Here is a 110,983-nt window from a genome sequence, read left to right as displayed (position 1 = left end):
TTTGGTAGCTATGCCCGGGGGACGCCGAGGCCCGACAGCGATGTTGACATACTTATCGTGTCCGATGCCTACGGCGGGGAGGCGAGGCGCGCCGTGGAGATGATTCTACACATAACCGAAAGAGTTGGGGGCGCGGGGGTGTTTGAGCTCCACGTCGCGACTCGGGAGGAGTTCGAAAACTGGCACCGCCGCCTCATAGACACCTACAAAGAGATATTTTAGATAGCAAAGATTGTAGATACGGTGATGTGAAGCGGCTGCAGGCGGATACGTGGCGAAGATGGGAAGAGCTGACCCACTCCTCTCAAACCCCAGTTCAAAGATTTCGCATCTCGGGTATAATTCTTGATAAATGTGAATAGGGAGAGAACTGGCGTGGCTTGAGGAGAGGTAGCGGTCTGGGAGGGCTGAACTGTTGGTGTTGTACAGCATGTGGGGAAGACGGAGATTTTAAGGCGGTTTATAGAGGGGAAGAGGTGTCTCTACTTCTTGACTTCGGTGAGGGATAACCTCTACATGCATAGCGGAGTTTCTAGAAAAGTCGAGCCGGGAGGCCTGGGGGAGCCCCGATCTACTTTGCTAAGGAGGTGGACAGGCCGCGTCTGGTCATTGACGAATTCGGCTACCTAGTGGAACTATACCCCCCTTCTACTCTCCGGGCGTCTCGGGGAGGGGGGCGCGGGGCCCGGGCGGGCGCTGTGGCGCGCCCGGGCGGGGCCGCCCCTTCGGCAGGCGCGGATTATACACAGCGTCGCCTCCCGGAGCCCTCGCGGGAGGCGGGGCGGGCGCCGGCTTGCCCATGACCGTAGAAACACATCCCCAAATTGTGAATTAATGTATGGCGTGTGTCTATCAGCTCGGCATTAGTAGAGTTTCATCTATCTTTTGATTTCTGGTCCCCACAGTGCGCCGCCCGCGCCGCGCCTGCGAACCGCCTCGCGTTTCAACTATCTTTTGATTTCCGGTGTGAGCATATTACCGCCAGCTTTACCGTTCTCTAGACCGATCCAGTTTCAACTATCTTTTGATTTCCGGATCACGTTCACAGATCAGCTTGAGGACGGGTCCCTGGCTACGTAGTTTCAACTATCTTTTGATTTCCGGTCGGATTTTTAAACCGCGGAGCCACGGGAGCACATGCCCAGAGTTTCAACTATCTTTTGATTTCCGGCTTGACAAACCCAGGCCCCCCCGGACCCCGACATTTGTGTTTCAACTATCTTTTGATTTCCGGAGGCAGAGGGAGGTGTGGGTGCTCATATGAGCTACACCACCATCAGTTTCAACTATCTTTTGATTTCCGGAGAAGCTTAACGCAGTCCACGAGAAGAAGGGGGAAAGGGTGGGAGTTTCAACTATCTTTTGATTTCCGGCAGTTGCGTGGGCCAAGCTCATGGACGTGTTCAAAGTTGCTAGGTTTCAACTATCTTTTGATTTCCGGGGTGAAGAGGCTCGTGGAGCTGATACAAAACGCCAAGGGGAGGTTTCAACTATCTTTTGATTTCCGGTCAGACACGTCTTGAGGAGACTCGCGGAGGTCCTCCGCGGGGCGTTTCAACTATCTTTTGATTTCCGGGTAAGGGGCGAAACATTTATAAACCCCCAAATTCCAAATAGGTTTCAACTATCTTTTGATTTCCGGGGCTGGTTTTTGCGGTTTTTGTGTGTTTTTAAGTTTTTCGTCTGTTTTTTGTCTCTTCGGTGGACGCTTTTGGGTAGCGCCTTACATTCATATATTCCGCTGTGTGATTTAGCCGCACGCCATTCTTCGCAGTGGCGGCGGGCTGGATGCTTAAGAGACGCCCAAACCCAGCGCCGTTCTTCGCCGCGCCGTGCACATGTTTATATGTTTGTAAACGGGGCTCTGGACATGTAAAAATGGTTAAATGTGCGGAATTCCAGGGGGGTATGTTTGGGGTTGGAGTGAGGGTGTTGGAGACAGCGGCTCAGAAGGCGCGGGTGGCTGAGGGCGCATGTTGCCAGTACAGAGCCATATGTACCTATACATAGGGAGGGTTGATATCGGCGGTGTCTCTGGCTACATGTGGATTCTGGGGTTGAGGCTCTACGTGAAGCTGGGGTGGCGGCCGAGGGACACGGTTTATCTAGGCAACCTCTCAGACCCCCTCTCCGTGGCTCTGCGGATCAGGCGCCTCGCCCCCAGGCCGGTTGACGTGGGGAGGCTGGCGTATGTAGTGGCCAGGGCGCTGGCCGCGGCGCGTTACGTGGCGGAGCGCTGCCGGGACAGCCCGAGGTGGAGGATAAGAACCTGGGAAGCCCTAGCCCTCATCGACGAGGCGACCTCCGCAGTTGCAAACGCCTGGCCCCCCACGGCGGGGGTATTTTGGAAAAGGCGACGCCGGCGCTGGTGAGGGAGGCCCCGCGGGGCAGATTGCTAGGCGAGAGGGCGGGGTACATGCTACGAGGGCTTGGGGTGGATGTGGGTGGCCGAGCTGTTGCCCTCCCGGCTGCCTAAGCTACAGCCCGGCGCCGTCGTGGGTGAAGAAGCCGGTGTAGGCAGGACGTAAAACGCTCTGCATTTTACCTGACCCTGCGCCGTACGCTCTTCTTGAATCAGGAAAAAGGTCTGATGTTTAGTCGGGAGGGGTGTACGACGCTCCGCATATCTTAGAACTGACAACGCGCCACGATAGTTGAAAGAGGGAGATACCGAGGCCAGTTCCAATAGATTTGGAATCGATCAAGGCGAGTTCGGTACAGCTTGACACAAGATGGGAACCCCGCCTCCTGGGGCCTCTCGACAAGATGATGTTCGATGACGTAGAGACGTGGGAGATTGTAGTGGAGCTGGGCCGGGGGTCGTCTCCGATCTCCAGAGGGCGTGGGACGAGGAGCTGTCCCGCCGGGGTTTTTCCTGGTGCTATGCGGCTCTTTGTGCCGAGGTACGGGTTTGTGGACGCTGTGAAGGTCTGGGCGGCGTGCCGCTGTACCTCGCCCAGTTCGACGACGGCGGGAGCTTCGAGGAAGGCGGTTTTCCGGGAGGGCTCCCTCCTATACGACGAGGGTTACTTCCTCCTCCGAGAGGAGTTGTGGGAGCCCGCCACTTACCTCTCTATTCTCAAGTATATAGCTCTTGGCTACAGCTCCCTGGGGAAGCTGGCGGGGGCGCTTGGCATGGACAAGACTAACCTCACCAAGTACCTATCTGCGCTGGAGATCCTCGGCTTTGTGAAGCATGTTGCGCCCTACGGCCAGAGGCGGAAGGGGGTCTACCAGGCGGCGGATAACTATACGTGGTTCTGGCTGAAGTTCGTACTCCCAAACCAGTCTGACATGGAGCTGGGGGGTAGACGCGGTGGTGGAGAGGATTAGGCATGAGCTGGAGATGCGCCTAGGCCTCGTGTTGGGGGAGCTGACGCGGCGGCTGATAGCAGAGGGCGTGATCCCCCCCCCCCTTCAAGCCCAGCTACGTATGCCAGTGGGGGGGGGGCGTGCAGATAGACGTGGTGGCGCTCGACGATAGAAACGCCTTGTTTGCAGAGGTCAAGTGGGGGAGAGCCACCACACGCGACCTAGACGCGCTTATAGAGAAGTCGCAGAGGGTGGACGTGGGCCGCCGGAGGCGGCGTTACTTAGTAATCGCGAGGGAGGGCGACGTGGAGGGCCTCGTAGACTTCAACGCCATAGACAGGCTGACGGCTCCCATATTTTAAAGGTGGGTTCGCGGCCTCTCTGTGGACTGGTACAGTGACTTCGTCGCGCGCCTCACGGCGTGTCAAAAATGCCCCAGGCTCGCGGCGTACAGAGCATCAGTCAAGCCTTTGAAGAAGTACAGCGGCCAGCCCTACTGGGCCAGGCCCGTGCCCCCGTGGGGCGATCTGAAGGCGAGGGTCATGGTGGTGGGCCTGGCGCCGGCGGCGCACGGCGGCAATCGGACTGGGAGGATGTTCACTGGGGACCGCTCCGCCCAGAACCTTTTCAAAGCCCTCCACCTCCTCGGCCTCTCCACGAGGCCGTACAGCATATCGAGAGACGACGGCGTGGAGCTGAGGTGCGTCTACATAACCTCGGCGGTGAAGTGCGCCCCGCCGAGAAACCGCCCCACACAGAGCGAGGTGGAGAACTGCGTAGCGTGGCTCCGGGAGGAGATAGAGGCGGTGAAGCCCAGGGCCGTAGTCGCCCTCGGCGCGGTGGCGTGGGGCGCCGTGCTGAGAGCCCTGGGCGCGGCGAAGGCGGAGTTTAGACACGGAGCCGCCGTGGATCTGGGCGGGGTTAAGATATACGCCTCCTACCACCCAAGCCCCCGGAATATGAACACCGGGAGGCTCTCCGCCGAGGATCTGGCCGAGGTGCTGAGGAGAGCCGCAACCGAGGCGGGTTGTATATGAAGGGGCGGGGGCTGGGCCTCCTACTCGCCACTATCTCCACAGTGTCTTGGAGCACCAACTACTTGGTAGGCAGGTACCTAGCCTCGGGCGGCGTCGATCCCCTTGCCCTCTCCGTTGCTAGATTTGCCCTGGCGACACCTGCCGTATTTGCCCTAGCCCGCTTCCCGAGGTACAGGGGAGGGCTCGCCCTCCTTGCGGCGCTGGGGCTTCTCGGGGTGGCGGGGTTCAACATATTCCTCTACAGCTCCCTAGTCTACATATCCGCCGCCGCGGCCTCTCTATTCGTGGTTCTAGCCAGCCCCACGACCCAGCTGTTGCAGGCTTTGCTACACCGCGAGGCGCCGGGCCGCGGGGCGTTGCTGGGCTCCTCCGCCTCATTCGCAGGGGCGTACCTCATCCTCGAGCCCTACATCACAATAAAGTCGTTGCTGGGCCCCGCCCTGGCGATCCTCGCCACGTTGTCCTGGTCGCTCTACACAGTCCTGGTTAGGCGGGTGTATAACCTCTACACCCCCGCCGAGGCCATGGCATGGATCTCCCTCCTCGGCACTCTAGCCATGTCGCCGCTGGCCGCCTACGCAGACTACCGCGCACTGCTGACCCCCATACATGCCGCTCTTGTAGTATACATCGCGTTAATCCCAGGGGCGGTGGCCTACACGGCGTGGAACACCGCGGTAAAGCTGGCAGACCCGCAGTCGGCCGCCTCGCTACTGCCGCTGATGCCTGTAATCACCACCGCGCTCTCCGCCGTCCTCCTCCACGAAGGCCTCAGCCCCCTCCAGACAGTCGGCATGGCCCTCGCCATTGCAGGAGTCTACATGGCCTTAAGAGTTAAATAGCCGCCTCATGTAAACGGCGTGGGGCTTAGGTCGGTGCTCGCCATGGGGGTTGACCGCATTAACGAATTTATCCACAAGGCCGAGCCCATAACAGCCTTCCTCGGATACAGGCTGGTGGAGCTGTCCGAGGGCCGTGCATGCGCCGAGCTGGACGCCGGCGAAAACGCCCAGAGGGTAGGCGGGATGTTGCACGGAGGGGTAATCATGACGGCTCTAGACGAGACCATGGGGTTCGCCGCCTTGACGCTTAACGACGGTGACGATCAGGTGACGGTGGAGCTGAAGGTGAACTTTCTAGAACCCGGCGTGAAGAAGCCCTTCAAAATCTGCGGACAGGTTGTGAGGCGGGGCAACCGCATAGCAGTGGTCGAGGGCGAGGTGAGAGACGCCGACGGCAGGTTAATAGCAAAGGCCCTCGGCACCTGGTACTACCTCAAAAAATAACCCACGGGACACCGGCGCCGAGGCAGGTAGCCTATTACAAGCAAGTGATGTTTAAATTTTGCAGTTGCTAATTGTATGTGAGTACGACAATTACAATTTCCCGGGAGACCAAAGCCTTGCTAGAGGCATTAAAGGGGAGCAAGACATGGGACGAGTTCCTCAGAGAGCTGGCCCAAGAAGCTGTAAAGAGACGCAGAGAGGATGCCAGAAAGGCGCTGGCGGAGTTGCTGGAAGAGGAGGCTGTGGAGAGAGCTAGATGGACAAGGTACTAGTAGACACCGACGTTGTTATTGAATATATAAAAGGCAGGCTTGAGCTCGGCGACGGAGTTTTCTACATCTCCGAAATCACACTGTATGAGCTACTCAGAGGATTTGCAGATGTGGAAAAGTCAAAAAAGCTCTTAGAGGACATCTTTGTGGTTGTGTGGAACGACAACGCAATTCTCCAGAAGGCGGCTGAGATATACAGAGAGCTTAAAAGCCGCGGCGTTACGATAAGCGACGCCGACATTATCATAGCCGCAACAGCAATTGTGAAAAACATCCCCCTGTGGACTAGAAACGTAAAACACTTCGCCCCCCTCAAGGAATACGGCCTTAAGCTATACAGCGGCGCCCGCATGTAGCGCGGCGGGGGCCAAAATTTATAAATCCCCCGCTTCTTATATAGCCATGCCGGGGATTATGTAGAAGTTCTAGACACAACCCTCCGCGACGGCGCCCAAGGCGCCAACGTGTCCTTTACCCTCCAGGACAAGATAAACATCGCTCTTAAACTAGACGAACTGGGGGTAGACTACATCGAGGGCGGCTGGCCCTACTCAAACCCCAAAGACTTGGAGTTCTTCAAACTAATGAAGGAGTACCCCCTCACCAGAGCCAAACTGGCCGCCTTCGGGAGCACGCGGCGCAGAGGCCTAAGGCCCCATCAAGACGAGAGCCTCAACTCCATAGTCAAGGCAGACGTCCCGGCGGCCGTCATATTTGGCAAAAGCTGGACGCTACACGTCGACAAGGTGCTTGAAGCCACGAGGGAGGAGAACCTGGCGATGATTGCAGAGAGTGTGGAGTATCTAAGGCAACACGGCATGGAGGTGATATACGACGCGGAGCACTTCTTCCAGGGCTACCAGGAGGATCCAGAGTACGCCCTCGCCACGATAGAGGCGGCGTGGAGAGCCGGGGCGCGGGTGGTGGTGCTGGCGGACACAAACGGCGGCACGCCGCCCAACGAGGTGTATAGAATAGTGCAGGAGGTGAGGCGGAGGTTTCCAAACATGCCCCTGGGCGCCCACATGCACAACGATATTGGATGCGCCGTCGCCAACACGCTGATGGCCGTCGCCGCCGGGGCGAGGCACGTGCAGGGCACCATCAACGGAGTGGGGGAGAGGACGGGCAACGCCGACCTCGTGGCTGTGTTGCCCACCCTAGAGCTGAAGATGGGTTTTAGAGTTCTCCGGGACGAGCCGCCCCCCGCCAAGTACAGCAAGCTGAGGGAGGTCTCCCGCCTGGTGTACGAGGCGCTCGGCATGGCGCCCAACCCCTACCAGCCCTACGTCGGGGAGTTCGCCTTCGCCCACAAGGGCGGCGTCCACGCAGACGCGGTTATGAAGGTGCCTAGGGCCTACGAGCACGTGGACCCGGCCCTCGTGGGCAACAGGAGGGTTTTCGTCGTCTCTGAAATGGCGGGCGGCGCGAGCGTGGTGCTCAAAGCCGCGGAGGAGCTGGGGCTGGAGCTGGAGAAGAGAGACGAGGCTGTGAGACGCGCGCTGGAGGAAATTAAGCGCATGGAGAAGGAGGGCTACTCCTTCGACCTAGCCCCGGCCTCGGCGCTACTCATCCTCATGCGCCACCTCGGCCTCTACACAGAGCGCTTCCAGTTGCTAGAGTGGAAGGTGGTGACGGGCCCCAGCGAGCACTCCTACGCATTTGTGAAGGTTAGGGTCGGCGAATCCGTCCGGCTGGAGGCGGGGGAGGGCGTCGGGCCTGTCCACGCCGTAGACGTCGCTCTGAGGAGGGCGCTGACGGCGTCCTTCCCGGAGCTTGTCGACGTGGCGCTTAGCGACTACAAAGTGGTGTTGCCCACCGCTAAGAAGAGCACGGAGAGCGTGGTCAGGGTCTTGGCGGAGTTTAGAGACGGGCAGAGGATGTGGAGAACAGTGGGGGTTTCTACAAATATCGTGAAGGCCTCTATAAAAGCCCTCACAGACGGCTACGACTTCGCCCTCCAGATAAAAAACGGGTGGGGAAAAAAGCCTATTTACTTGGGGAAGAAGGACGTGCTTATTAAATAGGCTAGGCCGATAATTATCAACAGGGCGATGCCGTAGGCGATGAAGAGGTTCCAAACCCTGTACTGCTTCATCAAGCTAAACCTAGTGTTTATCCCAATAGCCACAAAGGTCAAGCCGAAGAGCAACACGCGGAACGGGTCAGTGCCCCTATTAACCACCACAGGCACCACGGCCTTAGTAGCGGCGTCCACTGGGTTCTGTTGAGAGGCGTATACGGTGCCCGCGAGGTGCATGATGAGGAGCGACACCACAATAGAAGTAAAGAAGTATCCCAAGACAAACTTTGGAAATCTAAACCACAACTCCAGAGGAGAAGGCCTCCTCCTCTCCACACCTGGATTGGCCTTAGCCTCTACGCCGGCTCTCTGAACGGCGGCGGCTCTCCTAGTCTCGACAATAAACACCCAGATTAAGGCCAGCACGAAGGCTATGACCCCAATCCATATGTCTATCAGCACTTTAGACATAACGCCTACGCTAAGCGGAACATCGCTACCCACCCCCCTCGCCACTATCTCAGCGGAGGCGGCGGCGGCGCCGTCTGTCTTGACGGAGAGACCCATCCACGCCCCCGCGGCCGCCGGGCTCATAACACCAGCCTTAACTAGAGAAATCCCAACCCAGGGCAGTATGACAAGCTCCACCGCCGCGTATATTAAAATCGCCGCCGAGACCATGGTGGGGTAGATGGCAGGCGCGCCGATGGCACCGGCCGCCGCGATAGAGGCCGAGACGCCGCAGACGCCGACCCCAACCGCGGCCACGACACTGAGGTCTGTATTTCTCGTAAACAGCCTAAATATTGGAAATGCGAGAAGCATAAACACCGGAAATGACATCAGCACCATAGTCAAAACGGCGCCGCCGTACCTAATCCAGTCAGTAAACAAGATCTTAGCGCCGAGGAGCACAATCGCGGTCTTTATAAACCACTCCCCCCTGGCAGAGCCCAGCAGCCACTGAGGCACCCTGGGCAAATTCCCCAGCAACATCCCTACAAACAGCGCCAGGGTAAAGGCAAACTCGGTGGTAACCACGTCGGCAATAGGCTTGTAGCCGATAACAAAGGCGCATAGCCACCAAAGCCAGTAAATTATGGAAAACCCCTTCACCCAGTCGCCGAACTTAACGCCGATCAACTTTGCCGGGCCCGCCAGCAACAGCATCAACACAAGCCAAGCCACCACTAGGTTAACCCACGGAGAGCCAAACACAAGTTTTGGATTAGGAACAGCGAAGGCTTTGCCGGGGTCAGTCCATTTAGTCCACATGGGCACCCACCCCAGCGCATCGGCATACGTCCAAAATCCAATAAATGCGTAAAAGAACAAAACAAGTCCAAGCCACAGCGCCCACCAATCTTCCTTCTTCCAAAGAGAACTCCAGTCAATTTTTCCGGTTGACATGTATATTATCGTTCATTTTAGTTATTTATAATTTATTAACGAGCTTCAGGCGAACAATATTTCAAAAAATTTTTAAATAGGTGGATGTAGTCTGCCTAAGTCTAGTAGCAATTGGCAACTCCATGGTGGAAAGAAGAAGTGTTAATATTAACGCGATGAGAATAGCAAGAATCCACGCTGTCAATGGTAGCCGCTTAGCTTTTTGTACATGATAAACAAGAAAAAGCAGAAGCCCAGCTGTGGCAAGGCCAACCACGTTGAGAACGCCTCCGAAGGCCATTTGGAGAGATTTATCCGTTGCCCATGTCTTCAAGGCAATAGACACAAGAGTAGGTATGAAAATTGCCTGCTGGACAGCCAACACCCCCGAGAGCCAGGACCGAGAGTAAAGAAGCAGTACTGCGAGGATCCAGAAGAGAAAAGTAACGGGATATGACCAGAAAAAAGCTTCAGACATTTAAACCTCGGGCACCTCTGCAATGAACCTCCTATACAAGGCGTAGAACGCGGCCATTGTGAAAACCACAATTGACAGTATTAAAAAAGCCAGTATCACGTAGACAGCTGGCATGGGTATATCCATGTATAAGTTGGCAAACAAGTCGGCAGACAGGCCCTTATCGCCGAGGATCACCAGGTTGGGGTAGCGCGCCCCGTCGTTGAGAATCTCGCCGAGGGCGACTGTGAAGAGCGCAAGCGGCCCCAGCCACTTGACGTAGCTAGAAATTGCGCCAGCCCTCGCCGCCTTGTACGAGGCTAATCCAAGCGCCAGTAGGGCAACAACGGCGGCGAGCTTTATGACAAGAAGCGGGAGGAACTCACCGTTAACCGCCTTGAAGAGTAGCGGGGAGTACCAGTCAAGGGAGAAGTAGTACAGCGGGCCGAAGATCAGCTGAGCAACCAAGAAGCCCACCCCCGGCAACAGACCTGCCTTTACGCCCCTAACGTCTTTATCCAGAGCCAGCAGGCTGGCGGCGACGAAGCCCCCAGTAGATATCACAGCGGCGGCTGTGTGGAGGTACAGAGTCCAGAACAGCGGGTTGGAATACGGCATGAAGCCGGGGTTGTGGCCAGTTTGGAGGTAGTACCCCACCGCCACGGGGTGGTTTATCTCGGCGAAGATAGCTCTGAAGCCGAAGGGAACGCCGAAGCCGGAGAGGGCCATTATCCACATCACCAGGGAGTGCGTCCGCGGGTGTATCTTGCCCCAGGTGTACCAGCTAATCGCAATCGTCGGTATCCTAATCATTATAGAGGCGATGGCTATGGCTATGGGGATGAATAGAGTGTTTGTGGCCAGCGTCGTCACGGCGGTGAAGAAGCCGGCTAGGAATACAGTTATTATAGTGCCCCATACGCCGGAGAACAGCTCAGAAACTATCAACACCTTAAACACCTTCCTCGCGAATAGCTCGGCCCACGGGTCGCTCTCCCTGTACGCCTTCCACCTATACCACGCGGCGAGGAGGCCGGTGCCCAGCGTCATTGAGACGAATATGACATGTAGCGTAACGGCGAGGCCGAGGCCTACAAAGCCGATGAAGACCGCGGGGTTCATTGCCCAACCCCAGCCCCCTTCTTCAGAAGCTCTAGGAATTTGTACTCCCTAGTGGCCACTAGATACATGGCGTAGAGGCCGCCAAGGCTCACCGCCAAAATCACAAGATAGGCGAAGGCGAGAAAGCCGGGGCTGGAGGCATAGGGCACCGGCGTCACAATCTCCGAGGGGTACAGGAGGCCGTAGACGCTCCATGGCTTCCTCCCAATCTCCCTAACTGCCCAGCCGCCCACGGCAGGGATGACTGTGCCTAGGACCAGCAGAAGCGCTAGGAGAAACACCCTCCGCCTCTCGTCGCCGAATATTTTAGCAATGGCGCTGGCTATGGCTGAGAGGCCGGGCACCCTATAGAAGTAGAAGAACAGGACAGCCGCGGCGAGGCCGCCGATTATCGCAAAGGCAACCTTGACGTAGTAGACTGTGTGTATCAGCGGCATGTACGCCTTGGCCTTCTGCAGATCTGCGAGGCACAAGTCGCTTAGCTTTACAGAAGCTAGGGCGGAGATGTCCACCGACTGCCCGGCTAGTTTCAGCGTCTGGGGGAGGTTGAGGGCCTTGGCCAAGTCGCCTACAGTCAAGGTGTTGTTCATACACGCCTTCTCCAGCTCGTCGAAGCCGATTATGGGCTTGTTGGGATCTCCATAGGCCACAAGGGCGATGATAGGGTTGTGGTAGGTCGTCTCGGCGCCTTCCATAAGGGCGAATTTAGTGGGGTTGTAGTGCACCACCACCTCGCCCATGAAATGCGCCACTATGGGAGCCTGTATGACGAACAGCACGGCGAAGGCTCCGGCCAGCGGCTTCACGATCTTGAGATACTTCTGATCCCCAGTCTTAAAGTATCTGTAAGCCCACCCGGCCGTGGCCACGGCCATGCCTATGAGAATAGCGGCGAGGATGTTGTGGAATATAGACACCAGAGCATAGGGGCTGTAAAGGGCGACCATCGGGTCTTTTAACACGATGCCAACCTCCTGGGCGAACCCCGGCTTCTCGATTAAGAGGGAGATGGGCTGGCCGGTGGCGACGGCGGCTAGCTTAAGCGCCACAAGCTTCGGGACGTCGACGACGTTGGGGCCGTACTCGGGCATGAATGGGTACAGGGTCTTGGCGACGGGGCCGACGCCCCACGGCGCCTGCATCCAGCTGTTAACGGCGGTGATCAAGACGCCGGAGAAGTAGGCGAAGGCGGCGTACAGCGCCAAAATGGCGATGCTGGTGGGCGGCTTGACCCTGCCGAGAGTTACTATAAAAAGTATCAAGAAGGCTATTTCGTTAGCAAAGGCGATCAACTCGAGGGCGAGGGGGGCAAAGGCGAAGGTGGCAATGGCTAGGTTTACGCCGGGCCATATCTGGACTAGGCCGAACTCTACGAGTGTCCCGGTGATGGCGCCCAGTGCGAAGTTCACCCCAAGCACGGCCGTCATGATGCGGGCCGCCTTGTAGTAGTCGCGGTCCCCGGTGCGCCACCACTTCCAGAGCATTACGCCTATCGCCACGGGGAGGCCAAACGTCAGCGATATGTACACGCCGTGGAAATAGATCCCTAACGCACTTAGTGGAAGAAGTGGGTTTGGATTCGTCATGACAGCAGATACGACTTGGTTTTATATATCTATTGACACAAGCTCGCCGGTTAAATCGGCATTTGTGTACTATAAAACGCATTGTATATTTTTTTGCCAATAGGCATGGCTCTACCCGCTGGAAACTGCAACGGCTGAAGGTTTTTATACGCGTTACACAACTGTGGCGATGAACTGGCTTTTTGTTTTTGGCACTGTGCTGGTAATGGCAGGTGTTCTACTCCTAGTGCTGGGCTCTGCGGCGTATATATTTATGAAAGGCGGCGTCAAGGCTGAGGGAGGCGTGGTTGGTTGCGTGGTGGTGTTCTTCGTGCCTATATGCTTCGGGGCGGGGAGCGAGTCCGCGGTGGCTGTGGGGTTGGCGGGCCTGGCGGCGTTGATAGCCGCCGTCCTGCTCCTCCAGTGGCTGTTTTGGAGGCGGAGGGAGGCGGCGGCTGGCGGGTAGCGCCTCACCTAAGGAGCGGCAGTGTGAACAGCAACAGCGCCAGCGCCGTGAGCAGGATGGCCAGTATAAGGGTTAGCTGGGCTATCCTCTGGCTTGTGCCGAAGACAATGGGCACGGGCCCGATCAACACGACCCCTCCCGCCTCTGTTTTTGACTCTCCGCCCTCCTCTTCCCTTTTCAATGCGGTGATGAGCATGGATAACGCCATGAGGAACACGCCGACGATGATCAACAACAACGCCGCTGTCAGCAACTCCACGGAGGAGGCTGTGAAACTATTTAAATAAATATTTATTTGGAGAAGTAGTCGGCGAGAATTTTTAAGAGCGGTATGTTGTACACAATATCTCTCAACGCCACTACGCCGTACAGCTCGCCGCCCTTTGTCACCACTAGACGCCTCACATTGGCCTCCTTCATTAGTAGCAACGCCTCGCCTATGTGAGCATCTGCATCTACTGTGATAATTAGCTTGGACATGATTTCGCGCACCGGAGTGGAGGGGTCCATCCCGGCCACATAAGCCTTTAGCAGATCCCTCTCGCCTACGATACCCACGGGTTTTGTGGGGTTAGCTGGGTCGACCACCACCACCGAGCCGATGTTTTTCGCAAGAATTAACTCGGCTACTTCACGAATTGGCGTGGTGGGGAAGCAGGTAACTACGTTGGTTCTGGCCACCGCGGCAACTTTCACATACTATATGAGACGGCTAATTATTTATACATAGTTCCCACTTTCGTAGATATAAAAATCGTCACGACAAATCGTACAAGTGTAAAGAGACAGAATTTGTTGCAGTAGGCTTATCTTGATTATTTATGTACATTTGATATATTCAATGTACATAAATCATAATGAAGTTTATATCTAAACAGGAAATGTAAGGGTTCGTGGAGATCCAGAGAAGAGATTTCTTAAAGGTCGTTGGCACCGCGGCTTTGTTAGGAACGGCGCTGGGCGCAGTATCCACGTTGTCTAAGGAGCAGTCAGCCTCTGCGATTAGCTCAGAGCGTGTCATCCCTGTGATGTGTGGGGCATGTGGCGCCGGCTGTGGGCTACTTTTCGTAGAGCGTAATGGAAGGAGGTATCTAGTGCCTAATTTGGCACATCCGCAACCCGGCATGTGTGGACGTCCCGCATCTGCTCTTCAGATGTGGAACCACCCGCTTAGGCTTAAGAGGCCTATGAAGCGGGTAGGGGAGAAGTTTGTGGAAGTGGATTGGGACTCAGCTCTCAACGAAATCGCGGCGAAGCTTAAAGAAATCGTGGAAAAATACGGCCCAGAGTCCGTGGTCATCACGCGCCATGATGTCCATTCATGGTTCCTACCGCTGTTTCAGTACCTAATAGGCACCCCCAACCTTATAGGGCACGAGGGGACTTGCCACACTGCATCAACAGCGGCTAGAGGAGCCGTGCTGGGGGCAAGCGGACCGCCTACTGTAGACCCAGATTATGAAAACGTGACGTATCTAATACTGATTGGGAGGAATCTAGATGCGGCGATGGGTCATATTAGGCGGCTGACAGCGGCACGGGAGCGCGGGGTTAAGGTAGTGGTGGTGGATCCGCGGGCGCCGAACATCGCCTACAGCTCTCTTGAGTGGGTGCCTATTATACCCGGCACCGACGCCGCGTTTTTAATGGGGATGGCCTATGTAATTATCGGCGAGAGGCTGTATGACGAGAGCTTCGTGAAGCTATATACCAACGCGCCTATGCTGATAAAGCCAGACGGCTCGCCTCTCTCTGGCAAGGAGGTTGGGGTTGAGGGTGATTATGTCGTCTGGGACGCCGACGCTCAAGCCCCTGCGCCTTTGGGGAAGACGAAAAACCCGGCGCTGACTCTAAACGACGAGGCGAGGCAGAGGGTGGGGGGCGCGAAGACTGCGTGGGAGCTGTTCACAGAGCGCGTGGCTAAGTACCCGCCGGAGGCCGCCGCGAGGATAACCGGCGTTGATGCCGCCACGATTGTGCGAATTGCGCGGGAGTTCGCAACGGCGAGGGGGGTGATCGAGGATGGGTGGTACGCCGCGAGGAACGGCAACGACTTCGACACATATCGGCTTATCCTGATTCTAAACGCGCTGGTGGGTAATATTGACAAGCGGGGTGGGCTCTCTTTCCAGGAGTCTGCTGGGTATCCGAATATATGCGACCCCGTCGGCCCCGACGTGGTGACTCTCACCGGCGTTAAGCTACCGGCGCCTAAGGCCAAGAGAATTGACAAGATTAAGTTTCCGCTTGCGGTATCCTCTTTCGACTCTGTGTATGAGGCGATACTCTCCGGCGATCCCTATCCTGTTAAGGCCCTGTTTGTGGTGGGGACGGGGCCACTGCAGAGAGACGCCAGGTACCACATGGCAGTGGAGGCTCTTAGGAAGCTTGAGTTAGTGGTGGCCATCGACATCTTCCCACATGACCATGTGGATTACGCCCACTACGTGCTTCCAGACTTGATGTTTCTCGAAAGGGAGGAGGTGTCGACTGTAAAGTGGACGCTACACGCGGCGCTTCAAAAATCTCACAAGGCGCTTGACCCGCCGCCTGGCGTCGAGGCGAGGCACGCGCCGTGGATACTTATGGAGATTGTAAGGAGGGCCTATCCCGACAGAGCTAAGGCGGTGGGCTACGACGAGCGCTACGCCGACCCTCACAAGTTCGAGGAGTGGGAGCGCCAACTTGTGCGCGAAGCTCTTAAAAAAGTGGCGGAGAGGTTTAAGCTATCCCTCGAGGAGCTGGAGAAGGAGCTGGAGGAGAAGGGTTTCGTGGTGCTGAAGCGCAAGAGCTACGAGACGAGGCCCTACAAGACGAAGCTAGCCACTCCGACGGGTTTGGTGGAGATATACTCCATTACTGCGTTGAGAAATAAGCTTGATCCACTGCCAGACTACAGGGAGCCGCTCTACACAAAGCCCAAGGCGCCGAACGAGTTCTACCTAGTCAACGGCAAAGACAACGTTGTGTCTTCCCACTTCGCCTTTACGCCAAACGCCAAATTCCTCGGCGATCGCTCCGTGTGGATGAATCCAAAAGACGCGGAAAGGTTGGGCATTAGAGACGGCGACTTGGTAGAGCTCGAGTCTATAGACACGGGGGCGAAGGCCACAGCTAGGGTAAAGGTGACGAATAGAGTGAGGGAGGGCGTATTGTTTACCTACGCCTTCCTCGGCGGGAGGAGGTCAAGCTTCATTACGAAAGAGTTCGAGTTCCTGCGGGAGGGTGTAAATCCACAGTGGTTTGCCACGGGGAAGATCGAGCCTGTGGTTGGGTCTGCGCCTACAAACAGCACGGTCCGTGTGAGGAAGCTATGACGCGGCTGGCTCACCTCTGGGACCAGTCGCGGTGTATTGCATGTGGGGCGTGTATAGCGGCTTGCAACGCGGCAAACTACGGTAGCACGGGGAGGGTGAACAAGACATGGGGCTGGCTCGCTTCAAACATAAAGAGGGTTGAGTTGGTGAGGGGGCCGAGGCCTATGCTCTTCCTCGTCCAGTGTCAGCACTGCGACAACGCGCCCTGCGTCGCCGTCTGCCCAACCGGCGCCTCGTACAGGGATGTGGACGGCCTAGTCAAGATAAAGCCGGAGCTGTGCATAGGCTGTAAGTACTGTATGGTGGCTTGCCCATACGAGGCAAGGTGGCTTGACGAGGAGAGCGGCTTGCCGAGGAAGTGCATGGGGGAGGAGTGCCTCAGTAGGGTGAAGGCCGGCCTAGAACCTGTCTGCGTCGCTGTGTGTCCCGCCGGCGCCAGGGCCTTCGGCGACTTGGACGATCCTAACAGCGCCATCTCCCGGCGGCTTGCCCAGAGCCGCTATATTAGGCTGCTCGAGGGAAAGGGGACTGAGCCAAAGTACTTCGTGGTGGTGGGGCCATGACAGCGTTTCAAGAAATCTGGTCTCCATATCTAATTGGGCCGTTTCTGTGGCTGGCCGGCATAGCTGGGATGGGGTCGGTGGCTTATGTAATGCTGGCACGGCAGAGGGTAGAGGGTTACCAGAGGCTTGCATACGCCTTACTACCGGCGATCGTCTTGGCGCTGGTGTTTGTAGTGGCCGACCTGTCGAGACCTTGGAATATGCCTGGAGCGATACTGTCCTCTATCCTCGGCGGCACGTTCGGCTGGGTGCGGAGCTGGATGGCGGTGGGCATCGCGTTGATATCATTAGGCACAGTCCTTCTGCTGTTCCTCACGCTGAGGTATATAGCGGCCAGTAGCGTGCTTGTACGAATAGTCGACTCCACATGGTACGGTGTTCTGCTGGTGGTGGTTGGCGTACTCATTACGATATACAGCGGCTTCCTCATAGCGGCGGCGCCCGGCATCCCGTTCTGGAACACAGCGCTCATACCAGTCCTTTGGCTACTCAGCGCCTCGGTATGCGCCCTGGCACTGGTAGAGCTCTTGCTACACCACGGCGACGTAACTCGTCAAGTGGTGCGAATGGGCGTGGCGCTTGAATCCGCCGAGCTAATCGCCGTCATGGCCCTCATCAACCTAGCGCTGTATGGAGGCTCCACGGCGGCAAGGCTGAGCGCCCAGGCCCTTGCGTACGGGTCCCTGGCGGCGGCGTTCTGGGGCGGCCTCGTGGGACTAGGCGTGGTCATCCCCCTGGCCATTGGGATAGTTTCGATGAAAAGACAAAGCAGAGCGCTGACCGCGGCGGCCGCAGTGCTGGCGCTCATCGGGGCACTTCTGCTGAGAATACTAGTGCTTCAAGCCGGCGTTTTTGAACCAATACCATAATCCTTCCACATAATACAAAGATTTTTTTCCACTGTTCAAATTGCGTGCTTGAGGACTTTCCCTGGCAGAAATATGGTGTTGGATTCGCCGTGTTGTTTGGCTCGAGGGCGGGGTATAAGCCTGTTGTTAGGGGGACTGGGACATAGCGGTTTGGCCCGATCCTGGCGATAGATACGGCGATTTAGTGATGGATCTCGCCGCGCGTTTAGGCGTGCGGGAGGAGGATATTGACATTGTAGTGCTTGACGAAGACACGCCCTGCGCGCTGGTTCTAGAAATCGCTAGGGGGAGACCGCTCTACTACAGAGGTTTGAAGGAATTTCTAGACGTGCTCTACTTCCATGTGAATGTCTGTATTGATCACTTCATCACTCTCAGAAAGGTGGAGGCGTGGGAGACACAGCTTTCAAAGACATGGCGGTCTTGAGAGAGCTGGCTAGATACGTCTTCAGCTACGGGGCGGAGCTTGATAGATACACGGCGGAGGATCTAGAAGATTCAAAAAAGGTTGCACGGCGCCATGTATCTCCTCATGTCTCAAAGCCAGGCGCTTATAGACATGGCAGAGATGGCTGTCTCACTGCTGGGGCTCTCAGCCAGGGGCTATATAGACGCCGGCAGACAATTAATGATCCACGGAGTTTTTACAGAAAATGATTTTAAACTCTATATGAACATAGTTAAGTTTAGAAATGTTCTTGTTAATAAATATCAACTTATTAAATAGAAATTGTTAAAGATATAGTATTAAACCGGCGCTATAAGCAGTTGATAGACTTGGCGCTAAAGATCGTGAAGAGATTTGGTGAGGATCCGTAAATTTTTAACTCTTCTATATGTACTAGTCTGGTGAGAATAATTCGACGTAGTGAATGTGGCCAGTTGGCCAGGGCCCGTAGCTGGACTTTGTTGTACGGTAGGCGGAAGGTTGGCAAGACCACGCTACTTAGGACTTGTGCCCCCCATGACCTCTACGTGCTGGTGGGCCACGGCGGGGGCCACGCAGTGGTGGGTGACGAGGTGGTGCCGGTGGAGGAGGCGGTTAGGGAGGTGGGCGCCGTGTTGAGGAAGGGCGGCGTCGCCGTGGTTGACGAATTCCAGCGGTTTCCCACGAGGTACTGGGATTTGGTGGCCAGCTGGTCTCCACGTGGGGTTTTGATAGCGGCGGGCTCCAGCTACGGGATTGTTCACAAGGTATTTGACAAGTCCAGCCCCCTCCTCGGGCTCTTCTCCCCCCTCCACATAGACATAATTGCATACGAGGAGGTTCTGGCGCAGGTAGGGGACCCCCTCCTCGCCGTGGTGTGGAGAGATCCGTGGGCCATACCCCACATAAGTAGCGTAGAAGAGCTCAGGGAGAGGGCGCGGGATCTGGCGCTGATCGCCAGGGGGCTCATCGGCGAGGTCTTCACGGAGGAGGACAGGGAGTTGACTGATACATACTGGAGGGCTATACTGCTGGTGGCGGAGGGGTACTGGAAGAGCACAGACGTGGCGGGGGCCCTGGGCCTCAGAGGCGGCCTCGCCTCGGCGTCCTCCATCCTCTCTAAACTTTCTAAGATGGGCGTTTTGAGGGCTGTGCCTACCCTCGGGCGGGAAAGGTACTACACAGTGAGGTCGCCGGTGCTCTCCCTTATCCTCTACGCCGAGGCTAAGTACAGCGTCAGCGACCTAGGCGCGGCCCCGCCTGAGTTGCCGATCGGGCGGGAGGTCCAGTTCACAGTGGGGGAGATGCTCGCCAGCTACTACGGAGCCGTCCAGCGGTACTCGCCCCGCGAGGATATCGACGTGGTGCTGACAAGAGGGCGTAGGAGGCTGTGGGCCTTTGAGGTGAAGCTCGGCCCCTTCACAAGGCCGGAGGCCGCCGAGGCGGTCGCGAGGCTTAGAAAGGTGGCCGAGAAGGCGGGTCTCGTCAGCCTCTCGGAGAGGCCGCCGGAGGTGGGCGATGTCTCGCTTGGGCCCCGGGAGCTGTACCAAATGGCGAGGGAGCTTGCGAAAAGCCGAGGCGTCATTTAAATACGCCTCTGGTCATCGACGTGATGATTCGGTTCTTGGCGGAGTGGTGAAGTGTGCCGAGTTCGCTGACAATATTTAATAACCATCGAGAGCGGTAGGCCATGCGCGTGGTGGAATCTGGCCAGTTTCAAGTGAACAAGCCGCCCCGGGAGGTGGTGGAGATGTTGAAAAAGCCGGAGGTGGTGGCGAAGCTCATACCAGGGGTCTCCAACGTGCAGAAGTCCGGCGATGAGTACATGGGCGAGGCGTCGGTGAGGCTTGGGCACCTCTCCGGCAGGATGAACGCCCGCTTCAAATACGCAGAGGTTCGCGACGACGGCGTAGTGGTCGTAGGGAGGGCCACGGGGCTCCAGACAACGGCAGACTTCAAAATAGAGGTTGCTGCGACCCCCGGCGGCTCGGGGTCTGTGGTCAGCTGGAGATTCGAGGGCGAGGCCCGGGGCCTAGCCGCAACGCTGGCGCCCTCGCTTGTGAGCGGTGCTTTGAGAAAAATGGCAGAGGAGGCGGCGCAGAATTTAGCCCAGTACATCAATGAATCATAGAAGTAGAAAGACGGCGCATATCAGCCCAATTATGTGCGCAACTGTGCAGTATAGACACAGCGCCTTAAGCCTCACCTCCATTCCGACTAACAACACCACGCCTAACACAGCCAGTAGGGCCCACATCTGTCCAAAACCTAGATGAAACGCGAGGGGCACGCCGCCGAACCACGCCGCCCCCACGTATTCAAGAGGTATCCCAAGAGGCCTCGCGTATGGAGATCCGAGCACCACCACGCAACCGGCAAACCTACCTCTTCTACACACATCTCCCGGCTTATTCAGGAGGGTGTGGGCCAAGCCCCCCGCCGCGAGTAGCCATATACCAAGTTGCTCGTACCCCGCTAACCTCGACAAGATCCCCGCGGCGGAGAGCGCCAATGCGACGAGTAAATATCTCACGACAGCGACACGACACAGCATTTATATACTTATTACCCAGGTGAACAACCTTCACGAGACTACAGCAGACAAATCAGCACACCACTATTGAAGTACCATTAACCAAGGAATATCGGGCCAGTTTCAAGCGAACCTCTTCAGAGATATGTGATGCTGATAACGACCTTAGGTTGTTGCTAGTCTATATCCGGTCCAATGTACAGCAAAGTTGGCGGCGAATACTTAGGGGGAGGCCGCTGTGAAGATAAGCCGCATATCAGGTAAAAAGAACGCTCACCTCAAAGATGGCGGAGACTAAAGAGGATAGCATAGCGGCGGCGGGAGGCGCCTCACGTTTACGTACCAGGGCGAACTTCAGAATTGAGATAAAGGCAACACCCAGTGATCAGGGGTCTCTCGAAATTAGAAATTTGAGGGGGAGGCTCGGGGACTTGCCGTTGCGCAGGTGCCTTTTCTGGTAAGCGGCGCTTGGAGAAAATGTGCTGAGGAAGCCGTCCACAGCTTAGCCCAGTACATCAATACGGCGCCGTAGGACGTGGCTGAACAAGCCACTACACAACTTGAGGTCAGAAAACGGCTACGCCGTAGGGGCTGGAGTAAGGCCCTCTCTGTGGGATAGGTGGGGGTAATAGGTATATAGGTATAAAGCCGTGATATCGTATAAATGTGTCTATCCGTAACCGTGAGTCGCTTGTAAAACTCCCCCGCGGCGAGGTGTTGACAAAAGCGCTGGAGGAGGCCCTGGCCGCGGCAGATCCCTACACGGCGGTGGCCTCTAGCGTGAAAAGAAGAGGTGACGTAGTCGAGGTAGGAGGGAAGGCGGTGGAGGTGGGGGGAGGGGTCCACGTCGTGGGGTTTGGGAAGGCGTCGGGGAAGATGGCCGAGGCGTTGGTAGATCTACTCGGCGACTTGGTGAGGGGCGGGGTAGTCATAACGCCAACCGGAGGCGGCCGCGCCGGGCCTATAGAGCTGGTTAAGGGAGATCACCCAATTCCTAAAGACAACACCTTGTCTGCTTCCCACCGCCTTGTCGAATATCTTGAAGGCGTGGGGGAGGGGGACCTCGTATTTGTTGTAATTTCGGGAGGTGGATCGGCGTTGTTTGAACTGCCGGAAGAGGGGATACAGCTTGAAGATATTGCCCACGTATCTGGCGAGTTGATGAGGAGGGGGGCGGATATAGTGGAGTTAAACGCAGTTAGGAAAAGGCTGTCAAGAGTGAAGGGCGGCAAGCTCCTAAAGTTCATAAAGGCTAGGCATGTGGCGTCGCTGATAGTGAGCGACGTCGTGGGAGATCGTCTAGACACGATAGCGTCTGGACCCACGGCGCCTGACGGGACAACTAGGGAATTCGCCATAAGAGTGTTGAAAAAGTACGGGCTGTGGGAAGAGCTTCCTACACGCATCCGTGCGGTTATAGAAAGTGGAGGCGACACTGTCAAGGAGGGGGACCCAGTCTTAGCCAAGGTGTGGAATATCATCGTGGCCAATAACTTGACGTCGCTACGTAGCGCCGGCGGCTACCTAAAAGGCGTCGGCTACAGCCCCTTGATCCTCACCTCGATGCTAGAGGGCGAGGCCCGCGAAGCGGGGCGGGTCCTAGCCTCCGTGGCGAAGAGCGTTGTTTACCACGGCCTGCCCGGGAGGCCCCCACTTGCGCTACTGGCAGGAGGCGAGACAGTCGTCACGGTGCGGGGAGGGGGCCGCGGCGGGAGAAACCAAGAGCTCTGCCTATCCTTTGCACTCGCCATCAGAGGTATGCGCAACATCTCGGCCGCCTGCATGGGGACAGACGGCGTAGATGGAAACAGCCCAGCGGCCGGGGCTGTGGTAGATGGAGGAGTCGTGGAAGAGGCGGAGGCGAGGGGGCTAGACCCACTGGAATACCTAAACAATAACGACAGCTACACATTCTTTAACCATCTAGGCAGGGACATAATCACCGGATACACAGGTACTAATGTAAACGACGTATTTATAGCAGTGATAGACCCCACCTAGCCATAGATGACATCACTAATGGGGGCTTCCTCCATATTGCTCTAAACACAGAGTTTGCCATCTTTAGATGTATACGGCCTTGGCGTTTTTAAATGCTTATTAACGGGGGTCAACGATGGCCTATGCGGGGCTACTACCTCCACCCAGATATCTACGGCGACGAGGTGGTTTTCGTAGCTGAGGACGATCTCTGGAAGTACTCAGGCGGGGTGGGGCAGAGACTTACGTCGGACTTCGGCGTCGTGGTGAGGCCGAAGTTCTCTCCAGACGGGAGGTGGATTGCCTTTACACGGCTACAGCAGACGGACCAGGGCACGACAGCCGACGTATATGTGGTGCCGTCAGGAGGCGGGGAGCCGAGGCGCGTAACCTACTTCGGCACCCCCTTCACCAGAATAGTGGGATGGATCCCCGACGGGAGGGTCCTGGTCTACAGCGACTTTAAAACACCCTTCCCCCAGTGGCGCGAGCTGTACGCGGTGTCGCTAGACGGCATCTACGAAAGGCTGAACCTAGGCCCAGCCACCGCGCTGGTCTACGGGAGGGGTGGTGTGGTGGTGCTGGGCAGAAATACCTACGACCTCCCCTACTGGAAGCGGTACAGAGGAGGCACGAAGGGGGTGCTGTGGATAAGCAGAGACGGCGGGAAGACCTTTGAGAAGTTCCTCGACCTCCCGGGCAACATCACCTCCCCCATGATCGTGGGGGACAGAGTCTACTTCGTCTCCGACCACGAGGGGGTGGGCAACCTCTACTCCGTGGATCTCGCAGGCGGGGATCTCAAAAGGCACACTAATTTCAAGGACTACTACGTGAGAAATGCCAGTAGCGACGGGAGGCGGGTTGTGTTCCAGGTGGCTGGGGACATATGGCTGTACGACCCCGCGGCGGATAGGCTTGAGAAGCTAGGCATCGACCTGCCCCTCTCCCGCAAGGCGAAGATGGCCAAGTTCGTAGACGCTGTGAAGTACCTCGAGTACTTTGCCCTCGCCTCCGGCGAGAGAATAGCCCTAGTCTCCAGAGGACAGGCCTTTATCGTCCCCAGCTGGGAGGGGGCTGTGCTACAGCTAGGCGCCCGCGGAGGCGGCGTGCGCTACAAACACATAGCCACAGACGGGGAGAGGGTCGCCGTGGCCACCTACGACGGCGCCGTGGAGGTGTACGGCATGGACGGCGCGTTGATAAAGAGGCTGGAGCCCGGGATAGGCATAATCGAGGCCCTGGCGCTGAGGCAGACGAGGCTCGCCGCGGCGAACCACAGAGGCGAGCTCTGGATAATAGACATGGAGACGGGCTCGGCGCAGCTGGCAGACAAGAGCGAGTACGGCCTCATCACTGAGATGGCGTGGCACCCCTCCGGGAGGTGGCTCGCCTACGCCAAGCCAGCCGGCGTCTACACCCAAAACATCAAGCTCCTCGACGCCGCCACTAGGAGGACGTACGACGTGACTACGCCAACCGCCTACGACTACTCCCCGGCCTTCGATCCAGAGGGGAGGTACCTCTATTTCCTATCCAGGAGGGCCCTCAACCCCGCGCTGGACCCCGTGCAGTTCAGCTACATATTCGCCAAGCACTCAAAACCCTACCTCGCAGTCTTAAAGAAAGGCGACACCTCGCCATTTGTCGAATACAGAAGGGCTGAGGGTAAGACCGAGGATATAGACGTGGAGGGCATCGCCACACGGGTGGAGCCGATCCCCGTCGAGGAGGGCCTCTACGCTGCCGTGGTCGGCCTGAAGGGGGGGAAGGTGGCGTGGCTGAAGTACGACGTGGAGGGCGCCCTGAGGTACTACCTCTGGTCTGCCCAGGAGCGGAGGGGAGCAGTGGAGGTATACGACCTAGAGACCAAGCTGAAGGATCAGCTGATGTCCGGCGTCTCCGCGCTGAGGGCCTCGCCCGACGGTAGGTATGTCCTAGTCAAAGAGGAGAACAGGCTTAGGCTCATAGACGTGGATAAGAAGCCCGACCTCCAGTCCAGGGAGCCTGGGCGGAAGAGCGGCGTTCTCGACATGTCCCGGGTAAAGGTGTACGTAGAGCCGGAGAGGGAGTGGAGGCAGATGTTCCACGAGGCCTGGCTTTTGATGAAGGAGCACTACTGGCGGGGCGATTTAAACGGGGTGGATTGGGACGCCGTCTATAGGAAGTACGAGCCTCTGCTGAGCCGCGTCGGCACTAGGTACGAACTCAGCGATTTGATAAACGAGATGCAGGGAGAGCTAGGCACTAGCCACGCCTACGAAATAGTGCCAGACTTCGAGGTGGACAAGCCCTACCTCGTCGGCGGGCTCGGCGCCGAGTTTAAGTGGGACGGCGGGTGCTGGCGCGTGGCGAAGATATACATGGGGGATCCCTCCTACGAAAACGAGAAGTCCCCCCTCCTCGCCCCGGGCGTCGACGTGAGGGAGGGGGACTGCGTGGTGGCAATCGCCGGCGTGAAGCTCGGCCTGGGGGCGCCGCCCGAGTACGCACTTCTAAACAGGACAAGCGACACGGTGGCCGTGGAGGTGGAGAGAGGCGGCGAGGTGAAGAGGTACATCGTGAGGACGGTGCGCGACGAGAGGTACATCATATACCGCCACTGGGTCGAGGCGAACAGGCGCTACGTACACCAGCGCACCGGCGGCGCCGTGGGCTACATCCACATACCCGACATGGGGCCCTCGGGATACGCCGAGTTTTTCAAATCGCTAAACGCCGAGGGGGACAAGGAGGCGTTTATAATAGACGTGAGGTACAACAGAGGCGGCCACACCTCAGGAATGCTGATCCTAAGAGCCGCCGTGGGCATATTCGGAAAATTCCTCACCCGCCACTTCAAGCCGTTTCCATACCCCGAGCTGGTGTTGCCGAGGAAGCTGGTGCTCGTCACAAATGAACACGCGGGGTCAGACGGCGACATCTTCACCTACGACTTCAAGCGGCTGAAGCTCGGCCCAGTGGTGGGCAAGAGGACCTGGGGCGGCACAGTAGGCATAGACACCCGCTACAAGCTGGTAGACGGCACCATAATCACCCAGCCGAAATACGCCTTCTGGACAGACGACGTCGGAACCGGCATAGAGGGCTACGGAGTCGACCCCGACGTAGAGGTAGAAATAGCGCCGCAGGACTACAGAGAAGGCCGCGATCCCCAGCTGGATAAAGCCATAGAATTAATAAAGGGCGGGGATTAGGGCAATATTTAAAAACCATACATATTACTAGAGAAATGCCTAAAGTTAAGGGTATTTCAAAAGGTGCGCTAGCCGGTATTGTTATTGCCCTTGTGTTGATCGCGGCCGCGGCTGTGCTACTGATGCAGCCAAAAGCCCCCCCGACCACAACCCCCACCACGACTCCACCGACGACAACTCCACAAACCACTCCAACTACGACGCAAACCACTACACCGACAACTCCACAGACAACTCAAACTACCACCGCTACTACGCCGTCTCCCACAGCGACGCAGACCACAACCTCGCCTTCACCCACGGCAACTGCCCCTCAGAAGGTCTTCCACAAAAATGTGATCTACATTATCAACAACGACGCGACGGCTAGGATACAGCTCTACAAGACTGGAACCGCTGACATTGCCGCCGTGCCGCTGGATAGGCTGAACGAGGTGGTGGGGACTAAGATGGGGAACTACATGATAGAGCTACGGGAGGATCCCAACTTACTGACGCTTACAATAGAGTACATCGTCTTAAACGCCAATAAGGAGCCCTTTAACAACCCACTCGTTAGACAAGCGCTGGCCTGGGCGGTGCCCTACGACGCAATCCTCTCCAGAATATACGCAAACAGATACGCCAGGCTGTACGCCGTAATTCCAAAGGGCCTGCCCGGCTACACAGACTATGGCATTGTTAAGTACACCTACAACATTACCAAGGCACAGGAGTTGATAAAGAAGAGCGGCATAGATCCCACAAAGTATACAATAGTAATCGACTTCAACCTCGGCAACGACCAGCGCGCCCAGACCGCGGCCCTCCTGGCCAACGCCTGGGCCAGGCTAGGCTTTAAAGTGACCACAGAGCCTCTGAACTGGCCGACGTTGCTGAGCAAGACGGAGAAGGGAGACTTCGACGTGTATATAATCGGCTGGCTACCAGACTACCTGGACCCAGACGACTACGCAAGCCCGCTGTTCTACGGCGGCACCAGGTTCAAGACGCTAGATGTAGTTGAGGGCACGGCTCAGCAGATATCCTCCATGCTCTCCTCCGCGAAGGTGTTCGACGTGGGAGAAGCCGTTGTTGTCGTAGGACCGAAGGGTAGCGGCGCCAAGGCTGAGGTCCCCGCCGGGAAGAAGATCTACATAGTGGCTTACGAGGTGGATCTGGCGAATACCAAACCAGTGAACGCCAGCACAGGTTTCGTAGACATCAACCCAGCGTTCTACAGGAATTACGATGTAGACGCCATGATAGTCGCCGCGAGGACGCATTTTGACCCAATGCTGAGAGAAGCTCTCTACAAGGCGATATCGATAGCCAGCAACGTAGATCCCGCGATTATATGGCTAGGCCAGGCAAAGTTCTTCATGCACAACTGGAACTGGGTGAAGGGGCGCTACTATACGCCTCTGGAGCTCGAGAGATACGACCTGCTGTGGGAGACGCCGGACGCCCCCGTCGTCAGCACTGGTATCAAGGACTACAAGAACGGCCCCGACACATACGTCATAGCCACCATCGGCTGGCCACAGAGCTTTGACCCCGCCGCAAGCTACGAGTCTTTTGGCTGGGAAATCTTCACGCAAATAGGCACTACGTTAGTCACCTTCTGGAGGGAGAATACTGAGTACGTGGTGCCTTCTGGAGCGGTGGCTTGGGCCCACGACGAAAACGGCACCACGTGGTATTTCGTGATTAGGGGTGGGATGAAGGCGTACGAGCCGTGGAATAACAAGGTTTATGACATCGATGCGGTTGACGTGTTGTTCTCCATATGGAGGATAGCCAGGCTGTCGCTGGACCCCAGCTGGATGATCACTACATACGTAGACGTCAATGCCAGCTCCGTCTTGACCGAAGACGAGTTTAAGCAAGTGCTCTCCAAGGGGCTTGTCACAGAGTACGCCGGGAAGTCCTACAACGTGAAGAGTTGGGACGACTTGATGAAAATCTTCGGCTACTCCGGCCCCACGGCCGGGGTGGTCAAGCTCGAGCTGACGCAGGCGTACCCGGCGATTCTGCCTATACTCGCGGCGCCGTTTACAATGATTGTGTCGATGCAGTACGCCCTCGGCGACAAGTACCAACAGGCACTAGCAGATTCTAACAACGGAAAGAACCCGGCTGCGTGGGCAAAATACGTCACGACAGGCGAGGACGACGCCACTCACAGACTTCTCCACGAGAAGCCCATATCTACCGGCCCCTACTACGTAGCCGACTACCAGCAGGATTCATACATAGTGTTGAAGTACAACCCGTACTACTGGAACGCCACACTGTGGCAACAGCTATACGGATTTAAACCCTAAACTTTTTCCCATCTATGTCTTCTTTTAGAAAATTTTTAATAAGACGCCTACTCACCTTTATACCCACAATCTTCGGCGTTGTTTTTATTACTTATCTGATAGCCTACGCCATCCCGGCCGACCCAGTGAGGGCGTGGGCAGGTGGGGAAAAGGCGAAGCCAGAGGTTATTGAGAAAATCAAGCAGTACTACTACTTCGACAGGCCTTGGTACGAGCAGTTTTACTACTTCCTCGTCAGGCTATTCGAGGGCAACCTCATCAGCCCCCGCACTGGGAACAATGTTTTTAGCGACATAGCGTCCCGCTTTTCGGTTACTTTACAGCTGGCGCTCTTCTCCATATTCTTCTCAGTGGTTATCGGAGTTCCGCTTGGCCTCGTGGCGGCGTACAAGAGAGACACGAAGATAGACACCGCCGTGAGGATATTCGCCCTTATCGGCGTGTCTATGCCCGCCTTCCTCCTCGCCTACCTGCTTATACTAGTGTTTTTTGTACAGTTTAGATCTATAACGCTGGCCGGCGTCCCCACCTCCAAAGCGGTGGTCACGGGCATACCGCTGATCGACGCCTTGATTACGGGGGATTTTGAAAGCCTGGCCCAAATCGTCGGGAGGTACTGGTTGCCCGGCTTCGTGCTCGGGTTCACTGGCGCTGGGATAATTGCCAGGTTTGTGAGGAACTCTACAGTGGAGGCGCTGGGGGCGGACTTCGTGGAATATCTACAAGCCAAGGGCGTGCCCACGGGCTGGGTGAGGAGGCACGTCTTTAAAAACTCCCTGGTTCCCATCATCACTATTATTGGGTTGGAGTTCGGTGCATCTCTCAGCGGGGCCCCCATCACCGAGACTATCTTCGGCCTACCCGGCCTCGGGTACTACACCGTCCAGTCTATATACTACCTCGACTTCCCCGCCATCATAGCTACCACATTCGTCTTCGCCATAATATACGTAGTGACGAACTTTGTTGTAGACGTGCTCTACGCCTTTGTGGATCCAAGAGTGAGGTATTGATATGAAGGCGCTTGACAAAGTTTCAGACGGCTTAATCAGGCTCCTAGTGAAGCTTATTACTCTAGTGAGGAGGGATTGGTACGCCAGGAACAAGTCGCGGGTAGAGGAGTGGAGACTCACCCTCTACGCGCTGAACAGATCGCCCACGGGTGTCATAGGCCTAGTGCTGTCGCTGGGGTTCGTGGCCGTCGGCGTCCTGGGGCCCTACCTCGCCCCCTACAGCTACGGCCAGTTTCTCTATCTCGAAAATCCTGATCTCTACCTCGCGCCCCCCGGGGCTCACGGGATGGTGCTCGGCACGGATATATACGGGAGAGATGTGTTGAGCCTCATGCTGTACGGGGCCAGGGTGTCGCTAGTCATTTCCGTGGTTACCATCGCCCTCGGCGTCCCCCTGGGAATTCTGCTAGGCCTTCTTGCGGGGTATTACGGGGGGAAGATCGACGAGGCTATAATGAGAATTACGGACATCTTTCTCGCCTTCCCCGCCTTGGTGCTTGCGCTCGCCCTCGCCGCCACACTGCCGCAGCGCATTAGAGAAGTGCTGATCTCTAATCCAGCCTTCGCCTCGTTTATGGCGGCGGTTTTTGGGGTTAAGCCAGAAGACGCGATACACCTCGCGCCGCTGATCTCCATCTTCACGGCTTTGATAATCGTGTGGTGGCCCACATACGCCCGGGTGGTGAGGGGCATGGTGCTTGTAGAGAGGGAGAAGACCTACGTAGAGGCGGCGAAGGCGCTGGGCTACTCCGCGTGGCGCATCATGACGAGGCACATCCTGCCAAACATAATGTCTCCAGTGGTGGTCCTCGTAACTTTCGACTTCGCATCTGTGAATCTCCTCGCCGCGGGCCTCAGCTTCCTCGGCCTAGGCGCCCAGCCGCCGATTGTGGACTGGGGCTCCTTGATAAATATGGGGGGTAGCCGGTTCCCCACGGCGTGGTGGCTGGTCTTCTTCCCCGGCGTGGCTATATTCCTAACGGCGCTGGGCTGGAACCTCCTCGGCGACGCTCTTAGAGACGTCTTCGACCCCAAGTACAGGAGACGCATCGAGTTTGGAGTATGAAAATTCTAGAAGTTAAAGACCTCACAGTGTACTTCTACACCTACGCCGGCGTGGTCAAGGCTGTGGAGAAGGTGTCCTTTGACCTGTATAAGGGAGAGGTGCTGGCAATCGTGGGAGAGACGGGGAGCGGCAAGAGCGTCACCACCCGGGCAATCACCAGACTGATACAGCCCCCCGGCAGGATCATTTCAGGCTCCGCGATATATAGGAGAGACGGCGAGGAAATCGACCTACTGAAGTTGCCAGAGGAAGAGTTGCGGAAAATTCGGGGGGCGGAGATTGCCTACGTATTCCAAGACCCGTCTTCAGCCCTGGACCCCCTCTACACGATAGGATATCAGATAGGTGAGGCCGTCGCCGCGCACCGCGGGGGCAAGATTAAACAGTACTTTTCAGAAGCTGTGGATCTCCTCCGCCGCGTGCTTATCCCCGACCCCGAGAGCAGAGCTAAGTCCTACCCCCATCAGCTCTCTGGGGGAATGAAGCAGAGATCCGTCATCTCTATGGCTATCAGCAACAGGCCGAGGATATTAATTGCAGACGAGCCCACCACGGCTGTTGACGTCACTGTGCAAGCCCAGATACTGCAACTATTTAAAAGGTTGAAGGAGGAGTTCGGCATGTCTGTAATCTTTATCACCCACAACATGGGCTTGGTGGCCGAGTTCGCAGACCGCGTTGCTGTGATGTACGGCGGCAAGATTGTGGAGGAGGCGCCAGTCGAAGAGCTTTTCCAAAACCCGAGACACCCCTACACCAAGGGCCTGCTCAGGGCTGTGGTAAATCCCCTCAATCCACAGGGGAGGCTCGAGCCCATACCTGGCACAATACCCAACTTAATCAACCCGCCGCCTGGTTGCCGCTTCCATCCAAGATGTCTTGTGGCTATAAAGGGTAAATGCGAGCGGGAGGAGCCCCCCACCGTAGGAGAGAGGCATAAGGTGGCCTGCTGGCTCTACGTATGAAGATCCTTGTAAAGACGGAAAAACTCAGCAAATACTTCCCCGTGGGCGGGTTGCTGAGGCCGAGGAGCTACGTCAAGGCGGTAGACGGGGTGGATCTCGAAATATACGAGGGGGAGACGCTTGGGCTGGTGGGTGAGACGGGTAGCGGGAAGACCACCCTAGGCAGGCTGGTGCTGAGGCTGATAGAGCCGACGTCGGGCAAGATATACTTCGACGGGGAGGACGTCACCAAGCTGTCGGGGTCTAGGCTCAGGGAGTTTAGGAGAAAGGCGCAGATAATCTTCCAGGACCCATACATGTCTCTAAACCCCCGCCTAACAGTTTACCAGACGTTGCTGGAGGTGATCAAAGTCCATAGACTCAACATACCCGACCCGGAGGACTACATCGGCAAGATGCTGGAGCTCGTAGGCCTGGAGCGGGGCCAGTTGCATAGATACCCCCACGAATTCAGCGGGGGCCAGAGGCAGAGGATTGCAATACTCAGGGCCTTGATACTAGAGCCGAAGTTTATGGTGCTGGACGAGCCCACCTCTGCCCTCGACGTCTCGGTACAGGCCCAGATTCTAAACATGTTGAAAGATCTACAGAAGAGACTGGGGCTTACATACCTCTTTATCAGCCACGACATAGGCGCGGTGAGGTACATGAGCGATAGAATCGCTGTGATGTACATGGGCAAAATCGTGGAGCTAGGCCCCGCAGACGCCGTGATAAAAGAACCGCTACACCCCTACACCCAAGCCCTAATCTCTGCGCTACCCGTCCCAGACCCCAAGGCGGCTAGGAGTAGGAAGGTGATACTCCTCCAGGGCGAGCCCCCGAGCCCCATAAACCCACCGCCGGGCTGTAGATTCTACCCCCGTTGCCCAGTAGCAATAAAAGGGAAATGCGACCGCGAGGACCCCGCGCTGAGAGAGGTTAAAAACGGCAGATTCGTCGCCTGCCGCCTCTATTAACATATAAATAGACCTACAGAGCTTGTATCATGGCAAAGAAGGTATTAATCATAGGCGGCGATGCCGTAGAGGCGCTTGAAATCTTCTACCCCTACTTCCGGCTCAAGGAGGAGGGGTTCGAGGTGCACGTTGCGGCTCCAAGCAAAAAGACTCTGAAGACGGTGGTGCACGACTTTGAGCAAGGCTGGGAGACATACACGGAGAAGCCCGGCTACAACTTCCCATGGGTAGAAAAACCCCTATCAGAGGTAAAGCCCGAGGAGTACGACGGCCTCGTGATACCGGGCGGCAGGATGCCTGAATACGTGAGAGTCGCCGCCAGCGAAGACGTGAAGAGAATTGTTAGACACTTCTTTGAAAGAAATAAACCCGTGGCCGCAATATGCCACGGCCCTCTCATACTAGCCGCCGCCGGCGTCGTAAAAGGTAGAAAAATGACGAGCTACATCGCAGTAAGGCCTGAGGTGGAAAACAACGGGGGGACATGGGTAGACCAAGAGGTTGTAGTAGATGGCAACCTGGTGACCTCCAGGGCCTGGCCCGATAACCCAGCTTGGATGAGAGAATTCATAAAACTCCTCAAGTCACGGTGAAGGAGGTAAATCCGGAGCTTTTTCACTACGTCATATACCCAGCCACAGTGCCTATTATAGCTACTAAACTAGGCGAGATCGTCGGCGCGATGCCAGCTGTGTGGACCACCGCTGTGTCCACAAACCCACCACTTCTACTGACGGTGCTTGCGCCAGAGAGGAGAACCTACCGCCTTGTTAGGGAAAGCGGCTACTTCACTGTGAACTATCTCGACTTCTCCAAGACGCAGGCATTGGCCCTTCTAGGGGACGTATCTGCGAGATTTGCGTCAGAAAAATTCGACAGGGCTGGCATCAAGTTCACACCATCAAGAAAAATCCCCAGTGTCGCCATAGAGGGCGCCTCAGCCGTAATAGAGTGCTCCCTCAAGACTGTGCTCGACGTAGGTGGGGATCACGACATTTTCATTGGGAGGGTGGAGGCTGTTTACGCCACCGACGACTTCACGGAGGGAGGTTGGATGCTCGAAAAATACAAGCCCATACTCTACGTGGGGAGGACGAGGAGACCCGGCCCCGTGAAGAGGAGATTCGCCACCACTGGAGAATTAGTAGAGGTTGAATATGGAGGGGGTATGAAAGAAGCAGTAGAGGCAAGGAGGAGGGCCTACCAAGTTGCTGAGGGCACTGTTAAGGAACTATCCGATAGGCTTGGTTTGCCGCCTGAGGAGATTGCCTACATACTTCTCGACGTTTTAAAGAACTTGTTAGGGAGCCGCTGGAAGTAGTACCTTGAATCGCTTCTATGTTTTATAGTTGCGTTGCTAGAAGGCGTGTCCCAACTGTATATTTATAATATGTTGAATATATTTATAATTATTTCCGAAGGTGGTTTGCTACTTTAATTCAGAAATAAAAATAAATCATATCAACATAAAATTTGAAAAAATATAGGATTTTATATAATACCTAGTACTCTTCCCAGGGATAGCGACATGAAGTAAATACACATAATCATAAAGATTATATTCAGTATGACTAGAGACCAGTGCAGTCTAAACTCTTTAGGCATTTTATAGTTTAGATATATTAGAAATGGGACACCCCACAGAGCGCCCGCATTAGCCATATTGGCCGAGATTAAGATCAACACTCCTGGAGCTGTGGCTACGAAAGCTATTGAAGCCCATGCTAAATACACTGCGGCAAGAAGGTAGTATAGATATCTAATATCGTTTCTAAAGAATTTCCTCAAATTGTCGAATTTCCAAGCGGCGTCTGCCATGTTACGGACAACAGCGTCTACAATCCCTAGCTGTGTCTTAAACAAGACAAATACGGCCACGAAAATCCCCCACCAATAGGCCCAGTAACCCCAAAGCTTTTCTAAAGCAAGCGCTAACCACATGGGCAAGTTCCACGAAAGAGTCAATCCAAAGCCTCTCGCTATGGCGTAAGACAGCGACATTGGAATAAGCATTCCTATAATTGCCCCCAGGAAAAATATTACAATTAGCTCCTCCAGCGCTAGATTTGTCCAGCGTTTGAAAATCCTCATGTTTTCTGGCGTAGGTTTGAAAATCTTCCCCCACGCAGACACCTCTATCCTCTTCCCGCCAATCAAAGCCGGTATGTACCCCGTTAGAGAAGACATTCCAAATCCCTTGTCTTTAAACCACGCAGTTGCGTAATAGTTTAGACCCGTGGCGAGCCCTATATATCCCCACCACGCGGCCAACTGGACAGGATCGATGCCTTGAGGTATCTTAAAAGAGATCAGACCCGCGGCTAGCTCCCCCCAAATCTGCGGCGGAATTAGGATAATCGCAAGTACTATGAAAGATGTAAATATAAATCCTAAATCTATCCAGTTGAAAATCTCAAGAGTTCTAGCTATGCGTCTACCTAGGGCTAAAATCACGAAAGTGAGAATCAGCAGTGAGGCACCCGCAATACCCACAGCCACGACATCCTGTGGACCCGGTATCTTCCTCATAACTCCGCCTGCCAGCGCCACAGCTGAGTTATAGGCCCACCCTCCCCATATGTTTCCCACTAGGACACCGAGTGCTCCCAGCCAGCCAGCCCAAGTGGCTATTCTAAACATGAGAGTTATCGGTGTTTCTCCCGTGGCTATTGTAAGCTTTGCCCAGCTGTACATGTACATAGCTTGTAGAAAGGCACCAATTGGGACAAGCCACGCCAGCACTAATCCATATTTAATTGCTTGGGCGGGCCCCAGTAGAAATTCGCCGCTACCGACACTCACGCCGAGGGCTATCAGCGCTGATCCATACAGAACAAGTACCCTTTCTCTGATACCTATCTTGCTGATTTTAAATACTTCTTCTGGTGTGGGAATCTTATTCTCTACCTCAATTGGAAGTTTTCCCAATAATTGAGTGTTTTTTCCTTCTGCCATAGAATATAGATATTTTAATTATTTAAGTATTACTGCTAAAGTTGTGGCTTACCTATAAAAACAATATATATATATATTTGAAGATTGAATTGATAATTAATAAACTCTTTTATTTTTAGAATTTATTTAAATTTTTATGCTGTATAGATATTAAACTATGTAATATTTGTCTTTGTGTCTATCCTAGAAAAATTTAAAACCTTTATTCTTACCTCCCGCATGAGCAATACCTCGATTTTCGCAATGGCAGGTCCTCTAGGTGTCTTAATTGGAGTAGTTCTTGTCTTTTTGTCAGGTGTGTTAATTGAGCAACTAGTGCACTACATTTCGTGGCGTTATCAACGGGCGAAGAGCGGCGTCGCTGCTATTTTTGCTCCATTAATAACCTCAGCTCCCGAACTGGCTGTGTTTACCGTTGCTATTCTACAAGGAGAGCTTGAGGTAGCATGGGGGTCGATAGTTGCTCAGCCGTTTATGGCGGCTACCATTATATATCCCGTGGTTCTACTCACCACGTTTAGTGCGTGGGTGGCCGGGAAAAGAAGAAACAAGATACCCCACGTCACGCGTGATATTGCTGTTCCTCTCATAGCGTTTACGCTACCTCTTCTTCCTATACTTTTTCTACATCCTGAAAAATACGGCGTAATAGGTAGAGCATATGGCGTTTTATTACTGGTTCTCTACGTAATATATGCAAAATACATGCTACGCGAAGAAGAGGTTGAGGAGCCTGAGGGCGGTCTTTGGCTAAAAAACTCTCTGTTGCAGACTTTCGTTGCTATTCTGAGCATTGCAACCGGTGCAGAGTTTTTGGTAGCTGGGATTGTAGAGCTCGGAGTCACCCTAGGCGTCGATAAGACGGCTCTTGCCGTGATAATTATCCCAATAGCTTCGGTAATACCTGAATCAATTGTTGGTTTGATATTCTTATTTAAGGGGCAAGATAATGAAGGAGTTAGTGCCATGATTGGTGAAAAAGCTCTATACGGCACTTTTTATCCAGGTGTAGCTATGGCGTTGGGTGTTTACACACTGGGTGAGGCGGCCGCTCTAGCACTTCTGCTTGCTATTGTGGTTTCTATAATAGAAATAATAATTGTTTGGAGATTTGGCTATTTTGGCCTCTCTGCTCCCGTAGGCTTGTTAGCTTACGTTTACTACATTAGCCGCTTCCTAACTGGTGTTATTTAGTAATCTTCAGGTATCTAACCCTAACTTCATGTATTACTTTGGGGATGTCTATACCCATGGGGCACACCTCCCTGCAGTTCCCAGCGTGGACGCATTTCAACGCGTGGGGGCCCGCCTCCTCTATCCCGCGGGTCACAGCTGTCCACATCACGCCCATGGGGCCGGTGTAGGGCGGCTTTCCAAACTCCTTCCCGAGGGCCCAGTAGACGGGGCAGTGGAGGTGGCAACGGCCGCATCTTATGCACAGCAACGCCTCCCAGAGGACGGGGTCGCGGGCGGCGGCCCTCCTGCCGTTGTCTACAAGCACCATGTGGTACTCCCTCGGCCCCTGCGCCGGCGAGACTCTGGTCATCTCTATATCGGCGGTGGAGCTGGGGCCGGCGGATATGTTCATGTAGGTGGGGGGGTACAGGCCGGCGTATGCCGACTGGAGGTCGGCCACCAGCTGGGCGACTACGAGAGTCGGCACGATTTTGTCAACCCCGTCGTAGACTATGTGGACCGGCGGGAGCACGGAGGTCATCCTAATGTTGCCCTCGTTCTCCACAAGCACCACGGCGCCTGTGTCAGCCGCAACTGCGTTGGCGCCTGTGATGCCCACGTCTGCCTTGATGAACTTATCCCGGAGGAACTCCCTGACTCGTGCGGCTATCTCAACGGCGTCGGGGGGCACCGCCATGCCCAGCCTCTCCCTAAGCACCTGGGCAACCCTCTCCTTGGTGAGATGCACGGCGGGCGCCAGTATGTGTGACGGCTCCTCCCCGGCGATCTGCACGAGGAACGCCCCGAGATCTGTCTCCCAGACCTCGTTCCCAGCGGCCTCGAGCCTCTCACGTAACTTAGTCTCCTCTGCCACGTTGTTCTTGCTCATAACCACGACTTTTCCGCTTCCCACAATCTTCGCCGCAATTTCGGTGGCCTCCTGGGCTGAGCCGGCGAGGTAGAAGCGGCCTCCTATCCTCTCCACCGCTTTTCTAGTCTCCTCGATGTAGTGGTCGAGGTTCTTCACCACCTCTTCCTTAGCCTCTCTAACCTGTTTCCTAATCTCTTGGAGGTAGGGATATCTCTTCAAAACGTCGTACGTCCTCGGCACAATGGATGACTTGGCCCGCTCGATAGCCACTTCCCAACTCATAGCTCCACCACCTCGGCGAGATCTCTCACCTCTACGATCCCGGTCCTGGATAGGTTGGCGAGGCATATCGGGCAGGCCGATACGACTGTTCTGGAGAGCCCCGCGAGCTTTTTTGCCCTCCCCAGCGCAATTTTCGTGGCGAGTTGCGGGTTGATAGACTCAGCTGGCCCTCCACAACACCCAGAAGTCTCCCTCCCAGTGACGTAGGGATCCTCCACGGGGTTGCCTCCGGCGAGTATCCTCCTAACTAAGTCGTACTTCCCGAGGAACCTCGCGTAGAGGCACGAGTCGTGTATTGCAAAGCCACTTATCTTCACCTTGACTCTCGACACGTCTATATATTCAAGGTAGCTACGCACATCTAGATCAAACCCCGGCACGTACTGCGGGTAGATCCTCTCCAACACGTATTGAGTATGTGGATCCACGGTAATAACCCGGCGCACCCCCCTCTCCTCGAAGTATTTATAAACCTCGGCGGCGTAGCTGGCGAAGTCCTCCACGAACCCAAGCTCGTAGAGCAGAGCCCCGGAGTAGGGCTCGTCGGGCAGTAAGCCAACCTCTACGTTGCTCTTCCTAAGCATGTTGTAGATACTTCTCAGGATGCTGTATGCCCTCTCCAGATGCTCCTTGTCTGGCCTCAGGACGAGGCCGCCGAAATACCTCGCCGCGACGGCGGCCACCCTAGACGCGGCGCCTCCCCGCGTCGCGCCGAACTTCTCCAAATTCTCCACGGCTTTCTGAATCATCGGCGTCATTTGATACATACAGGACGTGTACAATACCGTTTCCTTGGGGCCGGAGGGGAGTCCTTGTTGCCACCTGCTACAGATTTCTCTGTCGACGGGGATAGGAAGGCCCCTATCCTTGAGAGAAGACAGAACTAAGTCGCGTAGTGAAAAAATCCAGCTAGTTGACGGCTCCATGGCAATACTAACCACCTTTTATATATTATCTAATGTCGTGTATGTAGTCGTACAGCTCGAGGACAAAGGGCTTTAACCTGCCCTCCTTGACCATTCTCTCTACCTCCACTCTAGGTGTGAACAGCGCCCTGAGCACGAGGTCTCTCTCTTCATCTGGTAACGGCGACAGCGCCATTATCATCCTGCCGCCGTGTTGTAGATACATTGGAGACTTCAGCTTTGTCTTTAGTATCTCCATAATCACAGGGGCGAAGGACCTGTCAAACCTCGGCTGGTTCTCCACAACGGCCCTCTCCACCTCCTCAACCCGCACCGCCTCTGCGATTCTCTTCGCCGCCTCCCTAGGCGACAAGTATCTAAACGGCCCAGCCCTGTATGCCTCGGCTAGGATTTTCTTGACGTCCCCGGCGAAGCGGGCCAGCACGCGTTCTGCGGCTATGCGGTCGAGGTCGTCGTAGAAGGCGTAGGTCCACTCCATGTGGAGATCCCACAGCTTGTCAAACAGCTCCTCGGTGAAGCGCGTGCCGGCGGGTATCTTGACCCGGTCCTCGGCCGGTATTACTCCGAGGCTAGTCCTCCCAGGCCCCTTAAACGCGCCGTCTTTCGTGACGGCGGCTTTGTGGCGCAGGAGAGTCCACAGCCAGGTGGAGAATATGCGGTAGGTGGCGAGGTCATTCATAAACCTCTGGCCTAGCTCGTAGTCGTCTATGGCGGCGGCTAGGTTGCCGTTGAGGAGCTGAAAGCCGTAGTTAGCCGCCATGTAGAAGGCGTGCTGGATGTGCTCGGCCGTGATGTCGCCCTTAGGCGGCTCGTATAGGGCAGTCCACAGATCCCTCCCGCCCCACAGCTCTGGGTTGTTGAAAAGCTTCTCCGGAGTGTCCAGCATGTCGGGGCGTATTACCCACGGCGTTATGTTGCCGGCCTCGTCTATGAGACCCAGCCTCTGGAAGAGGGCCCTCTCCTGTTCTGTCAACCCGCTGTCGACAGCCGGTATCTTGACTCCGTCTACCTCCACGTATTTAACCGGCCTGTTTATCATGGCCTGTAGCTCCTCTAGACTAGCCCTCAGCGGCTCGTTCCCAGCCTTGACGTAGGACTCCTCGGGGGTCGCCACCCAGCTCTGGCGGAACAGGTCGTACAGCCTCCCCCTCACCTTGCCCTCTAGTATATCCTTCAGTGCCACCTTTTTGACGGGCTCCTCTGTGTAGAAGATGAGGCCTATAAGCCTCTCCCTAAGCTTGTCCAGCCATATGGCCCTAAGCGCCCTGGCGTTGAAGCGGTTTCTCTGGTAGGGGTCGTCCGGCCTGTACAGCATAACCGCGGCCATGCCGCCCACCGGCCCGGCGTTTAGCCTCCCGTCTCTGCCGAGGCCCGCCATTAGGCACATAAGGGCGTTGTACTTCTGGTACGCCATCATGATGGGGTGCGTCATGGTGATGTTCTGGGGGTCGGGGTACACCGCCTCGTCTTTCCACATCTCTATGAGAGAGCCGAGGTAGTCCCAGCGCCCGTTGTTGCTCTTCACAAGCCTCTCTCTCCAAATCCAGAAGATGACAGGTAGGTGCAGGCCGGCCCTAGCCTCTTCGTAAAGCATCGCGATTTTCAACTCGCCGCGCCTCAGCCCCAGCCTGTCTTCCACGCGGCGGAGGATCTTCTCCACAACCAAAGCCTCGTCGGCGGTCTGCACCTTAGGCACGTAGAAGTAGACGCCGGAGCCCGCCCTCTTCAACAAGTCGTAGTTATTAACAGCGTAGAGCACAATAGAGGTGATTATGGCCGTGGCCGGCTTGCCGTCTACCCTTATGTCGAAGTCCAAGATGTGGAGGCCGGGGACGCGGTGTATAAGAGTTGGCCACCTCTCCCTCGGCTTCCTCAACCTGTACTCCTTCCCCCCCTCGTAATACGGCTGCGGCACGTCCCCCCGCAGAACCCGGTTTACAACCCTCCGCGCCTCCCACACAGCGGCCACCGCGCGGCCGGAGCCCCGCGGGACGTACCACGCCGGCGAGGCGTCCTCCTCGTCCTCCATCATGGACGCAACATCGGCGTTTATCTGGTGAATTGCTCTGCTCATGGGGTGCCAGGGCCCCGTGATTTCAAGCCCTGGATTTTTCAATGGGTGGAGATCATCTGGCACTGGCGTGTTCCAGTTTAGGCCCCACCTCAATGGCGTGTCCCGGCCAAGGAGGTTGTCAATTAGCCCCTGGACTATTTCCCTAAAAGTCCTCACATTACCATCGGCGTCGACAAATTTCTCATCCCAGCTGGGAAACGCGGCTTTAACTCTAACAGGCCTCTTGTCGTTAAGCCACTCTCTCCTGGCCTTAATAACGCGATCTATCTCATCGCGAAACTCACGTGTCAACTCTTCTATAAGGCCCTCAACAGAAACCTCCCTATTATTAACAGTCTTAACGCCAAGCAAATCTCCGTAATTTTTAACTACAAGTGGGTTTATCTCAATCACAATATGAAATGCTAAAGATATTTTTTAAGTATTAGTTCTAGTGGGTAATATGGCTAACCCTCATACTCCGCCTAGCGGTTTGCAACAATTTATTAAAAAGGCAAGGGAGTTATTAGGAGAGAGGGGGGTATTACATGAGGAGGCAGATCTGATAGTTTATGAACAAGACGGGACTCTAGCCATAAGGGGCAGGGCATATGCTGTGGTTTTCCCCAGAACCGTGGAGGAAATGTCAAAAGTAGTTGAGCTGGCATATATCTACGGCATCCCGATAGTGGGCAGGGGCTCGGGTACTAGTTTAAGCGGAGGGGCAAATCCTGTCAAAGGGGGGGTCATAATCAGCACCGCCTGGATGAACAAGATCTTAGAAATAGACCTCGCCAACGAGGTGGCGGTGGTTCAGGCGGGGGTTATAAACGATTGGATAAACTCCTACCTCACACGTATGGGTTACCAATACCCCATAGATCTGGGTTATCAATACATGGCGGATCCCGGCTCGCAGAGAGTTTCCACAATTGGAGGGAATATAGCGCATAACTCAGGAGGGGTAAAGTGTTTTAAATACGGCGTGACTGTTAACCAGCTAAGAGGTCTCACAATAGTTCTGCCGAATGGCGAGGTTAGGAGAATAGGGGGTAAGGAGTTTGAACAACCTGGCTACGACTTAATTGGCTTGTTGACCGGGTCGGAGGGGACTCTCGCCTTCATCGCCGAGGCTGTGGTGAGAATAATCCCCACTTATGAAACAACGGTTACAATTATAGCGAAATTTGACGATCTGTCTGCGGCAGGCCGTGCCGTGTCGGCAGTAATTGCCTCAGGTGCCGTGCCGGTCGCCATGGAGCTCATGGACAAACTGGCCGTAGAGGCCATTGAGTCAGGGCCCTATGCAGCTGGCCTCCCCAAAGACGCCGAGGCCATTTTGTTAATTCAAGTAGAGGGGTCTCCACCTGGCGCCGCGGAGGAGTCCGCTAAAGTCGCGGAGGTTTTAAAGAAAAGCGGCGCCGTTGGAGTGGAGGTTGTTGTGGATCCGGCCATAGCCGCGAGGATCTGGGCCGCTAGAAAACAAGCATTCGGCGCCATGGGCTACGTGGGCCCTAACTACGTGGTCGAAGACGGCACAATACCTCGGAAGAAACTCGCCGAAGCCCTCATGATAGCTAGAGCCGCCGGTGCGAAGCGGGGGCTGAGAGTTGCTAACGTATTCCACGCTGGCGACGGGAATCTCCACCCGTTGATACTCTACGACGAGAGGAAACCCGGCGAGAGAGAAAAGGCTATAGAGGCGGGGGAGGAGATACTAGAGGCTTGCGTAGAGCTCGGCGGTACTATAACCGGGGAGCACGGAGTTGGGTATATGAAGAGGAAGTTGTTGCCCAAGATGTATACAAAGGAAGAAATCGAGTTAATGAAGGCCATAAAAACCGCCTTTGACCCAAAGTGGCTTATGAACCCGGGCAAGATATTCCCATGAGGCCCACGTCAGTAGAAGAGCTCGTGGAGTTTATATACGAGGCCAATAAGGAGAGGAGGCGTTTGCTCCCCATATGCATGGGCTCTAAGGCGCATCTCGGGCCGCCGGTTGAATACGACGACTTGCTCCATATGTCGGATATGCCCAGGGTGATAGAAATAGACGAGGAGGAAATGGTTGTGAGATCCTCTGCTTGTATTCCAGCAGTACAGCTTCAAGAAGAGTTGAGGAGGAGGGGGAGGAGGCTCGCCCTTGACCCGCCTCTATTCCGAAGATCCTCTATCGGCGGGATATTGTCTACTAACTTCTACGGCCCCATGGCATACCGCTACATGACGCCGAGAGATCAACTACTCAGCGTTAAAATAGTCACGGGTAGGGGGGAGCTTATGAGGTTTGGGGCGCCGGTGGTTAAGGACGTGGCCGGCTATAACATTAAGAGGTTAGTGGCGGGGTCGTGGGGAACTCTCGCCATTATTGTAGAAGCGTATATGCGCATATACGCGTTGCCAGACACAGTAGCCGTGTTTGCAACAGAGAAAAAGCCACTGCAAGAATTGAGGAGACTTCACGCAGTTGGCGCAGTGGAGACAGACGGCGTCTTGTACTTGAGGTTTGAGGGGGTTAGGTCTGAGGTTGAGTATAGGCTGGCCAGTGCTGGGCGGGGGGAGGTGTTTTACGACAGAGAGGCAGAGGAGAGGTGGAGCGTAATAACTGAGGCTGAGGAGGTGTTCTCTCAAAACACTATAGTCAAGATAGTGACTCCTCCAGCCGCCCTCCCCGAGGCTCCTCCTGGCGTGAAATACGTGCGTTATCCGCTACTCGGCGTTATGTATTTAGCGGGATCGCCGCCGTCTGAAGTCAAGGCTTATTGGCTAAAGCCACGGCAGAGGTGGAATATTGAAAATAGAGACTTGATGGAGAAAATAAAAGGCGTATTTGACCCGAATGGCGTGCTTTCGCCTGGTAAGTTGCCATGAGTGCTTTAGACGAGCTCTACCGCTGTGTTCACTGTGGCTTTTGCCTCCCCACTTGCCCCACATATTTAGCCACGGGAGTTGAGGGCCATAGCCCCAGGGGTAGGCTGTATTTAATGAGGGCAGTTGCAGAGGGGAGGGCTATGGCTGATAGCAAGCTCTTGAAGTACTTAGACGCTTGTGTATACTGCCTGAGGTGTGAAACCGCCTGTCCGTCTGGCGTTAAATACGGCGAGGTGTTTGAAGAGTTCTTTAAAATGCATAGAAGCGCCATGCAGTCTGTTAGTTACAAGCGCTACATCCCGCTATTCAATCTATTGAACACAAGACTTGGATTAAGAATAGCGCCTATGGCGGCTTCGTTATCTCTGGAGCTAAAGCCCTTGGTCTCAGGTGGGGATGTATCTGGCTTAGTTGGCAAGATTTATGAAGCAAAGGGTAGTGTCAAGGGGAGAGTTGTCCTATTTGTCTCTGGTGAATGTGTGACGTGGCGTCACAGGAGGGGCGTTGTTGAGGCGGCCATTAGAGTACTTACGTGGAATGGCTATGAGGTCGTGGTGCCGCGTTTTAGTTGTTGCGGAGCTCCGTATAGACATAGCGGGCAGTTCGAGAAGGCCCAAGAGCTGGCGCGCAGGAATTTATCAATTGTCGATAAGCTAGGCCACGTAGACACGATAGCCGTTCCCAATTCTGGAGGGTGTCAAGCGGAGCTCCTTAGATATATGCGCGGCCGTAGAGTTGTAGATGTAATGCAATTAATAGCAGATGATCTTAGGGGAAACCTCGGCGAGGTAAAATTGAGGTTGGCGGTGCAGTACAGTTGCCATCTAATGAATGTATCTAAAGCTCATGACGTGGTGCCTAAGCCGCTGTATAAAGTGCCTGGCCTAGTCCTGACCCCGTTACCCAGCGCTGATGTGTGTTGCGGAGGCGGTAATATGTACCCCCTTAGACACCGGGACATTGCTAAAGCAATTCTAGATAAGAAGAGGGAGGAAGTCAAAGCCCTCTCCCCAGACGGCATTTTAATCGAAAGCCCCTCATGTTTACAACAAATGTCCAAACTCGGCCTCAAGGTGTACTTCCCACTTGAAGTGCTGGACTTGTCCTACCAAAGAGGGGGGAATAGGGGATATATGGAGTTAAGAGAGAAAACGCTTTAGGCTACATATTAATTAAATACGTTTTAAAGGCTCTGATAGTTTCTGTTATTTTTATGCCGGCGGGACATTGAGGATCACATGCTCCGCAGAGAAGACATGTCATTATCCCCTCGTAGGCCTCTTTAGACAGCTTCCCGTCGAAGTTCTTTATGAGGTTTATACGCCCCCTGGGGCCGAAGTGCCTCATTCTAATTGCCCTATATGTGGGGCATGCAAATTCGCAAAAACCGCAAAATACGCACTTAGAGGCCTCGGCGATGAGTTTCTCAATCATAGCAACACCTCCGGTAGGTAGTATAGCCTCACCTCTCCGTTTGATGCCCTCTTCAGATTCACGTAGCAGATTGGGCACTGCACGACGACGTCTCTCGACAACTTGGCGAGGTCCCTCACCCTGATCTGCGCCACCTTCCTCGCCACATCCGGAAACAGCGACTCAATCGGCCCGCCGCAGCAACCCGATGTATCCCTCCCCGTGTAGTACGGATGCTCGACGGGCTCCCCAGCGGAGAGGATCTTCCTAACGACGTCGTACCTCCCGAGGAACCGCGCGTAGAGACACGAGTCGTGTATGGCGAAGTTTTTAACAGCAACGCCGCCACTGTCTATCAAATCCATGTAGCTAAGCACCTTAAAGTCAAAGTCGGGCACGTACCTCGGGTAGACTTTCTCAAGAATGTAGTGGGTGTGCGGGTCCACCGTGACTATTTCCCTCACCCCCGCCTCTTTGAAAAACCTAGCCACCCTCTGGGCGTACTCCGCGAAGTCCTTCTCCAGCCCCAGTTCATACAGCAACGCGCCGGAGTAGACCTCCCTCTCCAGTAGCCTAATTCTTACACCCCTCCTCTTCAATAAGCCGTAAATCTTCTTAACAACTTCGTCGGCCCGTTGGATTTCTGACTCGTCGGGCCTCACCAGTAGCTGCCCAGCCGCCCTAGCCACCACACCCGCTAATCTACTTCTCAGACCCCCCCTTGTAACGCCGAACTTCTCAAGGTTTTCAACCGCCTTCTCAATAACGGGGGCGAGGTGGTACATACACGACGTGTAGAAAACCGTACCAGATCCCTGGTCAGACTCAAGTCCCCGCTTCCACGACTCGCAAATCCCGGCCTCGACGGGAAACGGAAGCCAAGACTTCTCCAAAGAGTGGATAAGGATGTCCCGAAGCTCAGAAATCCAGCTATCCACCAGAAGTCGACCCAGTACTACTATTTAAGCCTTCCCATATGCGGTGTACATCTCAGCCGACCCCTCCCTATGCCTAGGAAGCAGGACTAAAGCCGCCGGCGGCTTCCCGGCGCTTTTCTTATCTAAAGTTTTTCAAGACCTCCGTTAGATACGACACCAGGTTTCTGTACTCCACAGCCACTGCGCCAGGTACGGCGAAGCCGCGGTTCAAACTGTTTCTAACCAGTATCTTCACGTCGGCCTCCCTCCACGCAGGTAGGTCGTTTTCGCTGTCGCCCATATACACCACGTGCCTCACCCCGAGGAGGGCCTTGAGTACCCGCACCGCGTCCCCCTTATCGACAGCCGACCCATACACGTCCAGAAACGGGTGGCGGGAGTACCTAACCACCTTGAGCCCCCGCCTCTCGGCCTCCACCACGACGTCGCCCAGACCCTTGGGGGACTCCGCGCGGCCGCGCCAGTCCACTGTAAAGCCCGCCAGCTCGCCACTCCCAGTCCTCTTGGGCTCTAGATAGGCGTCTAGGCGAGACGCGAGCTGGTACACCTCCGACACGGCCGAGTGGTTGAGGTCGGCGGCGACCGCGACGTACCTGCCGGCGCGTATCTCTATACCGTTTATACAGGCGTACGCCGAGGCGAAGGGAACCCTCTGCATGACAAAGCCGCAGTCCTTGGTGGTCACCACGGCGAGTGGGATGTGCCTGGCGAGCTCCCTCAGAACCTCCTCAACCTCCGCCGGCAGGGCGCCCCCCCTCCTAACCTCCTCCGGCGGCACCAGCGTCCCGTCGTAGTCCGTGAAGAGCGCTATGTCCATGGAGAGAGTCAGGCGGGGGGTTTTAACTATTGGCTCAGAGCGGCGCCAGTCTCTGAGTCGAATAGCACCGCCTTTTTTAGGTCAAACACTAGGTAGATCTCATCACCTGGCTGTAGCGTCACCTCTCTCACGGTTTTGACTTTTATCAACGCCTCGCTGTCAAGCTTAACGTTAATTATATACTCGGAGCCTATTGGCTCCACTACGTAGACAACGCCTTTAACAGCCCCCTCAACAGGCTTTGTGGACCATTCAATATACTCCGGCCTTATCCCGAAGTACACCTCGTTTTTAACGCCGGGATTCCTCAGCGTGAAGCCGGGACACTGCATTAGATCGCCGCTAGGTCTACACCTTAGGATGTTCATAGGCGGGTTGCCTACGAAAGTTCCCACAAAGACATGTCTCGGCGCGTCGTATATCTCCCTAGGAGTTCCAAACTGCACCACCCTCCCGGCGTTCATCACCGCAATTCTATCCGCCAGCGTCAACGCCTCTACCTGGTCATGCGTGACATATATAGCTGTTATGCCTAGATCTCTCTGAAGTCTTTTTAACTCCGCCCTAACCTGTAGCCTAATCAACGCATCTAGATTTGAAAGCGGCTCGTCCATCAACCAGACCTTCGGCTCCCTCACCAGCGCCCTAGCCAAGGCCACCCTCTGCTGTTGCCCACCAGAGAGTTGCGACGCCTTGCGGTCCAGCAAGTGGTCGATTTGCAGAAGCTTGGCAATGCGCATGACCCTTTCCTCTATGTCTTTTTTAGAAAGGCGTAGCTTCCTCTTCCTCACCTCCAGCGGAAAGGCTATGTTTTGATAGACGGTCATGTGGGGGTAGATGGCGTAGTCCTGAAACACCATGGCCACGTCCCTCTCAGCCGGCTCTTTGTACGTAACGTCGACGCCGTCGATGTATATCCTCCCCTCGTCAGGTATCTCCAGCCCCGCTATAAGTCTCAACGTTGTAGTTTTTCCGCATCCAGAAGGCCCTAGTAGAACTACGAACTCCCCCTTGTTTACGGTAAGAGAGACTTTATCTACAGCTAGAACCTTCCCGTATCTCTTTATAACATTGTCAAGAACAACGTACGTCATCGCTTAACTCCCCAGCCAGCCACCCCCCTCACGAAATACCTATTAAATACGATGTACAGCACGACGGGCACAGACATAGATAGAATGGAACCAGCCGTAAGCAACCCCCAGTCAATGTGGTACTCCCCCTTTAGATAAACTACCTTCTGGGTAAGGACCTGGTTGTGTGGACTGGCGAGGAAAACCAACGCGTAGAACAAGTCGTTCCACACCCACGTGTACTGCAACAACGCGGCCGCTATAATGCCGGGCTTGGCCAGGGGGAGGATGATTCTGGAGAAAATTACCCAGTCAGGTACGCCGTCCACCCTAGCCGCTTCAACTAGGCTACGGGGGATAAGAGTGAAGAAGTTACGGAGAAAGAAGGTAGCCCAAGCGGTCCCCCACGCGCTGTGTAGAAGTATTATAGAGGGTAGGGTATCATAGAGGCCAAGGGCGTTGAATAGGAAAAAGAGGGGGACAATTGATATCTGCTGAGGCGCAAGCATTACGAATATAATTAATGCAAACAACATAGTCTTAAATTTAAAAGGTAGGTTAACAAAGGCATAGGCCAGAAGAGCGGCGGCCATTAGGGCAATCACAGTAGAGGCCGTGGCTACTATCAAAGAGTTTTTCAGCCCCGTAGAGAGGTCGTACAAGGGGTTGAAGAGAGCCTGTATATAGTTGTCAAGAGATATGCTTTGCGGATTAGGCACTCTCAACCAGCCTTCAGTCACCACCTCTCTATAGGGCATGATAGATATCACTACAACCCCCACAAAGGGGAGCGTCCAAAACACGGCGAAGGCCCACACCGCCGCGTTCAGAAGAACAAGGCTTGCCCTCCTCATAGCCACTTCTTCACGGCGAACACAACCGCGGGCACTACCAATATTGTGAGAATAACTGCGACGGTGGATGCGGTGTAGTAGTCTAGCGACCTCGCGAAGTAATTATACACCACAAGTGCTAGGACATTTGTCGCGCCGCCCGGCCCGCCACCCGTCGACGCGAACACCACGTCGAAGATCTTCATATCCCACAGCATTGTCATCACCACTACGATGACTATTGCGGCCCTCACCTCGGGAATGACAATCCGCCTGAAGATCTGCCACGAGGAGGCGCCGAAGACGCGTGCGGCGTCTATGTGGCTTTTAGGTATCGCCTCCAGCGCCGCGGTGAATATCGTGACGCTGAACCCGAGCCAAATCCAGACGGAGCCCAGTATCAGGGCGTAGAGGGCGAGATTCGGGTAGTTAATCCAAGTCACGGCCAGTTCCTTAACGCCGAGCGCAGAGAAGAACTTAGGCACAATTCCTATGTCGCCGTCGTACATCAACCTTATTATCAGCCCCCCAATGGCTGGCGGAATTACCATACCCAGAAAAACTATGCCCTTGACAATATTACTACCCACTACGTAGTACTTTAATACATAAGCGAGCAGTAAACCAAGTAGCGTCACAAGCGGCACATGTATGGCAATCCACACAACGTTGTGGATCAGCGCCCCCCACGGCGGGGTGTCGCCAAATCTCGGCATAACCAACGCGCGCAACGGATTCGTGTCGCTCAAAACCCTGACGTAATTCCCGATGCCAAAATCCCCGGTCTTGGAGTCGTAGAAGCTGTAGAAAACGCTAGCCACCACTGGATAAAATGTAAAAATCGAGAGAAAGAGAAGGGGGACGGCCAGGAATAAGAGGTAAGAAAAAAACTTCATTTTGACGGGAAATTAGCCGGCAAGTGTGTTAACTACTTCACGCCACTTATCTGGCTGAACCCATAGAAGCTTTAATTGATCCCAGAACAGCTTCTGCCAATCCCCGCCGATGGTGTCGTCCAGATCTGGAAGTAGCTGCATCCCGGCGCCGACAGTCTTGGAATATACATCACGTAGAGGCGCCCAGATCATGTTGGGATCAGCCTTTAGCCACGAAGGTAGCTTGCCGGCCTTGGTAGAGGAGTGTACCTCCTGTCCCTTTGTGGCGAGCCACTTTACAAATTCCACCGCGGCGTCAACATTAGGAGAGTACTTCGGTATTATTATATAGTCAGTTCCCCCAGTGACGCCTCTGCTCTCTGGCATTGGGAAAAAGCCGACGTCAGAGACGTTCTCCACCATGCCAAGTATCCATGTACCCATGAAGTAGATCCCGTACTCCCCCTTCCACCACTGCTGAACCGCAGCGGTCCACTCAGTGGGTGGGCCGAAATCACCTTCTTTTAGAAGTGGGTAGATCCTATCTCTAAAAACAGCCACTACCCTTGAGTCGTTAAACTTGACTGATCTGTTGATAATGCCATTGAAGACGTCAGGACCCGCATAGGCTATTATAAAAGCCTCGGTGACGTCTGATAGAGGCCAGCCCACGCCGTCTCCAGACGCAATTGGGGCCTTGAGACCCTTAATCTCCTTCATCTTGCTTAGCAGAGCTACAAACTCGTCCCATGTCTTGGGCTCGCTTAGTCCGTGGATCTTAAAGAAAGACTTTCTGTACCAGAAACCTGGCTTTAGCCAGATGGTGAAAGGCGCGGCCCATATCTTCCCGTCGTATTTCACAGAATCAAGTATGCCAGGCACATAATCCTTCTCGTTTATTACACTAGTGAGATCTACTAGGTGCCCACGCTTTGCCATCTCTGTGACAAACCAGCCAAATGAAGTGAATATGACGTCTGCAGGCGCGACGTGCGCCTCTAGCTGTGTAGGCAAGATCTGGGAAATCTCCTCTGCCCTCCTCGTTACGTATTCGAACTCGACGTTTGGATGAGTTTTTTGATACTCGTCAAGCACCACCTTGAAATATTGATACTCATCTCCCGACCAGGGCCCCCATATTCTAATCTTCACCTTAGCCGCAGTGGGAGAAGGACTTGGCGTCGGCGTCGCGGTCTGAGGCGGAGTGGCAGTCGGCGATGTTATGCTCTGTGTGGGCGGTTGCGGGGCAGGTGTTTGCTGAGGTTGCCGTTGCGTTGCTAATAACGCAGCTACGATAATAATAAGTACAACTACGGCCAGTATACCTAGAAGTAGCTTTGAATTCATGTATTTAATTGAAACATGGGATATTTATTCGTTCATACTTAAGACCTCAACGAGAATAGAAACTATAGATAGATTTAAAACTATATAATCTATACCCTATGCCTCTTTGCGGCGTAGGCAATGGCCATTAGATAGCGCCTCAGCTGGTGGGTTATTAGGAAGTTTCTCCTTACGTGTTCCCTGCCGGCGTTTCCCATCTCCTCTCTTACCCTCTTCTCACGTATGAGGTAAGTCGTGTAGTGGGCCGCCGTTTTTGGGGAGGTGACTAGGAAGCCCGTCACGCCGTGGATCACCTGTATCTTGATCCCGCCGGCTCTGCCCCCGACTACGGGCTTGCGCTTCCAAAGCGCCTCAGACACCGTGAGGCCGAAGCCCTCTCTTATGGATTTCTGCATCACCACAGTGGCGGCGCGCTGGAAGGCGTTGACCTCTACGTGGCTGTCGGGCGGGAGCATTAGTAGATGTATGTCGCGGTCGCCGCCCGCCGCCTTCAGAGTCTCGTTGTACACCGCCTCGCCCTCTGGGTCGTCGTGGGCGGGGCTACCGAGGTACACCAGCTGTAGATCCGGCACGTGTCTCTTAGCCAGTCTATAGGCCTCAACCACGCCTAGCGGGTCCTTGGCGCGGTCGAAGCGGGAGACCTGGAGCAACAACGGCCTTTCGGGATCCACGTCGAATTTACGCACTATCCTCTCCACCGCCGTCTGGGGTAGCTCCATGTTTTTTGGGCTGAGGGGGTCTATTGATGGGGGTATGAGGAGCTGGGGTATGTCCAGGTCGTCGCGGGCGAAGTCGGGTATGTGGAAGATGGCTAGGTTGTACTGCGATACGTAGCGCCTTAGGTAGCTCCACACGTGGGGGTCCGGGGTGGAGAGGTCTATATGGCAACGCCATATCCAGAGCCCCTTCTTCCGGTACTTCACGAGGCCGGCTGGCTGTGGGTCGTGGATGAAGACCACGTCGTAGTCTAGGTCTAGCTCGTTGGCGTTTATCTCCTGCCACTTTTCATATATTGAGTAGTAGTGCTCCGGCACGGCCGATGTGGTGCCCTGGAGGGCGTTGTGGAAGGTCTTCGTCACTGTGAAGAACTCCTGGTCTCCCCTTATCACCTTCCAGTCGGCTCTCAGCCCCAGCTCTCTCATCAAGGGTATGAGTCTGTTTAGTATTTCGGCCACTCCCCCGCCCGCGGCGGTTGAGTTGACGTGGAGTATCGACAGGTCTTCAAGCCTCTGGGCCAGCTTCACAATGGCGTCGATTTCATCCTCTCCGACGAACTGGGCGTATTTTTCAAGCATCATAGGAGGTACCTCTTGAGGGTCTTCAGTATGTCGCCTCTTAAGGACTCCTCGCTGTTGTACATCAGCGGATCTATGCGGGACAGCGCCTCGGCCACTTCAGAAAGGCCGAAGTTTTTCTCTAGCCATATGGAGAAGTCGTTGCGGCCCGTGCCCTCCAGCACTCTCCTAGTGACGAAGTGGTACACAATGGACTCCCCCGGCACCATCTCGACGAGGTCTAGAAAGTCGGCGAGGGTGTGCGCCACGTAGCTAGTCTCCACCACTACGGGCTCCATAGCCACGAATACAAATTCCGACTTGCCGGCTCTGTCGTCTGCGTGCGGCTCCAGCACTGCAACGAGCTCCTTCCTAATGTCTTCGATCGTCGCAGGCTCTGCGCCAGATATGTCTGACAAGGCGGCGGCCAGCTCCTCGTCGCCAACCTCCTCGCCTACCCAGTGGGCGAAGTCGTTGGTGTACCTCGGGGGGATGAGGTGCTTCGACCTGATGGTGTGGAATAGGTGGTGGAAAAGGGTGTTGGCGTCGGCGGCCTCAATCCCCTGGAGAAGCTGGCGCAGGGTCCTCGCCCTCATCTTGCTGTAGAGAGAAATGTAGTAAGCCGTGTAGAACTTAAAGGGAATCCCCCTCCCCCTTGTGTCCAGCGCCTTTGCCCCCAAGCCCACGTCTTTGCACAGCCGCCAATTTATATCTTATCCCCCTTGGTGAATAGGGTGAGGGGGAGTGACTTCACCTCGCTCCTCCGCGGGGCAAAGCTGTAGCACTCATGGCCGGTGTAGGGGGATATGGCAACCGCCAGTTGCCTCTTAACGACGCCGCGTCTGTATCGTATCTCAACCTCCACCAGTCTGTAAGAGGTGGAGTAGAAGCCCCTGCCCGCGGCGATGTCGTAAAAACGAAGTGCCCTCCTCATTGTAAACACCTCGCAGGCTGGATATAACCCAAATAGCTACAATATCCCCACAGGTACGTAGCTAACGACGGCCCAGGAGCGTCGGCCCAGGGGAACAGGTTTAAATACTATGTCTCCAAGCGGCGCCATGGCTAGCACGAGGGGGGTGTGGCTGGCAACTGTGGGCAAGGTGGTGGGAGTCGTAGTCACAAGCTTCGCCATCTACTACTCGATTAAGTTTGCAGACTACCTGTTTCACCTGGGCATTACCCCCGACGTATACGGCGTATTGATTGCGTTGATTGCCTCTGCGGCGGGCGTCGCTATTTCAAACATCTTGGGCAACGCCGTGATTCTGTATCTGAAACCTGCACTTAGGGAGAGGGCGTTTTCCGTGGGCAACGTCATAAAGATCATCGGCTTCCTGTTTTCGATACTGGTGGCTTTTACGCTGGGGAAAATTGGGGCTGAGGCGGCTCTGCTGGGCGGCACCGTCACGGGCCTCGTGCTGGGTTTAGCCCTCCAGCCGGTGCTCAGCAACCTCTTCGCCGGGTTGGTGATCCTAGCCACTAGATTCGTCACAATCGGCGACGTGGTTAGAATAACGTCGACAGGGATCCCCTATCAGCTAGCCGTACTGCCCCCCTACAAGTACTTCTCACCCGACTACGTAGTGCCGGGCTACAAGGGCCGCGTGGTGGAGATCGGGCTGTTTTACACCACAGTCATTTTAGACACAGGTTACGAGCTGAGAATCCCCAACTCGATACTGCTAAACTCAGGCGTCGTGGACTACACGCCGCAGTGGAGCGAGAAGGGCACAGTCATGGTGAGGATCGAGTTGCCGCTCTCTGTAATAAACTTCGACGCAGTGGAGAGGGAGGTGAGGGAGGTCCTTGCGGAATTTAGCATCATCGCCGTGGACTTCACAGAGCAGAGCGATAAAGACCACGTAATTCTGAGAGTAAAGCTGGAGGTGCCCAACGGCGCCGACTGGCGTGACTTAAAGAGCCGCGCCCTAAAGAAGCTGTTGGAGTACCGGGAGAGGAAGATTAGGGAGAACTACTACAGATACCTCTGCCTCACCCGCGCCGTCCTCTGCGACCGCTATGCGGAACAGCTGGCTAAGGAGGGGCCCCGCGCCTCTTCTTAGGCGACGCGGCTCCTCAGCAAGTGGACTAGGCGGGACTTGGCGAGCCACCTCTCTATCGGGATCTTCAATAGGAAGGAGGCGGCCTCTAGGGCGTCTTCCAACGTGTCGAACCGGGCGGGGGGCTCTCTAAACATCGCCCTGACGTTTTCCCTCACCCACCAAACGCCGACGGGCAGTGTGAAGCCGGTGTAGACCTCGCGCCAGAGCACCGCCGCCGCCTGCCTCTTCATGCGGAGCAGAGCCTCGGCCACGGCTAGGCGGGTTGCGTAGTAGCACCCGCCGATCTCCGGGTAGTCCCTCCTGCCGCCGTACAGCTCGTAGTCTACCTCCACCTCGATCCCCTCGCCGGGGTTCCACACGGTGTGGGGCTCGAAGGCCTCTCCCCACTCATACGCCCACCTGGAGGGGGCTAGTATCGCAATAAACAGATTGCCAACCGCCCTCCTCGCGTATAGGTAGTAGCCGTCCACCTCAGGCATCTCCTTGACCCTTTCAAGCAGGTGGTCAGACACTATCTTGTCCACCGCTGTGATGGCCCACCTGGTTGGGACGAGGCGGCGCCGCCGCCCGCCGAGGGCCCCGGCGCTGAGGACGCGGGCTATGTAGCTCACGTCGAGGCCGGCCTCGTAGAGCTCCGCCACGGCTTCCCTCGCCTTTACGTCTCTGTCGCCGTAGAGCTCCTCTGCCTTCCTAGGTAACTTCGGCTCGGTGGTGAAGCGGAGGCTCTTGGCGGGCGCGGCGGGCCCCATGGGCGGCGCGTATTCGCTGAGGTACGCCCCCCTTGGCTTCCTGGCAAACTCCACCTCCGCGTCCACCGGCCTCTGGGAGAGGGCGGCTAGCTGTATCTCCTGAAGCGCCCGGGGCGGATCTGCGGCGTCCTCCACCCTCAGGCTGAGGGAGGCGCGGTATAGGGAGAGTCGCATTGCAATGAACCGCTCAAGGGGGAACCCCAGCCACCTTGCCGGGTCTTCGTAGATAGTCGTATCGCCCAGCTCAGGAGGCGCGGCGGGGTAAACCCACACCTTGGGGTAGCCCACCCGGCCGACGAATAGGGACGGGGGGCTGGAGCCCCTCAGCTCCCTCACAGCCCCCAGTCTGTGGGGCGCGGAGAGCCGGCGGGCGAGGAGGGGGCAGTAGGCGAGCCCGCATAGGTACCTCCCGCCGCGGCACCTGACGCAGAGCTCGGGCCTCAGCTTATCCACGGTAGCCGTACGCCCGCGGCCCTTATTAGGAAGTAGACGCCGAAGAACAGGAGCGTCGCCACTGAGAAGATTTTTATGGCTAGCCACGTCGCCCTGCTACTGAGCTCCCAGCCAGCCCTCACGGCGGCTGGGAAGGTGGTTATCCACGTAAGTATGGCTGTGAACAGGCCGGCGGCCCACTCCACGCCGAACTGCGCAATGGAGCTGAGCCCCGCCGTGAGCCACCACCCCACCTGGTACGGATTTATGAGGCCCAGAGTGAGGCCCAGGAGGTACCCCCTCGCCGGGGAGCCGCCTCCTCCCTCCCTCCTCCCGGGGGGTCTCGATTTAAATATCTTGTAGGCTAGGTATAGAAAGAAGGCGCCGCCTGCTATGTAGAACGGCGTGAAGTACTCCGCCCCCAGCGCCTTTAGCCTGGAGTATAGGGCGATGGTCAGCACCATTAGCAGAAAGTCGGCGCTCATGGCCCCCGCTCCCACCGCAAAGCCGTATCTGAAGCCCCTCAGCGACCACGCCGCGATCAGCGCGTTCATGGGGCCGGGGGGCACGGCGAGGCTGTAGCCGAGCATCAGACCCGAGAGCAACGAGCCGAGGCCCATGTCTCAAGAACATTGTAGGTTAATATATTGCCATGCGCGGCGCCTTCTGAAAGCCGCCTATGGAATAACCTCGGTAGAGTCGAGCAGGGGGTTGTAATCAAAGTCCTCCCTTCGGATGACCCCCGCCTTCATTAGCTCGGCGATGCGGGGCGCGGCTACTTTCAACGTCTCAATTGTTTTTATTGTTACTCTACACACGGCGTCGAATCCCTCCTCCCCCCAGTAGTCCTCGTAGTGCGTGTATAGACAGCGGCCCCCGCAGACGCCCCGGTACTCACATGTGAGGCATCTATCCCTCAGCCTGGCGCCGTTGGTTATGCCAATTTTGATATGCCCCGCCGTGGCCCACTTCTCCGACACGGCTATGGGGCAGTGGAGCACCCTCCCCTCGGTGTTTACAGCAAAGGAGTACTTCCCCGCGCCGCACGGCACCCAGTCGTAGGGCCGCACCAGCAGAGCCCGGTAGATGCCCAGGAGGGGTATGACCCCCAGAACCCTGCCCCGCTCAGCCTCGGCGACAAACCAATCCCTCAGCCTAGCCACGTCTGGTAGGTAGCTGGACTCGGCCCACTCAAGAAACTCCCGAGGCCCCCACTCATCTGTCCACAACACATTCAACTGCCAATGCACCGCGTCGAACCCCAGCCCCAGGAGGTGCGCCACGTCGCGGAAGAGGCTGGACCGCCGGGACACGGCCATCCTGGCGATTATTTTGCACCCACAGCCGACCTCCCCCCTCAGCCACCTCAACGCCTCCACCACCCTCTTGTAGACGCCGGGGCCTCTGTAGAAGTCCGTCACCTCCGGCGGCCCATCGATGGAGAGAAGAACTGTCGACACCCTCCGCCAGTACTCAGGAGGCAGATTTCTGACAAGAGTGCCGTTTGTCTGAATCCCAAAGCGAGCGTGAGGCAACGCCTCCATAACCTCCACGACGTAGCGAGGGTTCAGGAGAGGCTCCCCCCCGTAGAAAAACACCACGGGGGCCGGGTCCCTCTGTGCAATGAAGCGCGCCACCTCCCGAGGCTCCACCTGCGGCCTCCACGGCGAGTGCCGTGGGTTGAACGAACCCCCGCAGTACCTACAGCTGAGGTTACACGCGCCGGTAGTCAGCAGAAACCACAGCACGGCACCACACCGACTGCCTTATTTAAACACTGTCGGAAATCCGCCATCTCCTCACCAATCAGAGGCTCAGACACACCCCACCTATGGAGTCCAGAGCCCGGGTTTAAAAAAAGAAACCCCCGGCCATCCGCCGGGGGCCGGGAAAATTTTACTCAGCCGTCGCCGGCCACCTGACGAGCGCCTCCTTGGGCGGCTCCGGGTTGACCACCACCGCCGCCTTAACGGCGCCCGGCGGCGCCTGCGCCGTGGCTGGCTGAGGCGGCGGGGCGGCGTATCTCTTGCGTGTTAGGAACAAGGCGATTACGAAGAGGAGGGCTATGCCCAGGGCGGTGGCGGTGTTGATGGCCCATGTGAATCCTGTGTTCAGCTCGCTGTATCTGCTCTCAAGTATCTTGTTCTGTTGCTGGAGTGCCTGGTATGACTTGGTGAGCTCGTCATAGCGCCCACTCAGCTCGCTGTACTTCGCCGAGAGGCTGTAGTAGCTCTCTCTGAGCTGTTGCTCTGCCTTTGTGAGCTCGTCGTATCTTTTCTGCAACTCGGCGAGCCTAGTCTGGAGCTCGGCTATTGTCCTCTGCGCATCTGTGTACTGCCCGGAGAGCTTGTCGTAAGACGCCTTGAGGTTGGCTAGTTGTTTCTGAGCGTCGGCGAGTTGCGCCTCAAGCGAGGCCTTGGCCTGGCTGACTGCGTTCAGCTGTGCCTGGGTCTGCTCCAGCTGAGCCCGCAGGGCGTCTCGCTCCGCCCTCAGCTGTGCCAGGGCGGCCGCCAGCCTGTCGTTGTCTAGCCTAGCCGCCGAGAGCAGGGCGGAGAGGTTGGCCACCTGGGCGTCCCTCTTCTTAAGCAGGTCCTGGAGCTCGGCTATCTTCTGCTTAAGCTGGTCGATCTGCGCGCTGAGCTCCTTAACCTTCTGCTCAAGCGAAGCCGCGTAGCTGGCCAAGTCGTCGTAAGACATGGGGAGCACCCTCCCTATGTAGTAGTTGTAGGAAATGGTGTAGTTGGAGAGGTATATCCAGATCTCCAGGAGTATGAGGGGGTCGACGGCCCTCCGGGGACAGTAGTTGAAGGTCAGGGCCAGTTGCTTCGTCTCCCCAGTCACGAGGCTGAAGCCGCCGAAGCTCCGCTTGTCAACCGTCGGCACGAGGTACGGCTCTGTGTAGAACTTGGCCACCACCTCCACCTTATTTACCGTCACCGGCTGGAGGGCTTTTATCTGGATGGTGACGCCGTAGTCTTGGCAGAACACCCACTGGTCGGTGCGCGTCACCAGCACCTCCACGGGGGGCGACGTGAAGTGGTCGGTCAGCGTACCCGCGGCGGCTATCAACGCCAGCGCGATCACCGCTAGTACCCCTCTCATGAGTTAAAATAAACGTCGGAAATATATTTGTTTCCCGCGAAGTCGCCGCTCAGGTGGCCTTGGGCTTCGCCAGCAACATCAACAACTGGACTAGGCCAATTGCGGCGCTTGGCCACAGCCACGGCAACAGCGTGTAGATGAAGTGCGCCGCGGCCACGGAGAGGGCCGCCACGGAGACCGAGGTGGGGATTAGCCTTATAACGCTCGTAGTGTACCTCGCGGCTATGGCGCCTGGCATAACCAAGAGGACCGCGGGCATTAGAGAGCCCAGGGTGTAGACGCTTGACGCCACCGCCAGGGACATGGAGATGAGGAATAGGTTATCCATGAGTCTGGGCCTCAGCCCGATGGCCTCGGCGAAGCTCTCGTCGATAGCGGCGTATAAATACCTCACGCCGTACAAAAGGGGGAACAGAGAGGCAAGTGCGAGAAAGGGCGCCTGCGCCGCGACGTCGCCGAGGCCCACAAGCACGTATTCGCCGGTTATTATGGTGATTGGGTCAACAGAGGCTCCGTAGAACATCCGCACGGCGAATAGCAGGGCTATGGTTGCAGATATTTGCAGAGACATGACGACCCCGGTGGCCACGTCCTCTCTGTATCCAAGCCTGGCCACCGCCAGCACCGCCAAGTTGAGAACAATGACAAACATCAGCACAAGCCCGTAGAAGGGCCAGGCCGACGCTGTGGTTTTCACTGCGGCGAGGACGAGCGCCGCGGCGAGGGCCGCCGTCAAGATGCTGTGGCCCTGGGCGTGCGCTAGAAAGACCATGCGTCTACTCAGCGCTAGGGGGCTGTGCATTGCGAGTACAAGCGACGTGGCCATGAGGGAAGTCAGCGGCCAGAAAAGCAACGGGGTTGCGAAGTAGGCGTGTCCCAGCGCCGCCAGGGCCGCCAGGGCCGCGGGGGGCCTCAATGCGGATGCGCATAGTCCTCGGTGACGCAGACGTAGCCGTAGGGCGTCTTGGCGAGGCGCACGTAGCGGTATATCTTCGCCAAGACGTCCTCCCGCAACACCTCGTCCACAGCTCCGTACGCCACTACCCGCCTGTTTATGAGCAAAATCTTGTCGGCGAGGTCTGATGGGAGGCTGAGCTCGTGCGACGTCATTAGTATAGTCCTGTCCCTCTTCAACTCTCTAAGCAATCTCAGAAGCTCCACCCTGCCCTGGGGGTCTACGTTGGACAGGGGCTCGTCGAGGAGCAACACGTCGCCTCCAGCCGCCAGCGCCCTTGCTATAGACGCCCTCTGGAGTTGTCCTCCCGAAAGCGCGGCGACGGGGCGGTCCCTCGCGTCGTACAAATCCACCAGCTTCAAAGCCTCCTCGGCCCGCGCCGCGGCGTCCCTCACCCCCCTGAACCTGGCTGGCAGGTAGACGTACTCCCAGACGGTGCCGTAGGATCCCTTGGGTAGGATCTGGGGCAGGTAGCCCACCTTATAGACCCGCCCCCCGCCGCACTCCTCGTCTATGCAGATCTTACCCTCGTAAGGCACGAGGTTGAGAATAGCCATAAACAGAGTAGTCTTCCCAGCCCCGTTTGGCCCCGCCACCAGCACGAACTCCTTGGAGGCGGCGAAGGACACATCCAGCAACACGGGGCGGCCTCCCCGGTGCACCGAGACCCTCTCCAATCTAAGAGACACGTCACCCCACAGAATTTACTATTTAAATGCACAGAGCCGGTGCAACTAGGGTGATGTAGCCAGTGCGCCGTGCACAATTTGACCGCTGCACGCGTCGAGTAAGGGGATATATAACAACTCCTATCTCTCGACATGGACGAGCTAAGCCGTGAATGGGTGAGAGGCGCCAGTTGGTATCTAGAGAAGGCCGTGGAGATTGTGACAAATTCGGACAACCCCGTGGCGCAGGCGGAGGAGCTCCGCCGCGTGAGGCCTGGCATGGCCCCGCTAGACTTCCTCTACCTAGTCCTAAAAAGGGCGGAGGACGCCGGGGTTGATCCCAGGTCGGCCGCGGTGGCGGTTTTGAGATACGCAGAGGAGGCGCGGCGGAGGCTCGACGAGGCTATTGTAAACTCCGGCTTCTGCCCGCGGCGGATCGCCACTATTAGCCTCAGCCGGGCCGTGGCCCGCTTCCTGGAGCTGGCGGGGAGGTGCGTGAAGAGGCTCTACCTGGCGGAGAGCAGGCCGGGGGTGGAGTTCCCAGAGGCCTACCGCACCTACTCTAAATACGTCGAGGTGGTCCCCGTGACGGACTCGGCTGTGGGGGCGTTGGAGTACGACGCGGCGGTGGTGGGGCTAGACGGCTTGTATCAAGATGCGGCGGTGAACAAGGTGGGGACCCTCCCCCTACTGGCGGCGGCTAGGGCCATTGGGGCGAGGGCGGTGGCGGTTTTCGAAAGCTACAAAGCCGTGCCACTACCGGCGCCGCGGCCCATGGAGGTGGAGGCCGACGTGTGGGGGGTGAGGGCCAGGGTGCCGCTGTTCGACCGGGCGCCTCCCGACTTAATCGACCTCTTCATAACCGACCTCGGCGCGTCTGCGGAGCTGGAGGCAGACCCCGTTTTTGACACTGTGCTTAAAAAGGTTTTTAAATTGGTAGTAGGTTGACATGTGCTTTGCAGAGAGGCGGCGAAGAGGGCTGTGTTCGCCCTGGGCCAGGAGGTGTTTATAGAGAGGGTAGAGAGGCGTGGGCCTTGGCTCTACGCCGTCTCCTACGTCAGGTCTGAGACCCGCCGCGACGTCTGCTACCAGGTGGTGCTCAAGATTAAGCTGGGCACTAGGTACTTCGTAGGGCGCTGCGAATGCCCCGACTTCAAATTCCGCGGGGGGCCTTGTAAACACCTCGTCCGGGCCAAGGTGGCGTTGAGGCAATACTTAAAACTTGCCAAACGGAGTAGCTAGGTGAAGCTCTTCACCCTCGAAGAGGCTAACGAGGTGGTTAAGCAACTAAGACCTCTCCTCGCCCCCGTAGTGGAGGCGGCGAGGCGGTGGGACGAGCTGACTCCTGAAGAGATGGAAGAGGCCGAGAGGCAGGCCCAGTGGTTGCTGAAGGCCGCGTCTGAAAACGGCTTCATCATCAGGGATTTTGTAAATGGGATTGTGGACTTCCCCACTGTGACTAGAGACGGCGATTTTGTATACCTGTGCTGGAAAATAGACGAGCCGGAGGTTATGTACTACCACGGCCCCGAGGGCTTCGCCGGGCGGAGACGTATAAAGCCGGGCCTCTTCGACTAGCGCCTAGCCACCTCCGCCACTAGCTTGGCGATCTCCCCAGCCACGTTTACGCCGGTGACCCTCTGCACGTTCTTAAACTCTGGGATTCCGTTGACTTCGAGAACCATGTATCCCCTCTCCGACTCCACCACATCCACGCCCGAGTACAGCGTCCCCACAGCTCTGCTGGCCCTCACCGCCACGTCCTCAAGTTCCGGGTCTATCCTAACCGGCTCGGCCCTCCCGCCCCTAGCGGTGTTGGTGCGCCAGTCCCCCTGGCTAATTCTGTAGATGGCGGCCACCGCCCTGTCCCCCACCACGGTCACCCTGATGTCCCGCCCCGGCTTCTCCACATACTCCTGCACTAGGAAGAGGTGCATGTGGCTGTCCATCCCCCACTTCTGCAAAACAAGCGATCGCAGATCTTCGGCGGACTTTACCAGATTTACAAACCGGCCCCACGAACCGTCGGTCGGCTTCACAATCACCGGGTAGTTCAACTTCTCCGCGACGGCGACCGCTGCCTCGCCCCCGAAGACTAGGTAGGTGGCCGGGGTGGGCACCCCCGCCTTCAGTAGGCTGAGGTATGTCAGGTACTTGTCGTGGGATAGGACAAGCGACGTGGCGCTGTTTATAGCCACGCCGCCGCGGCTCTCGTAGGTAAACGCGGTGGGGATCACCCGGGACCTCGCGGCGACGCGTATAACACCCACCTCCCCCAAGCCGTCTGGCGCCACCACCTCCTCAATATTAACCGCCCTAACCCTAAGTCCGAGGTTCCTCAGCTCGGCTAGTAGAAGCTTCTCGTCGAGCCTGGCGACGTCGTAGACAAAATCAATTTCCCCATGAAGCGGCAGAACGAGGCGGTATATAAATCTCACTCCTATTACCCAAATACTCCACACAGGGCTTATATAGATCCAGACGGATAGATACATGAAGAGCGGGGTCGTCACCGCCCTGAGCTTCGTGGCTATAGCCATGGGCGGGCTCTTCCTAGTATCCACACTAAGCAACCCCTCCCTCGACGTGTTTATCCTCGCCAGAGACCTAGGCCTCTCCCTCTCGGCCCTCGCCACGGGGATCGCGGCCCCCCTCCTCCACAGAAAATTCACAAGCGACGAAGAGGGGAGGCAACCCAACAATTAAATACACCTACTTTACCCCCTCCATGAGCACTAAGCCGCTTGTATACGCCCTCAGCGCTGTCGCCATAATCCTCGGCGCCCTCTTCCTCATAAGCACCATATCAGCCCCCTCCCTAGACCCCCTCATATTAGCCAGAGACCTCATCACGTCCATCCTCGCGATTGTCCTCGGGGTGGTCGCCCCCCTGCTAATTAGGAAGTTCACAGCCCCGGAGGAATAGTTTCAGCCAACTCTCCGTATTTCACAAGTAATATATTAATAACACGGCTAACACATACCCCATGGAGTTTGTGGAGTTCCTAAAAACTCTCGACGACCCCCTCAAGTTCTACATCCACTACAGCCTCAAAAAAATAGGCCTAGATCTCGAGGGGTTAGAGGAGGAAGGCGCGCTGGCGGCTATTTCCAAGGCCGCGGGGCCCCACATTGCTGAAGTTCTCTACGGCATGTATCTAGAGGCCAGAGCCGCCAAGAAGGAGATACTCCTCGTAAGTGCTTAGCCAACTCACCCCCCAGTCCTTCTCACCCCTACGCGCCCTGTTTAAAAAGGGCAGATTTAAAGAGGAGTATAACGCAGAGCTCTACATAGGCCAGGACCTCCTCTGCCACGTAAAGATCTTCACGGGGAGGCCGCCTTACTACGGCCCGTGGGCCGAGGTCTTCAACATAAACCCCAGGTATATAGCCACGGAGTGGGAGCGCCACGTGTACTGCGTACTCCACCGACACATGGAGCCAGGCGACGTGCTGTATGCAGAATACGTAGACGACCTACAAACCTTCCAAGCCCTCCAGCGGGGAGAGCCGCCCGAAGCCACTAGATTGGGTAGGCTCCTCATCCACTGCGGCTACAGAATTGTAAAGAACTGGTACCACCCAGAGGGGTGGCTGGAAGGCGGCATGAAGCTACAGGCAGTAAAGATGTAGACTCGGCCGCGGGCGGGCCCCTCATCCAGCCGCATCCACGGCAGTCCAGCCCGATCCACAGTACAAACAAGGTTAAAATTCTTGACGACGCTAGGCGCGGAGCTGGCTAAGCCAGCGCCGCGGCGGCCCTCCTCCGCCTCTTCACGGCTAGGTAGGCGCCGGCAAGAGCGGCGGCCGCCATGGCCACTGGCGCCGCGGTTGTGAGAGCACCCGCCAGTAGATAGAGGTCGACGTCAGCCGTAGATACGGCGTATATAAGCCACGCGTCGCCGCTCAGGGTATTTACAACGGTGGAGCCAACCATGTAGAGAGTACCTCCATCAAAACTCCCGGAGACCTTTTGCGGTACTTCTATACCATAGATGCGTTGATGTTTTTGGATCTCTGGCGGTAGGTATACCTCGCCGATTTTTCTAAGCTCTGTGTCCAGCACCAAGAGGCGGCTGATGTCCGCAATTACGTAGAGTCTGCCGCCTGCGTACGCCGCCTCCATGGCGTCGAAACCAAGAGCCCTCGCCAGTTGCATGCCGTCTTTGCTGAACTTAACCACGCCGCGGTCGCCGTAGACGTAGGCGTTTCCCCCCTCGTCGAACACCACACCCAGCGCCCCTCTCTCCAGGCCAGGCCTTAGCACGGCGACGCGGCTGAGGTTCCTGTCGAGAATCTCTATGCGCCAGCCCGTCGCGTTGTTTCCAGCCACCCAGATGTAGCCGGCGGGGCTTACGCCGACGCCCCACGCCGCGCCCTGTCCCTCCGTGGAGTTTAGGAGAAGAGCCGACGCCAGGGAGAGGTCGTCTAGCCGCCTCTTCTCCACACGCCAATGAGGAACAAAGTCTATGTACTGAAAACCAGCTATGTAGAGATGCTGACCGTCTGAAGCCACGGATAGAGGCACGCCGGCCGCCCCCTCGACGTATCTCAACGAGCTGAGGTCTAGGTCGAGCTGGAGCACGGCCCACCTAAAACCGGCGTAGCCCACCACGTAGAGCCTGTCTCCCACCACGACACAGCTAGTGAGGACGTCGTAGCCGTCGGTTGGGTCGAGGGCCCACGTCTTGACAAGCCTCCCGCTAGACTTGTCACGCTTCTCAATACGCCACTCTGAAACGGCGCCGGGGCCGCTGTCAAACCCAACGACGTATACATACCCCCCACCTACACACGCGCCGTAGGGCCCGTCTATCCAACTCGACGGGTTCGACACAACTGCCCACTTCACCACAGCGGCGCCAGCCACAGCCGAAAACAATGCGACAAAAACCAGCAACAGCCTAGCCACGTATTACGCACAGCGTCCCGTTTTAAATTATTTCTGCGCCCTCTACACGAGCCTCGCCTTCTTTATCACGTAGTAGCCCCAGCCAGCCTCGCTCCACACCACGTCTCCCTCCACCACCTCAACTCTTCTGCCCCGGAATAGGGGGCTCTCCACCACGTAGGTCTCGTACTCGCCCCCCTCGCCCACGGGTGAGAAGCCGTAGAGGCGGCTCAGCTCGATAAGCCTCCTCGCCTCTGTGGGGCCCACCCTCACCCCCAGCCAGCCCCGACCCAGCCCCATGGCCATGGCCGCCACTATTATGAAGCCGAGGCGGGCCGCCTCCTCCAGCAGAAGCTCCTCCTGGCCCCGGCCCCAGAGCGGCGCGACGTGGCGGAGGCCCAGCCTCTCCGCGATTTTGTCCACCCTCTCCCTCTGGTATCTAGACGCCACGGCCCCGGTCACCACAGCCTCCACGCCGCAGTCCCTAGCCGCGTATCGGAGAGCTCCGGCCAGCTCCTTCACCTCCCTTTCCTTCTCCCCAGAAACCTCAACGAAGTGGTGGGGCACCCCCATCGCCTCGCCGTGTAGCGACGCCCACATGACGTTCACAGTATGGAACATGTAGGAGTCCTGCCTACGCGGCGCGGCCGTGACTAGGCACTTGATTACGTGCCCCTCCTCCACGGCCCGGAGGGCGGCGTAGTGGCTGTCCTTCCCCCCCGTGTAGAGCACCAAGACGTCCACCGGCATCTCCACAATCCATAAATTAATTAAATCTCTTGAATTTGTATGAAGCTCTCGGCTGGAGCTAAGTGGGGCGCCTTGACGGGCCTCCTCTTTGGCTTGTTAAACGGCGTCGTGGGGTACCTAGCCGTGGAGAGCATCAAGCCCCAGATTTTGGAGAGTATATACAAAGTGGCCGTGGAGTCAGGCGCCTCGCCAGAGGCCGCGAAACAGGCTGTTGAGTTCGCGGCGGGGGCCTTGGGGTTGGGGGCGTTTGTGGGCGGCGTTCTGGGCAACCTCATAATCTTGACCATCGTGGGCTTGATCATGGCCGCGGTGTGGGATAGGCTGAAGCTTCCGTGGTATGGGAAGGGGGCGATTTTCTCGCTGGCGCTTCTCCTCATCTCTGTGTTGCCGGGCGTGTTAATTAAGACGCCTAACGAGCCCGCGCCCCCAGCGGTGTTCCAAATACTCGGCGCAGTGCTCACCTTCGCCGGCCCGCTGGTGCTCTCCTGGTTGCTGGAGAGGAGAGGTAGCTGATATGAGGCACGCCGCGGCCCTGGCCGTCGCGCTGGCGGCCCTCGCGGCGGGGCAGGCGGCTCTCTTCCAGCCGGCGGCTGATTTTCTCTTCCTCGGCGGGCAGTGGGTGGACTTGCCTAAGTACCCCGGCGACGTCGGGCTGTACAAGCTGTCTTTCTACCTCGCCGCCCAGCACATCGACGTAGGCGTGGAGCTTAAGTGCAGACAGGCCTCGGCCGAGGCGGCCCGCGCCGCCTCCGCGGGGCCCGGTGTTTTTGAGGTGGTGCTGAAGGTGAGGGCGGAGGAGCTGGGGGTCTCGGAGGGGTGCCGGGTGGTGTTTAGGTCGAGGCACACGGTGAAGGCCGGGGCGCTTGGGGACGGCGTTGAGAAGGTGGAGTACCACGAGGTGGCGGTTCCGCACTACCCCTCCCCCGCGTTTAGGGTAAACGGCACTCTCTACCTGGGGGTTGTGGGGAGGGTGTCGCTGTGCGTATACGACGGGTATACCTACAACGGCACTGTGGAGGTGTCCGCCGTTGGGGCGAGGCTGTACGGCGACGCGCGGTTCAGAGGGGAGCTGGGCAACTGGTGTGTATACGTGGCTGTGGCGCCTCTGGACTTCAACGCGGCGCTGGTGGCGACTGTGAGGACGCGGGACGCGCTGGGGAGGGAGGTGGCCGTGTCGCGGCAGATCCCCCTGGCGGTTAAGCCCAGGCCGGCACCCCTCGTCGTGCCTAAGGTGACGTGGCTGAGGGCTGGTCTCGTCGAGTCTGTGGGCTTCGCCGTTCGGTACAGCATACCTGTAAACGGCACGGTGTACGCAGGCAGCTCCTCGGCGCCGCTTGTAAACGGCGAGGCGGAGATATGGGGCTCTGTATACGCCGCTCCCCCGGTGGTCTACGTGCCGGTGGTTGTGCAACTAGACACCGGGGCTGTGGACCGGGTGGAGGTGCCCCTCCCGGTATACTCGGTGCCCGCCGACGTGGTGGAGATAGCCGTGTCGCCCACGACGCTGGTGGCCGGCGATGTGAACAACGTCAAGATCTCCATCAAGTACCCCGGCGTTTTTGAAGGGTCTATCTCTGTGTCCGGCGGGGTGGCGCTGGGGGTCAACCCCGTGACCTTCACCGCCAGCGACAAGGCCGAGCTGACTCTCCAGATAGTACCCACCTCCAGCGTTGTTACTCTAGACGTCACCGTGGTAAACCCGGGCGGCTACTCCACGAGGCACGTGGTGAACCTCTTGGCGGCTCAGAGGCAGATATTCGACGTCTCCGTGGAGCCGTCTGAGGTCGCCTCTGGGGGGAGGCACGTCCTGCGCATCTACGTGAAGCCCCTTGTAAACGTGTCGGAGGCTACGGTCACGCTGTTTCCCGTCAGCGGCTTGGTCTTCCCCCAGATCACCGCGAGGCTGGGGGGAGGATCGGTTGACATCCCCGTGGAGGTACCCTCCGACGTCGTGGGCACAGCCGCCCTTGGCTACAAGATCGTGTACACCCTTGCGTCTGGGATCTCCGGGGAGTACGGCGGGACGCTGTACCTAGTAGCCACCCAGCGCCCGATCCTGTCCCTCTCCGCCTCGGTCAGCCCCGAGAAGGCCGAGCCCGGCAACCCCTTCTACCTAACGGTGAGGCTCTACAACTCCGGCGGTGTGGAGGCCAGAGACGTCAGGCTAAACGTCTCGGGCCCCGTCAAGGTGGTGAGGCAACCCGGCCCGCTGGGCGCAGTGCCGCCCCAGACGAGCAAAGACGCCGTCTTCACCCTAACGGCCGACAGCCCCGGGAGGTACCAGGTGAGGGTAGCGGCGACATATTGGGATAGGCTCGGCAGAAGCTACACAGCGGAGCAGACGGTGGAGGTGGTGGTCAACAAGACGGAAACTGCTTACGCCCCGGCGACGGCCACGGGCTCGGGAGGCGGCGGGGGGAGCAACCCGCAGCTCTATGCCGTTGCGGCGCTGGCGGCGGTGGCAGTTGCGCTGTTGGCGCTGGGCTTCAGGCGGGGCCGTGTTGCCAGACGTAGCTAGGCTTGCGTGGCTGGCGGTTAGGGAGAGGGCCGGCAGGTCGGCACTCGCCGCCCTGGGCGTCTTCATCGCCTTTCTAGCCCTCGCGACGGCGCTCTCCATAGGGGAGACCTTCAAGGGCGTCGTGGAGGAGGCCTTTCAGCGCCTTGGGCTAAACACGGTGTGGATACTGCCCCGGTTTAGGCCTCTTACAGAGGCCGACGTGGCCACGGTTTCCGCCCTCCTCCCAACGGCGGTGGTTATACCGATGACGGGGGAGGGCGCCAAGGCGAGGTTGCCAGACGGCTCCGAGAGGGACGTGATGATATACTACGTGCCGCCAGAGGCCGTGGACGTGTTAATTCCGCGGGACGCCTTGAAGTCCGGCGTCATGTCGGTAGGAGGCTCCCTAGCCCTGGTCTCCACCAGGGTCAAGATGGCCGGGGACGTACCGCTCGAGTCAGGCATGCCTGTTACGCTGGAGCGCTCGACGGGTCCGCCGCTGGAGGTGACAGCGGCGGGGGTGGTGGACCTCTCCGGCATCGCGGGCCCTCTCGGCGGCGGCGACGTCTTTGTGGACAGAGCCCTCTCCGCGGTTGAGGGCTACGCCTTGATCTACGTCATCACGGACAGCCCCCAGACTGCTGAGAAGGCGGCGGCCCGGCTGACGCCCTACTTCCCAGACGCCACCATCCTCTCCCCCCAGGTACTGGCGCGACAGGTTGGGCAGTTCGCCGCCATTGCCCAGATGGGGCTCGGCGTCTTGGCCGGCGTAAGCGCCTTGATAACCGCTATGTGGCTCTACGACACCATGACAATATCTATTCTGCAGAGGACGAAGGAAATCGGCATAATGAGGGCCGTCGGGTTCAAGAGGAGGCACATCCTCGCGGTGATACTCGCCGAGTCCCTCATTGTAATAGCCATGGGCATCGCCGCCGCGCTGCCAGTCCTGTTCCTCATCTCGCAGATATCAATCCCCATAGGCTTCGGCACCGCACTGAAACTCAAAATAACCCCCGCGGCCGTGCTCGCCTCAGCCGCGGTGGTGCTGGCCGCCAATATGCTAGGCGCCCTGGCCCCCGCCTACAGAGCGAGTAGACTAAACATAGTAGACGCCCTCAGATACGAATAGAGATGCGAGAGGCAAGGGCTCCACAGCCGCCATCAATCTGGGCGTAGTGCGGTTTAGGGAGGGGTGCCGAACTACCAGCCACGCGTTTCAAGTCTGTAGCCGCGGGTCGGACACGCGCCTACTGTACGACTTTCGGCATTGCTCCGGCAGTGTCCAGTGACCCCTCGTCCACGTTGCCGCCATCGTCACGGCGGCGACGTAAAGTAGAGGAGACGCCTGGCGAAAACACGCCGGCTGTGGCAAGGGGCCCTGTTCTACTCGGTCGGCAGTATTTTAAAGTCTTGGAACTCGCCGCGGTACTCCTCCCAGCGCACCTCCAAGTCCTCTACACGGGCGCCGGGGGGCCCCACCTGTGCCCACTGGAGGACCTTCTCCACAGCGTCTCTCGGCCCCTCCAGCACGGCCTCGACTGTCCTGCCGTCGGATTTGTTCCTGACCCAGCCCTTGACGCCGTGTCTAGTGGCGACCTCTCTCATAGACTGCCTGAAGAAGACGCCCTGCACCCTCCCCCTTATGAAGACGTGGGCTCTCACCATGTCCATGCCGGCTTGTGGGAGAATGTTTTTATAGATGTGGCGCCTTTCCCCAGTGCTCCAGGTGGTGGACTACGCCCTTCTTAAGCCGTATCTGACCGTGGAGGATGTGGCGAGGGGTGCCGCTAGGGCTGAGGAGCTGGGGGTGGCCTCCTTCTGCGTCAACCCGGTCTACGCCCAGTACGTGAGGCCGCTTCTGAGGAGGGTGAGGCTCTGCGTGGTGGTCGACTTCCCCTTCGGCGCCTCCCAGACCTGGGAGAGGGCGCAAGCCGTCTCTAGGCTCGCGGAGGTGGCGGAGGAGCTGGACGTCGTGGCGCCGATCGGCTTGGTGAAGTCCCAGAGATGGGTGGAGGTGAGGCGGGACCTCGTCAGCGTGGTGGGGGCGGCCGGCGGGAGGGTTGTCAAGGTGATCGTAGAGGAGCCTTATCTCACCGACGAGGAGAGGTACAGGCTGTACGACATAGTGGCGGAGGCCGGGGCCCACTTTATAAAAAGCTCCACCGGCTTCGCCGAGGAGGCCTACGCCAAGCAGCTGGGCAACCCCACCCACTCCACGCCTGAGAGGGCGGCGGCGATCGCCAGGTACATCAGAGAGAGGGGGTACAGACTGGGGGTGAAGATGGCCGGCGGGATTAGGACAAGGGAGCAGGCCCGCGCCATTATAGAAGCCATAGGCTTCGGCCTAGACCCGGCGCGGGTTAGGCTGGGGACCTCCACCCCCGAGGCCCTCGCGTAATGGGGACTTGCCTCTCCGTACTCCAGAGGGCATCGGAGGCGCGGGGGGCTATAAACGACGCCTTGAGGATAGCTAGCCGCAGATTTGAGGAACTCAGCGACGAGGAGGTGTGGGCCCTTCGATACCAGCTAATTGTGCTCGTAGAGGCCCTCGCCTCTATGTGTATGAAGTTCGCGAGGGCGGCGTGGGGCCGCGTGTTTTCCTCCTACCGCGAGTGTCTAAGGGAGGTGGACAGGAGGCTGGGGATCGGCTGTGGAGAGGTCCTAGCCGCCTTGGTGGGGCTCCGCAACCTCCTCGTCCATAGATACTTCGCAGTGGACGACAGAAGGGTGTACGACGCGGTGAAGAGCGACTTCAAATGCGTCCTCGAATTTATCAAGAGGGTTGAGGAAAATGCGCCCTGTCTATCAAGTTAGGCTGGACGAGGTTCTGGAGAAGTTGAGGAGGGCGGCCGGCGGCAGGAGGCTGGCCGTGCTGTTCGGCTCCGCCGCGGAGTCGGAGGTGGTGCACGACGTCGATGTCCTCATCGACGGCTCGGATCTGGGAGAGGCCCTCCGCCTCGCGGCCGAGATAGAAGAGGCCCTGGGCGTCCCCGCCGACGTGGTGCCCGCCGGACTCGCGCCGCCTTGCCTCGTCGCCGAGGCCCTGACGCGGGGCGTCGTGGTGGCCGCCGACTGGGACTACTACGACGAGCTACTCTACCTCTCAGTGGGGCAGTGCCAAGACCTCAAGATCAAGCTTAGAGAAGCGGGGATTGGCATTTCCTAGCCCAACGCTACCGCTTAGCTGTGAGGAGTTTCCACAGGGCGAGGGAAACCACGCCGAGGCCTACGAGTATGGGGAGTGCGGGGAGCCACTTCTCCACGATTTCCCAGGCCTCTGCCTCTCTGCCGGCTCTGCGGAGCTCCACGGCGTCCCCTAGCTCTCTCCTCACCCGCTCTCTCCACTCCTCCAGCGTCTTGCGCCCCGCCTCTGTCAAGACGTAGCGGGCGCCTTTCCTCTCCACGTAGCCCCTCTCCTGGAGGGTGTTGATTATCGCCTCTACGTCGTGGGGCTCCATGTCTAGCATCTTGCTGATCCTGCCAGGGGGCGTTCCTGAGGCGAGGGCCTCCAGGACGAGGTAGTACTCAGTCTTCACGCCGGCGTCCCGCTCCGTCAATATATACTTTACGGCCTTTTCCTATTCATCCAGAGGACGAAGAGAACTGCCGCTATGATTATCACCACCCATATCAGTATGTGCAGTCCGTAGCCGCCTCCCCTAGCGGCCGCCGTGTTGGTCGTGGGCTGAGTGGCGGCGGTTGTGGTGGGCTGGGTTCTCGTCGCGGGGGCTGTGGCGGGGGTTGTCGCCGTCTGTGTGGTGGCTGGCGGCTTGCCGCCGGCTTCTCTGTACCACTGCAACACCAGGGCCTTGAGGCGCTGGGCTAGCTGGGGGTTGTGGATTAGGAGGCCGACTTCTCTGTTCCTCTGTATTGAGTAGTAGCCGATGTTTATCGACCCGACGTAGACGTAGTCGCCCACTACAATTATCTTGGCGACGATGTCCTCGTCCACTGCGGTGTTTATGTCGGCGTCTGTCCTAGCCACCACGGCGTAGTACGTGGGGTGCCGGAGGATTAGGGGGACTAGGCCGGAGTCTGTATATATCTGTTCCATGGCTATGTACAGCTCGCCTGGCTGGCTGAGTATCCACTCGAGGCCGTCCTGGGAGTTTATCGGCGACACCAAGACGCCGGGGTATCTGTAGCGGGGGTATACCCCGCGGTAGTCGTTGAGGATTATGGTGGTCAGCTGGCGGGCGAGGGTGGCGTTGTGGATCACCAGCATCACCCCTTTGTTTCTGCTGAAGCCCGAGGCCGTTGGGTTTATGTTGCCTATGATGACTGTCTTGTTGTCTATGACGTATAGCTTTGTGTGGACGTTGGGGAAGTCGCCGTTCCACCTAACCTTCACGCCGTTGCTCTCCATGTAGCTGGCGAGTTCCTTTGCCTGCTGGGGAACTCCGCCGTATACCTTAGCCGAGAGGACTACGTAGACATCGACGCCCCGCCTAGCGGCCTCGACTAGGGCGTCGGCTAGGGGTCTGTAGGTGAGGACGTAGACCTCTACGTACACCGCCTGCTTCGCCCCCTTGACGTAGTCCACGATTTTTGTAGTGTTTATAGGAGACACCAGCACTGAATCGACTTCAAGTCTTATTGGCGATACGGCCAGCGCGATCAACGCCGCCAGAAGCGCCAGTGTTAAGAAGCGCATGTCGCCGTCTCTGCACGTCTTATAAAGTTTTGCGTTTTAAGAGTCTGTACCAGAGGCGCCTCGCCGTGTATTCAAACCCCAGCGTCTTGGCTATCTCCACCGCCGTCTCCATTTTCTGACTAAGCTCCTCGGGGCTGTGGGGGTTGGTCACGCCGCCCGCCTCGGGCGCCCAGTCGTACACCACCACGAGGCGTCTCGCCACCCTCTCCATCTCCAGCAGGGCTCTGCGCACGTCTCTAAAGTGGTGTAGCGCCACGACGGAAATCGCGGAGTTGCACGCGGCGTCGCGGTAGGGCAGGGCCTCGGCCGGCGCCAGGTCTAGCCTAAGCATGCCGATCTCCACGAACTGCCGGAAGCGGCTCCTCAGGCTCGTCACCACTCCTGGGTCGACGTCCACAGCGCAGACCCTCACCCCCCTCCTCAGGAGGTACTCCGTCGAGGCGCCGAAGCCGGCTCCCACGTCGACTGCGGAACTCCCCAGATCCAAGGCGTCCAGGTCTTGGAAAATCTCCTCTATCATAGCTGCCTCAGCGCGTACTCCGCCGCCTCCTCAGCTGTGGAGGCTTTTACAACCGCCATGAATCCCGTGACGTGTTTAAAAACCACGGCGTCGCCCTTGAGCCTCCTCAGGTCTATCACGCTGGCGTATCTGTCCGGGCGCCACACAGTATACGCGCCCTTCGTGCGGCGATCCCTCACCACAATGATAGCTGGCTCGTTTGACAGCACGCCGGTGTCGAGAAGGGCGTTCCAGAGGGGGGCTGGGGGGATGTTGTCCTCCACGGCGACCGCCACGGCGGCGTCGCCCCGCAACAGGCTGTACCGCCCGCTGGTCACCAGCTCCACGGCCTTCGCCGCGTCGCCGAAGTACTTCTCCAAGCCCTTCAGCACGTAGGGCTCCAGCTCGGGCACCGCCAGCACGGCGTATGCGCCGAAGTCCACCCCGAAGCCGGTCTCGTAGGCCTCCTTCGTCGCGGCGGCCGCCACCGGGTCCCTAGCCGCCGAGAGCATGAGCCTCAGGTTTTGGAAGGTCCGGGGGAACCTCTCGGCGGCGTCGGCGTAGGGGAGCCGCTCGGCGAGTTTAAAAGCCTCGTGGAAAGCCGGGAGGTCCACCTCCAGCCTTGCGTACACCGCCTCGGCGACTAGGTCTAGAAACTTCTCGTCTTTCACAACGCCGTGGAAGTCTGAGAAGTACTTCGTAAGGCCGTTGTTGAGGGAGTTGCCGTAGGGACCTGCCCACCTCTTGGCCCCGGGACCGTATCTGTCGAAGAGGTCGAGGAAGTGTATCAAGGTGGCGACAAGCGGCGCGGGGCGGGCCCCCACAGCGTACATAACCTGCACGACGCTGGACGGCTCCTCCGAGGGGTCGGACACGCCGTGGTGGTCAAGCACGGCGTATCGCTCCGGGAGTTTGCCTCTAAACGCGTCGCCGATGTCCGCTAACACCACGCCTCCGCCCACCTCGAGTATCTCATCCACCGTGTTGAGGCGGTAGACGGCCTCGGCGCCGTGTCGCTTCAGCAACGCGGCGGCTACGGTGTCGTCTGCGTGTGCCGTCCCTCCGTGGGTAACGGCCACAAACCCGCCCGACTTAATGAGCCGGGAGGCTTTGAGCACGTCGTCGAGCCACGACACGGCTTTCCCTATTTTTTCATTAATAACTTTTAAAGATTGTGTATTGGTGGATACGTGGTCTCTCTCCAGGTGGAGAAGCTCGAAAAGTTTTTTCCACCGAATGTCTACGCCTTGAGAGACGTAAGTGTGTCTATTAGGGATGGGGAGTTTCTGGTGGTGCTTGGCCCCTCCGGCTCCGGCAAGACCACCTTTATCCGGTGCATCGCTGGTCTTGAGACTCCTACCAAGGGGCGGATTTTATTCGGCGACGTGCCTGTTGTGGACGTGGAGAGGGGGGTGAACGTCCCGCCGGCGAAGAGGAACGTGGGGATGGTGTTTCAGAACTGGGCTCTTTACCCCCACATGAAGGTGTTTGACAACATAGCCTTCCCCCTGAAGATTAAGAAGCTCCCGAGGCGGGAGGTTGAGAAGCGTGTGAGAGAGGTGGCCGAGGCGCTGGGCATCTCCGATTTGCTGAGCCGCTACCCCCGGCAACTGTCGGGGGGCCAGCAACAGAGGGTGGCGATTGCCAGGGCGTTGGTTAAGGAGCCGCAGGTTCTCCTCATGGATGAGCCGTTTTCTAACCTAGACGCGCGGTTGAGGATCTCGGCGAGGGAGTTTGTGAAGAGTCTCCAGAGGAGGCTGGGGATAACCACTATCCTGGTGACCCACGACCAGCACGACGCATATGCCCTCGCCGATAGACTCATGATTATAAACAACGGAGTGGTGCAACAAATCGGCACCACCGACGAGGTACTTAACAACCCGGCTAACGTCTTCGTGGCGCAGTTCTTCGGCGACCCGCCTATAAACCTGGTGGAGGGCGAGGGCAGGGGGGACCACGTGGACTTGGGCGATTTGAAGATCCCCGTCCAGGCGCCACAGGGCAGGCTCCAGGTTGGGATTAGGCCCACTGATATATACGTCGCTGATAGGCCCCTCAACCCCGGCGATATTGAGCTGGCGCCGGGTAGGATAGTGTTGGTGGAGTACCTCGGCTTCACGCCGGTGGCCGTTGTGAGGTGGGAGAGGACTGAGATAAGGGCGGCTATGTACAACAAGTTGAGAGAGGGGGACACCGCCAGGGTCTTTCTAAGGAAGGAGGGGGTTAAGCTGTTTAGAGACGGCGTACGAGTTTAATAAATGGCTAAATTTATAATTAATAATTGTTTAAGTGAAATTTAAAAATTTGAGGTTATTACATATTTGCATGGGAGTAGTAATTGTTGGGTATGTGAGGACCCCCATTGGCAAGTTCGGAGGCGCATTGAAAGATGTAAAGACGCCCCATTTAGCCGCCTTTACCATTAAGAAGGTGCTTGAACGCGCCGGAGTGGACGGGAAGGTCGTGGAGGAGGTGGTTTTCGGCTCCACGTTGCAGGGCGGGATGGGGCAGAATCTAGCCCGCTACGCGGCGTTGCTGGCGGGCCTCCCTGTGGAGGTCAGCGCCTATACTGTGAACAGGGTGTGCTCCTCAGGTATGCAGGCCATCGTCGAGGCGTATAGAGAGATCGCAATGGGAGACGCCTCTGTGGTTGTAGCCGGCGGGGCTGAGTCCATGTCAACCGCGCCTATCTGTCTGCCTGACAGCGCGCGTTGGGGGATGAAGCACTTAATTGGGAAGAGGGAGGACTTCAGAGATTTGATGGTGTACGACGGGCTCACCGACCCGATCACCGGCATGTTGATGGGTGAGGAGACTGAGCTGGTGGCGCGGGAGCACAAGTTGACGAGGGAGGAGCTTGACTGGATTGCCTACGAAAGCCACATGAGGGCGTGGAGGGCCACTGAGAACAAGTGGTTCGACGACGTGGAGCCCGTGCTGGGCGAGTGGGGCGGCGTCAAGCTGGATAGAGACGAGGGGATCAGGCCCGACACCACGCTGGAGAAGCTGGCTAAGCTCAGGCCCGCCTTCAAAGCCGACGGCGTCTTGACAGCGGGCAACTCCAGCCAGCTGTCGGACGGCGCGGCGGCGCTTTTGCTGATGTCGGAGGAGAAGGCGAAGGAGCTGGGGGTGAGGCCCATCGCCCGCGTCCTGGGCTACAGCTGGCATATGGTGGAGCCGTGGCGCTTCACCGAGGCCCCCATCTACGCGACACAGAAGCTCTTGAAGAAGCTGGGGGTGGGGCTAGACTACTTTGACTACTTTGAATTTAACGAAGCGTTTGCAGTTGTCAACGCCCTGGTAAATAGGGTGCTCGGCGTCCCCTACGACAAGATGAACGTCTTCGGGGGGGCCATCGCGCTGGGGCACCCCCTGGGGGCCTCCGGCGCGAGGATCGTGACGACGCTCATATCTGTGCTGAGGCAGAGGGGCGGCCGTAGAGGCTTGGCGGCGCTCTGCCACGGCACGGGTGGGGGGACTGCCCTAGCCATAGAGCTGGTGTAGATCACCCGGAGGCTTGGCGGCGGTTTTCGTAAGTGTTTAATAAAGCAAGTTATTTCTGGCTTAATGAAAAACGTCGTGGAGGCTCTTGACTACGACAAGGCGCGGCAGTTAATTATCTCTTTTATTAGGGAGTATGTGGAGAGGGCAGGGGCGCGGGGGGTCGTGGTGGGGCTCAGCGGTGGGGTGGACTCGACGGTGGCCGCGGCGCTGGCGGTCGAGGCGCTTGGGAGCGGGCGGGTGCTCGGCTTAATTATGCCCTCGGCGTTTACGCCGAAGGAGGATGTGGACGACGCGGTTAAGGTGGGGGAAAGGCTTGGAATCGCCACGCGCCTCATCGACATCCAGCCTGTAGCCGACGCCTTTGCCAAGGCGATTCCCGACTTCGCCCCGGGGGAGAGGCTAGCCTTTGGGAACCTCCTGCCGAGGATTAGAATGGCCATGCTCTACTACTACGCAAATAAGGGTAACCTGCTGGTGCTGGGCACCAGCGATAGGAGCGAGCTGTTGCTGGGGTACTTCACGAAGTACGGCGACGGAGGCTCGGACCTCATCCCCATAGGGTCTATGTACAAGTTGCAGGTCCGCGAGTTGGCGCGCCGGCTTGGCTTCGGCTGGATTGCCCAGAAGGCCAGTAGCCCCCGCCTGTGGCACGGACACACGGCGGAGGGGGAGCTGGGGGCACCTTACGAAGTTATTGACGAGGTTCTCTACGCAGTTTTCGACTTAAAGACGCCGCTGGAGGAGGTTAGGAGGCGCTTCGGCGAGGTGGCCGACATGGTGGTCACCCGGGTGCGGAGAAATTTACATAAGCTCCAGCCGCCGCCGGCCCCCGACCTCTCCCCGGCGAGGAGAGATGTTTAAGAGGCGTAGGGGGATCTTCAAAGGCGTCGTGCTGTATCTCTTAAGGTCGAGACCCCTCAGCGGCTACGAGATGCTAAAGGAGTTGAGCAGGCTGAGCTCGGGGAGGTACGCGCCTTCCCCCGGGACTCTCTACCCTCTCCTATCGTACCTGGAAGCTGAGGGGCTTATCGAGGCGCGGGAGACCTACGTTGGTAGGCGGAGGAAGAAGATCTACGCCATCACAGAGCAGGGGCTGGAATATTTAGAGAAGCTGATGGAGGACGACGAGTTTAGGGAGCTGGTGAAGGCTCTTGAGGGCGGCGGGGAGGGGGGAAACCTGCTGGTGGCTATTAGAGATGAGCTTGTGTACATAGATGAGGTTATTGACGAGGTTGAGGGGGACGACGCCGAGGTGCTTAGAGAGGTGCTTATACTGCTGAGGCGCCTTGAGGAGAAAATATCGGCGCGTCTCCGGCGTCTGGAGTCAAGATGACTGCTCGCCAGTGTACTTCTGGGCTATTTTGACGCCGTGGATGTGGTAGATGTGGAGGGCGGCGTCTCGCAGAGAGAAGAATTTTTTGCCGCAGCGCCTACAGACTATGTGGGGGACGTCCCACTGGTCTACCTCAGCCGCGAGGTGGCTGGCGAGCTCCTGGGGGATCTCCACGTCGTAGATGCTAGCTGGGGTTTATTTTTGTTATGATTGCTGGGGTTGACGAGGCGGGTAGGGGGCCGGTGGTGGGTCCTCTGGTCATCGCCGTGGTGGCGGGGGATGGGGAGGCGCTCCGCCGTCTGGGGGTGAGGGATTCTAAGAAGCTGACGCCGGGGGCTAGGGAGGTGCTGTACCGGGAGGTGCTGAGGGTTTCCGAGTGTGTGAATTATGTCGTGGTGGAGCCCTACGAGGTTGATAGATACGCCTCTAGGGGGTTGCTGAACGCGCTTGAGCTGGACTACACGGCGAGGTTAATAGAGCTGTGCCCCGCCGACGTCTACTACGTGGATTCGCCGGATGTGGACGCAGATAGGTACGGGAGCGGGCTCTCGTTCCTCACCGGCAGGCGGGTGGTGGCTCTGCACAAGGGGGAGAAAGTGCCGCAGGTGGCGGCTGCCAGCATTGTTGCTAAGGTGGTGCGGGATCGCCTGCTGGAGGTTGTGAAGAGGGAGGTGGGGGACTTCGGCAGTGGCTACCCTTCCGACCGCAAGACTGTGGAGTGGTTGCGTGCTGGCCTAGTGCCGCGGGAATGCGTTAGGTGGAGCTGGGGGACGGTTGGTAAATTATTTAAATAGGTCCTGTTTGCCTCGGTTCGTGAGCGTTGTCGATTTGAGTATTTGGGAGCCCAGGACTGAGCTTGGGAGACTTGTGAAGGCGGGGAAGATTAGGACTATTGACGAAATATTTGCCAATAACTACATTATCAAAGAGCCTGAGATCGTGGATATTCTCCTGCCTGGGCTGAAGCAGGAGTTGCTAAATATAAACCTTGTCCAGCGGCAGACACACGCGGGCGAGAGGAACCAGTTCCAAGCGGTTGTGGCGGTTGGCAACGAGGATGGCTACGTGGGGGTTGGCATCGGCAAGGCGAGGCAGGTGAGGCAGGCTATTGAAAAAGCGACAAGAGAGGCTAAGCTCAACCTGGTGCCGGTTAGGCGGGGTTGCGGGTCGTGGAAGTGTTCATGTGACGAGCCGCACAGCGTGCCTTTTGTGGTGAGGGGGAAGGCGGGGAGTGTGGAGGTTACGCTTATACCTGCGCCGAAGGGCGTCGGGCTGGTGGCTGGCGATGTGGCCAAGGCAGTTCTTAGGCTAGCTGGCGTGAGGGATGTGTGGACTAAGACGCGTGGCGACACGCGGACTACTCTCAACTTTGCCATGGCTGTGTACAACGCTCTGAGAAACACCTACTACTTCAGAACATGATGGCGCAACAGAAAGTGGTGTATCCACGCTACGCAGTTATTAGGCTCAGGGGTATTCCCACGACGCCGCTTGACATCGCCTCTACGCTGGATCTGTTGAGACTGAGGAGGAAGTTCACCATGGTGGTAGTGCCGGGCACGCCCGACATAATGGGCATGATACGGAAGGTGAACGACTGGGTTACCTGGGGGGAGATAGACGCGGACACTCTGGCGGAGGTGTTGAGGAAGAGAGGTAGGTTGGTGGGTGAGCGGCCTCTCACTCTTGAGTATCTGCAGAAGTGGGGCTGGCAGTCGTTTGAGGAAGTGGCGCTGGCGTACGTAGCTGGCGAGATTGACCGCCTCACTTGTAGTAAAAAGGTTAGGGTTAAGGAGGGCACGCGGCCGCCGTGCATACCCTACTTGAAGCCGTTCTTTAGGCTACACCCGCCCCGCGGCGGCCTAAACAGCCTGAAGCTACACTTCTCAGTGGGCGGCGACTTGGGTTACCGGGGACCGTTGATAAATGATTTAATTCGCCGGATGTTGTAAATTTAGCTAGGGGCATTGGCTGAGGGCGGTTTTCAGTCTCTCCGCCACCTCTTCTGGAGTTGTGTCTAGTGTGTAGAGGGAGGCGCCGAGCTCTGCGCCAGCGGCGTATTTGAGGCGTCCGTCTGGTCTGTACATGCCGTATATCTCGAAGTGTAGGTGGTAGTGGGGTGTCTCCTGTCTTAGGGGGGCTTGGTGCAGTACTAATATGTAGGGCATTGGCTTGCTTAGGGCGGTCTTGAGTGTGCATAGGGTTTTTCTCAAGGCGTCTGCGAGATCTCTAATTTCGTCTCGTCTGAGGTGGGTGAGGTGGGTGACGTGTCTCTTGGGGTAGATGTGCACCTCGTGGGGCCACCTGGCGTAGTAGGGGACAAAGCTTTTCCAGCTGGCGTTTTGGTAGACGACGCGTTTCTCCTCCCGCGCTGTGATTAGGCAGTGTAGACACGTGCCCCTCCGCCTGTACCACTCCTCCGAGGCCCTTAGCTCCGCCTCGACGCGCGGCGGCACGACTGGGAGGATGTAGATCTGGGAATGTGGGTGGGTTAGCGAGACGCCTATCTCCCTGCCCTTGTTTCGGAAGTAGAGGAAGTACCGGGCGGCGGGGTCCTCCTCCGCCTTTTTCTGAGTTTCGATGAGTAGCTTCAGCACTTTTTCTATCTGCTCTGTGGGGAGGTCGCTGATGTCGTCGACGTCGTGCCGCGGCGTCTCCACCACTACTAGGGATAGGCCGCGGGCTGGCAACGCCTCGTAGAGCTCCTCGCCGCCGGGGGTGGGAGGCTCTCTCGTGACCACCGGGTATTTGTTTGGTAGTAGCAACACGTCCCAGCCGAAACCTGTCTCGGGGGCGCCGGGGCAGAAGGGGCATGTACCCTCTGGTTGCCAGGGGCGGCCGAGTCGGTGTGGGGATACCAGTATGTATTCGCCGGTGAGGGGGTGTTTTCTAATCTCCATATCTCAGCCCTTCATCTATCTCCACGACCCACCACCTCTCGGCGCTGGTTTTCCGGGCTATTGCCTCCGCCGTCTGTCTGTCCCTTGCAAGTGCTATGACCACCCCGCCGAGCCCGGCGCCGGAGAGCTTCGCCCCGTAGGCACCGGCCTCCACCGCCTCTTCAACTAGGCGGTCTAGTCTGGGGTGCGACACGTCGTAGAGCTCTGATAGTAGGCGGTGTTGTAGCGACATCTCCCGCCCCACCCCCTTGAGCACCTCCTCGGCTGGCAGGTCTTTGTTTCTCAGCAGGGCGAGGGCCCTCTCTGTGGATTTCTGCATCTCGATGGTGAACAGCACCCTTTCCCTGAGGGGGCTTGGCAACCTCTCCACAGCGTCTCTCCTGTCCGCGAGGGCGGCCCATGGGAAGTCCCAATAGCCCCCGCTCTTGATGCCTAATTCCGTTTTGAGGATGTCGACGGCGGCTTGTAGCTCGGCTTGGCGTCTGGGGTGTATCTCGGCGGTGCTGTGGCGTATGCCGCTGTCGAGTACGAGAAATACGCCGTGGGGCAGGTCTAGTTGCTCCACTCTAACTGGCGGGGTTGGGTATATGACGGCGACTCTCCCATAGGCCGATCCGTACTGGTCGAGCCTTCCGCATGGGACGCCGAGTATCTCCCTCTCGGCTATGTAGGCAAGCTCGGCTACCTGCGAGGGATCGGCCTCGCGGCGGGTTAGCTTCATCGCCGCGCCTATCAGGGCGACTAGCATGGCGGCGCTACTGGCCATGCCGGCGCCGATGGGGACTTGGGAGCTGACGAAGCCCCTGAACCCCTTGACTGGGACGCCGGCTCTCTCCAGCGCAACCACGGCGGCTTTCACGTAGTCGCAGAAAGCCCTACCTGTGATGTTTATCTGGCTGAATACACATCTCTCGCCGGTATTTAACGACTCGATCTGGTAGTAGTCGCCCTCTTGGAGGGTTACGAATGTCCGCATGTTGACGGCGACTGAAACCACTGGGAGGCCTTTGTAGTCTTGGTGAGTGTTTAGGAAGTCTAGTCTGCCCGGCGCGGATGCTTTAGCTACCAGAGCCACAGCACCAGCAAGGCGGCCACCGCTATTATTGGAAGCCACATGGCCGGATTTGTCCTCATCATTTTGCTACCGTCCAGCGGCGGAATGGGGAGGAGGTTGAATAGGGCGAGCCACGCGTTGATGTAGGCGAAAAACCACCAGAATTGAGACGCAATTGTTTCGAACAGGGCTATCCCCAAGACGGCGAAGGCGATGTTTGAGAGGGGGCCGGCCGCGGAGATGAAGAAGACGTCTCGCCGCTCGTCGCCGCGGCCGTAGAGCCTGAAGGGGGAGATGACCACGGCGCCCGGCGCCGCGAATATGAACCCGAAGAGGAGCGGAAATATCACAGCGAGTGGGAGTAGTGTGTAGTCTGCTTGGTACATGGCGTAGTACCCAAGCCTCCTCGCCACTTGTCTGTGCGCAAGTTCGTGCCCCAGAAATGCGAAGAGCAGGACGAAGGCGGTGTAGGGGAGGAGGTAGATGACTTTTGCCCAGTTTATCCCCCCGGCGATGCCCCTGCCCGACAGCGAGATGGAGAAGCCGAGGGTGAGGACTGCGAGCGACACAGCCATGTCCACCAGCTCCCTCCTCCTGACCTCTCTGTCGAACACGTGGGCTTTTGGTTACTCCTTAAAAAACTATACTAATTCTTTCAAAAGCTCAATAGCCCTGTCCACCAGTTGCTTCTTCACCAGGTAGACGCCCTGTCTGTGGCGCACGGCCACCCCCCTCTCCACGAGGTAGAGCATTAACTTTCTAAGCTCTGCGCCGCACTGCCTATCCACGCCGCATATGCGGCTGGTCCTCACCACCACCACGCCGCCCCTCTCCCTATACTTGGCCTTGTGCAGGTAATAGAGCAGAGCTGATATCTGCCTCGCCTTCACGATATTTCTACTAAGAATTAAAAGCACCTGAGGGCTATGTCTCCATAGTGTTATATACCCATGTTTCTCTGCCCCACATGGAGCTTCTCATAAAGAGGGCGTTGTCTGTGCGGTCGGCCACCACGCCGAGGTGGGGCCCCGGCGGCGTGCTCTACTACCTAAGCGACTACACCGGCGTGATGCAACTATGGCGATTCGACGGCAGTCAACACGACGTAGTAGTCCCGTGGGATGAGAGGGTGGGCGACTTCCGCGTAGCCAGCGACGGCGCCGTGGCGCTGGCCTCTGACAGAGACGGCGACGAGAAGTGGCGTATCTACATTGTAGATGGCGGAGTTTACGAAGTGTCCACCGAAGGCGTTAACAACCTGGGGGCGTGGTCGCCGGATGGTAAAAAGCTCGCCTTCACATCTACCAGAGACAGCTCCACCGACTTCTACCTATACATTTACGACCGCGCCGCCGGGGAGGTCAAGAGAGCGGCTGAGATGCCCGGGATAAACGTCGTGGAGGAGTGGTCAGAAGCCGGCATCTTTATTACACACTACGAAACCAACCTTGACAGCTCTATATACCTATATAGAGATGGAGAGCTCAGAGAGCTGACGAAGCACGGAGGAGAGGCCTTGAACCACTCCCCGAGATACATCGGCAACGGCAAGGTACTATTCCTCACAAACGCCGACTGGGAGTACGTCGGCGTCGCGCAGATGGACTTGGCCACAGGAAGCTGGAAGTACCTAGTTCAGTTAGACCGTGACGTGGAGCACTTCGACGTATGGGGGGCCTACATGCTTTTCGCGGTAAACGAAGAGGGGAGGTCTGGGCTTTATCAAATGCACATGCCATCCGGCCTTACCTACAAGCTTCCGACGCCGCCTGGCGTAGTTACGCATCTAGAATACGGTAGGGGAGTAGCCGCCTTTTCTCTGTCGAGCATAAACCGGGGCCACGAGGTGTACATATTCCAGGGCTCAGTTAGGCAGGTTACAAACTCTCCAAAATTCGGCACGCCGCTGGATAAGCTCCCAGAGCCCAGATCTGTGTGGTACCCCAGCTTCGACGGTAGGAAGATACACGCAAATATATACCTCCCGCCGGGGGAGCCACGCGGCGCCGTTGTCTACCTACACGGCGGTCCGGAAAGCCAGGATCGCCCCGAGTTTAAGCCGCTCGTCGCCGCCCTGCTCTCCGCGGGCTTCACAGTCGCCGCGCCGAACTACCGCGGAAGCACCGGCTTCGGGAAAACCTTCGTCCACCTAGACGACCTAGAAAAGCGGTGGGACGCCATAAGAGACGTAGAGGCCTTCGCCAAGTGGTTAAGGGAGGAGGGCTACCTCCAGAAGAAGCCGTGCGTGCTGGGGGGCTCATACGGCGGCTACTTGACCCTAATGGCCCTGGCAACCGCACCCGACGCGTGGGCATGCGGCGTGGAGATAGTCGGCATATTCAACCTAGTGACATTCTTAGAAAGGACTGCCCCGTGGAGGCGGAGGTATAGAGAGGCCGAGTATGGCTCGTTGGAGAAACATAAAGACCTCCTCCTACAGCTATCCCCCGCCGCTCACGTGGAGAAGATTCAGGCGCCGTTAATGATAATCCACGGGGCAAACGACATACGCGTCCCGGTATACGAGGCGGAGCAACTCGCCCAGAGACTAAGGGAGCTAGGCAGAGAGGTAGAGTTGTTGGTGTTGCCAGACGAGGGCCACGTAATTACAAAAGTGTCAAACCGGGTGAAGGCATACAGCAGAGCCGTGGAGTTCATCGCAAAACACGCCGGGTAGCTCAAAGTTTAAAAAACGGGGAGGTGTGTGAGGCATGTTTACAGTAGCCGGGCCCGTCACTCTGTTAGAGCCCCTCAGCGGCAACACCTCACTCCTAATTAAGATAAACGCGATATACGCCTCCAAGAAGTCTAAATATCAGGAAATCCTCATAGTGGAGACCGAGGACTACGGACCAGCGCTGGTGCTCGACGGCTACATCCAGTCTACATACAAAGACGAGGCGTATTACCACGAGGCGCTGGTACAGCCAGCCATGGCCACCCACCCGTCTCCACAAGACGTCTTGATACTAGGCGGGGGGGAGGGGGCGACGCTCCGCGAGGTGCTTAAACACGGCACAGTCAAGAGGGCGGTTATGGTAGATATCGACGGCGACGTGGTGGAGCTATCCAAGAAATACCTACCATTAATGCATCAGGGAGCCTTTGAGGACCCCCGGGCAGAAGTGAGGATTGAGGACGGTTTTGTATATGTAGAAAACGCCCTGCGTCGGGGCGAGAAATTCGATGTAGTGATCATGGACCTCACCGATCCCTACAGCTCAGACATAGCAAAGCAACTGTACACCCCCGACTTCTTCAACAAGATAAAGAGAATATTGAGAGATGAGGGCGTTGTCGTCACCCAGGCTGGAAACAGCTTCTTCTTCCCAGAGGCATACGACATGGTTCTAAACGCAGTTAGAGAAAACTTCCCCATCGTGGCTGAGTACAACGTGTGGATACCGGCCTTCGGCTACGCGGTGAATTATATAATAGGCTCCCTAGTGCACGACCCCAAGTCCCTCACAGCAGACGAGATAGACAGGAGGCTCTCCCAGAGGGGGGTCAAAACTCTGTTCTACACCGGGAGGACGCACATCGGGCTTATGAACATGCCCGTGTTTAGGAAAATAAACCGTGTCTGAGGTAGAGGCGATTAGAGGGACATACAGCCAGCTACTGAAGGCGAAGAGGGTCGTACTCTTGGTATCCTCCGGCGTCTCTCTCTACAAATCTATCGACGTCGCGCGGCTACTGATCCGCCACGGAGCCGACGTCTACACCTTCATGACTCCAAAAGCCGCGCGGCTGGTATCGCCCCACCTATTTTGGTGGGCCACTGGGAGGAAGCCGGTGGTTAGGCTCACGGGCGCCGCGGAACACGTCGAGATCTGCGCCAAAGCCGACGTCGTTTTAGTAGCGCCAGCCACCGCCAACACCCTAGCCAAGCTGTCCCTCGGCATCGCAGACAACGCCGCATTGACATGCGCCCTAGCCGCGGCGGAGGCGAAAACGGTGGTGGTACCCGCCATGAACCTGGCGATGTGGAACTCCACGCCGGTGAGAGAGGCGGTGGAGAGGCTCGGGAAGAGGGCCGTGGTTGTCCCTCCGCTCGTGGAGGAGGGCAAGGCGAAGTACCCCCCGCCAGAGGAGGTGGTTGAATACGTCATCGACGCGACGGCACCCAGCGACTACACCGGCGTTAGGGTGCTTGTAACCGCCGGACCCACCCACGAACACATAGACGACGTTAAGTACATAACCACGCCGAGCAGCGGCTTGACGGGGTACTACTTCGCCAGGGAGGCGGCGGCCCGCGGGGCAAAAGTCACGCTGGTCCTCGGGCCCTCCTCCATTAAGCCGCCCCCCGGAGTAGATGTGGTGAGAGTCACATCTGTCCTCGAGATGCACCAAGCAGTTGTGGACCGGGCCCGGCAACACGACCTCTTCATCTTCTCCGCCGCCCCCCTAGACTTCTACGTAGAGGAGAAAGCCAGGGGAAAAATCGACAGCTCCCTAACTCACTACCACATCACCCTGAGGCAGGCCCCCAAGGCGGCCCAAGAGGTCAAGAGGCTAAACCCCAACGCGGTAGTCATAGGCTTCAAAGCTGAGCACAACGTCAGCCGGGAGGAGCTTGTGGAGAGAGCCAGGTCTAGGATGGAAAGCGGCGGCTGGGACTTCGCCCTGGCACACGACGTCTCCAAGATGGGCTTCGGCACCTTGAAAGACCACTACATACTCATTGACAAGCGAGGCGGCGTGAGGGAGATAGGCCCCGGACACAAGCGGGAGCTGGCGCGGCTAGTGCTTACCCTGGCCCGCGGCGAGCTGCAACGACTTCACTAACTGAAAGTGCTTATTTTCATCCAGCTCGATAGAGAGTATCAACGCCCGCAGAACCGGATCGCCGACTCTGTAGAGCTCGGCTATGCTCTCCCTCATCGCCCCCTCCTCCGCGGCCAATGCCTCCAGCTCCTCTTCCCCTAAATCGACCTCCTCAGCCTTAAGCCTCCCCGCCAGGTAGTCTAGAATCATAGTCAAGATCTCGGCGTGTCTAAGGCTGTCGGAGGCGATCTGCATAAACAACGCCCTTATGAGGGGGTTGCGCACCTTGTATGAATACGCCATAGCCCTGGTGGCAGTCTCCTGCTCTAGGCGGATCCTAGCCCGAATCAACTCCTCCAGCTGCTCCTTTGGGGACTTCTGCGCCAAAATGTTCGACACCACCTTCGCAAGCTCCGTCAGATCCACAGGCCCCCTAACCCCCCTCCTCGCCGCGTCGAGGAAAGCGGCGGCGTGGCTCTTAATAAGCGCCATTACCCTCTCGTCCTTCGCCAGCTCCTCTACAAGCTCGCCCCCCCGCTTACCTGACAAATACATCGAAACCGCAGCAGGTGTCAAGCCCAGTAGCTTAGCAGTCTCGTTGACACTCAGCCCCCCGCCCACCAGCTCCTTCGCTATCAAAGCTCTCACCGCCGACAAAATCCGCTCTAAAGACACGTACAAACCACCACACCTATTTAAAAACCTCCACACACATTTCACATGAAACTCTCAGGGCTTGGGGGAAGCATTATTTATAAACCTAAGTGGGGGACCACCTTATGTACAGGGTTTACGACCGGAAGATGGAGATTCCGATAAAGATCTCCAAGGGAGCCGACGAGCAGGCCAGGGTAAAAAAGTTGGAGCGGTGGCCCCGCGAGGCGGGCATGACAGTGGTGCTGGATGAGTCTGGGTCAAACTTCAACAAGCTGGTCCAGATATACGCGGCGGACTACGGCCTCGAGCTAGGCGAGAAGAAGTGGGACGTCAAGACGGAGGGGGACTCTATCAAGGCGAGACTCGAGATCCCCCTTCTCAAGGGAGGCGACACGAAGGGCCGCGCCGTCATGGAGGCGCAGATCCCCAAGACCCCCAGCGGCGAGGAGGGAAACAACGTGGTGTATACGGCGGAGGTTCAGTACTACATTGAAATCGATGAACAGGTACTGGCGGAGTCCACCACCAGCGGCGTCGTAGAGTTCACTCTGTAATGCTGAGAGGGGCGGGGATCCTCCTCCACATAACCTCCCTACCCGGGGGCTGCTACGTGGGGGATCTGGGGCCCGAGGCGTATAAATTCGCCGAGGGCCTAGCCGACGCCGGGCAGACCTACTGGCAGACGCTCCCCATCAACCACACCCTGCCCGAGTACGAAAACTCTCCATACAACGCTGTGTCGAGCTTCGCCGGCGACCCCGTCCTCATAAGCCTAGACCTCATGAAGAAAGACGGCCTAGTCGACCAGGCGCCGCAGTGCCCAGCGACTGAGAGGGCGGACTACGTAAAGGCGTGGGAGGTCAAGAGGGCCGTCTTGGAGAAGGCGCTTAAAAAGGCGAGGGCCCTCAGCGACTATAGAAACTTCGTGGACAAGACCCCCTGGCTGGAGGACTACGCATACTACATGGCGATGAGAGAGAGGCACGGCCCGTGGGGCCGCTGGCCGGATGAGGCGCCGCCGCGCCGCCTCGTCGAGCTGTATAAATTCGCCCAGTTCGTCTTCTGGAGCCAGTGGGAGAGACTTAAGCAGTATGTAAACGACCTGGGGATCCTCCTCATCGGCGACCTCCCCTTCTACCCCAGCGTAGACAGCGTAGACGTGTGGAGGTACAGACAGTACTTCAAAGTGGGGGATGACGGCAAGCCTCTTTACGTCGCCGGCGTGCCGCCGGACTACTACTCAGCCACGGGACAACTCTGGGGCAACCCCGTCTACAACTGGGAGGCCCTCGAGCGTGACGGCTACAGATGGTGGGTGGAGCGGCTGAGACACATGCTGGAGGTATTCGACTACGTGAGGCTTGACCACTTCAGGGGGTACCTGGCCTACTGGGAGATTCCCGGGGGAGAGACGACGGCTGCGAGGGGGAGGTGGGCCCCGTCGCCGGGGAAGAGGCTCTTCGACGCCGCCTCGGCGGCGGTGGAGCTGGGAAGGCTCATTGCGGAGGACCTCGGCTACATAACCCCCGACGTGGAGGCGCTGAGAGACGAACTGGGCCTCCCCGGCATGAGGGTGCTTCAATTCGCCTGGGACGGGAACCCGGCAAACCCCCACAAGCCCCACAACCATGTGAAAAACTCCGTGGTGTACACTGGAACCCACGACAACAACACCGCTGTGGGGTGGTATCTCCAAGAGGCAAGCCCCCGGGCCCGGCGGGAGTTCCGGCAGTACAGTAACTGCAGAGAGGCGGTCAACTGGTGCTTCATAAAGCTGGCCTACATGTCCGTCGCAGACGTGGCCGTTGTCCCCATGCAAGACGTGCTGGGGCTGGGCCCCGAGGCGAGGATGAACCGCCCCGGCACAGTTGGAGGCAACTGGCGCTGGAGGATGGCAAAGCAACCGGAGCCACGCCAGTGGAGGAGGCTGAGGAGCCTAGCCCGGCTCTACGGGCGTTGAGTATTTAAAGCCTGCCCCGGGGATTTTGTGTGAAGATGTGTGCCGCCCCTGACTGGTGATGTCATTCCTGTCGGGGCTGAATTTTCTTGACGCTGTCCAGCACCTTCTCAGCCAGCCAAGTCAGCTCTTCGTACTCCTCCCCGCTGAAGTCCTCGTGCCACTTCTCCACAAGCCTTCTGAGCAATTGAAGCGTGAAGTGCAACGCAGGCCAGTAGGGGTGGTGCTCCGCTATGCTGTCCGCGAGGCGCTGTAGCTCCTCCACCCGGCGCAACATGGCGGCTGTCACGTCGGGCTCCACGCCACGCACCAAAAACCACTATAAAAGCATTTCAATATTTATTACCAGCCCTTAGTTTCTCAGGTGGATATTGAAAAGCTACGCCTCTTCCCGTGGAGGGAGTTTTCTGTAGTTTTCTCTGTGCTGTTCGGCTCGAGGGCGTGGGGGAGAGCTGTGAAGAGTGATTGGGATATCGGGGTCTGGCTAGAGGACGTGGATAGGGACGTGGATCTTTTGTACGCCTTGGCTAGATTTCTCGGGGTCAGGGAGGAGGACGTGGATCTGGTGGTTCTAAACGGCTACGAGAGCCTCCCGTGCTCGCTTATAATAGACGTGCTGGGTCGGGGCAGAGTTCTCTATTTCAGAAATCTCGACGAGTTTCTAGAAATTAGATCTAGGTTGCTGTATCCCTGTTTCGACTTTATGATCGACTCGGAAAAGCTTGAGCTTTTAGAGACACAGATAAAGGCCGTGATGAGGAAATGGGCGCAGTAGAGAGGATACTTAAGCTCCTTCTGTACTACACGTCGCTACTCGACAACGTGAAAGTTGAGGACCTCGACGATGTGTATAAGTTCTTCTCAGCTGTCTACATGCTCCAGGCGCAGGCCCAGGCGCTCATAGACATAGCCGTTAAGGCGGCGGCGGCGCTTGGCATGGAGGTGGAGGGCTATATCGACGCCGGCGTGAAGCTGAGGACCGCGGGAGTTATAGACGAGGACGAGTTTAAGAGGTACAGAGCCGTGGTGAGGTTTAGAAATATTGTGGTACACCAATACGGCGCCGTGGACGCCGCTGTGGTGAAGAGAATTGTAAGGGATAGGGAATACAGAGAGGTGGCTAAGCTGGCTGTGAAAATAGTAGAGGAGTTACGAAGACGCGGAGCGGATCCTTAACAGACGTTCGCCGGCGGCCTCTCCGCGGGCTGTTGTCCGCGGCGCCACGCCAGCGGCGTACTGCCTCAAGAGCTGCGGCAGGACAACCCTCGTCACCCTCTCCCAGTCCTGCCGTATGGCGTCTCTAAGCCACCGGCAGTTCACCCCGCCGTACTCCGCGTAGTACATGGAGAAGGCCCTGTCGAGGAAGTCGTATATGTCGTGGCTAATGCCGGCTCTCTCCACCTCCAGGGCGAGCCTCCTCTGCCCCATCTCCTCGAGGAGCCTCAGCACCTCTGAGTGCAACATGAAGTAGATCACCTCCTTGCTCATATCTCCAAATGCACCCGTCTATATATAGTCTTCTCTCCTGGCGATGTTTCTGGGCACGCCGCCTCTGGCGTAGGTGATGAGGTTCCTAACCGCCTCTCTCACCATCTGCATCCACACCTCCTCGTTGCCGTAGCCACCGGCGACCCACGGCGTCGCGTAGACGTTGGGCAAGGCGTAGAACTCGGCGTCTTTGGCGAAGTCGCTCCTCCCCCACCAGACGTCGCTTGCAAATATGAAGCTGGGGCGCTCCTTCAGTATGCGCAGAACCCCCTCGCGATCCACCACCTCGGCGCGTCCGACGTTTACAAATACGGCGTCCTCCGCCATGAGGGCGAGGTGTTCGTACTTCACCATCCCCCTCGTGTATTTGTTCAGGGGGAGTGCGCACACCGCAGCCTTCGCGCCGCGGAGCGCCTCCTCTAGGCTGTTGGTAAAGCGCCACGGCCCCTCCTTCGGCGTTCTAGAGAAGCCCCACACCTCCGCCCCCATGGCGGCGAGGATCTTAGCCACTCTTGTGCCGATCTCCCCGAGGCCCAGCACGGCGATCTTCCTGCCGTGGATGAGGGGTATAGGCAAGTCCCGTCTGTAGTCCCCACGCCTCATCTTCTCGCTGTACTGCACCACGCGTTTATAGGGAGCGAGGAGCAGAGCCATGGCGAATTCGGCCACCGCGTCTGCGTTAGACCCCGCGTTTCCCGCAACGACGACGTGGGGCGGGATGCTCTCCCACGGGAGGTGGTCAAGCCCAGCTGTCACCACTTGTATAAACCTCAGCCTCGGCATCTTGGCCAGCTCCTCTGCGGTTATCCTGCTGACAAACGCCACCTCGACGTTGCTCAAATCGCCACCCCTCACAATTTTGTAATACCTCCCCAGCTCCTCCTCCGCCTCCCGGGGCAGTTCAAAATTGACGTACAGCTCCATGGCTGGAGAAGACCGGCTATTTTTAAACTAGGTAGCGGGTGGTGGGGATTGAGAGGAGTTTGAACACGGCCTCCGCTTCCTCCGCCACGTCCCCCGGCATGAAGACGTGGTGGTTTGCCGGCGCCTCGGCCTCTAGACGTAGATCTCTGCCGAACCTCACCGCGGCTTGGGTGCGGCACGCCTCTTGCATAAAGTTGCCGCTTTTAACCACCTCGGCCACCCCCACAGCCGCCCTGTTGAACCTAGGCGCCACAGAGACCACCGTGTACACCGCCTCTCTGAGCTCCCCGGAGAGGCCGTGGGGGTAGCCGGACTCAAAGTGGGGCATAACCCTCCAGCTCTTCACCATGTCGAGGGAGATGGTGCAGTGGGCAAACACCGCCTCTCGGCCGGAGCCGCGGACGACGTTAGCAATCCACCCGCTGTAGCCGGTGAGCCTCTTCGACATCAACATGGCGAAGCCGGAGGCCAGGTCGCCTTCGCATGCCACCAACCCGCCTCTGGAGTTGAGGAGGGCTAGTGCGAGGCAGGGGGTGAGCCTCCTCTTCATGAGGAAGGGGAAGCACTGGATCGCCACCAAGTCGGCGCCTCTGCCCGCCATCCGGAGCGCCGCGGTGATTTTCGCAATCTGCACGTCGCCGAACACCTCGACAGCCTCGCCGTCTGGAGGGGAGGAGTCTACAAGCTCCTCGAACCTGTCCAGGGGGATCACCTCCACAGACCAGCCGAACCTCTCCCGGAGGATTTTCGCCTGGGGCGTCTCGTTGCCTATCAAAACCGCCCTCGCCCCGATCAGCGCCGAAGCCGCCTCGGCCACCTTCTTAGCCCTGGCCAAGACGTCTCCACACTCCTTGTAGCTGGGGCAGTGGAAGGCCGCAACGGGCAACCCCATCGCCTCTAGCTCCGCCTTGGTGTGGAGGAGGCTTGCGAAGCTGTTGTGCTCGCCGAAGCCCACAAGCACGGCGCCCCGCGCCCCTGCCCTCGACACCAGCTCCACCGCTGAGGGTGTGGTGCCCCCAGTCGCGTGTATAATTAGGGGAAACTTCTCGCCAGAGGCGGCGGCTGGATCCCTCAGCTCCCCCACGTACTGCCTTACGTACTGCTCAACCCTTTTTGCAAACTCTTCATGAAGCGAGGAGGACAGCAGATACGCCATGGTTTAAGAAACGCCGCCTATTAAAAATTCTCTACCCCCCTCTCCCGGCCCCCTCAGGACAGAGGTTTTTCTTCTCTATGAGATATACGTCGCCGAATGTGACCCGCTTTACAATTACCTGGTAGCCCTCCTCTCTATATTTCCAAATGAGGTCAAGCGGCAAGTCGACTATTAAAATCTGCGGTTTTTTAGAAAGTTGGTAAAGCTCCCTAAGCGGGGCCTCAACTACAAAGGCGCCGATATACACCTCGGCCTCCGACTTCCCCACCTCCAAAGCCTCAGCTACGCCAAACGGCGGCGTGGCATTTGGAGGCAACGTACCGTTGTTCTCTTTTACCCACCGTAGGAATAGAATGTAGTGACCTGCAGAGGTAAGGGCCCCCCTCTCTGCCGACTTCAGCCAAGCGTTGAAATTGTCCCCATTCTTAGCGCTGAATCCCATTCCATGATATGTGCCGTTTTTGTAATACACATATAATATGATCTCTACTATATTCTCGACAATGCCTAGCTCTTTGGCAAACGAGGCAAACTCCTCCACGGTATATAACCTACACGGCACCACGTAAGCCTTGTACGTCTCGTTCCCGTACTTTTCCACCAGCTTCCTCCACCGCTCCCACGACTTCTGTCTAGCTTCTACATAAGCCATCATTTTGTCAAAATCTCTATCTCTCTGATGAGCACTGGGGCCGTGTTTTATGAGGACGTACGAATTGGCAATAACAATTTCGTGTTTCTCTCCCAACTCGTCAGTTACCTTACCCTCCTTCACACTAGGCCTGCCGGCGTAGATGGCGACCACGGCAATGGCGAGGGTCAGGGCAACGGCTAGTAATATCTTCGCCTTCATATTACCACCCACTTGAGCCAGCCCTTGTATTGTAACACGCTAGCAGACACCAATCTTCCCAGAAAGAAGTAGTGGTAGTCGTTCCACCTGCGGTTTCCACTTCTGGCTCAATACGCATGCCGTAGCTTTCCTCTCTCTTGACATTGAAATACACATGTAGATAATACCATGTATTTAACTGGATATTCTGCGGGCTTTCAGTCCCGATCTCTGCTTCTTCATTACAAAGCCGCGGAACTATGTAACATATGGGATTCCAAGGATTCCATTCTTCTATGTCTTTTCTAACTGGAGCGGGCAGGTTAGTTGATGCATTAAAGAAGTCGTAGACGTCTTTGTCTGTCCCGTCACTACAGCTCACAGTTCTATAGTAATCAAATGAAAACCAGTACCCGCTTTGGAAATATTTTGACTTACTACTCCATTGATAGTGTGAATATATAACGTCTTTTTTCCCGGTCGAGTCTGTATAACTGCTCTTGTACAGGATGTAGGAAGACGGATAGAAATCCTCGGTATCGCATGCGCCAGCCGCGCACAACATCTTAACACTAAATGTGAGCGACATCACTACTGCAAGAAGTGCTACACTTATCACGATTTCGGTTTTGAGGATTTTGGGGTGTAGCATAGTGAACAACACATAACCTTTTATTTAGTTTGCTTTAGACAATTTATATATATAATCTAGCTAGTGTCGAAAATGATGTGTAGAACAAATTGGTACTGCAATTTTTCGGGGCATAAGCATGCTGTTAAGGCGATATGTATAGGTTCTTGCGGTTATTCCGTAACGGGTTGGTGTTGTAATGAAGTAGAGAAGCCGTGAAGTACATTGGTGTAAGGCCCTAGGCATAAGGTAGACGTGTTCTGTATCTCATAGCAGACTTAGCCACCGGTTGGCATCGGCGGGGCTGGGGGGCCGATTAGCCAGGTGGCCATTAGGTGCCTCGTGGAGTGGGGTGAATTTTCTACGTACCGCCGCGACAGTTGTGTAAGGCTTGAATGTATATATGCCTAGGGGGTGTGGGGTTTGTGGGCGCGTTTGCTGCGCTTGTCTTGAAAGACTTGGGGGAGGTGCTGTCGTCGCGGTACTTCCTCGCCTCTCTTGTCGGCGGCTTCGCCGTGCTTATCGCCATGGGGTATGCGATGGGGGCTGTGGTTAAGACGGCGCAGGCCACTACGCAGAAACTCGCCGTTGTGGTCAACGGCACGACCCCCCTCGGCGAGAGGTATGCAGAAATACTACGCGCCATGGGCGGCGAAATATACCACAGCTTCTCACCTGATCTGCTGGATAGGTACGGCTACGTCGTGGTGATCCCCGGCAACTTCTCACTGCCGGCCCGGCTACCCGTCTATATCCGCTACCGGGGGCTCATGGCGTTGGCCCCGCCGAACGTGCTCCAAAACGCCGCGGCGAAGCTGGCCGAGGAGGTGGGCGTCCCGCCGCGCCTCATGGAGCCCAGGCTGTACGTCTACATGGGGCGCCGCGTGCTGACAGACCGCGACGTCGGGGCAGTCTTCGGCTTGTTTCTCATGTCGTGGATTTTCATGTTTATTGTGCCACTGATCATAGCCTCAACGGCGGCTGTGTCCATCGGCATGGAGAAGGAGAAGCGAACCTTCGAGCTCATACTGTCGACGCCCGTAACCCCCACGGCGCTCATCACTGCGAAGTTCCTCAGCACCTTGTTGCTGGCCATTGTACAATTCGGGGTCATGACGGCGGGGCTCTTTATCTACATGGCCAACATCGCCGCCGCTGCGGCGGCCTCGCCGCCTCCGTCTGGGGAGGCTTTTGAACTTGGCTTCGCGCCGAGTCCCCAGCTGGTAGCCGCCGTGGCTCTGTCCTCCCTGGCGCTGGCCCTAGCCCTCCTGGGCCTCGCCTTCTTAGCCGCTACCAAGACCGACGACGTGAAGACAGCCCAGAGCGTCGTGCCCCTGGTGGTCTTCCCGCTGTTGATCCCCTCGCTCGCGGCGCTGTTCGGGTCCGTGGAGGGCTGGGAGGCCTACCCCTTTGTCCACCCGCTTGTGGTGGCCTACGCCGTGTTGCAAGGCGAGTGGGAGAGGGCGTATGTATACCTCGCGCTGGACTGGGCCCTGGCGGCGGCTGTGGCGCTGGTAGTTGCCAGGGCCGTCACAGCGGAGTACCTCGTCCTGGGGAGGGCGAGGCGATGATACGGGCGGTCGGCTTGGTGAAGAGGTTTGGCCGCGTCGAGGCGCTGAGGGGGCTGTCGCTGGAGGTGGGAGAGGGCACGGTGGCGGGCCTCGTGGGGCCCAACGGCGCCGGCAAGACCACGACGCTGAGGATACTGGCGGGCCTCATCAAGCCAGACGGGGGCTTCGCCGAGGTCCTCGGCGTCCGGACGGACTCGCCCGAGTTTAGAAAGGTGAAGAGGTGGCTGGCGTATCTGCCGGAGGAGGTTCTGCCCTACGACAACCTCACCGGGAGGGCCTTTATTGAATTTATCCACGGCCTGTACGGCGTGGACAACGTAGGGGAGGCTGTGGAGATCTCCGGCCTCGGCCCCCGCGTGGAGGACAAGGTGAAGACCTACTCCAAGGGGATGAAGCGGAGGCTCGTCGTGGCGGCTCTCCTCACCGTGGGGGCAAGAGTCCTCATGCTGGACGAGCCAACCGCCGGGGTGGACGTGGTACACGCGGTGGAGATTCGAAAGCTTGTGAGGGAGAAGGCCAGGGGCGCCGCCGTGCTGTACTCAAGCCACAACATGCTGGAGGTGGAGACGCTGTGCGACGTCGTGTACTTCGTCAACAACGGCGTGGTTATAGACAGCGGGAGGCCAAGCGATCTTGCGGCGAGGTACGGCGCGGCGAATTTAGAAGAGGCCTTCGTCAAGGCGCTTCGACAAACCTCAGCGGCGGGAGGCCGAGGAGCTCCGCCTCCCTAGCCATGGCCTCCCTGCCCCCCGGCCCCACCAGGTACCGCGACCTCATGAAGTACTCCTCAACGAGCTCCTTCCTAACCCCCAGCCTCCTCGCCACCGCCTCCACGAGGGGGGCCGGGTTTTCGTAAAACGCCGCGACGGAGTTCTCCATCTCTGCCACCGCCGCCTCGGCCTCGGGGCCCCACCTCCTCGCCACCAACACGGCGAAGAACAGGGGCGATCCCACCCGGCTCCACCAGAGCTCCCCCACGTCGACGATGTGGGGCACGCCTCTGTCGGCCATCTTCAAAGCCTCGTCCCCCACAGCCAACACGCCGCCGCATTCCTCCAGCGCCCTCCACGGATCCTCCACCCTCGTGAAGCTGTAGCCAAGCAACCTCCGCAACACAAGCGCGCTGACCGTGGTATCCGACACCGCGCAGTAGCCGCCCGGACCCCTGCCCCGGAAGAGCCTAGCCGATATTATAGGCCCCACGCTGTATATAGCCAGCCGCGGCACGACCGGGAGCCCAAGCTCAGCCGCCAGGGTAATCGGCACGAACCCCATCTCGGCGACGCCGTCAGCCACGTAGCTAGCGGCCTCGATGTTCCCCGCCTCGACCACCTCTACCCTAGCCCTCCAGAACAGCGGCTCGCTGTGAACATAGCGAATCCTTACGACGCGCACACCTCCACAGAAACACCCCTATATTACTATTGAGTTGAAACACCTCAAAAAGCAATTCAACACAGAAACTAAGCCGTAAAAAGGAAAAAGAAAACAATAGAAAAAATAGCAAATAGTAAAAATAAATGTATTCTACTTTTCCTTTAGGTTCCTTGTCTTTATTTTGATATAAATTATCAATGGCACAGATAGCATCACAAACGCTAAGAAGAATATGAGCAATGTAAATGACACAAAGCGAAGTAGAGCTAAATCATTAAATAGCGCCAACCACGATAATACCACACCAATCACCCACAGGGCACCGATAGCAAAGATAGATTCAATAGATCCCCTACATCTAAAAAATACTCCTCTTCTGAAATCTAGTGTGAAATATAAAACTACCGCTGTCACTCCTACCAATAATAGGCCCAATGCAGAGTAAAACGACATATTTGAGCGATATATATTACCAGAGAGAAGTCCAAGTAGAAACATAGCTAAAAAAAGGATACCCAGGGCCAGAACATTATGACACCTCACGTCTTAGCACTAAGTTGCTTCCTTATATAGTTTTCGTGTTAGATAACTATGTGTTGCCGCGCTGATAGACATATGTACCCGGCCCTTATAAGACACGGCAGTGCGGTGCTGTCCCCACTCATAGTAAACATATTCATGCTGTGGATAAAATCAGCACACGCCGCAGAGCAAGGAATAGGCCGCGTAGAGGGGAGTAACCCGGCGCATTCCCGGCAACACATGCTACTAGGTTTCCTATAGAAGCTATTCAGCAAAGCAGGTATTGCCGGTTTCTGCGCTTGACGCGGCTGAGCCGGAGAGAGGCATATCTAGTATAGCGCCCCCATGGAGGTGTTTCAAAGCCTCTAGAGACACCTCGCATGGCCTCCGACTCATTTTTCTAGTCGCCACTCTTCTTTACAGGCCCGGTCTTCTGGCGGCCGCGTCTCTTGGCTACTGCGGCCGCCGCCACCAGCGCCGCCGCCACCGCCGCCAGTGCCGCCAGGCCTGGGCCGGGGTTCGCCGCCTCGCCTAGGGGCTGGGCGCGGCTCTTCACGGCTAGGGTGACGGTTGCGTTTTCTGTGTAGATCTGCCCCGCCTCGTCCATGTATCTGAGCTGTATCACCGCCGTGTAGTTGCCCGGGGCTGTGGCGTTGAGGAGGAGCGAGGTGGCTGTGGATTGCTGTGGCTGTATCTGGCCGAGGTATGACTCTCCGATTATCGCCGCGGCGCCGGGCGCGGACACTCTAACCTCCACGTTGTAGGCTGTGGCGAAGCCTGAGTTGTGGAGCGTGACTGCGAGGGAGACTGGGCGGCCCGCCTCTGGGTTTCTCGGGGCCACGTCGATGGAGGCGATCTTCACGCGGGGTTCTCTTACTACGGCGAGCTCCACGATCTTCCTCTCCTGTCCGCCGAAGCCTTCCGGCGTGGTGTAGTAGACGTCGCAGGTGATCTCCACGGGGCCCGCCGCCGTTAGGGGGACGTCTACGGTGTAGTTCACCACGGCGTAGCCGCCCGGGACGAGCCCTACCTTCTGGAGGAGCGGTGGGGAGTATCTAGAGGTGATCACCACGTAGGCTTCTATCCTGCTGGCTCTGCCTATGTAGTAGATGCGTATAGGTACCACGTCGCCCCTCCCCGCGGCCACCGCAGATTTGGAGGGAAGTATGAGGAAAGCCTCGCCGCCCACCACCGGGAGCTCCACCACGTGCTCCTCGCTCCACCTCTGCGACGACACGACTACCCTAAGCCTCACCGACTGCCCCTGTGGGATGAGCCTAGCCACCGCCCTGGCCTCGTTTACCCCGCTGACGGTGAGGGGGGTGGGGCCTGCGGAGGCGGCTCCCTCGGGGTATATCGAGGCGTTGAAGGCGCCGGGGGCGGTGATGGACAGCGTTACGTTGTTAACCACGCCTCTCACCAAGACGCCGGGCGCCGCGGAGACTCTCGCCATCGCCGCCGCTGGAGTCGTGGCGAGGGTGAGCACCGCCTCTTCACGCCTCAGCACCCCGCCAATTGTGTAGTACACCTCGGCCCTCAGCTGCACCGTCTGGGAGGTGGGCACCACGTCTACCACCCCCCTCCCGAGCCCGCCCCTCACCTCTATGACGTATATGCTTCTGCTGGCGGAACCCCCCGCGACGGTTAGATAGGCCACGCCGTCCGCGCCGCTGGGCACCGCCACAGTGACGTTTACGTAGTTAAGCGTCCCCGGCGCGAGGGCCGGCCGATCGGCTTGGAGCTGGACGGCGGGCGGGGGAGCCACAGGTATTTGGAGGTGGATTTCTCTTGTGTAGAACCTCCCCGCGGCGTCGGCGGCGTTGACCGCCACCTTCACCGTGGGCGTGTAGCTCTCGGCGACGAGTCTCAGAGGAATTATGTTGACTCCCGGCCTCAGCGCCACGGCCGATCCAGGCCACAGAACCCTCGCCCCGGAGCCCTCTAACCTGGCCTCCCCTCCGAGAGCGCCCCTCAGGACAACGGTGAGGTTCACGGCGGCGGGCAGTCCGTAGACGGCTGTGCCGCTGATCCACGCCTCTGCCTCGGGAACAGCGGGCACGTATATGTCGACGTGCTCTATATGCTCCCCGCCCTGGCCCAGCCCGGGCTCTGTAAACCTCCACCGCCAGACAAGAGCGGCTGGACAGGTGGCGTTTAGCCACTCTACGGCCACTACGAGACGCGCCGTGGCGGCGCCGGGCCCCGCCTCCAGCGCCCGGTGCGCCTCCAGAGGCCTCACCCAGCCACACCTGGGGATCAGCGCAACAGATAGATCTACAAGCTTTGTCTTTGTGTAGAACCCCACCTCAACGACCCCGGGCCCCCCGGGTTGCTGCGGGGGCTCGGCCCATTTGTAATAGAAATAGACGACGGCGGTGTCCGAGGCGCCTGCTACCGCCTGACCCGCGGCGAGGTGCACGAGCAGTAGTAGTAGGCTAACGCAGATACCTGTCCGCGAGTTCATACACGCCGTAAAACACCGCCCAGTAAAGAGCGTTTACAGCTGTAAATAGAACTAGGCCAGTGGCTGGATCCATACCGACCACCTCGACTTTTCCAATGCCTAAGAGGAGCGGCAGTATAAACAGTGATGTGGTTATGGCGAATCCCACTGCGGCTATTAACAAGCCTCCCTTCCTCCCCAGCGCTAGGTCTAGTATAACCCCCAGCAGTATATAGAGGAACCCTCCGCCTACCGACTCTAGTTTAAATCCACCTATTACAACGTTTACTGCAAATACCGCAAGCCCCGCAATTAAGCCTTTTAACACATAAGGCGGAAAATGTGGCTTTATAAACTTAGCGGAAAAGTATTACAAAAAAATGGTGAATCTTTAAAAAACAGATAGTCATGGTTTCATGAACGCGTTAAAAAAGATAAGAAGACTAGAAACCGCCGCAAAGCTTGCACCCGCACTAATGCTAGGAGCGACGCTACTGGCCGGCCAAGCGCTGGCTGGAAACGTACAGCCAAATTTCGTATGCATTGAGGGAGTTGGCTGTGGATGGATTTGCTTCCAAATAGGTCCAGTTCTTATCTGCCTCTAAGACTCTGTTTCAAAGACTAGGTGTTTTTTTTCTTTTTGAAAACTTGGCTATGCATTAGATTTCTTTAAAAGATTTGGTTTTCATTTCTTTGTGTTGTCGCTCTATCAAATATATTTGAGGGAGAGAAGGGGGTCAGTTGCGGCATTGTATGTTTTGTCTCTGCTTGGGTTTCTGGCGTCTGTGGCTGTGGTGGCGTTTTGGTCTGTTGGGGGGAGGCTGGGGGAGGATTTGAGAGCCCAGCTGGGCGCCGGTACTGTGGTGGTGGCGGGCGGCGACTTTACGGAGGGCGACTTGGCCAGGGCTTTGTCTCTCGGCTGTTTTTCAGAGGGGTATGGCGTTTCTTTCCTCCAGGGGGTTTTGGTGCTCCCCAACGGCACTAGGCGCGGCGTCGTGGTGGGGGCCGTGCCAAGCGGCGTGATGGGCGCATCGGGCGCGGCGGCTACGGCCTTTAGCCTAGTGGCTGAAAGGGGGGACGTCGTTATGCTGGAGGTAGAGGGGCGCCTCGTTAGGCTTTTTGTAAACTCGACATTTACGCGTATGTTCTCCCTCATGGGTTTCTCTGCCGACGTCTATGTGGATAGGTCTGTGCTGGGCGTGGGGAGGTACGGCGCCTTGGTCCTCCGTAAAGCTGGGGGAGGCAACTGTCTAGAGGGGCTTAGGGCGCTGTTCCCCAAGGCCGCTGTGATGGACTCGGACTTTGTTATCTCTGCGCTGTGGGGGCAGTTGCTGGTGTATCTGGCGGCCGCAGGCCTCGTGGCGGTGAGTGTGGTGACCGCGGTCGCGGCGTTAATATACACCTTATCCACCACCCTCTACTTCCTCCACTTCAAGGAGTTCGCCGTGTTGAGAGTGCTGGGCTTGAAGAAGCGGGGCCTTCTGGGACTTGTCTCGCTACTCTTCTTCACCCCCGTCGCCGCCGGCGTCTTGACGGGCGTCCCCATTGCCCTGGCCGCCGCGGCTAGCTCCGGCTTGGACCCCGCTCTGAGCGTCGGCATTCCCGCGGCGGTGCTCCTGGCCTCTTCTACCCTGGCGTCTCTGCCCGCGCTGAGGCGCCTCTACGCATTGTCGCCAGCGGCGGCTCTCCGCTACGAGTAGGGGTTCCAGCCCTCCAGCGCCCAGCGCCAGAAGGGCTTCACCTCCACCTTGCCCAGCTTGGCCTCTTGGTGGAGGGTCACCACTGTGGCTTTTCTCGCGCCTAGGCGCCTCGCGGCGCGGGCCAGCGCCTCCACCTCCCTCTCCATGTTCTCCTCGTGTAGCTCCGCGGCTACCTGCACGGCCTCCGCAGGCTGTCCCCCCACTGTTACGAGGAAGTCGACCTCCCACTTCTCCCCCGCGGCGTAGTATATCTCGGCGGGGGGCGAGGAGCTTAGGGCTCTGCGGAGTAGTTCGAGAAACACAGCGTTTTCCAAGTCGCGGCTCGGGTCTTTACGGCCCAGCAGTCCGTAGCCTGTGTCTACTAGGTAGATCTTGCGCGGCGCGGCCTCCGCCTCTCTAGTTGACTTTGCAAATCTCTTGACTTGGAATAGGAAGAAGGCTTCCTCCAGATACTTGACGTAGTTTATTACAGTCCTCTTGGTGACCCCCCTCTGCTTGAGCAGGCGGTGTAGCGAACTGTAGGTCAGGTACCTCCCGTAGTTATTCAAGACGTAGGCAACCACCGCGTCGAGGGCGGCTCTGTTCCTCACGCCGTGTCGATCGGCCACGTCCCTCACGACGACTGTAAGGAGGTATTCCTTCAACAGCCTGTAGGGATCTCCGCCTAGGGCCACCTCGGGGAAGCCCCCGAACTTGAGGTACTCCTCCTGCAACTTGGCGACGGCGTGTCTCTCAGGCCTCCACACGAGGTCGGGCCTCGGGTCGATGCCCTTGAAGTGGAGGTACTCCCTGAAGCTGAGGGGGAGGAGTAGATACGTCAACCCCCTGCCCCTCATCTCCCTAGCCACGTCGCCCGCCAGGAGCGCCGAGGTGGAGCCAGTTGCGTACACCGAGTAGCCCCTGTCTAGCAGGTACCGCACGGCCTTCTCCCACCCCTCCACCGTCTGAACCTCGTCGAGGTAAGCCGCCTTCGGCCCGCCGAGTCTCGCGTGCGCCTCGACGAGCACCTCTACGTCTCTTGGCTTAAACCCCTCGAAGAGGGGGTGCTCGAAATCTACGTAGATACCTCCGCGCCGCGACATTAGCCAGTAGAGGTAGTAGGTCTTGCCAGCCCTCCTAGGCCCCGTGATGACCACGGCCTTCCCCGGCATCTCCTCTACCTTCAACTCCCGCGGCTTCAGAGACGTGGGTATGTTGAAGTCTGCGAAGTAGCGGAGGACGTCCACAATATCCACATCCAGTAGAGAACCAGGTGTTTATAAACTCTGGTGTTTTTTAGGGAACCAGATAAGGGGGCTAACCCGCCTTTCTGCCGACGCCTATGAGTAGGGGGAATCTCCTCTCCACAGCCACTGCGAAGTGTGTGGCCAGCACATCTCTTAGACACTGCTCGGTGCAGCCGTGGGACCCGGCTAGGGGCATCCTCTTGAGGTCGACCTCTACGACTAGGAAGTAGCCCCCCGGCTTGAGCACTCTCCACACCTCCGCAACAGAGCGGCCGTGGTCACCCCAGTGGTGCACCGTAAAGAGGGCGACCGCGACGTCGAAGGCGGCCTCTCTCGCCGGCATCTTGAAGCTGACCCCGGCCACCGACGCGCCGGGCGCCCTCCTCTGCGCGTATTTCAACATGGGCGGGGAGGCGTCTACCCCCACCACCCGGTACCCCCTGCGCTCCAGCGCCTTGAGCAGTTCGCCTACCCCCGGGCCTATCTCCAGCACACACGCCCCGGGGCTGGCTAGCTCCGCGACTCTCCTCGCCGCGAGGCCGTAGGCCCAGTGGAAAAGCCGCATAGCCACCAAGACGTTGTAAAGCGCGGCTGTGCCCCCGCCGAAGGTCTCCATTTCCATCGCCTCCAATCCCTCTGTGGTTAAAAAGCTTTGTTAAACTAGTGGCAACGGCTGTGTGTGATGTACTGAAGCGCCGACAGGTCTCTCAGCCCCTCTATGGTGATTTTCAGAGTCCTATCCGTGTGGTCGCAGTAGAACTGCACTGTGAGGTTCAGCCTCCCCCCGCGCTCCTCCACCGCGTAGTGGCCGGGGTGGCCGTTTACGGTTATGGGGACGCCCCGCCCCTCCTTCCTGCCCGGCCTCGCCTTGATCTTTAGGGTGTACGCCTCTGCGCCGTCTTTTATGAAGTGCATAACCTCCCCGTCCCTCACCCACTTTACTCCGTCTACCTCCCTGTGGCGGAAGACGTCGGAGGCCATCGGCATTATGACAAGCCGCCAGTTCGGCGGGGCCGTCAGAACGATGAAGTTGTAAAGCCCGAGGATGCGGTTCCCCACGGCGATTGCGTGCCAGCTGTAGTCAGTGTGCATGGTACTCCCCCAGCAGGTCAAAAATGTCGTGTTCCTTCACAGCCTCTCTCCTAAGCTCGGAGAAGGTTGGGTAGACGTAGGGCAGGAGGCGCAGGGAGTAGTAAGTCGTCAAGAAGGGTATACCCACAAAGTCGCCGAAGACGAGGATCTCCAGCAGAAGTCTAATCTCCCGGTGGAGCTTCGCCGTCTCTCTGTAGAGGTCGAGGAAGAGGAGGCCGAAGAGGAAGTCCCGGACGGCCCTCATGAAACAAGTTCCTTCATAAACTGCCTCAGCCTCTCCAGCCCCACTATGTCCTCGGGAAAGAGCCTCACGGAGGCCAGGATGTGGGGCGCGAAGGAGCGCCTAACCAGCTCGAGATTTCTCTGTTGCTCGTCGTATTTACTCTTTAGGAAGCCGGTGGCGTCTCTCTCAGCCTCCTCCCTGGGGATTACCATGTTCACCACCACGCCGCCGAACGGTATCTCGTAGGCCTTCACCATCTCAATAAACCTCTGCACCACGGAGATCGACAGCACAGTGGGTATCGTCACGAAGACAAAACGCGTGGCGGCCGGGTCGGTCAACACGGCGCGGACCTTCATATACCTCTGGTAGAGGTCTTGCAACTCGTGGAGCACGGGGTCCCTTTCAATTTCCTGCCTTACCTTATCCTTGCGGAATGACAGCTGCTCCTTTAGGGACAGGGTCTCCATCCTCATCTTAATAGTCCTCTGAAGCCACGCGCCGTAGAGCTTAGACAAGCCGATGAGCCTCACCGCGTTGGCCACCGCCGCCATGTCGAAAACAACTCTGTCAAAGTTGGCGCCCTCCTTCAGGACAACGTCCATCATCTTGTCGAAGGCGGCGGCCTCGTGAAACGCCGGGTTAGTCGTGGCGATGTCCACCAGCGGCTTGATGTCCACAGAGAGCTCGGCCATCTTAAGCATCTCCCTCAGCAACGTGGTGATCCTCGTCTTGTACCTCTCCACAATGTCGTCGTACTGCACCTCCACGGCCCAGAGGTTGCGCGCCCCCGCCACCTCCTTAACCACCCCCCCAGACAAGTCCTGTCCAAATACAGAAGAGAGGGAGTGCACAGGGTTGAAGCTGGCGAGTAGCGTCTTTTCCCCAGCCACCTCGGCTAGGTACAGCGCCGTGGCGGCCGCGACGACAGTCTTACCCACGCCGCCCTTGCCGCCGAAGAAGAGGAACTTAATCCTCTGCCCCAGCAACTGCTTCATAGGTACTCCTCCACCCTCCTCGAAGGCTTCCAGAGCTCCTCAGCAACGCCTCTAAGCACCTCCAGCCCCTTGGGCTCCCTGTTCAACATAGGTATCACAGCTACGAGGTATTTGCCAAACTTGTCCACAATCTCCGCTACGTACTTCCTCTGCTCCTCCACCCTCCTCTTGATGTAGGCAGGCGCGTCCGGCCGCTTGGCGAGGTCGGGGGGGTACACCTGGTTGAGGACAATCCCGGTGAGCTTAAGCCCCAGGGAGTCGAACATCTCCAGTGCCTTCTCCGTGTCGACAATAGTCATCCGCTCAGGTGTCATGACCATCATAAACGCCGTGGTCTTCGTATTCATGATGATGTCTCTAAACTTGACGATGCGCCCCCTAATGTACTCCAGCTCATTCAATATCTCGTCTTCGTAGGTCAGCTTCTGCCTTTTTTAGAGACGCCGCCACCCTCCCGTACTCGTAGGCCTGCTTCCTCAACTCGGTAATCTTCTCAACCCACTGGCTCAACACATCTGCAATTGCGATCATCCTGATGCCGTGCCCAAAGGGGGGCATGTCGAAGACGTAGTAGTCATACTTCCCCTCTGACACCACGTCCACCATGGCGTCGTACACCGCGCTTTCGTACATGGCAGGCTCAGCCGCCGCGCTGTCGATGTACTCCTCAATATCCTTAGGCAGAGCGTCGAGGCGGTACATGTCGATAATCTTCTTCTTTATCGAGGATACGTACTCGTTGATCTTCTTATCAGCGTCTATCTCCATCACCCAGAGATTATCCGCCAGCTTCACCTCCCCCTTCCCAAAGACGTTCTGCTCAAACACGTCGCTAAGCGACGCCTGGGGATCTGTGCTGAAGACCAGCGTCTTCTTGCCCATAGACGAGAGTTTTAGAGACGTGGCGGCGCTCAGCGTGGTCTTCCCAAGACCCCCCTTACCCGCGTAGATAAACACCCTCAGGCTGGGGTTCTCCTGCAGTAGGCCAGAAAGCCCCTTCATGTCACTAAGTCGGTGAAGTCCCTCTCCCTCAGCATGTACCTCTTCCAGTTCTGGATATTTGGAAAGACGTAGGGCAGAAGCCTCATGGAGTAGTAAGGCGGCAGGATGGGGATCCCCAACATGTCGCCCAGGGTGATGATCATGAATAAGTTGTCTATCTGCGCCTTCACCTTCAATATTGCCGTCGACTGGCCGTGTACCGTGAGGCCCTCGACCACTTCCCTCAACCTATCTAGAAGACCCATGGTTTCTATGCTACTTCTGTATTTATTTGTTTGCTCTGTATTTAGCCCAGCCCGTTATTAGGTAGTAGGTCATCACTACGCCCAGCACCAGAAGGAGTGCGCCGAATGCCGCCGACAGGAGGTTAGACGCCTGTACCAAGCCCTGGCCGTAGAGCTTCGCGGCTGCGGCTTGTACGCCGATGGGCTTGTTGTTAATGGCGTAGAGCGCGTAGACGTAGGTCTCCCAGGCGAGGGCGGCCAGCGTCGTAATCGCCATGAATATGCCCGGGATGAATACATATGCGCTGGGCTTCTTTACACTGCTAAGGAATATGGCAACTAGCAACAGGGCTAGACCGGCAAGTAGCTGGTTGGTCCCTCCGAAAAAGATCCATAGATTTGTCCAGCTCCCGACTAACGCCAGGAAGCCTGCAAGTATCAATATTACTATCGGCGATATGTATTTATTGCCCAGCGGGCTTTCTTCAAATAACTCAGCCATGATGAGCCTAAAAACTCTCACGAAAAGCATTGATGTTATTAGACCCATAACAGTGACAAATATACCGTATAGGATATTCATGTACACGTCGGGTACTTTCAAGAGGCTACCAGTTAATAACGTGGCTCCCTGCACATAGGCGGCGGCCCCAGCGGGAGGTTGCGACAAAACCATAATTGCGGCGATTGAGGAGAGCGCCACCGCGCCCTCTGTCATCATGGCGCCGCCTCCGACCGGCAGGGCATCTGTCTCGTACTCCAATTGTTTAGAAGTTAAGCCGGAGGATACGAGGCTGTGCCAGCCGGAGATTGCGCCGCATGCTATAGTGACGAATAGTATGGGCCACAGGGGGCCGCCTTGTGGGTTCTTCAGCGGATCTACGTAGAGAGACGTAAAGGACTGTTGCTTTATGGTGAGGCCGGTCAAGGGGCTGAATATCGCCGCCAGCAACACCAACACCAAGGCAATTATAGACGGTAGGTACCCCACGTAAACCGTTGGGAGTAGGAACCTAGGCATCGGCGTAATTGCCGAGATGTAGTACAGTATGGAAAGTATCACTAGCCAGAAGAGGACGGTGGCGGTGCCTGGCCACGTGAGCTTGGGATCGAAGTTATAGGTCTTGAAGAAGTCAGGACTGTCCAAGAAGTTGGTGCCTGGCTGCCTCACCGCGGGGACCAGCGCCACAGTGAAGTAGCCAACTAAAACAATGAGGAGGGCTACCGCGGTGGCTACCAACACGTCCATGCGCCTCTGGAATATCAAGTAGCCGAAGACAACACCGCCGAAGAGGACGAAGAGGACTGCCGTGAAGGTGCCGGGCACTCTGTTTAACACGTCTATGATAACCCACTCAAACACGGCGGTGATAATTATTAGGTAGAAGATGAGATAGACGAGGAGGATTTTCCTCGCCCTGTCTCCCAGCAGTTTGTAGGTAATGGGACCCATGGAGCGGCCCTCGCTTCTCACCGACATCATCATGGCTGAGTAGTCCTGGGCCCAGCCTATGAACATGTTGCCGAAGATCACCCAGAGCAGGGCGGGCACCCAGCCGAAGAACAACACACCGGTTAGAGGCCCCACGATGGGGCCGAGCGCCGCCACTGACTTGAACTGGTAGCCAAAGAGGACGTATTTAGAGACGGGGAAGTACTCCACGCCGTCGAAGTACATCCTCGCCGGCGTAGGCCTGTTGGGGTCGGTCTCCCAGATCTTTTTATCAATCCACCTTGCGTAGAAGCGGAAAGTCAAAAAATACAGTATTAAACCTAACAGGACGTAGGGTGCTGGAGTGTCGAGCATGTGGTACGTCTATTTGCCATTAATAAAAATTCATTTAGCCTAAACTTGTTACTCTGCGGTTTTACAAACTTTAACTATAGCCAAAATTCAGAATTTATAATGATAGACCATTGTAAAATTTCAGCGAGGCCTCCACCACGCGGCGGCAGTCCACGTAGGGAAACAGCAACTGGACGAGGTGGTTAGACGCAGTCACGCGCCACGCCCCCAGGCTGTCGGCGAGCTCCAGCGCCCTGTCCACCACCTCGCGGGGGCCTGACGTGTTGACAAGATAGTAGTTGCCTACCCTCCGGCCTCCCCCCGACCTCGACGCGTCGAAGACGCCCAAGTCGCGGCTCGTCTTAAACCTAACTAGGGCGTAGGGCCTCCTACCCGCCACCACAGAGGCGGCGAGGTTTATGGGGTTGTCCCACGGCAATCTGTTTATTAGGAGCTCCAGCTTGACGCCGCCGCAGTTTAAGTCGAGGAAGAGCGAGGCCGGGTTTCCAATGCTCCTCACCACCTCGCATTGGCAACGACGCGCCGCCCTCGCGTTGAACAAGCGGGCCGCTAGATGAGAGGCGGAGTACCACCCACCTATCAACAGTACGAGCGCTATTATCAGGTCGAGGGGGGTCACGACACCGGCCGGTACCAGTTGTCCCTCTCCACCGGGGTGAACCCAGCCGACTTGATGATATTGACGACGTCGGCCCGCCTGTCAATGGGCGCCTCGGCCCTTTTCCACTCCAGCACCTTCTCCTCGTACAGAGTGCCGCCGAAGTCGTCCGCCCCGAAGTAAAGCGCCAGCTGCGCCGTCTCGGGCCCCGTGGTGAGCCACCCAGCCTGTATGTGGGGAATCAGCCCCTCGAAAACTATCCGGGCCACGGCCACCATCCTGAGAAGCGTCGCGGAGGTCTTAGGGTAGGGGATCTTCCGACCCAGCTCGCTCGTCCCAGGCTCGAAGTTCCAGGCAATGAACGCCATGAAGCCACCTGTCTTTTTCTGTAGCTCTGCGATTTTGTACATGTGCTCGGCTATGTCGCTCAGTGTCTCTACGTGGCCGTACATCATGGTGGCGGAGGTGTAGATGCCGAGTTTATGCGCCTCTTCCATAATCCTCAGCCACGTGGCACTGTCTATCTTCCTAGGCGCGATCCCCCTCCTCACCCTATCCACGAGGATCTCCCCGCCGCCCCCCGGCATGGTGTCCATACCCGCCGCCTTGAGCCTCTCAAGCACCTCGCGGTACGTGGCCCTCTCCCTCCGGGAGAGGTACTCCACCTCAAGCGGCGACAGGGCGTGGATGGCTATGTGGGGGGCCTTCGCCTTGAGGGCGCGGAAGAGCTCTTCGAAATACTCAATCCCGATGTCGGGGTTCACCCCGCCCTGGATAAGCACCTGCCTAAGGCCGTGGACCGCGTCCACCGCCAGCACGCGCTTAACCGCCTCCTCCACCGTGTAGCTGTAGGCCTCCCCGTGCCCCGGCGGGCGGTAGAAGGCGCAGAAGCTACAGCCCACCACGCAGACGTTGGTGTAGTTCAGCACCATGTTGCTGATGTACGTTGCGGCGTCTCCATACAGCCTCTTCCGAATCTCATACGCCCTCCTCCCCAGGGCCCAGAGGTCCTCTTTCAAAAGCCTCTCGATATCCCCCCTCCCGTACTCCACAGACCGGCGTCGTGTGCATCTTATAAGTTTTGTAGTTAGCCACACGTTGACAGAAATTTAAAAAGGGCGAAACGCGTGACGTACGTGGCAACTGTGGGGGAGGTTCTGGAGATGGCCGCGAGGGGCTTGGACAGGGGCGACGCCGTCTACCTAATGCGCGAGGTAGACTTCTTCACCTTGGCAGAGGCGGCGCACCTCTATACGCAGAAGCTCTTCGGCGACGTGGTGACCTTCGTCAACAACGTAGTGATAAACTACACAAACATATGCGTGGCTAAGTGCCCCATATGCGCCTTCTACAGACTCCCCGGCCACGGAGAGGGCTACCTAAGGAGCCCTGAGGAGGTGGGGGCGCTTGTGGAGCGCTTCGCCAAGGAGCTGGGGGTGACGGAGCTACACGTCAACGGCGGCTTCAACCCGTTCCTAAAGCCCGAGTACTTCGACGAGCTTTTCAAGGCTGTGAAGAAGAGGGCGCCGCGCGTCGTCATCAAAGGCCCCACAATGGCGGAGGTGGCGTACTACGCAAAGCTCTGGGGGATGAGCTGGGGGGAGGTGCTGGCCCGGTGGAGGGACGCAGGTCTCGACGCCATATCGGGGGGCGGCGCGGAGATCTTCGCCGACGAGGTGAGGAGGGTGGTGTCCCCCCACAAAATCTCCGGCGAGGAGTGGATACAGATAGCGGAGGTCGCCCACAAGCTGGGCATCCCCAGCAACGCCACCATGCTCTACGGCCACGTCGAGAGGGAGGAGCACGTGGTGGACCACATCTTCCGCGTAAAAGAGCTCCAGGAGAAGACCGGCGGCTTGATGCTGTTTATACCCGTCAAGTTCAACCCCCTCAACAC

The 110,983-nt window shown here is 57.5% G+C and carries 126 protein-coding genes, 1 pseudogene and 1 CRISPR repeat array (2 of these 128 cut by a window edge); of the genes and pseudogenes, 66 read left to right on the top strand and 61 right to left on the bottom strand.

From position 1 onward, the window contains the following. The 12 genes from P186_RS12530 to cimA form a co-directional block, all read left to right on the top strand. Window positions 1-222 carry the 3' portion of a nucleotidyltransferase domain-containing protein gene (locus P186_RS12530; protein WP_014289884.1) on the top strand. The gene continues 135 nt to the left of window position 1, outside the view, so 222 of the gene's 357 nt are visible here — the last part of the coding sequence; the start codon falls outside the window, past its left edge; its stop codon occupies window positions 220-222. A gap of 210 nt (window positions 223-432) precedes the next feature. Further along, window positions 433-630, top strand: a complete 198-nt coding sequence (locus tag P186_RS12525) for a hypothetical protein (protein WP_014289883.1) — start codon at window positions 433-435, stop codon at window positions 628-630. Between the two features lie 241 nt (window positions 631-871). Further along, window positions 872-1,642: direct repeats of the CRISPR family, unit length 25 nt; unit sequence GTTTCAACTATCTTTTGATTTCCGG. 352 nt (window positions 1,643-1,994) lie between these two features. After that, on the top strand, window positions 1,995-2,372 hold the full coding sequence (locus P186_RS12520) for a hypothetical protein (protein WP_014289880.1): 378 nt from the start codon (window positions 1,995-1,997) through the stop codon (window positions 2,370-2,372). 319 nt (window positions 2,373-2,691) lie between these two features. After that, entirely contained in the window at window positions 2,692-3,333 is a 642-nt protein-coding gene (locus P186_RS12515) for an AAA family ATPase (protein ID WP_014289878.1), read from the top strand. Beyond that, a complete protein-coding gene (locus tag P186_RS13925) occupies window positions 3,320-3,484 on the top strand; it encodes a hypothetical protein (protein ID WP_158307151.1) in 165 nt (54 codons plus the stop codon). The genes P186_RS12515 and P186_RS13925 overlap by 14 nt, the downstream gene beginning before the upstream one ends. Continuing rightward, window positions 3,453-3,674: an ATPase gene (locus tag P186_RS12510; RefSeq protein WP_014289877.1), complete on the top strand. Its 222-nt coding sequence runs from the start codon at window positions 3,453-3,455 to the stop codon at window positions 3,672-3,674. Before P186_RS13925 ends, P186_RS12510 begins: the two co-directional genes overlap by 32 nt. 21 nt (window positions 3,675-3,695) lie before the next feature. Continuing rightward, a complete protein-coding gene (locus P186_RS12505; protein WP_014289876.1) occupies window positions 3,696-4,349 on the top strand; it encodes a uracil-DNA glycosylase in 654 nt (217 codons plus the stop codon). Then, window positions 4,346-5,191, top strand: a complete 846-nt coding sequence (locus P186_RS12500; RefSeq protein ID WP_014289875.1) for a DMT family transporter — start codon at window positions 4,346-4,348, stop codon at window positions 5,189-5,191. Before P186_RS12505 ends, P186_RS12500 begins: the two co-directional genes overlap by 4 nt. Before the next feature lie 42 nt (window positions 5,192-5,233). Continuing rightward, complete coding sequence (locus tag P186_RS12495) at window positions 5,234-5,635, top strand: PaaI family thioesterase (RefSeq protein WP_148683246.1); 402 nt, start codon at window positions 5,234-5,236, stop codon at window positions 5,633-5,635. A gap of 77 nt (window positions 5,636-5,712) precedes the next feature. After that, window positions 5,713-5,907 (top strand): antitoxin VapB family protein, encoded by a 195-nt coding sequence (locus tag P186_RS12490; protein WP_148683071.1) that lies wholly within the window; start codon window positions 5,713-5,715, stop codon window positions 5,905-5,907. Continuing rightward, window positions 5,892-6,263, top strand: a complete 372-nt coding sequence (locus tag P186_RS12485; protein ID WP_014289872.1) for a type II toxin-antitoxin system VapC family toxin — start codon at window positions 5,892-5,894, stop codon at window positions 6,261-6,263. Before P186_RS12490 ends, P186_RS12485 begins: the two co-directional genes overlap by 16 nt. Window positions 6,264-6,287: 24 nt before the next feature. After that, the gene (gene cimA / locus P186_RS12480; RefSeq protein WP_148683070.1) at window positions 6,288-7,934 is read left to right on the top strand and encodes a citramalate synthase; all 1,647 of its coding nucleotides are present in this window, start codon (window positions 6,288-6,290) and stop codon (window positions 7,932-7,934) included. Here cimA and P186_RS12475 read toward each other — a convergent pair. The 4 genes from P186_RS12475 to P186_RS12460 all read right to left on the bottom strand — a co-directional run bounded on the left by P186_RS12475 (window position 7,901) and on the right by P186_RS12460 (window position 12,484). Further along, entirely contained in the window at window positions 7,901-9,340 is a 1,440-nt protein-coding gene (locus tag P186_RS12475) for a putative sulfate exporter family transporter (RefSeq protein WP_014289870.1), read from the bottom strand. The genes cimA and P186_RS12475 overlap by 34 nt on opposite strands. A gap of 61 nt (window positions 9,341-9,401) precedes the next feature. Next, window positions 9,402-9,797: a hypothetical protein gene (locus P186_RS12470; RefSeq protein ID WP_148683069.1), complete on the bottom strand. Its 396-nt coding sequence runs from the start codon at window positions 9,795-9,797 to the stop codon at window positions 9,402-9,404. Then, window positions 9,798-10,898, bottom strand: coding sequence for a cytochrome ubiquinol oxidase subunit I (locus P186_RS12465; RefSeq protein ID WP_014289868.1), 1,101 nt, complete (start codon window positions 10,896-10,898; stop codon window positions 9,798-9,800). Further along, on the bottom strand, window positions 10,895-12,484 hold the full coding sequence (locus tag P186_RS12460) for a cytochrome ubiquinol oxidase subunit I (protein ID WP_014289867.1): 1,590 nt from the start codon (window positions 12,482-12,484) through the stop codon (window positions 10,895-10,897). The genes P186_RS12465 and P186_RS12460 overlap by 4 nt, the downstream gene beginning before the upstream one ends. A gap of 169 nt (window positions 12,485-12,653) precedes the next feature. Here P186_RS12460 and P186_RS12455 point away from each other — a divergent pair, with 169 nt between their 5' ends. Further along, window positions 12,654-12,929, top strand: a complete 276-nt coding sequence (locus P186_RS12455; RefSeq protein WP_014289866.1) for a hypothetical protein — start codon at window positions 12,654-12,656, stop codon at window positions 12,927-12,929. Between the two features lie 4 nt (window positions 12,930-12,933). On the opposite strand, the gene P186_RS12450 is transcribed toward P186_RS12455, so the two are convergent. After that, the gene (locus P186_RS12450; protein ID WP_014289865.1) at window positions 12,934-13,188 is read right to left on the bottom strand and encodes a TIGR00304 family membrane protein; all 255 of its coding nucleotides are present in this window, start codon (window positions 13,186-13,188) and stop codon (window positions 12,934-12,936) included. A 32-nt stretch (window positions 13,189-13,220) separates the two neighbouring features. After that, the gene (locus tag P186_RS12445) at window positions 13,221-13,625 is read right to left on the bottom strand and encodes a CBS domain-containing protein (protein WP_014289864.1); all 405 of its coding nucleotides are present in this window, start codon (window positions 13,623-13,625) and stop codon (window positions 13,221-13,223) included. A gap of 458 nt (window positions 13,626-14,083) precedes the next feature. On the opposite strand from P186_RS12445, the gene P186_RS12440 reads away from it, so the two are divergent. The 7 genes from P186_RS12440 (at window position 14,084) to P186_RS12410 (ending at window position 20,236) form a co-directional block, all read left to right on the top strand. Beyond that, window positions 14,084-16,246, top strand: a complete 2,163-nt coding sequence (locus P186_RS12440; RefSeq protein WP_014289863.1) for a molybdopterin-containing oxidoreductase family protein — start codon at window positions 14,084-14,086, stop codon at window positions 16,244-16,246. Continuing rightward, entirely contained in the window at window positions 16,243-16,809 is a 567-nt protein-coding gene (locus tag P186_RS12435) for a 4Fe-4S dicluster domain-containing protein (protein WP_014289862.1), read from the top strand. The genes P186_RS12440 and P186_RS12435 overlap by 4 nt, the downstream gene beginning before the upstream one ends. Next, window positions 16,806-17,678, top strand: a complete 873-nt coding sequence (nrfD, locus tag P186_RS12430) for an NrfD/PsrC family molybdoenzyme membrane anchor subunit (protein ID WP_014289861.1) — start codon at window positions 16,806-16,808, stop codon at window positions 17,676-17,678. Before P186_RS12435 ends, nrfD begins: the two co-directional genes overlap by 4 nt. A gap of 187 nt (window positions 17,679-17,865) precedes the next feature. Continuing rightward, complete coding sequence (locus P186_RS14415) at window positions 17,866-18,105, top strand: hypothetical protein (RefSeq protein ID WP_014289860.1); 240 nt, start codon at window positions 17,866-17,868, stop codon at window positions 18,103-18,105. A 93-nt stretch (window positions 18,106-18,198) separates the two neighbouring features. Next, window positions 18,199-18,405, top strand: a complete 207-nt coding sequence (locus P186_RS14410) for a HepT-like ribonuclease domain-containing protein (RefSeq protein ID WP_237179417.1) — start codon at window positions 18,199-18,201, stop codon at window positions 18,403-18,405. 122 nt (window positions 18,406-18,527) lie between these two features. Next, window positions 18,528-19,694, top strand: a complete 1,167-nt coding sequence (locus P186_RS12415; protein ID WP_148683067.1) for an ATP-binding protein — start codon at window positions 18,528-18,530, stop codon at window positions 19,692-19,694. 101 nt (window positions 19,695-19,795) lie between these two features. Then, the gene (locus P186_RS12410) at window positions 19,796-20,236 is read left to right on the top strand and encodes an SRPBCC domain-containing protein (RefSeq protein ID WP_014289857.1); all 441 of its coding nucleotides are present in this window, start codon (window positions 19,796-19,798) and stop codon (window positions 20,234-20,236) included. Here P186_RS12410 and P186_RS12405 read toward each other — a convergent pair. Continuing rightward, on the bottom strand, window positions 20,231-20,638 hold the full coding sequence (locus P186_RS12405) for a vitamin K epoxide reductase family protein (RefSeq protein ID WP_014289856.1): 408 nt from the start codon (window positions 20,636-20,638) through the stop codon (window positions 20,231-20,233). The genes P186_RS12410 and P186_RS12405 overlap by 6 nt on opposite strands. Before the next feature lie 666 nt (window positions 20,639-21,304). On the opposite strand from P186_RS12405, the gene P186_RS12400 reads away from it, so the two are divergent. The 9 genes from P186_RS12400 (at window position 21,305) to P186_RS12360 (ending at window position 33,445) form a co-directional block, all read left to right on the top strand. Continuing rightward, a complete protein-coding gene (locus P186_RS12400; RefSeq protein ID WP_014289854.1) occupies window positions 21,305-22,639 on the top strand; it encodes a glycerate kinase type-2 family protein in 1,335 nt (444 codons plus the stop codon). Window positions 22,640-22,761: 122 nt separating this feature from the next. Continuing rightward, window positions 22,762-25,815 (top strand): S41 family peptidase, encoded by a 3,054-nt coding sequence (locus tag P186_RS12395; RefSeq protein ID WP_014289853.1) that lies wholly within the window; start codon window positions 22,762-22,764, stop codon window positions 25,813-25,815. A 35-nt stretch (window positions 25,816-25,850) separates the two neighbouring features. Continuing rightward, entirely contained in the window at window positions 25,851-28,121 is a 2,271-nt protein-coding gene (locus P186_RS12390; RefSeq protein WP_014289852.1) for an ABC transporter substrate-binding protein, read from the top strand. 14 nt (window positions 28,122-28,135) lie between these two features. After that, a complete protein-coding gene (locus tag P186_RS12385; protein WP_014289851.1) occupies window positions 28,136-29,134 on the top strand; it encodes an ABC transporter permease in 999 nt (332 codons plus the stop codon). A gap of 1 nt (window position 29,135) precedes the next feature. Continuing rightward, a complete protein-coding gene (locus P186_RS12380; protein WP_014289850.1) occupies window positions 29,136-30,200 on the top strand; it encodes an ABC transporter permease in 1,065 nt (354 codons plus the stop codon). After that, window positions 30,197-31,165 carry an ABC transporter ATP-binding protein gene (locus P186_RS12375; RefSeq protein ID WP_014289849.1) on the top strand — a complete coding sequence of 323 codons (969 nt, stop codon included), beginning with the start codon at window positions 30,197-30,199 and terminating at the stop codon, window positions 31,163-31,165. Before P186_RS12380 ends, P186_RS12375 begins: the two co-directional genes overlap by 4 nt. Further along, window positions 31,162-32,124, top strand: coding sequence for an ABC transporter ATP-binding protein (locus tag P186_RS12370; RefSeq protein ID WP_014289848.1), 963 nt, complete (start codon window positions 31,162-31,164; stop codon window positions 32,122-32,124). The genes P186_RS12375 and P186_RS12370 overlap by 4 nt, the downstream gene beginning before the upstream one ends. A 29-nt stretch (window positions 32,125-32,153) precedes the next feature. Continuing rightward, entirely contained in the window at window positions 32,154-32,717 is a 564-nt protein-coding gene (locus tag P186_RS12365; RefSeq protein ID WP_014289847.1) for a DJ-1/PfpI family protein, read from the top strand. Next, a complete protein-coding gene (locus P186_RS12360) occupies window positions 32,714-33,445 on the top strand; it encodes a flavin reductase family protein (protein WP_148683065.1) in 732 nt (243 codons plus the stop codon). Before P186_RS12365 ends, P186_RS12360 begins: the two co-directional genes overlap by 4 nt. A gap of 170 nt (window positions 33,446-33,615) precedes the next feature. On the opposite strand, the gene P186_RS12355 is transcribed toward P186_RS12360, so the two are convergent. Beyond that, window positions 33,616-35,079: an Nramp family divalent metal transporter gene (locus P186_RS12355; protein ID WP_014289845.1), complete on the bottom strand. Its 1,464-nt coding sequence runs from the start codon at window positions 35,077-35,079 to the stop codon at window positions 33,616-33,618. Window positions 35,080-35,298: 219 nt separating this feature from the next. Between P186_RS12355 and P186_RS12350 the strand changes: the two genes are divergently transcribed. Continuing rightward, the gene (locus tag P186_RS12350; protein ID WP_420835144.1) at window positions 35,299-36,273 is read left to right on the top strand and encodes a sodium:calcium antiporter; all 975 of its coding nucleotides are present in this window, start codon (window positions 35,299-35,301) and stop codon (window positions 36,271-36,273) included. Here P186_RS12350 and P186_RS12345 read toward each other — a convergent pair. Genes P186_RS12345 through P186_RS12335 form a run of 3 tightly spaced genes read right to left on the bottom strand, consistent with a single transcriptional unit; the run spans window position 36,266 to window position 40,801 of the window. Continuing rightward, a complete protein-coding gene (locus P186_RS12345; protein WP_148683064.1) occupies window positions 36,266-37,408 on the bottom strand; it encodes an LUD domain-containing protein in 1,143 nt (380 codons plus the stop codon). The two genes, P186_RS12350 and P186_RS12345, sit on opposite strands and share 8 nt — an antisense overlap. Beyond that, a complete protein-coding gene (locus P186_RS12340; protein WP_148683063.1) occupies window positions 37,405-38,334 on the bottom strand; it encodes a heterodisulfide reductase-related iron-sulfur binding cluster in 930 nt (309 codons plus the stop codon). The genes P186_RS12345 and P186_RS12340 overlap by 4 nt, the downstream gene beginning before the upstream one ends. Window positions 38,335-38,359: 25 nt before the next feature. Next, the gene (locus P186_RS12335; RefSeq protein WP_014289841.1) at window positions 38,360-40,801 is read right to left on the bottom strand and encodes an aldolase/citrate lyase/malate synthase family protein; all 2,442 of its coding nucleotides are present in this window, start codon (window positions 40,799-40,801) and stop codon (window positions 38,360-38,362) included. Window positions 40,802-40,850: 49 nt separating this feature from the next. Here P186_RS12335 and P186_RS12330 point away from each other — a divergent pair, with 49 nt between their 5' ends. The 3 genes from P186_RS12330 to P186_RS12320 are packed head-to-tail and all read left to right on the top strand — an operon-like array spanning window position 40,851 to window position 44,418. Beyond that, the gene (locus P186_RS12330) at window positions 40,851-42,278 is read left to right on the top strand and encodes an FAD-binding oxidoreductase (protein ID WP_148683062.1); all 1,428 of its coding nucleotides are present in this window, start codon (window positions 40,851-40,853) and stop codon (window positions 42,276-42,278) included. Beyond that, entirely contained in the window at window positions 42,275-43,258 is a 984-nt protein-coding gene (locus P186_RS12325; protein WP_014289839.1) for an FAD-binding oxidoreductase, read from the top strand. Before P186_RS12330 ends, P186_RS12325 begins: the two co-directional genes overlap by 4 nt. Further along, window positions 43,255-44,418, top strand: coding sequence for a (Fe-S)-binding protein (locus P186_RS12320; protein WP_148683061.1), 1,164 nt, complete (start codon window positions 43,255-43,257; stop codon window positions 44,416-44,418). The genes P186_RS12325 and P186_RS12320 overlap by 4 nt, the downstream gene beginning before the upstream one ends. A gap of 1 nt (window position 44,419) precedes the next feature. Here the strand turns inward: P186_RS12320 and P186_RS12315 are convergent, their stop codons facing one another. From P186_RS12315 to P186_RS12270, 10 genes are all read right to left on the bottom strand, one after another. Continuing rightward, window positions 44,420-44,692 carry a 4Fe-4S dicluster domain-containing protein gene (locus P186_RS12315; protein WP_014289837.1) on the bottom strand — a complete coding sequence of 91 codons (273 nt, stop codon included), beginning with the start codon at window positions 44,690-44,692 and terminating at the stop codon, window positions 44,420-44,422. Beyond that, window positions 44,689-45,612, bottom strand: a complete 924-nt coding sequence (locus P186_RS12310; RefSeq protein WP_148683060.1) for a heterodisulfide reductase-related iron-sulfur binding cluster — start codon at window positions 45,610-45,612, stop codon at window positions 44,689-44,691. Before P186_RS12310 ends, P186_RS12315 begins: the two co-directional genes overlap by 4 nt. 115 nt (window positions 45,613-45,727) lie before the next feature. Continuing rightward, window positions 45,728-46,426 carry an HAD family hydrolase gene (locus tag P186_RS12305; protein ID WP_014289835.1) on the bottom strand — a complete coding sequence of 233 codons (699 nt, stop codon included), beginning with the start codon at window positions 46,424-46,426 and terminating at the stop codon, window positions 45,728-45,730. A 26-nt stretch (window positions 46,427-46,452) separates the two neighbouring features. Further along, window positions 46,453-47,520, bottom strand: a complete 1,068-nt coding sequence (locus P186_RS12300; RefSeq protein ID WP_014289834.1) for an ABC transporter ATP-binding protein — start codon at window positions 47,518-47,520, stop codon at window positions 46,453-46,455. Further along, on the bottom strand, window positions 47,517-48,353 hold the full coding sequence (locus P186_RS12295) for a carbohydrate ABC transporter permease (RefSeq protein ID WP_014289833.1): 837 nt from the start codon (window positions 48,351-48,353) through the stop codon (window positions 47,517-47,519). The genes P186_RS12300 and P186_RS12295 overlap by 4 nt, the downstream gene beginning before the upstream one ends. Further along, the gene (locus P186_RS12290) at window positions 48,350-49,228 is read right to left on the bottom strand and encodes a carbohydrate ABC transporter permease (RefSeq protein WP_014289832.1); all 879 of its coding nucleotides are present in this window, start codon (window positions 49,226-49,228) and stop codon (window positions 48,350-48,352) included. The genes P186_RS12295 and P186_RS12290 overlap by 4 nt, the downstream gene beginning before the upstream one ends. Before the next feature lie 12 nt (window positions 49,229-49,240). Beyond that, window positions 49,241-50,554, bottom strand: a complete 1,314-nt coding sequence (locus P186_RS12285; protein WP_014289831.1) for an ABC transporter substrate-binding protein — start codon at window positions 50,552-50,554, stop codon at window positions 49,241-49,243. 89 nt (window positions 50,555-50,643) lie between these two features. Continuing rightward, window positions 50,644-51,849 carry a glycosyltransferase gene (locus tag P186_RS12280; RefSeq protein ID WP_148683244.1) on the bottom strand — a complete coding sequence of 402 codons (1,206 nt, stop codon included), beginning with the start codon at window positions 51,847-51,849 and terminating at the stop codon, window positions 50,644-50,646. Beyond that, on the bottom strand, window positions 51,849-52,514 hold the full coding sequence (locus P186_RS12275) for a DUF5752 family protein (protein ID WP_014289829.1): 666 nt from the start codon (window positions 52,512-52,514) through the stop codon (window positions 51,849-51,851). The genes P186_RS12280 and P186_RS12275 overlap by 1 nt, the downstream gene beginning before the upstream one ends. Window positions 52,515-52,534: 20 nt before the next feature. Next, the gene (locus tag P186_RS12270) at window positions 52,535-52,762 is read right to left on the bottom strand and encodes a hypothetical protein (RefSeq protein ID WP_014289828.1); all 228 of its coding nucleotides are present in this window, start codon (window positions 52,760-52,762) and stop codon (window positions 52,535-52,537) included. A gap of 127 nt (window positions 52,763-52,889) precedes the next feature. Here P186_RS12270 and P186_RS12265 point away from each other — a divergent pair, with 127 nt between their 5' ends. Continuing rightward, window positions 52,890-53,894 carry a mechanosensitive ion channel family protein gene (locus P186_RS12265; protein WP_148683058.1) on the top strand — a complete coding sequence of 335 codons (1,005 nt, stop codon included), beginning with the start codon at window positions 52,890-52,892 and terminating at the stop codon, window positions 53,892-53,894. Here the strand turns inward: P186_RS12265 and P186_RS12260 are convergent. The 6 genes from P186_RS12260 to P186_RS12235 form a co-directional block, all read right to left on the bottom strand. After that, window positions 53,891-55,096, bottom strand: a complete 1,206-nt coding sequence (locus tag P186_RS12260) for an Nre family DNA repair protein (RefSeq protein ID WP_014289826.1) — start codon at window positions 55,094-55,096, stop codon at window positions 53,891-53,893. The two genes, P186_RS12265 and P186_RS12260, sit on opposite strands and share 4 nt — an antisense overlap. Next, window positions 55,084-55,695 (bottom strand): LysE family transporter, encoded by a 612-nt coding sequence (locus tag P186_RS12255; RefSeq protein WP_014289825.1) that lies wholly within the window; start codon window positions 55,693-55,695, stop codon window positions 55,084-55,086. The genes P186_RS12260 and P186_RS12255 overlap by 13 nt, the downstream gene beginning before the upstream one ends. Before the next feature lie 57 nt (window positions 55,696-55,752). Beyond that, window positions 55,753-56,823 (bottom strand): TIGR04084 family radical SAM/SPASM domain-containing protein, encoded by a 1,071-nt coding sequence (locus tag P186_RS12250; protein WP_014289824.1) that lies wholly within the window; start codon window positions 56,821-56,823, stop codon window positions 55,753-55,755. A gap of 148 nt (window positions 56,824-56,971) precedes the next feature. Then, the gene (locus P186_RS12245; protein WP_014289823.1) at window positions 56,972-58,177 is read right to left on the bottom strand and encodes a hypothetical protein; all 1,206 of its coding nucleotides are present in this window, start codon (window positions 58,175-58,177) and stop codon (window positions 56,972-56,974) included. A 49-nt stretch (window positions 58,178-58,226) separates the two neighbouring features. Further along, a complete protein-coding gene (locus tag P186_RS12240; protein ID WP_014289822.1) occupies window positions 58,227-59,093 on the bottom strand; it encodes a metal ABC transporter permease in 867 nt (288 codons plus the stop codon). Further along, a complete protein-coding gene (locus P186_RS12235) occupies window positions 59,090-59,821 on the bottom strand; it encodes a metal ABC transporter ATP-binding protein (RefSeq protein WP_014289821.1) in 732 nt (243 codons plus the stop codon). The genes P186_RS12240 and P186_RS12235 overlap by 4 nt, the downstream gene beginning before the upstream one ends. Window positions 59,822-59,953: 132 nt before the next feature. Here P186_RS12235 and P186_RS12230 point away from each other — a divergent pair, with 132 nt between their 5' ends. Genes P186_RS12230 through P186_RS12220 form a run of 3 tightly spaced genes read left to right on the top strand, consistent with a single transcriptional unit; the run spans window position 59,954 to window position 61,378 of the window. Next, window positions 59,954-60,748 carry an eIF2B alpha/beta/delta subunit family protein gene (locus P186_RS12230; protein WP_014289820.1) on the top strand — a complete coding sequence of 265 codons (795 nt, stop codon included), beginning with the start codon at window positions 59,954-59,956 and terminating at the stop codon, window positions 60,746-60,748. Window positions 60,749-60,751: 3 nt separating this feature from the next. After that, complete coding sequence (locus tag P186_RS12225; protein WP_014289819.1) at window positions 60,752-61,042, top strand: SWIM zinc finger family protein; 291 nt, start codon at window positions 60,752-60,754, stop codon at window positions 61,040-61,042. Further along, window positions 61,043-61,378: a DUF2203 domain-containing protein gene (locus P186_RS12220; protein ID WP_014289818.1), complete on the top strand. Its 336-nt coding sequence runs from the start codon at window positions 61,043-61,045 to the stop codon at window positions 61,376-61,378. Here P186_RS12220 and lysX read toward each other — a convergent pair. Next, a complete protein-coding gene (gene lysX, locus P186_RS12215) occupies window positions 61,375-62,295 on the bottom strand; it encodes a lysine biosynthesis protein LysX (RefSeq protein WP_014289817.1) in 921 nt (306 codons plus the stop codon). The two genes, P186_RS12220 and lysX, sit on opposite strands and share 4 nt — an antisense overlap. Between lysX and P186_RS12210 the strand changes: the two genes are divergently transcribed. The 4 genes from P186_RS12210 to P186_RS12195 all read left to right on the top strand — a co-directional run bounded on the left by P186_RS12210 (window position 62,294) and on the right by P186_RS12195 (window position 63,433). Continuing rightward, the gene (locus P186_RS12210; protein WP_014289816.1) at window positions 62,294-62,506 is read left to right on the top strand and encodes a hypothetical protein; all 213 of its coding nucleotides are present in this window, start codon (window positions 62,294-62,296) and stop codon (window positions 62,504-62,506) included. The two genes, lysX and P186_RS12210, sit on opposite strands and share 2 nt — an antisense overlap. Before the next feature lie 22 nt (window positions 62,507-62,528). Beyond that, the gene (locus tag P186_RS12205; RefSeq protein WP_014289815.1) at window positions 62,529-62,726 is read left to right on the top strand and encodes a hypothetical protein; all 198 of its coding nucleotides are present in this window, start codon (window positions 62,529-62,531) and stop codon (window positions 62,724-62,726) included. Between the two features lie 61 nt (window positions 62,727-62,787). Continuing rightward, window positions 62,788-63,006: a hypothetical protein gene (locus P186_RS12200; RefSeq protein ID WP_014289814.1), complete on the top strand. Its 219-nt coding sequence runs from the start codon at window positions 62,788-62,790 to the stop codon at window positions 63,004-63,006. Further along, complete coding sequence (locus P186_RS12195) at window positions 62,999-63,433, top strand: DUF1122 family protein (RefSeq protein WP_014289813.1); 435 nt, start codon at window positions 62,999-63,001, stop codon at window positions 63,431-63,433. The genes P186_RS12200 and P186_RS12195 overlap by 8 nt, the downstream gene beginning before the upstream one ends. 106 nt (window positions 63,434-63,539) lie before the next feature. Here the strand turns inward: P186_RS12195 and P186_RS12190 are convergent, their stop codons facing one another. Then, window positions 63,540-64,712 (bottom strand): NHL repeat-containing protein, encoded by a 1,173-nt coding sequence (locus P186_RS12190; RefSeq protein ID WP_014289812.1) that lies wholly within the window; start codon window positions 64,710-64,712, stop codon window positions 63,540-63,542. 42 nt (window positions 64,713-64,754) lie between these two features. Then, window positions 64,755-65,441 carry a diphthine--ammonia ligase gene (locus P186_RS12185; RefSeq protein ID WP_338050675.1) on the bottom strand — a complete coding sequence of 229 codons (687 nt, stop codon included), beginning with the start codon at window positions 65,439-65,441 and terminating at the stop codon, window positions 64,755-64,757. A gap of 39 nt (window positions 65,442-65,480) precedes the next feature. Here P186_RS12185 and P186_RS12180 point away from each other — a divergent pair, with 39 nt between their 5' ends. Genes P186_RS12180 through P186_RS12170 form a run of 3 tightly spaced genes read left to right on the top strand, consistent with a single transcriptional unit; the run spans window position 65,481 to window position 69,070 of the window. After that, window positions 65,481-65,954: a hypothetical protein gene (locus P186_RS12180; RefSeq protein WP_014289810.1), complete on the top strand. Its 474-nt coding sequence runs from the start codon at window positions 65,481-65,483 to the stop codon at window positions 65,952-65,954. 1 nt (window position 65,955) lies between these two features. After that, entirely contained in the window at window positions 65,956-67,959 is a 2,004-nt protein-coding gene (locus P186_RS12175) for a COG1361 family protein (protein ID WP_014289809.1), read from the top strand. Further along, window positions 67,940-69,070, top strand: coding sequence for an ABC transporter permease (locus tag P186_RS12170; protein WP_148683240.1), 1,131 nt, complete (start codon window positions 67,940-67,942; stop codon window positions 69,068-69,070). Before P186_RS12175 ends, P186_RS12170 begins: the two co-directional genes overlap by 20 nt. A gap of 254 nt (window positions 69,071-69,324) precedes the next feature. Here P186_RS12170 and P186_RS12165 read toward each other — a convergent pair whose 3' ends face one another. Further along, complete coding sequence (locus P186_RS12165; protein ID WP_014289807.1) at window positions 69,325-69,612, bottom strand: acylphosphatase; 288 nt, start codon at window positions 69,610-69,612, stop codon at window positions 69,325-69,327. Window positions 69,613-69,658: 46 nt separating this feature from the next. Between P186_RS12165 and deoC the strand changes: the two genes are divergently transcribed. From deoC to P186_RS12150, 3 genes are read left to right on the top strand one after another with little or no spacing between them, the layout of a single operon-like run. After that, window positions 69,659-70,339 carry a deoxyribose-phosphate aldolase gene (deoC, locus tag P186_RS12160; RefSeq protein ID WP_014289806.1) on the top strand — a complete coding sequence of 227 codons (681 nt, stop codon included), beginning with the start codon at window positions 69,659-69,661 and terminating at the stop codon, window positions 70,337-70,339. Then, a complete protein-coding gene (locus P186_RS12155; RefSeq protein WP_014289805.1) occupies window positions 70,339-70,755 on the top strand; it encodes a DUF86 domain-containing protein in 417 nt (138 codons plus the stop codon). Before deoC ends, P186_RS12155 begins: the two co-directional genes overlap by 1 nt. Continuing rightward, window positions 70,733-71,107 (top strand): nucleotidyltransferase family protein, encoded by a 375-nt coding sequence (locus tag P186_RS12150; protein ID WP_014289804.1) that lies wholly within the window; start codon window positions 70,733-70,735, stop codon window positions 71,105-71,107. Before P186_RS12155 ends, P186_RS12150 begins: the two co-directional genes overlap by 23 nt. A gap of 7 nt (window positions 71,108-71,114) precedes the next feature. Here P186_RS12150 and P186_RS12145 read toward each other — a convergent pair whose 3' ends face one another. Genes P186_RS12145 through P186_RS12130 form a run of 4 tightly spaced genes read right to left on the bottom strand, consistent with a single transcriptional unit; the run spans window position 71,115 to window position 74,230 of the window. After that, the gene (locus P186_RS12145; protein WP_148683057.1) at window positions 71,115-71,477 is read right to left on the bottom strand and encodes a winged helix-turn-helix domain-containing protein; all 363 of its coding nucleotides are present in this window, start codon (window positions 71,475-71,477) and stop codon (window positions 71,115-71,117) included. Window positions 71,478-71,506: 29 nt separating this feature from the next. Further along, window positions 71,507-72,595, bottom strand: coding sequence for a phospholipase D-like domain-containing protein (locus P186_RS12140; protein WP_014289802.1), 1,089 nt, complete (start codon window positions 72,593-72,595; stop codon window positions 71,507-71,509). A gap of 19 nt (window positions 72,596-72,614) precedes the next feature. Continuing rightward, window positions 72,615-73,115, bottom strand: coding sequence for a class I SAM-dependent methyltransferase (locus tag P186_RS12135; RefSeq protein WP_014289801.1), 501 nt, complete (start codon window positions 73,113-73,115; stop codon window positions 72,615-72,617). Next, entirely contained in the window at window positions 73,112-74,230 is a 1,119-nt protein-coding gene (locus P186_RS12130; RefSeq protein ID WP_014289800.1) for a hypothetical protein, read from the bottom strand. The genes P186_RS12135 and P186_RS12130 overlap by 4 nt, the downstream gene beginning before the upstream one ends. 54 nt (window positions 74,231-74,284) lie before the next feature. Between P186_RS12130 and glcV the strand changes: the two genes are divergently transcribed. The 4 genes from glcV to P186_RS12110 all read left to right on the top strand — a co-directional run bounded on the left by glcV (window position 74,285) and on the right by P186_RS12110 (window position 77,934). After that, window positions 74,285-75,352 carry a glucose ABC transporter ATP-binding protein GlcV gene (gene glcV / locus P186_RS12125; RefSeq protein WP_014289799.1) on the top strand — a complete coding sequence of 356 codons (1,068 nt, stop codon included), beginning with the start codon at window positions 74,285-74,287 and terminating at the stop codon, window positions 75,350-75,352. A gap of 70 nt (window positions 75,353-75,422) precedes the next feature. Then, the gene (locus tag P186_RS12120; RefSeq protein WP_014289798.1) at window positions 75,423-76,601 is read left to right on the top strand and encodes a thiolase family protein; all 1,179 of its coding nucleotides are present in this window, start codon (window positions 75,423-75,425) and stop codon (window positions 76,599-76,601) included. Between the two features lie 63 nt (window positions 76,602-76,664). Beyond that, window positions 76,665-77,462, top strand: coding sequence for an NAD+ synthase (locus tag P186_RS12115; protein ID WP_014289797.1), 798 nt, complete (start codon window positions 76,665-76,667; stop codon window positions 77,460-77,462). Further along, entirely contained in the window at window positions 77,455-77,934 is a 480-nt protein-coding gene (locus P186_RS12110) for a PadR family transcriptional regulator (protein ID WP_014289796.1), read from the top strand. The genes P186_RS12115 and P186_RS12110 overlap by 8 nt, the downstream gene beginning before the upstream one ends. Here P186_RS12110 and P186_RS12105 read toward each other — a convergent pair. Then, window positions 77,926-78,108 (bottom strand): hypothetical protein, encoded by a 183-nt coding sequence (locus tag P186_RS12105; RefSeq protein WP_014289795.1) that lies wholly within the window; start codon window positions 78,106-78,108, stop codon window positions 77,926-77,928. The genes P186_RS12110 and P186_RS12105 overlap by 9 nt on opposite strands. A gap of 32 nt (window positions 78,109-78,140) precedes the next feature. Between P186_RS12105 and rnhB the strand changes: the two genes are divergently transcribed. The 3 genes from rnhB to P186_RS12090 are packed head-to-tail and all read left to right on the top strand — an operon-like array spanning window position 78,141 to window position 79,886. Further along, on the top strand, window positions 78,141-78,728 hold the full coding sequence (gene rnhB / locus P186_RS12100; protein ID WP_014289794.1) for a ribonuclease HII: 588 nt from the start codon (window positions 78,141-78,143) through the stop codon (window positions 78,726-78,728). Window positions 78,729-78,747: 19 nt separating this feature from the next. Then, the gene (locus P186_RS12095; RefSeq protein ID WP_014289793.1) at window positions 78,748-79,356 is read left to right on the top strand and encodes a 30S ribosomal protein S5; all 609 of its coding nucleotides are present in this window, start codon (window positions 78,748-78,750) and stop codon (window positions 79,354-79,356) included. After that, entirely contained in the window at window positions 79,353-79,886 is a 534-nt protein-coding gene (locus P186_RS12090) for a 50S ribosomal protein L30 (RefSeq protein ID WP_014289792.1), read from the top strand. Before P186_RS12095 ends, P186_RS12090 begins: the two co-directional genes overlap by 4 nt. A gap of 6 nt (window positions 79,887-79,892) precedes the next feature. Here the strand turns inward: P186_RS12090 and galT are convergent, their stop codons facing one another. From galT to P186_RS12070, 4 genes are all read right to left on the bottom strand, one after another. After that, window positions 79,893-80,834, bottom strand: a complete 942-nt coding sequence (gene galT / locus P186_RS12085) for a galactose-1-phosphate uridylyltransferase (RefSeq protein WP_014289791.1) — start codon at window positions 80,832-80,834, stop codon at window positions 79,893-79,895. Further along, window positions 80,824-81,909, bottom strand: a complete 1,086-nt coding sequence (locus P186_RS12080; RefSeq protein ID WP_014289790.1) for a GHMP family kinase ATP-binding protein — start codon at window positions 81,907-81,909, stop codon at window positions 80,824-80,826. The genes galT and P186_RS12080 overlap by 11 nt, the downstream gene beginning before the upstream one ends. After that, on the bottom strand, window positions 81,897-82,463 hold the full coding sequence (locus P186_RS12075) for a site-2 protease family protein (protein ID WP_148683238.1): 567 nt from the start codon (window positions 82,461-82,463) through the stop codon (window positions 81,897-81,899). The genes P186_RS12080 and P186_RS12075 overlap by 13 nt, the downstream gene beginning before the upstream one ends. Before the next feature lie 66 nt (window positions 82,464-82,529). Further along, window positions 82,530-82,805, bottom strand: a complete 276-nt coding sequence (locus P186_RS12070) for a hypothetical protein (protein WP_014289788.1) — start codon at window positions 82,803-82,805, stop codon at window positions 82,530-82,532. A gap of 50 nt (window positions 82,806-82,855) precedes the next feature. Between P186_RS12070 and P186_RS12065 the strand changes: the two genes are divergently transcribed. Genes P186_RS12065 through coaBC form a run of 3 tightly spaced genes read left to right on the top strand, consistent with a single transcriptional unit; the run spans window position 82,856 to window position 86,679 of the window. Beyond that, window positions 82,856-84,565 carry a S9 family peptidase gene (locus tag P186_RS12065; RefSeq protein WP_148683055.1) on the top strand — a complete coding sequence of 570 codons (1,710 nt, stop codon included), beginning with the start codon at window positions 82,856-82,858 and terminating at the stop codon, window positions 84,563-84,565. 34 nt (window positions 84,566-84,599) lie between these two features. Continuing rightward, on the top strand, window positions 84,600-85,475 hold the full coding sequence (gene speE / locus P186_RS12060; protein ID WP_014289786.1) for a polyamine aminopropyltransferase: 876 nt from the start codon (window positions 84,600-84,602) through the stop codon (window positions 85,473-85,475). Beyond that, window positions 85,468-86,679 carry a bifunctional phosphopantothenoylcysteine decarboxylase/phosphopantothenate--cysteine ligase CoaBC gene (gene coaBC, locus P186_RS12055; protein ID WP_014289785.1) on the top strand — a complete coding sequence of 404 codons (1,212 nt, stop codon included), beginning with the start codon at window positions 85,468-85,470 and terminating at the stop codon, window positions 86,677-86,679. The genes speE and coaBC overlap by 8 nt, the downstream gene beginning before the upstream one ends. On the opposite strand, the gene P186_RS12050 is transcribed toward coaBC, so the two are convergent. Next, a complete protein-coding gene (locus tag P186_RS12050) occupies window positions 86,635-87,333 on the bottom strand; it encodes a transcriptional regulator (protein WP_148683054.1) in 699 nt (232 codons plus the stop codon). The two genes, coaBC and P186_RS12050, sit on opposite strands and share 45 nt — an antisense overlap. Before the next feature lie 104 nt (window positions 87,334-87,437). On the opposite strand from P186_RS12050, the gene P186_RS12045 reads away from it, so the two are divergent. Both P186_RS12045 and malQ read left to right on the top strand, forming a co-directional pair. Beyond that, a complete protein-coding gene (locus P186_RS12045) occupies window positions 87,438-87,869 on the top strand; it encodes a hypothetical protein (RefSeq protein WP_014289783.1) in 432 nt (143 codons plus the stop codon). After that, window positions 87,869-89,275 carry a 4-alpha-glucanotransferase gene (malQ, locus tag P186_RS12040; protein WP_014289782.1) on the top strand — a complete coding sequence of 469 codons (1,407 nt, stop codon included), beginning with the start codon at window positions 87,869-87,871 and terminating at the stop codon, window positions 89,273-89,275. Before P186_RS12045 ends, malQ begins: the two co-directional genes overlap by 1 nt. A 61-nt stretch (window positions 89,276-89,336) precedes the next feature. Here malQ and P186_RS12035 read toward each other — a convergent pair whose 3' ends face one another. Then, entirely contained in the window at window positions 89,337-89,573 is a 237-nt protein-coding gene (locus P186_RS12035) for a hypothetical protein (protein ID WP_014289781.1), read from the bottom strand. Window positions 89,574-89,636: 63 nt separating this feature from the next. Here P186_RS12035 and P186_RS12030 point away from each other — a divergent pair, with 63 nt between their 5' ends. Together P186_RS12030 and P186_RS12025 are read left to right on the top strand one after the other, a co-directional pair. After that, on the top strand, window positions 89,637-90,047 hold the full coding sequence (locus P186_RS12030; protein ID WP_014289780.1) for a nucleotidyltransferase domain-containing protein: 411 nt from the start codon (window positions 89,637-89,639) through the stop codon (window positions 90,045-90,047). Then, window positions 90,035-90,448 (top strand): DUF86 domain-containing protein, encoded by a 414-nt coding sequence (locus P186_RS12025; protein WP_014289779.1) that lies wholly within the window; start codon window positions 90,035-90,037, stop codon window positions 90,446-90,448. The genes P186_RS12030 and P186_RS12025 overlap by 13 nt, the downstream gene beginning before the upstream one ends. Here the strand turns inward: P186_RS12025 and P186_RS12020 are convergent. From P186_RS12020 to P186_RS12000, 5 genes are read right to left on the bottom strand one after another with little or no spacing between them, the layout of a single operon-like run. After that, window positions 90,422-90,760, bottom strand: a complete 339-nt coding sequence (locus P186_RS12020; protein WP_014289778.1) for a hypothetical protein — start codon at window positions 90,758-90,760, stop codon at window positions 90,422-90,424. The two genes, P186_RS12025 and P186_RS12020, sit on opposite strands and share 27 nt — an antisense overlap. An 18-nt stretch (window positions 90,761-90,778) precedes the next feature. Further along, window positions 90,779-91,684, bottom strand: a complete 906-nt coding sequence (locus P186_RS12015; RefSeq protein WP_014289777.1) for a 2-hydroxyacid dehydrogenase — start codon at window positions 91,682-91,684, stop codon at window positions 90,779-90,781. Between the two features lie 22 nt (window positions 91,685-91,706). After that, complete coding sequence (locus P186_RS12010) at window positions 91,707-92,840, bottom strand: fucose isomerase (protein WP_014289776.1); 1,134 nt, start codon at window positions 92,838-92,840, stop codon at window positions 91,707-91,709. A gap of 31 nt (window positions 92,841-92,871) precedes the next feature. After that, window positions 92,872-93,693, bottom strand: a complete 822-nt coding sequence (locus P186_RS12005; protein WP_014289775.1) for a hypothetical protein — start codon at window positions 93,691-93,693, stop codon at window positions 92,872-92,874. 1 nt (window position 93,694) lies between these two features. Then, on the bottom strand, window positions 93,695-94,324 hold the full coding sequence (locus tag P186_RS12000; RefSeq protein ID WP_014289774.1) for a hypothetical protein: 630 nt from the start codon (window positions 94,322-94,324) through the stop codon (window positions 93,695-93,697). A 404-nt stretch (window positions 94,325-94,728) separates the two neighbouring features. On the opposite strand from P186_RS12000, the gene P186_RS11995 reads away from it, so the two are divergent. Together P186_RS11995 and P186_RS11990 are read left to right on the top strand one after the other, a co-directional pair. Continuing rightward, complete coding sequence (locus tag P186_RS11995) at window positions 94,729-95,874, top strand: ABC transporter permease (RefSeq protein ID WP_148683053.1); 1,146 nt, start codon at window positions 94,729-94,731, stop codon at window positions 95,872-95,874. Continuing rightward, window positions 95,871-96,605 (top strand): ABC transporter ATP-binding protein, encoded by a 735-nt coding sequence (locus P186_RS11990; RefSeq protein ID WP_014289772.1) that lies wholly within the window; start codon window positions 95,871-95,873, stop codon window positions 96,603-96,605. The genes P186_RS11995 and P186_RS11990 overlap by 4 nt, the downstream gene beginning before the upstream one ends. Here P186_RS11990 and P186_RS11985 read toward each other — a convergent pair. Next, window positions 96,550-97,269: an MqnA/MqnD/SBP family protein gene (locus tag P186_RS11985; protein ID WP_148683052.1), complete on the bottom strand. Its 720-nt coding sequence runs from the start codon at window positions 97,267-97,269 to the stop codon at window positions 96,550-96,552. The two genes, P186_RS11990 and P186_RS11985, sit on opposite strands and share 56 nt — an antisense overlap. Window positions 97,270-97,842: 573 nt before the next feature. Between P186_RS11985 and P186_RS11980 the strand changes: the two genes are divergently transcribed. Further along, window positions 97,843-98,034 (top strand): hypothetical protein, encoded by a 192-nt coding sequence (locus P186_RS11980; protein ID WP_148683051.1) that lies wholly within the window; start codon window positions 97,843-97,845, stop codon window positions 98,032-98,034. A 3-nt stretch (window positions 98,035-98,037) separates the two neighbouring features. On the opposite strand, the gene P186_RS14600 is transcribed toward P186_RS11980, so the two are convergent. The 3 genes from P186_RS14600 to P186_RS11970 are packed head-to-tail and all read right to left on the bottom strand — an operon-like array spanning window position 98,038 to window position 100,544. Further along, on the bottom strand, window positions 98,038-98,169 hold the full coding sequence (locus P186_RS14600; protein ID WP_257719873.1) for a hypothetical protein: 132 nt from the start codon (window positions 98,167-98,169) through the stop codon (window positions 98,038-98,040). 4 nt (window positions 98,170-98,173) lie between these two features. Next, a complete protein-coding gene (locus tag P186_RS11975) occupies window positions 98,174-100,237 on the bottom strand; it encodes a CARDB domain-containing protein (protein WP_148683050.1) in 2,064 nt (687 codons plus the stop codon). Continuing rightward, a complete protein-coding gene (locus P186_RS11970) occupies window positions 100,209-100,544 on the bottom strand; it encodes a hypothetical protein (RefSeq protein ID WP_014289768.1) in 336 nt (111 codons plus the stop codon). The genes P186_RS11975 and P186_RS11970 overlap by 29 nt, the downstream gene beginning before the upstream one ends. Before the next feature lie 367 nt (window positions 100,545-100,911). On the opposite strand from P186_RS11970, the gene P186_RS11965 reads away from it, so the two are divergent. Continuing rightward, window positions 100,912-101,916 carry an ABC transporter permease family protein gene (locus tag P186_RS11965; protein ID WP_014289767.1) on the top strand — a complete coding sequence of 335 codons (1,005 nt, stop codon included), beginning with the start codon at window positions 100,912-100,914 and terminating at the stop codon, window positions 101,914-101,916. Here the strand turns inward: P186_RS11965 and P186_RS11960 are convergent. The 10 genes and pseudogenes from P186_RS11960 to mqnC all read right to left on the bottom strand — a co-directional run bounded on the left by P186_RS11960 (window position 101,907) and on the right by mqnC (window position 110,138). Continuing rightward, complete coding sequence (locus P186_RS11960; RefSeq protein WP_014289766.1) at window positions 101,907-103,151, bottom strand: ATP-binding protein; 1,245 nt, start codon at window positions 103,149-103,151, stop codon at window positions 101,907-101,909. The genes P186_RS11965 and P186_RS11960 overlap by 10 nt on opposite strands. Before the next feature lie 61 nt (window positions 103,152-103,212). Further along, on the bottom strand, window positions 103,213-103,764 hold the full coding sequence (locus P186_RS11955; RefSeq protein ID WP_148683049.1) for a class I SAM-dependent methyltransferase: 552 nt from the start codon (window positions 103,762-103,764) through the stop codon (window positions 103,213-103,215). Window positions 103,765-103,802: 38 nt separating this feature from the next. Further along, a complete protein-coding gene (locus P186_RS11950; protein ID WP_014289764.1) occupies window positions 103,803-104,234 on the bottom strand; it encodes a hypothetical protein in 432 nt (143 codons plus the stop codon). Next, complete coding sequence (locus tag P186_RS11945; RefSeq protein ID WP_014289763.1) at window positions 104,224-104,478, bottom strand: DUF7990 family protein; 255 nt, start codon at window positions 104,476-104,478, stop codon at window positions 104,224-104,226. Before P186_RS11945 ends, P186_RS11950 begins: the two co-directional genes overlap by 11 nt. Continuing rightward, window positions 104,475-105,455 (bottom strand): ArsA family ATPase, encoded by a 981-nt coding sequence (locus P186_RS11940; protein ID WP_014289762.1) that lies wholly within the window; start codon window positions 105,453-105,455, stop codon window positions 104,475-104,477. The genes P186_RS11945 and P186_RS11940 overlap by 4 nt, the downstream gene beginning before the upstream one ends. Further along, a pseudogene (locus P186_RS14685) lies at window positions 105,452-106,457 on the bottom strand (ArsA family ATPase). The gene P186_RS11940 and the pseudogene P186_RS14685 overlap by 4 nt, the downstream one beginning before the upstream one ends. Further along, the gene (locus P186_RS11930; RefSeq protein WP_014289761.1) at window positions 106,454-106,702 is read right to left on the bottom strand and encodes a DUF7990 family protein; all 249 of its coding nucleotides are present in this window, start codon (window positions 106,700-106,702) and stop codon (window positions 106,454-106,456) included. Before P186_RS11930 ends, P186_RS14685 begins: the two are co-directional and overlap by 4 nt. Window positions 106,703-106,724: 22 nt before the next feature. Next, on the bottom strand, window positions 106,725-108,488 hold the full coding sequence (locus P186_RS11925; RefSeq protein WP_014289760.1) for a carbon starvation CstA family protein: 1,764 nt from the start codon (window positions 108,486-108,488) through the stop codon (window positions 106,725-106,727). A gap of 94 nt (window positions 108,489-108,582) precedes the next feature. Beyond that, window positions 108,583-109,107, bottom strand: a complete 525-nt coding sequence (locus P186_RS11920; protein ID WP_014289759.1) for a hypothetical protein — start codon at window positions 109,105-109,107, stop codon at window positions 108,583-108,585. Next, entirely contained in the window at window positions 109,104-110,138 is a 1,035-nt protein-coding gene (gene mqnC, locus P186_RS11915) for a cyclic dehypoxanthinyl futalosine synthase (RefSeq protein WP_014289758.1), read from the bottom strand. The genes P186_RS11920 and mqnC overlap by 4 nt, the downstream gene beginning before the upstream one ends. A 111-nt stretch (window positions 110,139-110,249) precedes the next feature. Here mqnC and P186_RS11910 point away from each other — a divergent pair, with 111 nt between their 5' ends. Further along, a protein-coding gene (locus P186_RS11910; RefSeq protein WP_148683236.1) for a CofH family radical SAM protein crosses the window boundary here: on the top strand, window positions 110,250-110,983 show its 5' portion. Its footprint extends 319 nt past the window's final position; the window shows 734 of its 1,053 coding nt (coding positions 1-734); its start codon is at window positions 110,250-110,252; its stop codon lies beyond the right edge, outside the window.

It is taken from the genome of Pyrobaculum ferrireducens (assembly GCF_000234805.1).
Taxonomy (GTDB): domain Archaea; phylum Thermoproteota; class Thermoprotei; order Thermoproteales; family Thermoproteaceae; genus Pyrobaculum; species Pyrobaculum ferrireducens.
The sequence above is the reverse complement of the archived record's forward strand: the minus strand, read 5'-3'. Positions and strand labels throughout refer to the sequence as shown.

Bases quoted from the DNA above. Each gene is read 5' to 3' on its own strand.
- P186_RS12520 (WP_014289880.1), top strand. From the start codon at position 1,995: ATGTACCTATACATAGGGAGGGTTGATATCGGCGGTGTCTCTGGCTAC.
- P186_RS12500 (WP_014289875.1), top strand. From the start codon at position 4,346: ATGAAGGGGCGGGGGCTGGGCCTCCTACTCGCCACTATCTCCACAGTG.
- P186_RS12495 (WP_148683246.1), top strand. From the start codon at position 5,234: ATGGGGGTTGACCGCATTAACGAATTTATCCACAAGGCCGAGCCCATA.
- P186_RS12485 (WP_014289872.1), top strand. From the start codon at position 5,892: ATGGACAAGGTACTAGTAGACACCGACGTTGTTATTGAATATATAAAA.
- P186_RS12475 (WP_014289870.1), bottom strand. From the start codon at position 9,340: ATGTCAACCGGAAAAATTGACTGGAGTTCTCTTTGGAAGAAGGAAGAT.
- P186_RS12470 (WP_148683069.1), bottom strand. From the start codon at position 9,797: ATGTCTGAAGCTTTTTTCTGGTCATATCCCGTTACTTTTCTCTTCTGG.
- P186_RS12465 (WP_014289868.1), bottom strand. From the start codon at position 10,898: ATGAACCCCGCGGTCTTCATCGGCTTTGTAGGCCTCGGCCTCGCCGTT.
- P186_RS12460 (WP_014289867.1), bottom strand. From the start codon at position 12,484: ATGACGAATCCAAACCCACTTCTTCCACTAAGTGCGTTAGGGATCTAT.
- P186_RS12455 (WP_014289866.1), top strand. From the start codon at position 12,654: ATGAACTGGCTTTTTGTTTTTGGCACTGTGCTGGTAATGGCAGGTGTT.
- P186_RS12440 (WP_014289863.1), top strand. From the start codon at position 14,084: ATGTGGAACCACCCGCTTAGGCTTAAGAGGCCTATGAAGCGGGTAGGG.
- P186_RS12435 (WP_014289862.1), top strand. From the start codon at position 16,243: ATGACGCGGCTGGCTCACCTCTGGGACCAGTCGCGGTGTATTGCATGT.
- nrfD (WP_014289861.1), top strand. From the start codon at position 16,806: ATGACAGCGTTTCAAGAAATCTGGTCTCCATATCTAATTGGGCCGTTT.
- P186_RS14415 (WP_014289860.1), top strand. From the start codon at position 17,866: ATGGATCTCGCCGCGCGTTTAGGCGTGCGGGAGGAGGATATTGACATT.
- P186_RS14410 (WP_237179417.1), top strand. From the start codon at position 18,199: ATGTATCTCCTCATGTCTCAAAGCCAGGCGCTTATAGACATGGCAGAG.
- P186_RS12410 (WP_014289857.1), top strand. From the start codon at position 19,796: ATGCGCGTGGTGGAATCTGGCCAGTTTCAAGTGAACAAGCCGCCCCGG.
- P186_RS12395 (WP_014289853.1), top strand. From the start codon at position 22,762: ATGCGGGGCTACTACCTCCACCCAGATATCTACGGCGACGAGGTGGTT.
- P186_RS12390 (WP_014289852.1), top strand. From the start codon at position 25,851: ATGCCTAAAGTTAAGGGTATTTCAAAAGGTGCGCTAGCCGGTATTGTT.
- P186_RS12385 (WP_014289851.1), top strand. From the start codon at position 28,136: ATGTCTTCTTTTAGAAAATTTTTAATAAGACGCCTACTCACCTTTATA.
- P186_RS12380 (WP_014289850.1), top strand. From the start codon at position 29,136: ATGAAGGCGCTTGACAAAGTTTCAGACGGCTTAATCAGGCTCCTAGTG.
- P186_RS12375 (WP_014289849.1), top strand. From the start codon at position 30,197: ATGAAAATTCTAGAAGTTAAAGACCTCACAGTGTACTTCTACACCTAC.
- P186_RS12370 (WP_014289848.1), top strand. From the start codon at position 31,162: ATGAAGATCCTTGTAAAGACGGAAAAACTCAGCAAATACTTCCCCGTG.
- P186_RS12365 (WP_014289847.1), top strand. From the start codon at position 32,154: ATGGCAAAGAAGGTATTAATCATAGGCGGCGATGCCGTAGAGGCGCTT.
- P186_RS12355 (WP_014289845.1), bottom strand. From the start codon at position 35,079: ATGGCAGAAGGAAAAAACACTCAATTATTGGGAAAACTTCCAATTGAG.
- P186_RS12350 (WP_420835144.1), top strand. From the start codon at position 35,299: ATGAGCAATACCTCGATTTTCGCAATGGCAGGTCCTCTAGGTGTCTTA.
- P186_RS12345 (WP_148683064.1), bottom strand. From the start codon at position 37,408: ATGAGTTGGGAAGTGGCTATCGAGCGGGCCAAGTCATCCATTGTGCCG.
- P186_RS12340 (WP_148683063.1), bottom strand. From the start codon at position 38,334: ATGGAGCCGTCAACTAGCTGGATTTTTTCACTACGCGACTTAGTTCTG.
- P186_RS12330 (WP_148683062.1), top strand. From the start codon at position 40,851: ATGGCTAACCCTCATACTCCGCCTAGCGGTTTGCAACAATTTATTAAA.
- P186_RS12325 (WP_014289839.1), top strand. From the start codon at position 42,275: ATGAGGCCCACGTCAGTAGAAGAGCTCGTGGAGTTTATATACGAGGCC.
- P186_RS12320 (WP_148683061.1), top strand. From the start codon at position 43,255: ATGAGTGCTTTAGACGAGCTCTACCGCTGTGTTCACTGTGGCTTTTGC.
- P186_RS12315 (WP_014289837.1), bottom strand. From the start codon at position 44,692: ATGATTGAGAAACTCATCGCCGAGGCCTCTAAGTGCGTATTTTGCGGT.
- P186_RS12305 (WP_014289835.1), bottom strand. From the start codon at position 46,426: ATGGACATAGCGCTCTTCACGGACTACGACGGGACGCTGGTGCCGCCG.
- P186_RS12300 (WP_014289834.1), bottom strand. From the start codon at position 47,520: ATGACGTACGTTGTTCTTGACAATGTTATAAAGAGATACGGGAAGGTT.
- P186_RS12295 (WP_014289833.1), bottom strand. From the start codon at position 48,353: ATGAGGAGGGCAAGCCTTGTTCTTCTGAACGCGGCGGTGTGGGCCTTC.
- P186_RS12290 (WP_014289832.1), bottom strand. From the start codon at position 49,228: ATGAAGTTTTTTTCTTACCTCTTATTCCTGGCCGTCCCCCTTCTCTTT.
- P186_RS12285 (WP_014289831.1), bottom strand. From the start codon at position 50,554: ATGAATTCAAAGCTACTTCTAGGTATACTGGCCGTAGTTGTACTTATT.
- P186_RS12280 (WP_148683244.1), bottom strand. From the start codon at position 51,849: ATGCTTGAAAAATACGCCCAGTTCGTCGGAGAGGATGAAATCGACGCC.
- P186_RS12270 (WP_014289828.1), bottom strand. From the start codon at position 52,762: ATGAGGAGGGCACTTCGTTTTTACGACATCGCCGCGGGCAGGGGCTTC.
- P186_RS12265 (WP_148683058.1), top strand. From the start codon at position 52,890: ATGGCTAGCACGAGGGGGGTGTGGCTGGCAACTGTGGGCAAGGTGGTG.
- P186_RS12255 (WP_014289825.1), bottom strand. From the start codon at position 55,695: ATGGGCCTCGGCTCGTTGCTCTCGGGTCTGATGCTCGGCTACAGCCTC.
- P186_RS12245 (WP_014289823.1), bottom strand. From the start codon at position 58,177: ATGAGAGGGGTACTAGCGGTGATCGCGCTGGCGTTGATAGCCGCCGCG.
- P186_RS12230 (WP_014289820.1), top strand. From the start codon at position 59,954: ATGGACGAGCTAAGCCGTGAATGGGTGAGAGGCGCCAGTTGGTATCTA.
- P186_RS12210 (WP_014289816.1), top strand. From the start codon at position 62,294: ATGAAGAGCGGGGTCGTCACCGCCCTGAGCTTCGTGGCTATAGCCATG.
- lysX (WP_014289817.1), bottom strand. From the start codon at position 62,295: ATGTATCTATCCGTCTGGATCTATATAAGCCCTGTGTGGAGTATTTGG.
- P186_RS12205 (WP_014289815.1), top strand. From the start codon at position 62,529: ATGAGCACTAAGCCGCTTGTATACGCCCTCAGCGCTGTCGCCATAATC.
- P186_RS12200 (WP_014289814.1), top strand. From the start codon at position 62,788: ATGGAGTTTGTGGAGTTCCTAAAAACTCTCGACGACCCCCTCAAGTTC.
- P186_RS12185 (WP_338050675.1), bottom strand. From the start codon at position 65,441: ATGCCGGTGGACGTCTTGGTGCTCTACACGGGGGGGAAGGACAGCCAC.
- P186_RS12180 (WP_014289810.1), top strand. From the start codon at position 65,481: ATGAAGCTCTCGGCTGGAGCTAAGTGGGGCGCCTTGACGGGCCTCCTC.
- P186_RS12175 (WP_014289809.1), top strand. From the start codon at position 65,956: ATGAGGCACGCCGCGGCCCTGGCCGTCGCGCTGGCGGCCCTCGCGGCG.
- P186_RS12165 (WP_014289807.1), bottom strand. From the start codon at position 69,612: ATGGACATGGTGAGAGCCCACGTCTTCATAAGGGGGAGGGTGCAGGGC.
- P186_RS12155 (WP_014289805.1), top strand. From the start codon at position 70,339: ATGGGGACTTGCCTCTCCGTACTCCAGAGGGCATCGGAGGCGCGGGGG.
- P186_RS12150 (WP_014289804.1), top strand. From the start codon at position 70,733: ATGCGCCCTGTCTATCAAGTTAGGCTGGACGAGGTTCTGGAGAAGTTG.
- P186_RS12140 (WP_014289802.1), bottom strand. From the start codon at position 72,595: ATGCGCTTCTTAACACTGGCGCTTCTGGCGGCGTTGATCGCGCTGGCC.
- P186_RS12135 (WP_014289801.1), bottom strand. From the start codon at position 73,115: ATGATAGAGGAGATTTTCCAAGACCTGGACGCCTTGGATCTGGGGAGT.
- P186_RS12120 (WP_014289798.1), top strand. From the start codon at position 75,423: ATGGGAGTAGTAATTGTTGGGTATGTGAGGACCCCCATTGGCAAGTTC.
- P186_RS12115 (WP_014289797.1), top strand. From the start codon at position 76,665: ATGAAAAACGTCGTGGAGGCTCTTGACTACGACAAGGCGCGGCAGTTA.
- P186_RS12110 (WP_014289796.1), top strand. From the start codon at position 77,455: ATGTTTAAGAGGCGTAGGGGGATCTTCAAAGGCGTCGTGCTGTATCTC.
- rnhB (WP_014289794.1), top strand. From the start codon at position 78,141: ATGATTGCTGGGGTTGACGAGGCGGGTAGGGGGCCGGTGGTGGGTCCT.
- P186_RS12090 (WP_014289792.1), top strand. From the start codon at position 79,353: ATGATGGCGCAACAGAAAGTGGTGTATCCACGCTACGCAGTTATTAGG.
- galT (WP_014289791.1), bottom strand. From the start codon at position 80,834: ATGGAGATTAGAAAACACCCCCTCACCGGCGAATACATACTGGTATCC.
- P186_RS12075 (WP_148683238.1), bottom strand. From the start codon at position 82,463: ATGGCTGTGTCGCTCGCAGTCCTCACCCTCGGCTTCTCCATCTCGCTG.
- P186_RS12065 (WP_148683055.1), top strand. From the start codon at position 82,856: ATGGAGCTTCTCATAAAGAGGGCGTTGTCTGTGCGGTCGGCCACCACG.
- speE (WP_014289786.1), top strand. From the start codon at position 84,600: ATGTTTACAGTAGCCGGGCCCGTCACTCTGTTAGAGCCCCTCAGCGGC.
- P186_RS12045 (WP_014289783.1), top strand. From the start codon at position 87,438: ATGTACAGGGTTTACGACCGGAAGATGGAGATTCCGATAAAGATCTCC.
- malQ (WP_014289782.1), top strand. From the start codon at position 87,869: ATGCTGAGAGGGGCGGGGATCCTCCTCCACATAACCTCCCTACCCGGG.
- P186_RS12025 (WP_014289779.1), top strand. From the start codon at position 90,035: ATGGGCGCAGTAGAGAGGATACTTAAGCTCCTTCTGTACTACACGTCG.
- P186_RS12020 (WP_014289778.1), bottom strand. From the start codon at position 90,760: ATGAGCAAGGAGGTGATCTACTTCATGTTGCACTCAGAGGTGCTGAGG.
- P186_RS12015 (WP_014289777.1), bottom strand. From the start codon at position 91,684: ATGGAGCTGTACGTCAATTTTGAACTGCCCCGGGAGGCGGAGGAGGAG.
- P186_RS12010 (WP_014289776.1), bottom strand. From the start codon at position 92,840: ATGGCGTATCTGCTGTCCTCCTCGCTTCATGAAGAGTTTGCAAAAAGG.
- P186_RS12005 (WP_014289775.1), bottom strand. From the start codon at position 93,693: ATGAAGGCGAAGATATTACTAGCCGTTGCCCTGACCCTCGCCATTGCC.
- P186_RS12000 (WP_014289774.1), bottom strand. From the start codon at position 94,324: ATGCTACACCCCAAAATCCTCAAAACCGAAATCGTGATAAGTGTAGCA.
- P186_RS11990 (WP_014289772.1), top strand. From the start codon at position 95,871: ATGATACGGGCGGTCGGCTTGGTGAAGAGGTTTGGCCGCGTCGAGGCG.
- P186_RS11980 (WP_148683051.1), top strand. From the start codon at position 97,843: ATGTGTTGCCGCGCTGATAGACATATGTACCCGGCCCTTATAAGACAC.
- P186_RS14600 (WP_257719873.1), bottom strand. From the start codon at position 98,169: ATGAGTCGGAGGCCATGCGAGGTGTCTCTAGAGGCTTTGAAACACCTC.
- P186_RS11975 (WP_148683050.1), bottom strand. From the start codon at position 100,237: ATGAACTCGCGGACAGGTATCTGCGTTAGCCTACTACTACTGCTCGTG.
- P186_RS11955 (WP_148683049.1), bottom strand. From the start codon at position 103,764: ATGGAAATGGAGACCTTCGGCGGGGGCACAGCCGCGCTTTACAACGTC.
- P186_RS11950 (WP_014289764.1), bottom strand. From the start codon at position 104,234: ATGCACACTGACTACAGCTGGCACGCAATCGCCGTGGGGAACCGCATC.
- P186_RS11945 (WP_014289763.1), bottom strand. From the start codon at position 104,478: ATGAGGGCCGTCCGGGACTTCCTCTTCGGCCTCCTCTTCCTCGACCTC.
- P186_RS11940 (WP_014289762.1), bottom strand. From the start codon at position 105,455: ATGAAGCAGTTGCTGGGGCAGAGGATTAAGTTCCTCTTCTTCGGCGGC.
- P186_RS11930 (WP_014289761.1), bottom strand. From the start codon at position 106,702: ATGGGTCTTCTAGATAGGTTGAGGGAAGTGGTCGAGGGCCTCACGGTA.
- P186_RS11925 (WP_014289760.1), bottom strand. From the start codon at position 108,488: ATGCTCGACACTCCAGCACCCTACGTCCTGTTAGGTTTAATACTGTAT.